We start from the raw sequence: 112,494 nt of genomic DNA on the forward strand, positions 1-112,494 counted from the left end.
ATGCGGTGCGCCCCGCCGAACCGGCGGCAACAGCCGGTACGCCGGTCGCAGCCGCATCGCGACCGGCACCGCCACCCATCGTCGTGGGCCGCGTCAAGGGTGTGACGATGTTCGCAAAAGACACGCGGCTCATCTGTGTCAAGCAGATGCCCTTGCCCGGTATCGTGATCTTCGTGCATGGGGTGAACTCCGAGGGTGAATGGTTCGAAGCATCGGAGGAAGGGCTGTGCAAGGGCCTGAATCGCCGGCTCGGGCGCCTTGACGATCAATTGAAGTATCGCGGCATCGACGCCGGCCAACTGACGCCCGCGAAGTACACGGAAAGTGTGACGCCCGACGGGTTCATCAATCCACAACTCTGGTCCGGTAACTACATCAAGCCCGATCCGTCGTTTTCACCCGTGATTCATTTTCGATGGGGCTATCGGGCGACCGCGGCGGAACTGAAGGAATACGGCGACAAGATCTTTCTGAACGAGCAGGACTACTGGGGCGGCGGCCCGTTCACGAATGGCTGTTCGAGCCTGCCCGATCTTTGGCACGGCGGCCTCGACGACCGCGCAGCCGCATGGATCACCGTGCAAGGCATCAACCCGACCAACCGGCCGCTATATCGCTCGCCGCCCCGATCCTATGGCGTGCTCGCGGCCTTGCGACTGGCCAGGCTGATCGAATCGATCCGCCGAATGCAGGCCGATGTACCCATTACGGTCGTCTGCCACAGCCAGGGCAACATTGTCGGACTGACGGCGGCGTTCTTCGGCGACGCATTTCCCGACGTCGAGGATCCGTGGGGGCGCAAGGGCCATTGCGTGGCGGACGCCTACGTGCTGGCGAATGCCCCGTACAGTTTCGCGCGCGCGGACGGTCCGAATAGCTCCGACACGTTCATGGATACATGGTCGCAGCGCGCGACGAAGGACGCCGACGGCCGGCGCGGGCGGCAGACCTATGCCGCGCGCACGAGGACATTCGGCAAATTCCTGTCGATCGTGGGCGCTCGCAAGGAACATGAGCCGCCGGCAGGCAAGATCGATGAAGACATGGCGAACGAGCGGGTGTCGCCGACGAGCAACAGGTCATATGCCGCGCGACACGACCGCGATCGGCACGGCCTGAATCAATCGACGTATGGTCGCGTCACGGCGTATTGCTGCCCGCACGATCAGGTGATTTCGGCGGTGACTGTTCAAGGCATCGGCTGGCGCGGCATCGGCAAGCACGAACTCGACGATATCGGCGCGTCCGGCATCCTGACGCAGCGTGTTTTCGCATCCGGCTTTAACGTCGGCGTGCAGCAACCCTATCGATATTGGGAAGACGACTGGCGTCATGTCCAGAAAGGGAAGACGTCAGGATTCTGGTATCCGCCATCGCCACCCGCGAAATTCAATCTCGTCGGCGCGCTCAAAGGGAATGAAAGTGTTTGGGGAATGGCAGCCACGCTTGCCACTGCGCCGTTCATGTTCGTCGCGACCGGGATCAGCTCGGCATTGAACATGCTCCGAGTGAACGCCGACCCGCCGGCGGGCTGGACGGTCGTGGCGGACGCCCCGGCCCTTGACGAAACCTTCCCGCCCAAGGCATTGCGATTCGGCAACCCGGTCGAAACGAAAGACGGCGACGCGGTCAGCGACTTCAACGAAGGCAACGATCCTCCGGCCGCCTGGCGTGACGCGAGCAAGGCCGATGCAGACAAGCGGGCCGACGATCCCTACGACCAGTACGAGGCGAAGCATCCGGATAGCGTCGCCCAAGGTACGGCAACAACCGAAGCCGGGCAGCGTTACGAGGATCGTGCGTTGATGCGGATGGAAGCACGTCGCACGCTGAACACCGAATGGCTCGATGGCGACGGCCACGTGATCGGCGAGGACGGCAAAAGCGAGCTGCCCGACGGCTACAAGGAATGGCGCGACCAGCAAATTGTCGATTGGCTCGATCGCGGGGCCACCAATAACCCGACCAACCACTCTACGACGATGACCAACCCCGATCACGCAGAAAAGGCGCTTGCTTACGATGTGGCTGTAGGCCGGTGCTATCTAACGGAGCAGCAAATCAGATCCTTGCGCATCGAGGCGGATTGGCGGATGTGGGAAAGCCCGCCCGACGGCGATCCGAGAGAGAAGTACTTCGACTATTTCTTGCTCGGTGAACTTGACGATTTACCGATGCATGAATGGATACATCTTGAAAACGGTGAAGGAAATATGCCCGACGCGATTGTAGATGAACGTGAAGGGGCGTTTTATCTGAAGGTCGGGGGTGCGTTTTGAAGGCACTGATCGCTACATGGCCGCGACGTGTCGCCGTCGCCGTTTCGGTATGGCCCGTCGCCGCCGTACTCATGGCCTCGTTGATGACACACGTCGAACAACCCGATCCGGCCCATCTGGAAATAGGAGATTGGATGAAACGATTCGTTGTCGTGCCCGCCCTGGCTGCGCTCATGGTGTTTCTGTTTATCACGGCCATGACGCGTCCTGCACAAGCCGCGCCTGCCCAGGAGCAAGCAGGGAATACAGCGCTTGAAGATGAAGCGTCGGCGAAGCCGTTCGTCGCGCAGGTTGTCGGCCTGATCTGGATGAATCCGTTGCAACGGAGGGACTACCCGACCGAATGGCAATTGTTGTGGACGCAGGGGCTCGCCGCACCCAACAAGAACGACGATATGGTTCGCACCGAACCGAAGTCCTTTACTACGCTGCAATCGGTAGCGGGTATCGCATACGGCAACGAAGGCGCGGAGACGTTCAAGGGCTTCTACCACAAGTACATGAAGAGGTTCCCTCTGCTGCTTCATTCGCGCTATGCCTCCAATCCCAAATACTTCTACACGGTACAGCCCGCCAACAAAAAGGATTGGCGCGAATTGGCAGGCATTCGCGTCGAGCTTGCGATTCCGGATCGACTCGAGGCGGACGAATCGCAGAGCTATTTGCAAAACTCGATTCGAAAGACGTTTTCGATCGGCAATCGGTATTTCCCGACGATGTGGAGCCGCGACACGCTGCCCGATGTGCAAATCACGCAAGGCGGCGCGAACGCCGGCTTCGCGTCGCTGAACAAGGCGTTGGACTACCTGCAGGACAACCCCGACAAGACCGTGTGGGTGGTGAACTGGGACGCGCCGAATTTCCCGCCGCTCGACGCGCAGATCAACGAGAACCTCGTCGTGCTGTTTCTCGCCGGCCCGAACTTCGACACGCAGCGCGAACCGCTCGCCTGGATCGGCAAGGCCGCCACCGGCAACACGCAAGCGTTCGCGCCGAAGGTCGGCACGACACGAGCCGTGCAGGCGTGGAAAGCGACCATCGACCAGGCAGCGCGCAATGCCGGCGTCGCGGTCCCGGATCTCAAGTACGTCGTCCACGACGCCGGGAAAGGCAGTGACGCCTCGTCGTCACGTCTCGTCGCACTCGCGCAGACACTGACGGAAACGCTCCCGGAATACGATCACCCGCAACAGACCTTCAACACCGCCGCCCTGCTCGGTGACATGGGAACCGGCAGCGCCTTGACCGACGTTGCGCTGGCGATCGGCCGGATCAATCATTTCGGCGGTAATGCATTGGTTGCCGGCACGACCGACCCGGAGCATCCCGTCGCGGTCGTCGTCAGGCCACCGTCGACGCTCACGCCGATCGATCCGGACAAGGACTGGTTCCGCGCGCGTGGCGGGAACAATGCGTACCTGCCGTGGTGGGGACGCCGACACGATACCAATTACGGAATGCAGGGCTATTCGTGGTGACGCAGTTGGCTCGGAGGCGCGATCCGTGCGACCAGGATCGCGTCGCCGAGTCATTCACGGGAATGGACGCAATACGGGAACCGACCACGCAGGCGACGCGCCTACGGCGGCCGGGTCGAATCCAGAGCCGGCACGAGCGGGGTTATGGGGCGAGCAGTCGCACACCATTCGCCACGGGTGGCGGGACGGCAATGAGCCGCGTGCCTCCCGGCGCACGCGTTCCCCGGCTTCACCTTGCTCACGCCCCCGTCACGGCGCCAGCCGCGTGAACACGTAGTCGTGGTTCTTCACCCGCGCCTGATGGCACGCAAAGCACGTCTGATGCTGGCCGATATCGGCCGGCACGCCGTTGATGAACCGCCCGAAACCCCAGCCGCCCGTCGACGCATAGCGGCGCGAGTCCTTCACCATCACCTGCACGGTCGTCGCCTGTCCGGGCACCGTCGCCGGCGCGAACTCGTCGGACTGCTTGCGCTTGTACGCGAGCTTCACCAGGATCGTGCCGTCCGGAAACGGCAGTGTCGCCTGTTCGAGCGCGCGGATCGCGACGGGATTGCCGAGCACGACACGCAGTTCGTCGAGCGGCGCGGCTTCTTCGGCCGGGGCGACCATTTCCCACTTCCGGTAGCCGGGCGGGATCGTCACGCCGTAAATCGGCGACGCGGCGGCGGCAGCCGGCTTCGGCTGCTCCGCGAACGCGGCCGGGCCGCTCGCCGACCACGCGCCGGCCAGCAGCACGCCCGCGACGAACCCGCGCCACACGCCGCGACGCACGCCACCCATGCGCGCCCGCATCACAGGTGCTCCACTTGCAGGATCGCATCCGCGAACGCCTGCGGCGCTTCCTGCGGCAGGTTGTGGCCGATGCCGCCGGTGATCGTGCGGTGCTGGTACTTGCCGGTGAACTTCTTCGCGTACGCGGCCGGTTCCGGATGCGGCGCGCCGTTCGCATCGCCTTCCATCGTGATCGTCGGCACCGTAATCGCAGGGCCGGCCGCAAGGCGCCGCTCGAGGTCGTCGTATTGCGCCTCGCCCTTCGCGAGCCCGAGACGCCAGCGATAGTTGTGGATCACGACGGCCACGTGATCGGGGTTCTGGAACGACGCGGCCGTGCGCGCGTAGGTTTCGTCGGAGAACTGCCATTTCGGCGATGCGAGCTGCCAGATCAGCTTGTTGAACGCATCGCGGTTCGCCGCGTAGCCCAGCGCGCCGCGCTCGGTCGTGAAGTAGAACTGATACCACCACTGGAATTCGGCCTGCGGCGGCAGCGGCTTGCGGTTCGCCTCCTGGCTGCCGATCAGGTAGCCGCTCACCGACACCAGCGCCTTCACGCGCTGCGGCCACAGCGCCGCGATGATGTCGGCCGTGCGCGCGCCCCAGTCGTAGCCGCCGAACACCGCGCGGTCGATCTTCAGCGCATCCATCAGCGCAACGATGTCGACGGCCGTCACGGCCTGCTGGCCGTTGCGCACCGTATCGGCCGAGCGGAACGTCGTCGACCCGTAGCCGCGCAGGTAAGGCACGATCACGCGATAGCCGGCCGCGACGAGCAGCGGCGCGACTTCCGCGTAGCTGTAGATGTCGTACGGCCAGCCGTGCAGCAGGAACACGACCGGGCCGTTCTTCGGCCCGAGGTCCGCATACCCGACGTTGAGCACGCCCGCGTCGATCTGGTGGATCGTGCCCAGCGACGCGGCACCGGCCGCGCGCTTCGCAGGCGCTGCATCGGGCGCCGACTGCGCGTGCGCCAGGGCGCTGAAGCCGAGGTCGGCGAGGCTGAGGCTCGCCAGCGTCGTACCCAGGATCAGGCGGCGGCGGGTGTTCACGGTTTCGGGCATGACTCGTTCTCCAGTGTCGATCGCTAAGGAAGGTGGCCCGCGGCACGTGCGGGCACTCGGGAATCTGCATTCCCGGCAGCGGCGCATGGCATCGCGCCGCCGTGTGAATCGCTTCACCGGTTTTATACCCGAGCCCTGGCGAGGCTTTGTATCCCAACGTATCTGTCGACGAACACGACACACGACGATTCAAAAATCGGGCGGGAAATGCGGGTTCGCAGGGGGCCATGTGCCACGCGCCGGCCTGCCCCGGCGATGGCGTGGCCACGCACCGACTCTCGCTTCGGCGCCGAAACGCGGCGATACTACGCCGCTTGCCGTGACAACCCGCCCGATTGCAGGTGACCGAATTGACCGATGCCAACCAACAAGACGCTCCCGTGCGACAGGCGGGCACGAACGGGCCGCCGCTCTGGCTCGCGACCATCCTGACCGCGTTCGGGCTTGCGGCGCTCCTGCTCGCGTGGTTCTCCGGATACGCCACCGCCTACTGCGACACCCTTGGCGGTGCCGTGGTCTGGGTCGTGTTTTTCGCGGCGGCTTTCGTTTTTGCCGCCTTCCGGGACAACTGGAACATCTTGCCGGTCGGGCTGGTTGCCTGCATCGCGCTCGCCGCGGTCGTCCGGCGGCTTCCGCGTTTCAAGGTCACGTGGCGTCGATTTTTGATCGTGCTGCCTTGTGTCTATGCCGCGATGACGCTTTTCACGTGGCTGAGGGACGTACACGGCACGTGCCGGATCATCTGACGGCGACGCCGCCCCGAGGCATCGCGGCGGCATGACACCGCCCCACTCCGCCGATGAACACCGGCCGCATGCCGGCCGGCCCGCATTCACCGCTCGAACCACGCCGCTGCGCGCAGCCGTTCAGTCCTTCCGGTCCGGCAGGATATGCGCGCGAATCGAGCGGCCCCGCCACGAGATGTGGTCGATCCGGGCGCGCAGCGTGTAAAGCGCGACCGACGACAGCGTGTTGAACCGGAGCAGCGCGATGGGGTTGCCGATCCCGGCCGGCACGCGCTCGATCGCATCGAACTGCGGGAATCCATGCCGCGCCAGGAACGCGCCGACCTCGTCGTCGCGCGCGTGTTCTTCGACATTGACCAGCAGTAGTTCAGCCATGAGGATTCCTTGCTCGTTCGCCCGTCACCGGATCAGCCGGTGCGTATGGCGCGCGATCATCAGTTCTTCGTCGGTCGGGATCACCCACGCCGATACGCGGCTCGATGCCGTCGTGATCAGCGGGCCGCCCGTGCCGTTCGCGTCGACATCGATCTCGACGCCGAGCCACGCCGCACGGCGCAACACCCCTTCACGAATCGCCGCCGCGTGCTCGCCGATCCCCGCTGTGAACACGACGGCATCGATTCCCTCCATCGCGGCCGCAAGCGAACCGAGTTCGCGCGCGATGCGGTAGACGTACAGCTCGATGGCGAAGCGCGCGTGCGGGTCGTCGCTCGCGAGCAGGGTGCGCATGTCGCTCGACAGGCCGGACACGCCGAGCAACCCGGAACGCCGATAGAGCAGGTCCTCGACGGCGCGCACGTCCATCCCGAGTGCTTCCATCAGGAAGATCACGACGCCCGGATCGAGGTTGCCGCAACGCGTGCCCATCGGCAGCCCGTCGAGCGCCGTGAACCCCATCGTGCTCGCGACGCTCTTGCCTGCCACGAGCGCGCACATGCTCGCGCCGTTGCCGAGGTGGGCGACGACCGTGCGCCCGCGCGCCGCCGCCGGCGCGACGTCGGGCAGCACGCTCGCGATGTACTCGTACGAGAGCCCGTGGAAACCGTAACGGCGCACGCCCCGGCTGGTGATCGACGCGGGCAGCGCGAACGCCTGGGTCACCGCGGGCTGCGTGCAGTGGAACGCCGTGTCGAAGCAGGCCACCTGCTCGACGCCGGGCTGCATCGTTTCGAGGATACGAATCGGCGTCAGGTTGTGCGGCTGATGCAACGGCGCGAGCGGGGTAAGTTTTTCCAGCTCGGCCACGATCTCGGGCGTGACGCGCACCGGGCCGCTGAAGCGTTGTCCGCCGTGCACGACGCGATGGCCCACCGCCGCGAGACGGTGCCCTTCCTGATGCGCGCCCAGGAACGCGGCGATCTGCTCGAGCCCTTCCTGATGGCCGAACGTATCGCCGCCGGCCCATTGCCGTTCGTGACGCTCCGCGTGGCGGTCGACGGCGCTGAAGTGCGCCGTGGCCGTGTACAGGCCTTCGACCTGGCCATGCACGATCAGGCCGAGCGTGTCGCCGTGCACGTCGAATGCGGAAAACTTGATGCTCGACGAGCCGGCATTCAACACCAGAATCACGTCTGCCATGGCGTCATCCCGCGCGCCGGGCCGCTTCGCGCTGCACGTTCGCGACGAGCATCGCGACCGCACAGGAAGCCAGCCGGGTGATCAACGAATCGGCACGACTCGTCAGGATGACCGGCACGCGCGCGCCGAGCACGATGCCCGCCGCATCCGCGCCGGCCAGGAACGACAGGCTCTTGGCAAGCATGTTGCCCGCTTCGAGGTTCGGCACCATCAGCACGTTCGCGTGCCCGGCCACCGGCGAATCGATCTGCTTGATGCGCGCGGCTTCGGGATCGATCGCGTTGTCGAGCGCCAGCGGGCCGTCGACGAGCGCGCCGGTAATCTGCCGCCGATCCACCATCTTGCACAGCGCGGCGGCTTCGAGCGTCGACGTCACTTTCGGGTTGACCGTCTCCATGGCCGAGAGGATCGCCACACGAACCTGCGGGAAATCCAGCGCATGCGCGAGATCGATCGCGTTCTGCAGGATGTCGACCTTTTCCTCGAGCGTCGGCGCGATATTGATCGCCGCGTCGGTCACGATCAGCGGATCGGCGTGCGCGGGCACGTCCATCACGAAGCAATGGCTGATGCGCCGGCCCGTGCGCAACTCGGAATCGTGCCGCACCACTTCGGCCATGAGTTCGTCGGTGTGAAGGCTGCCCTTCATCAGCGCGGACGCGCGGCCGTCGCGTACGAGCCGCACCGCCGCCGCTGCCGACGCCTCGCTGTACGGCGCATCGACGATCTCGTGATCGCCGATCGGCAGCTGCAACTCCGCGGCGGTCGCTTCGATACGCGCACGCGGGCCGACCAGGATCGGCTCGATCAGCCCCTTGCGCGCCGCCTCCAGCGCGCCCTCGAGCGAGCTTCGATCGCACGGATGCGCGACGGCCGTCGGCATCGGCGCGAGCGCCTGGCAGTGTTCGATGAGGCGGCGATATTTCTCGTGTCGGGTTTCCATTGCGGTTCCTCGCTGTCCGTCACTGCACGCGTTCGAGTGTCGCCAGCGGCCCCCTGGCCGGTAGCGTGGCAGGCGGCGCGCCCAGTACCGCGCGAATGCGTTGCAGCGCCGCCCACTGTTGCTCGCTCACCGACGCGCTTTGCACGCGCGCATCGCCCAGCAGCTTGTCGAGCAGCGTCAGCAGCCGCTGGCGGTCCTCCGGCCGGGCAAGCAGCACCGGCAGCGTGGCGACGGCCTGTTGGGGCGCGTAAGTCGCGATGATCTCCTGCTCGCCATAGATGCGCCGCCACTGGTCGGGCGGCAGGTTCGGCAGATATTCGGCGTACGTTTCGGCGAGCTCGCGCTCGGTCGCAAGCTGCGCCAGAGGAAACGGTTCGCCGTTGCGCTCGAGCAGGAACGCCGCGCGCGCAACCGCTTCGGTGTAGCCGCCACGGTCGATCGACGCGAGCGCCGCCTTCACGAACGGCAGGTCGTGGGGGTCCGTCGGCGTCGGCGCAGCCGCGTGACGGTCGCGATACTGCTCCCCGAAATGAAGCATGGCCGGCTGGGTGTACAGCGTGAAGAACAGCGACTCGATGCTTGCATCGCGCATCGCGCGGAAACAGTCGAGCGACGCGCTGACGATATCCGAGCTACGCCGTTCGAGCTTGCGCCAAGGCTCGATATCGTCGGCCGGCTGCCGGTGGGCCCTGACCGTGTCGGCGGCGGGCTTCAGCCAGCGAAGCCAGGGATTCAGGTCCGAAAACGCCCAGCGCTGGAAGCGCAGCGGATGAAAGTCGCGCAACAGGTGCGCCGTGGTCTCGTTCGATGCCTGCTGCACGTAAGGCTGCATGAACAGTTCATACGCGCGCTGCGTGAATTCGGACAGCGCGGCGACGGCCTCGAACGCATGTTCGTCCTTGCGCCCGAAGCGGTTGAAGTATTGCGCGATCTCTTCCAGACGGTGCTCGGCGAAGGTGACGTCATACGTGACCTTCCCGTCGGCGCCCTTCACTTCCTCGATCGACATCGCATAGAGGCCGGGCGGCAGCGTTTCGACGGCATCCAGCACGCTGACGATCTGCGCGTGCTCCTTCTTCGCGACCTTGCCGGACACGAAGATGCCGAGATGCCCCACGTCCTCTTCCACCAACCCGATGATGACCTGCCCGCGCGCCTTGATCTCCTCCGTGCTGCCGTAGATGTCCGCGACCCAGTTGAACGCCTGCTGCGGCGGCGTGATGTTGTCGCCCATCGACGCGAACAGGATGATCGGCGAGCGGATCTCGCGCAGGTCGAACGCCTTGCCCGATCCGTCTTTCACTTCGCCGGACCAGAGCCTGTTGCCGATGAACAGGTTGCGCGTGATCCATTCGATCTCGTCGCGGTTCATCAGGTAGTAGCCGCCCCACCAGCGCTCGAACTCGAGGAAGCGCGGCGGCTCGGTGTCGATGTGGTCGTACACGTGGTAATACTTGTCCCACAACGTGTTCGCCGGGTTCAGGTTCTCGAAGTTCTGCACGAGATAGGCGCCGTCGAACTTGCCGTTGCCCAGGTCCGACGCAAACGACGCGAGCCACGTGCCGCCGAGTATGCCGCCGGCATAGCGCATCGGATTGTCGCCGGGCCCCTCGCTCCACGCGCCGCTCCAGTACGACATCGGGGCGCCGTTGATGACGATCGGGCCCGTATCGTCCGCCGACGAACTCGCGAGCATCATCGCGGCCCAGCCGCCCTGGCAATTGCCGACGATGGCCGGCTTGAGGCTGTCCGGATGCAGCTCCCGCACTTTCCGCACGAACGCCTGTTCCGCGGCACACACGTCGAGCAACGTCTGGCCGGGCTCGGGCTCCTGGAAGAACACGACGAAATACACGGGATGCCCCGCGCGCAACGCCACGCCGACTTGCGAATCGTCCTTGAAGCCGCCGATACCGGGGCCGTGCCCCGCGCGCGGATCGATGATCAGGTAGGGCCGCTTGCCGGCGTCGACGATCACGCCATCCGGCGGCTGGATGTGAACGAGCGCGTAATTGACGGGCCGTGCGAACTGCCGGCCGTCGAGCACGACGTCGTAGTCGAAATGCAGCACCGGCTTGAGCCCCTCGGCCATGCGCTCGACATATTGCGTGCCGCGCTCGCGCAGCGTGTCCCAGAACAGCAGCGCGCGCTGTGCGGCGTCGACCGCGTAATGCCACGCGCCCAGCGGCGAGAATGGCATGGCAAACGGGTCGGCGCCCGGCTCCCGGCCGGGGCCGTCGCCGCCGTCGAACGCTTCGCCCAACCGTTTCCCGTACTGTTCCAGCGCGTGCTGCGTGCGCTTTTGCAGGACGTGGACAATCTCCGTGGCGATCTCATGACTGCGCGCCAGTTGCGTGGCAGCATCCATAACACTGTTCTCCAGAGGGGCAAGGTGAATCTCGACGCATTCCGGGAGCGGCTGCCTCGCGTCAGCCGAGCACGTGCATCCCCGCGTCGATGTAGTGAATACCGCCGGTCATCGCGCGTGCGGCATCGCTGGCGAGAAAGGTGCACAGCGCACCGACGTCGTCGATGTCGAACGGACGGCGCAATGGCGCACGCCGGGCGGTGTCGTCAAGCAGGTGATCGAAGTTCGGCAGCCCGGATGCCGCCCGCGTGGCCAGTGCGCCGGGCGACACCGCATGCACGCGAATGCCGGCCGGCCCCAGCTCGACAGCGAGGTATCGGACGGTGGCCTCCAGCGCCGCCTTGACCGGACCCATCACGCCGTACTCCGCGATGACCTGGTCGGCACCGATATAGGTCATCGCCATCAGGCTTCCACCGGACGTCATCAACGGCTCGGCCAGTTTCGCCATCCTGATGAACGAGTGGCAGGAGGTATCCATCGCGAGTGCGAACCCTTCCGGCGAACTGTCGACGACCCGCCCGTGCAGATCGGCCCTGGGTGCATAGGCAACGGCATGCAACAGAAACTCGAGGCCGCCCCACTGTTCGCCGATCGTGTCGAACACCTCGTGCATCTGGTCGGCCCGGCTCACGTCGAGCGGCATCGCAATCGCCGGCTTCAGCTGGTCCAGCAGCGGCTCGATGTACGGCAACGCCCGGTCGGATTGCCAGGTCACCGCCAGCTCGGCACCCGCCGCATGAAATGCGCGCGCACATCCCCACGCGATGCTCTGCTCGTTCGCCAGGCCGACGACGATGCCTCTTCGACCTTCAAGCGGGCGCATGCCATCGCAAGCCATGCGTGACTCGCGCACGTCGTTATTCGTCATCGCGAAACCTCGGGTCGTATTTTTTCACCGGGCGAAACCGTGAAAAAGCCGATTCGGCTTTTTGCCGCGTGCCAATAAACAGGATGATCCGCCCGCACTCAGGTGCAGTCGCGGATCATTGTATTGAGGGTTTCAATACATCAGTCAATTCACGCGAGATATCTTGATTTTTATCAAAATCGCTTTTTAATCAAATAATTACGATGGAATGTTTCTTCCAGAAAGGGTTGAATTCATCGATATGTCATTCAATCGTGAACGGAAGCGCCGTGCTGTTTCTGCTGTAAAACGGCCGCTTTGACAGGTAACGCCGGCAGCAATAACGACGCTACGGTGAATTCGGGAACGTGCACGACGGAAGCAAACGCCGGCCGCATCCGCGCCGGCCCGCGTTCGCCCGTCCTCCCTCGCTTACACGCGCCGCAACGGCCGGAACCCGGCGCGCACTTCACGCGCGAACAACTCCGGTTCCTCCCATGCCGCGAAATGCCCGCCCTTGTCGACTTCGTTGAAGTAGATCAGGTTGTGATAGCTGCGCTCGGCCCAGCTGCGCGGCGCCTGGTAGATCTCGCCCGGAAACACCGTAATCGCGGCCGGCAACGCGATATCCACCGCGTTGAAGTTGTTCGAGTGATCCTCCCAGTAGATCTGCGCGGCGGACGTCGCGGTGTTCGTCAGCCAGTACAGCGAGATGTCGTCGAGAATCTCGTCGCGCGGAATCGAACGCTCGGGCACGCCGCCGCTATAAGTCCACTGCGAAATCTTGTCGACCATCCATGCGGCCTGCCCAGACGGCGAATCGGCGAGTGCATAACCGACCGTCTGCGGGCGCGTAACCATCATCGCCGAGTAACCGCAGTTGTCGCGATAGAACGTCGCGAGCTTCTCGTACGCGGCCTTCTCCTTCGGCGACAGCGATGCCGGCGCGGGTGCATCGGTCGCGAGCAGCGTCGCGATATCCGGCGGCACCGTCGCCGGCATGTTCACGTGAATCCCGGCCAGGCCCTGCACGCGCTGCATCGCCATCCGGTGCGAGATCACCGAGCCGCAGTCGCCGCCCTGCGACACGAAGCGCGTATAACCGAGCCGCGCCATCAGCTCGCCCCACGCGCGCGCGATGTGGTCGGAACCCCAGCCGGTCTGCGTCGGCCGGCCCGAGAAGCCGAAACCCGGCAGCGACGGCACGACGACATGGAACGCATCGTCGGCGCTCGCGCCGTGCGCGGTCGGGTCGGTCAGCGGGCCGATCGCCTTCAGCAGCTCGAAGATCGAACCCGGCCAGCCGTGCGTCATGATCATCGGCATCGCGTTCTCGTGCCGCGAGCGCACGTGGATGAAATGAATGTCGAGCCCGTCGATTTCCGTGATGAACATCGGGAAACCGTTCAGGCGCGCCTCGCCCTTGCGCCAGTCGTAATCGGTGCCCCAGTAGCGCAGCAGCGCCTGCATGCGCGCCAGCCGCACACCCTGCGATTCGTCGGCGACGGTCTCGCGGCCCGGCCAGCGTGTTGCCGCGATGCGGCGGCGCAGGTCGGCGACGGCGTCGTCGGGAATGTGCGCGGTGAACGGGCGTATGCCGCTCGCGCCGGTCGCGGCATGCAGCGCCGTGGGCAGCATCGCGGAGACCCCTGCGGCCACGGACGTGGCAAGCAGGTGGCGACGCATCGGGGAAAACGGTGTGGAAGACATCGTTCGGCATCTCCTTTCGTGAAGTGGAAAGTGAACATGCCGCGCGCGGGGCCGCGCCTTCGCTTTCAATCCGGCGCGCCCGGCTCACGCGGCGTCGCCCATTTGAAAGGTCTGATGTATCCCGGATTTGTCTGGTTTGTACGCGTTTGTAGCGACTGCGCGGCGAGCGGCACGGCCGCTCGCCCGCGCGACGTTCACAGCGCCTTGACGATCGCGCCGTCGACGCGAATGTTCTGCCCGGTGATGTAGCCCGCGCCGTCGGACAGCAGGAACGCGACCGTCTTCGCGATCTCGCCGGTCTTGCCGAAGCGGCCGGCCGGGATGCGTGCGACGATCTCCGGCGTTTCCGGCCAGCTGTCGATGAAGCCCGGCAGCACCGCGTTCATCCGGATGTGCTCGGCCGCGTAACGTTCCGCGTAAAGACGCGTCCACGCGCTCAGCGCCGCGCGCAGTGCCGACGAAACGGGCATCGGCTGCTCGGGCGCGTCCGCCGCGAAGCTCGAGATGTTGACCACCGCGCCGCCGCCCTGCTTCTGGAAGACCGGCGTCACACGGCGCATCACGCGCACCACGTTCAGCAGGATCAGGTCGAGCCCGGCGTGCCAGTTGTCGTCGGTGATCGCCAGCAGTTCGCCCTTCGGCGGATGCCCGGTGTTGTTCACGACCGCATCGATGCGGCCGTAGCGCGCGAGCGTTTCCTGCACGAGCCGGTCGATGTCGGCTTCTTCCGTCACCGAGCCCTGGATGCCGAACCCGCCCAGTTCCTCGCCGAGCGCCACCGCGCTGCCCGACGGCGACATCAGCGCAACGCGATAACCCGTCGCCGCCAGTTCGCGCGCGATCGCCGCGCCCATGCCCTTGCCCGCCGCCGTGATCAACGCCACTTTTTCTACAGTCACGATCTGCTCCTCATTCGAATCCTGCCGCCGCGCAACCGCCTTTCGGTGCGCCATGGTGGTAATGTAGGCGCATCGATACCGACTGTCGAACCAGTATTTCTGCCTCCAGCCGATAGTTTTTCTACATTCTGACGATGCCGCCTCGCCCCTCCCGCCTGCCGCCGCTGAATGCGCTCCGCGCGTTCGAAGTGTCCGCGCGACACCTCAATTTCCGCGCCGCCGCCGACGAGATCGGCGTCACGCAGGGCGCCGTCGCGCAGCAGGTGCGCCACCTCGAGGACGTGCTCGGCCTGAAGCTGTTCGAACGCCTGCCGCGCGGCCTCGCGCTGACGCACGACGGCGCCGCGTATTTCTCCGACGTGCAGCGCGCGCTGCACGCGATCGCCGACGCGACCGACAAGCTCGTGAAGCGGCGCGCCGCGCTGACCATCAGCACGACGCCGTCGTTCGCGTCGAAGTGGCTGATCCCGCGGCTCGCGCACTTCACCGACGCGCATCCCGACTACGACGTGCGCGTGATCGCCGACCCGCAGATCGCGACGTTCCGCCACGACGGCGTCGATCTCGCGATCCGTTACGGCAAGCCACCGTTCGGCAAGCATCTCGCCACGCATGCGCTGTTCCCGCTCGACGTGTGTGCCGTGTGCAGCCCCGCGCTGCTGGCCGCGCCGGCGTCGCCGCGCGCGCTTGCAAGCCACGTGCTGCTGCACGATGCGCACGACCTGTGGCCCGAGTTCCTCGCCGCGATGCCGGAGCCCGTCGACCTCGATCCGCACAAGGGGCTGCGCTTCAACCAGACGTCGCTCGCGATCGATGCGGCCGTCGCCGGCCAGGGCATCGCGCTCGCCACCGATCCGCTCGTCGAGCGCGACATCGCCGCCGGCCGGCTGTGCAAGCCGTTCGATTTCGCGTTTCCGCTGTCGATGGGGTTTTATCTCGTGTATCCGGCCGAGCGGCGCGATGACGACGCCATCGTCGTGATGCGCGAGTGGATGACCACGCAGGCGGCATCGGACGGGCGGCCGCCCGATTCACCCGACTCGCCGGGCAGCCGCGGCGCGGGAAGCAGCGCGTAGGCGCCGTGTGCGATCCCGGGCAGCCGGCGGCGAACCCCGCAACGGGCGATATGCGGCGAGGAGATGATCCGATGGGATGGGAAGAAAAATACGGCGGCATCTGGACGGGCGTGCTGATGCCCGGCGAGCAACCCGTTGCCGAAACGCACCTCGCCGATCGGCATCTGGTCACGCTGATTGCGCAACGGCCCGATGGCCTGTATCGGGCCGTCGTCCTGGGGCATCACCCCGATCCGCAGTGGCGTCTGCCGTTCTGGGGAGAACTCAGCGCGCCCGCGATCGTCGGGTCGATCGACGACGGGGAGCAGTACCTCGCCGCGGCATTGGCCCGTCACGTCGAAAGCGGCGCGTGAGCAGTCCGGCTCAGGGCGCGATCCACCGGCCTTCGTAGCCGCCTTCGCGCAGGTCGAACACCGCGCGGCGATGGCCGGCGCGCGCGAGTTCGAGCCAGTCGATGCGCGTCACGCTCACGTGAAGCAGGCAGAAGTTCTCGTAACCGTCGTCGTCGGGATTGGCGCGCGGGCTCGCCGACACATGCGCGGCTTCAGGCGACTCGACCGGCGTGCCCGGCGGCAACGGTGCGCGATACAGCAGCAACGTATGCGGGCGACTCGATTGCCAGATCGCGCGGCGTTGCGCTTCGTCGTCGCAGATCGATGCAACGCCCTCCACGCGAATCTGCACGAGCGCATCGAGATCGCTGGCGACGAGCGCGATGCGCGGATCGCGGCGCAGCTCCGCGACCTTCTCCGAACGCGCATCGGTATGAAACGACAGCACACGATCGGCACGGCTCGCCTGACGCAACACGATCGTGCGTACCTTCGGCGCGCCGTCGATACCGAGCGTCGCGGCCTGCAGCATTGTGAACGGCGAACGCTGCGCGCTCACGCCGGATTCGAGGCAGGACCAGAGGCGCTCGTATGTTTGCGCGAGCGATTCGGAGGTTGAGTCAGACATGGCGAAGCGGCGATCGTGCGTGTTGCGATCGCGCAAGCTTAACCGCTTGCGGCGGCGCCGGCACGCGTGCAGCGCGCCGGCCGTCGCCGTGCGGTTCAGTTGTAGCCGAGCACGACCGGCGCCGCGTCGCCGACGTCGTCCGCCGGCTGTGCGCCGAAGCGGCCGAGCACGTCGGCCACATACTGCGGCCCTGCGCTGATCTGCGACGAGCGGTGCGCCACGGGCCGGTTATCGCCCGCGCGCGGTGCTGCGCCCATCGATACGGTGTCGTTGACGGTGATATTCACGTTGCTGTCTCCTCACGCGGCGAGCGCCGCTCCATACGCGCGCACGAGGCGCGCGACGCCTTCCCGGATCGCATCGACGTCCGGCGCGGCGAACGACAGGCGCAGCGATGCCGCGTCGACGTTGTCCGCGAAGAACGCCTTGCCCGGCACGAACACGACCTTGTTCGCGATCGCCTGTTGCAGCAGCACGTCCGACGACACCGCGCCGATCCGCGCCCACACGAACATCCCGCCTTCGGGACGATGGAATTCGATCGCATCGCCGAGGCCGTCGCGCAATGCGTCGCACATCGCATCGCATTTGCGCTGGTAAGCGGCCGTGATGCGCGGCAGATGGCGTTCGAGCGCGCCGTCGGCCAGATATTCGGCGGCGGTCGCCTGCGTCCACGGCGTGCTGCACAGGTCGACCGTCTGCTTCGCGATCACGCAGCGGCGCGCGATCTCGGCCGGCGCGATCGTCCAGCCCACGCGCAGCCCCGGCGCGACGATCTTCGACAGGCTCGCGAAATGCACGATCCAGTCGCGTGCGCCATCCACTTCGTTGGCCAGCGCAAGCATCGACGGCCCGGCTTCGCCCGCGAAACGCAGGTCGCCGTACGGATCGTCCTCGACGATCAGGAAGCGGTATTGCACCGCGAGACGCAGCAGCTTCAGCCGCCGTTCGCGCGTGAGCGTCGCGCCCGTCGGGTTCGCGAAGGTCGGGACCGTGTAGAGCAGCTTCGGCTGCGCGATCGCGCCGGACGAAAGCTGTTCGCCGAGACGATCGACGTCGAGCCCCGCGCCGTCGACCGGAATCGTCACGATGCGCGCCTGCTGCAGACGCATCGCCTGCAGCGTCGCCGGATAGGCCGGCTGCTCGGTCAGCACGACGTCGCCGGGCGACACCATCACGCGCAGCAACAGGTCGAGCCCCTGCTGCGAACCGGTCGTGACGAGCAGCTCTGCCGCCGTGCACGCCACACCGCGACGCGCCATCAACGCGATCAGTTGCTGCTTCAGTTCGGCGAGGCCATCGGTCGGGCCGTATTGCAGGCAGCGCACCGGCTGCGCATACGCGCGCCCGGCGGCCGCGTTCAGGCCGTCGACGTCGAACAGGTCGCTGGCCGGATAACCGCCCGCGAAGGAAATCATGCCCGGTTCGGACAGGTACTTGAACAGTTCGCGGATCGGCGAGCCGGCGGGATTCTGGAATGAGGGAGTGAACGCGTACATGTCGTCGTGTGCTGGATGGCGCGGACGGCCGGGATAGCCGCCAGGTACCGGCCACCGCGGCGCTTCTGGCGCCACGGCGGCGAAATCGAGCCACGATTGTCGATAGTCATTAAGGCCGCGGCAAACGATATCTATGCACTAGGTCTTGCGGTTTGGTCATCAAATGGGGCGTGGCGCGGGAGCAGCAAATTGACGGTCGGCCGCGGACGCCGGCGTGCCGGCGCCGGGTGCCGGGCACGCGTTGCCGCCGGAAAGCCGATCCGCCCGATTGTTTCGCCGCACGCTCCCTTGCTCCCGCTCGCCGGAACCGGGCCGAATCAGTGCGCCGTGCCCACCGGCACGGCCGGCGGCGGCTTCGGCTTCCACGTCGAGAGCGTGCGCGTGAGGTCGTCCGACACATAGTGCGGACCATCGAACAGGTAAACCGGATAACCGCGATACGCCAGCAGTTGCTTGCCCAGCTCGTCGGCGCTGGCCGAACGGAATCCGCCCCGCTCGGCAGGCCTGAACGCCTCGGCGATGACCCGCACGCGCCGTTTGCCCAACTTTGCAACCAGTTCGTCGAGGTAAGCGCGCGCGACATACGGCTCGCGGGCATAGACACCGCAGCCGTCCTGGAAGAACACGCCGACGTCCGCGGGCAGCCACGCCGCGAGCCAGTCCGCGAGCGCCTTTCCGCCGATGTTGGTCTGGTCGTACACGCTCACCCAGAGCGGCCGCGGCAGCCGTTGCAGGACGGCGGCGAGCTTTGGCGCGTCCTGCCAGGTCGGATCGATCTCGACCGGAAAGTAGTAGCCGGTGACATGCAGCGGAACCGGTGCGCGCGCCACTTCCAGCGACTGGTCGGCGAGCGTCGACAGATGGGTGCGCGCCCGTTTTTCGTCCTGGTAGCCGGCCAGCCCCAGGATGACGTTCCTGGCCCACGGCTCACGACCGATGCGCTCCCAGTCGGGAAGATGCGCGGCAGGCTGGATCGAGGTGCTGGCGATGAACGCGGTATCGTCGACGACGGTCCATTGAATCAGCAGATCGTGAATGCCGAGCATCTGCCAGTTGCCGACCGGATTCGTCGTCGAGTTGTCCACCTGCCAGACGATGCCGTCCGCGTGCACGTCGTGCGCGGTCCAGCTGCAGGCGGCCACGACGAGCGAGGCGCCGATCGCCGCGAGCGTCGCCGCCCGGGGCGAACGCGGCGCGACAGGGAGCGGGCCCGGTCGAACTGCGAGCCGAAGCCGGCCCATACGCCGTTGAATCCTGCGCCAGGCCGGGATCGCGTATGGGGTCATCGCTGGCTCTCCGGAAGCATGCCTGCGCGTCATCGTAGCCGATCGAACGCAAACGTGCGACCCGCATTGCCGATGCGGGTCGCACGGGGCTGTCGCTCCGCCTGCGTCACTTGGCCGTCGTGCCGTCCACCCACTTGTAGCCGAGATTCGTAATGCCGGTAATCATGCTCTGGAAGTCCTGGAGCGCCGGCAATCCGAGATCCGGTTCAAGCCAGTACGGATGGAAGAAGAACGACGCGAAACCGTCGCGTACCGCCAGGCCGTACTGGGCATTGGTCACGATTTGCTGCCACGTGTACGTGATGCACGAGAACGGGTCGATATTGCAGATGTTGTACTGCACGCTGCCCAGGTTCTCCGGAACGATCCGCTGCCCGTAGTAATCGGCGTTGATGATGTACGGGAAAAACTGTCCGGCCGAAAAATCCTGGTTGGCGGCACCCGTTCCGAGTTGCGGCTTGGTCGACGTGTAGTACACGGCCCGCTGGAACGTGGTCGGGAACGTGAGGGCTGTCGCCGACGACGCGGCCGGCGACATCTGGTACTGCGGCGCGGCCCAGCCGACGATCTTGTAGCCGTTGAGCGTGAACTCGAGCAGGCCGTCGGCCATCCTGCCTTCCGCCCACGGGATGGAGTCCTCATCAACCGGCCGGTTCTGCACCGCGTACCAGAACTCGTAGTCGCTGCCGCTGACTGCATTCAGCAGGTTCGGCGTCGAATCGTACTGGTGCGTATAACCGTGCATCACGATCGAGCCGCCGCGCGCGAGCGCGTAGTTCAGTGCCCTCTTGAGGCCGGTTGCCTGCGCCAGATGGATCGTCTCCGGCACGCCGCCGTTGTAATAGCCGTTCGGGTCCGTATACAACGGGATGGTTGCCATCGTGAACGGAATGTGCTTCGAGTACATGTAATTCGTCAGCTGCTGCATCGAACTCGTCGTCGTATATGCGTCGAGGTCTTCCAGACGGACGAGCGCACGGTGATTCACCGGTGCATTGGTCTGCAGGATGTCGTGCAGGATGTCGCAGATCACCAGATAGCGATCCGTCGGGCCGATGTAGGAAAACGGCATGTCCGCGAAGTACCAGAAGTTGCCCGAGCGCATGATGTACGGCGCGGTTGCTCCGCTCTGGCTGTTCTTGATGGTGACGAGCGCCTGCGCCTTGGTGGAATCGACGACCTGGGTCAATCCGATGTCCGGATCCGCGCTGATGACGCCCGTCGACGCGTTATAGGCGTAGTACTTGACCATCGACAGGTTCTTGTACGTGACCGTATCGTAGAAGCCCGGATTCGGATTGCTCGCCGACGGCGTCGCGTTCATCCCCGCGAGGCCCAGGAAGCTGAACCCGAAGGTCTGATTGAACGTGAAGGCCGTGTTCCAGGCCAGTTGCCACAAGTTGTACTTGAACCAGACCACCGTCTTCTTGGTGGTCATCACGTCGCTCATGAACGCCGTCGGAATCGGGTTGTTGTAGTAGTCGCCGATATAGAACGTGACGTCGTGGCTCCCGACCATGCCGGACGTGTAGTTCTGGATCGGAACCAGATCGATCGTCGCATTGAAATGGCCAAGCAGGTTCCTCAGCATGATGCTGTACATCAGGCCGAGCTTCGAATATGGGTCGTTGGCCGGGTTGTCGTACAGCACGAGCGTATGGGCAGTGGTGGCCTGCGCGTGCGCGGTGCCCGGCAATGTCATTTGCGCGAGCCCCGCTAGCAGGGCGATGACGAGCAAGATCTTTTTCATGACCGTTTCTCCCTAGTCACGTTGCACATTGCCGTTGAGTTTCTTGACGGAATTCTTGCTGAACTTCGGGCGCCCCGTTTCCTTGTATGCCTTCTCCCAATCCTCGTCGGACATCCCTGCTTTCACGTTGACCTGGGCCGAGCCGTTCGGCAGCGGAGGCGGCTTGATGTTCATGACGGAAGCGTTGCTTGTCGCCTGCGCATTCGCATCCTGAACGCCGACGGCCACGGCGAACATGGTGATCAATGCGACGAGTGATCCGGCGATGCTCAACCCGTTTCGAAAAGATTCATTGCGATGCGAAGGCATGATTTTCATCCTTTGATATGCAAAATAAGTTCATCTCGCTCACGAGACGAGCATGGAGAATCACCCTCCGGAATCGGGGCGCCATGTCGTTAATTTTTGCTGCGCAATTGAAACCAGACAAATAAATCCGGGAGGAGATGGCTTTACTTTCAAGCTAGATCCGTACCATCGGTCGCAAATGGGCATGCGCCAAGGGGGTGAAATTGACGTATCGGCGCCGCTCAAAATTGCGTCGATAAAACGTTTCAGGCGTGCAACGCGGCGGTGTCATGAATTTAATCGGACAAACGCGCGAAACCTGTTCGTACGATTCAGGGAAAACCAGTCAATCACCGGGCTTCGCTGAGCACGACGCGAAAATTTCCGCGGGTGACATGCGTGTGCAATGACGACGGATGCACCGGTTTTCCGGTTCGACGCCGGTTCATCCGGCCGGTCACCGCCGGAATCGTGTGGCGATTTCCCGAAAGCGACAATCGGGGCCCGGCAGAGGGTCGGAAAACGATGTGTCATCCGGTCGATCGATGGCGTGTTTCAGCACTGAAACATTTGGCTCGGATTCGGCGGGCCGATCCTGTGCGGCACCCTGCGATGCCCTTGACGTCAAGGGTCGCGCAGCGATGGCGCACGACTTGCTACATGAGCTGTGTGCTGCGGAGTCGGTGCGCGGGGGCACTGCGCAAGCGTCGGGTGGAGAGCGGCTGCAGGCGATCAGGAATGCAGGGACGGAGGCAGGCAGGCAAGCGGGAAACGGGCTGTCAAAAAGTCATCCACTGAACACGTTGCATCGTTCGCGATGCAACGTGACCACATCGGGAAAGCTCGCGTGCTGCCGGCTTTTTCGAGCGGCGGGAATTCGCGCTGCGCAAGCCACGGAGTGGACGTGACGGGGCCGGCGAGGACAGGGAACTTTCGTCTTTCGTCGATACGAGGGGAAATAATCAAATAAAAGATAAAATCGCGGAAAAAATGATGGATAACATGATTTGGAGTGCGTACTTATACGCACTTAACCTTGTCGCCATTGTGACCGCAATTGTCATCCTGGTGAGCACACTGGATGACCTCACGCTGGATGCCTGTTACTGGTCGTTTGAAATCCGGCGCATCCTGCGCCGTGAAAAATCGCAAACGATCGATATCGGCATGCTGCGCGCGCTGGAAGAACGGCATCTGGCGCTGATGGTTCCGGCCTGGAAGGAATACGACGTGATCGCCAAGATGATCGAAAACACCTTGGCGACCCTCGAGTACGAGCGCTACGTGATATTCGTCGGCACCTATCACAACGATGCCGAAACCACGGCCGAGGTCGAACGGATGGTCCGCCGGTACCCGGGCAGGGTCACGCGCGCGACCGTCATGAACGACGGGCCGACCTGCAAGGCGGACTGCCTGAACTGGATCGTCGAAGCGATCCTGCGCTACGAAGGGGTCCACCGGATTCAATTCGCGGGCGTCGTCATGCACGACTGCGAGGACGTCATTCATCCGGTCGAACTCAAGTACCTCAACCACGCGGTCACGGATAGCGACCTGGTCCAGCTTCCCGTGCTGTCCTTGCCGCGAAAATGGAACGAATTCGTCGCCGGATGCTACCTCGACGACTTCAGCGAAACGCACCAGAAGGACGTGCCGGTTCGGGCTCGCCTGACCGGCGTCGTCCCGGGCGCGGGCGTTGCATCGTGCTACAGCAGGCGCTCGATCGAAGCGGCGATGAAGGAACGCAACGGCGCACCGTTCAACACCAGTTCGCTGACCGAGGATTACGACTTCAGCTTCCGGTTGAGAGACCTGGGGATGAAGGAAACCTTTGCATGCATTCCATTGACGGGCATCACGCGCGATGCAGCGGAAAGACGCGCAACGGGCAGCGTCGCCAATCGAAACCTGCTGGCCACGCGCGAGTATTTTCCGAAGACATTTCGTACCGCGTACCGTCAGCGCACGCGCTGGATCCTCGGCATCGCCTTTCAGGGCTGGGAGCAACTCGGCTGGAAAGGCAATCTTCTCACCCGATACATGTTCTTCCACGATCGCAAGGGCATCGTGACCTCGCTGTTTTCGGTCATTGCCTATGGCGTGCTGGTCAACTTCCTGTTGCTCGGCGCACTTCAGCGATCCCTCCATGTCATCCCCGTCGGCGCCCCGCTCTTCATGGCGAGCCAATGGGTCGCGCCGCTGCTGTGGATCAACACCGCCATGCTGTTCGCGCGGGCCGGGCAGCGCTTCCATTTCGTCAGCAAGCTGAACGGCCCGACCCAGGGGCTGCTGTCGATCCCGCGGATGTTCGTCAACAACCTGATCAATTTCTATGCGGTTTGCCGCGCGTGGCGCATCTATATCGGCCACCTGGTGACCGGCAAGCCCATCGCCTGGGACAAGACCAGCCATACCTACCTGTCGAACGAAGCGCTCGGGAAAGCGCGCATGAAAGTCGGCGAGATCCTGGTCGGCTGGGGCGTGGTCACGCTGGAGCAATTGCAGGCGAGCCTCGAGAAGCAGCTGACCTGCGGCAAACGGCTCGGTGAACTGCTGGTCGAAGGCTGCGCGATATCCGCCGAATCGCTCGCGGATGCGATCGCCGAGCAGGCCGAACTGCCCCGGGTGAGCCTCGGCAACGTCGCGGTGGGCCACTTCGCGGATTCGCTGGCATTCGAGCTGCAGTACGCGTACCACGCCGTGCCGTTTTCGACCGCGGAAGACGGCACGTTGAACGTTGCGGTCGGGCGACCGCTCACGCCGGACGAACAGGACGTCGTGCGGCGCGGAGCCCGATCGAATGTGGCCTACTTCATCGCCTGCGATGCGGAGATTGCCGCCGAACTCTCCCGGCACTCGCGCTTCGTCGAACTCGCCCGCGTACGCGACGGCGACCCGGCGGCGCAGCAAGGCGCCCTCGTGACGAAACCGTCGGGAGAACAGGCATGAAGCATTCGAAACCCCCGATCGCGGCCGGCCTCAAGCGCTGCGCACGGTTGAGCGCACTGGCGATCGCCGTGTCGCTGGCGTGGCACGCGCCGGCCTCCGCCGCGCAGCCGCTGACGCCCAAAGCCTACCGGCTCGCCGACAGCGCCTACAAGGCGATCAATGCCGGCGACCTGCCGCTCGCGGAAGTGTATGCGTCGCGCGCCATCAGGATTCAGCCCGGTAGCGAACAGCTCGGGCTGCTGCTCGTCGACGTATACAGGCGGGAAGGAAAGGTCGACGAAGCGGACGCCCTGGTGGAATCGCTGATGGTTCGTTTTCCGAAGAGTGCGGCGGTGCGCGCGCAGCATGGCTACCTGGCGCAGCGGCAGATGCGCTACGACGTCGCCTGCAGCGATTTCTCGGCCGCCGTCGCAACCGGGAAATGGAGCAAGGAGCAGCAGCGCAACCTGCGTCTCGCCTGGTCGGACAGCGCGCTCGCGGCGAATCGTCCGCATGAAGCCGGCATTGCGCTGGCCCCGCTCGCCGATGAAAAATCGGCCGTGGTGCAGTTGCGCATCGCGCAGTTGAGCCTGCAGGCGGGCGACCGCGATACCGCGATCCGGATGGCGGACCTCGCGGCCGGCGATGCGACGACCGAAGGCGAGCGCAACATGGCCGCGTCGATCGCGGCGCAGGCGCGGCAGGCAGACCAGCCCGACCAGGCGCCGGTGGACAATACCGCGCAACAGAAGTTGCAGGAAGCTTATGACCTGCTGCGCGACCACAAGGATCGCGAGGCACTCGACGCATTCCAGGAGGGATTCGCCGGCGGCGCCGGCAACGCGATGAACTACGCGGACGCGGGTTATGCCGCCAAGCGGATCGGGTTGAACGACGAGTCCATCGACCTGTTCGAGCACAGCCTCGACGCCGACGAGAACGAACACAAATTCGATGCGCAGCACAAGTTCGGCTATCGACGGGAAGTCGAGCAGCTTCAGCGCACCTGGGGGTTCGTGCTGAGCGCGCCGTACCAGTCGGCCGCGTTCGGCCCGCAAGGCACGATCAGCGTGTTGCAGCCGGGTATCGAAGCGTATTGGCAGCCGCCGAAGATCGGCTACCAGAACGGCCGCATCTTCCAGTTCTTCGTGCGTGGATACGGCACGGCCTACGACGGGACGGGCAACGTGACCGGCATGCCGACCGTGCAGGGTTCGGTGGGCGCGCGCTACAAGCCGCTGCCCGACCAGAACGTCGTGCTGACCGCCGAGCGGCTGTTCCACGTCGGCAGCCTGTCGATGACGGACTGGCTGATGCGCGTGGGTTATTCGTCGGAGGCCGGGACCGACCTGAGGGTGACCGAACCGAGCTGGCGCAGCTGGCAGGCGTATGTCGAAGGCGCGTACTTCATCAGCGCGGGTCGATACATCATTTATTCGGAGTTGCGTTACGGGCACACCTGGCGTTTGCCGATGATCAGCGATCGGCTGACCATCTACCCGCACGCCGCGGTGGCCGGCGATCACGACAATCGACAGCCGGAAAAGACGGCGATCGGCGCCGGGCCCGGCATCCAGTTGCGGTACTGGTTTCGCGAAGGGCGGTACAGCGCGCCGGCAAGCTATCTGGATGTCACGGTGCAATACCGGTTCGGATTGACGTCAGCGGCACGCGCACGTGGTCTCGTGGTACGCGCGACATTGTGGTTCTAACCAACGACGCTGACGCTTGCTCCTGGATGGCGCTTTTCGCTTAGTTGGGCGCCTTGAGCGTGATGATCGTCTGACGCAACAGCTGGAAGTACGAGCTCGTCGAATACGGGAGCATTTGCTCGGCGTAGTTCCACCAGAAGAATCCGCCGATGAAACGCGGATCGGCCATGCTGTTGACCATCGGGTAGTAGGTCTTGATCAGGTTCTGCTGCACCGATGCGGGCGCGGAGGTATCCGAGGTGCCGATTTCGCCGAAGCCGACCTTCGCGTTCGGGAAGATGCTTTCCAGCGCCGCGAAATCGTTCTTCCACGTCGGGTTCAGCCCCGGGCAATCCTGATACGGGTAGTAGCTGAACAGCGCGTAGTCGGCCTGCTGGCGGACCGTCGACGACAGGAACGCGGTCGGCCACGTCTTCCAGTAATCCTGCGGCTTCTCCCAGCAGTTGTTGCCCTTGCTGTCGTCGTTGTAGTACAGCGTGATGGCCGTCTTGCCGCCGTTCGACTTGACGATCTGGTTGGCCGCCGCAACCATCTGGCCGATCTGCTGCTCTTGCGAGTTGACGACGGAATTCGTGCCGCTCGGGTTGTTACGCAGCCATTCGCCGTTGATTTCGTTCGCGATCTCCCAGACGTCGACGGTGTTCTTCAGCTGCGACACCAGTTCCTGCGTTCTTGCCTTGTACGTGGCGAGATCCGTCGGGAAATAGTAGGAATCGTAGACTTCGCCCATCACGTATGCGACTGCGTGCAGGCGCAGCAGAGGCGCGTAGTAGTCGGCGGCCGACGTACCCGGATCGAACACGACACGCACGGTGGGCTTGTACGGCAGGTTCTGCAGCGACGCGACGATGGCGTCCAGTTTGGTCAGGTCGTCGAGGGTCACACCGTAGACGGGATTCTTCAGAGGTTCGACCTGGGCTTCGGCGGGCCGGGATAAAGGCATGAGCCCGGCATAAGCGACGCATGCGGCGATGGCCGTGCGCGAGAGATTTTTCGTCAGTCCTTTCAAAACGCTTTCCGTTATAAAGTAAGAGGAAGCGCGATTTTAGACGAAAATAAAAGCTAATTATCGGATGATACGCGAAGTAGCGGGCCCCAAAACTTCGTTAGGATTGGTATCGAATACGAGGGCTCCGAGGTGTCGCGACGGGCGATTGTTACGAAATACTGATTAAATGCGCGGCCGCATCGGCGCGGGGTGCGGAGACGCGGCAGAGGCATCCAAGGGTAAAGCCGATGTCTGGGTGGTTGCTTGCAAACGATTGCGGACATCCCAAGCCGGTAGCAACGGATTTCGACTGACAAGCGCGGCGGCACGAAAGGAGCCGCTCACCACGGCCGCGCCTCGAGGTTGAAATGGCCCGAAGAAATCAGGCCGGCCAGAACGTCCGTCGCCAAAGTCAGATCAGGTGGGTAAGTCGAAACCCTGATCTCTCAGACATCGTCAGATCAGGCCTGAGATTGCTTCGCCGTCACGTCATCACGGGCCGTGATCGCCCCGAAGCCGACGCACTCTGGCGCATTCGCTGATGCCGAGAGCGAATGCTCAATTGAATATTCCGATTAGACCGTGTCCCGAAGGGTTTCGGCGAATGGCCCGGACTTCACGCGTCCGCCGAGCGTTTGGCCGTGAACCGATCGCCGATCGAGGAGCCGACCGGGCCATTGGCGCCCGGCAGGCTTCGCAGACGCGGGCGCCATCAGGCTCCCCAACGCTTGAAGACGAGGCTGGCGTTCACGCCGCCGAAGCCGAAACCGTTGGCCATCGCGTGAACGATCGGCATGTGCCGCGGCGCATCGCGCACGATGTCCAGGCCCTCGGCGAGTGCGTCCGGCTGTTCGAGGTTCAGCGTCATCGGGACGACCTGATCGCGCAAGGCCAGGGCGGTGAAGATCGCCGCTACGCCACCGGCCGCGCCCAGCAAGTGGCCCGTCGCCGACTTGGTGGAGGTGATGGCGAGCGGGACGTCGACGCCGAACAGGTCGCGCACCGCGGCCAATTCGCCCAGGTCGCCGACCGGCGTCGAGGTCGCGTGAGCGTTGAGATGCTGCAGGTCGGACGCGGTCAGGCCGGCCTGCGTCAGCGCCGTCTGCATCGAGCGTCGCGCGCCGCTGCCGTCTTCGGGGCCGGAGGTAATGTGAAACGCATCGGCGCTGGTGCCATACCCGATGAGTTCGACCAGGGGCGCGGCGCCGCGCGCAAGCGCGTGCTCGAGCGATTCGATCACCAGCATGCCGGCGCCTTCGCCCATCACGAAACCGTCGCGAGTCCGGTCGAAGGGCCGCGATGCGCGGGTGGGTGTGTCATTGAAGCCGGTGGACAAGGTCTTCGCTGCGGCGAAGGCGCCCAGGCTGACGCGATCGATTGCGGCCTCGGCGCCACCGCACACCGCGATGTCGGCCTCGCCGCAGCGGATCAGCCGTGCCGCGTCGCCGATGGCCTGGATGCTCGCGGCGCAAGCCGTCACCGGGGCACCCATCGGCCCCTTCAGGCCGTGCCTGATCGACACGTGGCCCGCGGCAAGGTTGACGAGGAACGAGGGGATCGTGAATGGCGACAGACGCTTCGGTCCGCGCATCTCGGTCGTCCGCACCGCGCCCGCAATCGCCGGAAATCCACCGATACCCGACGCGATGACCGTGGCTGTGCGCCGCTGGGACGCTTCGTCGGCCGGCGCCCATTGCGCCTGCGCGAGTGCCTCTTGCGCGGCGGCGAGCGCGAAGGCGATGAAGCGGTCAATCTTGCGCTGGTCCTTGGTCGACACGAAGCGGTCGATGTCGAAGCCGCCGCACGCATCCTCGTGCACATCGGGCACCACACCGCCCACGCGGGCCGCGATGTCCGCCGTCATCACATCCGGCAGCAGGCGCAAGCCTGACTGGCCGGCCAGCAGCCGCTGCCACACCAGCTCGACTCCGCAACCCAGCGGCGAGACCATTCCCATGCCGGTGACGACGATTCGGCGGTTCGCAGTGGGCGTGATGTGCATGGATTCTGTCCTGGTCGATCTATTGATGATGATCGACATCATACAGTATTGAGTATGATTGTCATCAACACGCAATGCCATGCGCACGAAAGGATCTTCATGAAAGTCTCGAAAACGCAGGTGGCCGAAAACCGCCTGGCCATCCTGCAGGCCGCGGCCCGGCTGTACCGCGAGCGCGGTTTCACCGGCGTGGGGGTGGCCGACATCACACGCGAGGCCGGGCTCACCCACGGCGGGCTGTACCGGCACTTCGAATCGAAGGACGCGCTGGCGGCCGAGGCCGCGGAATACGCGTTCGAGTGGAAACTCTCCGAGCTGGAGACACCGGATGCCGATGCGAACACCGACGCCGACGGGTTCCTTCGAACCGGAGTCGCGAATTACTTGTCGCCGCAGCATCGCGACAGCATCGGCCAAGGCTGCCCGGTGGCCGCGCTCGCGGCAGACGCGGCACGCGAAACGGGTGCGATCGCGGACGCTTTCGCCCAAGGCATCGGGCGCTACATGACGCTATTCGCGCAGCGGAGGCCCGATGGCACCGAGGCTGCGCAGATCGAACCCGAGGACCGGGTTCGCGCAATTTCGATGCTGTCGACAATGGTGGGCGGGTTGATCCTCGCCCGAGCCACCGCGCGGGGATTGCCCGCGCTATCGGACGAGATTCTCGCGACCTTGCGCGATCATCTTGCGGCCACATGGGGCCTCGATGAAGTCAACGTCGACGGGCGCGACTAGAAATCAATCGCCGAAGGGGCGAATCCCCCCCGAACCACACCCCGTCCGGTGAACCCGCCCCCTTCCGGTTTCCGCTCAAACAGACGCGTTCCGGTTCGCCTCGATCACCGTCAACGCCGTCATGTTGACGATCCGCCGCACCGTCGCACTGGACGTCAGAATATTCACCGGCGCGTTGACGCCCAGCAGGAACGGCCCCACCGCCACATTGCTGCCCGCCTCCGTCTTGAGCAGGTTGTAAGCGATATTCCCCGCATCCACGTTCGGGCACACGAGCAGGTTTGCCGCCCCCTTCAGCGGCGACATCGGCAGCAGCCTCGACCGCAAGCCTTCGTCGAGCGCACAGTCGCCATGCATCTCGCCGTCCGCCTCGATATCGGGCGCCTGCTCCCGGATGATCTCCAGCGCCCGGCGCATCTTCACGCCCGACGCCGCACTCCCCGACCCGAAGTTCGACCGCGACAGCAACGCCGCCTTCGGCGTGAGGTTCAGCCATTCCATCTGACGAGCCGCGGCAATCGTGAATTCCGCGATCTGCCCGGCATCGGGATTGTCGTTGACGTGCGTGTCCACCAGCGCGACCGTCCGCTGGTCGAGCAACAGGATGTTCATCGCCGCATACGTGGACGCACCCGGCTTCCTGCCGATCACCTCGTCGACGAACCGCAGGTGGTTGTGATATTCGCCAACCGTGCCGCAAATCATCCCGTCCGCATCGCCGAGCCGCACCATCATCGCGCCGATCAGCGTCAGGCGGCGCCGCATCTCGACCCGCGCCATTTCCTTCGAGATGCCGTCCCGGCAGCGCAGCTCCCAATACGTCGTCCAGTACTGCGGGAACCGCTCGTCGTACTCGGGGTTCGTCACCTCGACATCCTGGCCGAGCCGGATCCGCAAGCCGAACCGCTCGATGCGCGCCAGCAGCACTTCCGGGCGCCCGACCAGGATCGGACGCGCCAGCTTCTCGTCGACGATCACCTGCACCGCGCGGAGCACGCGCTCGTCCTCGCCTTCGGTGAAGACGATCCGTGCCTTGCCGCCGTCACGCACCAGCCGGCGCGCCGTCGCGAACAGCGGCTTCATGAACGCGCCGGAGTGGTAGACGAATTGCTGCAGCTGCTCGACATACGCGTCGAGATCCGTCAGCGGGCGCTTCGCCACGCCGCCTTCCATCGCCGCCTTCGCCACGGCCGGCGCGATACGGACGATCAGGCGCGGGTCGAACGGCTTCGGAATCAGGTATTGCGCGCCGAACGCCACGTCGTATGCGCCATAAGCCGCCGCGACGACTTCGTTCTGCTCCTCCTCGGCCAGCCCCGCGATCGCGTGCACCGCGGCGATCTCCATTTCGCGGGTGATCGTCGTCGCGCCCACGTCCAGCGCGCCGCGGAAGATGTACGGGAAGCAGAGGACGTTGTTGACCTGGTTCGGGTAGTCCGAGCGGCCCGTCGCGATGACGACGTCGTCGCGCGTCGCATGCGCCAGTTCCGGGAAGATTTCCGGCGTGGGATTGGCCAGCGCGAGAATCAGCGGGCGCGGCGCCATCTCCTTCAGCATCTCGGCACTCAGGATGCCGCCTACCGACAGGCCCAGGAATACGTCCGCGCCGCCGATGACGTCGGCCAGCTTGCGCGCATCGGTTTCCTGCGCAAAGCGCGACTTGGCCGGGTCCATCAGCGCGGTGCGCCCGCGATAGACGACGCCTTCGATATCGGTCACCCAGACGTTCTCGACCGGCAGCCCGAGGTCGACCAGCAGGTCCAGGCAGGCCAGCGCGGCGGCCCCTGCGCCCGACGTCACGACCTTCACTTCCGAAATCGACTTCCCGACGACCTTCAGCCCGTTGATGAACGCGGCGGACACGGTGATGGCGGTGCCGTGCTGATCGTCATGGAAGACCGGGATCTTCATGCGTTCGCGCAGCTTCTGCTCGACCGTGAAGCATTCGGGCGCCTTGATGTCCTCGAGGTTGATGCCGCCGAAGGTGGGCTCGAGGCCCGCGATGATGTCGACCAGCTTGTCCGGATCGGTTTCGTTGATCTCGATGTCGAAGACGTCGATCCCCGCGAACTTCTTGAAGAGCACGGCCTTGCCTTCCATGACCGGCTTGGACGCGAGCGGGCCGATGTTGCCGAGACCCAGCACGGCCGTGCCGTTCGTGATCACGCCGACCAGGTTGCCGCGGCTGGTGAAGCGGTGCGCCTGCAGCGGATCGGCGGCGATGGCCTCGCACACGCCCGCCACGCCGGGCGTGTACGCCAGCGCGAGATCGCGCTGCGTCACGAGCGGCTTGCTGGCGACGACCGAGATCTTTCCCGGGGTCGGAAATTCGTGATAGTCGAACGCTGCCTGCTGCTGTGTCTCAGTCTGTTTCATGTTTTTCGATCCGGGCACGGGCGCCAGGCCAGTCCCGGCGCGATCCATGAAGGTGATTCTAGGGATCCGCCATAAGGTGATGATTCTGTTTTAATATCGCTCCATCACTTTTTCATGATGAATACGTGACCAGTCAATGACTTTTGACGCGAACGACGTGGTCAGGCGGCTGGGCGCGCGCCTGAAGATGCGGCACCTGGTGCTGTTGCTGCAGATCCAGCAGCACGGGTCGCTGACGCGTGTCGCGGAGCACATGGCCAGCAGCCAGCCGGCCGTGACGAACGCGCTGTCCGAGCTGGAGAGCATGTTCGGCACGCCGCTCTTCGAGCGCTCGTCGCGCGGCATGCGGCCTACCGCGCTCGGCGCGGTCGTGCTCGAGCGGGCGAAGGCGATGATCAAGGATCTCGACCACCTCGCCCGCGAAATGGAGGCCGTCGTCGCCGGGCATGCGGCCCACCTGCACATCGGCGTGATTCCGTTCATTTCCGGGCAGATGCTGTCGGCGGCGCTCAAGCGGCTGCAGGCGCGCATGGAACGGCGCCTGACCGTGACGATTCACGAAGGCACCAGCGATCAGCTCCTGCTGCAGCTCAAGGATCACAGCGTCGACATCGTGATCGGGCGGGCGTCGTCGGCGATCGACCTGGGGCAGGTTTCCTTCGAAGTGCTGTACCAGCAGCAGCCGCGCATGATCGCGAGCCGGCGTCTTGCCGCGAAACTGGCCCGCACCGCGCTGGACTGGCACAAGCTGCACGCGCTCGACTGGATTCTCGGCGCCCCGCATACGCCGATGCGGGAACAGGTCACCGACCTGTTCCTGTCGGCCGGCATCCCGCCGCCCGTTCCGATCGTCGAAAGCTACTCGTCCAAGCTGATCGGCGAGATGATCGCGTCGAGCGACGAGGCCGTATCGATCGTGCCCGCCGACATCGCGGAAGAACTGGTGCGGATCGCCGGCGTGGCGATCGTGCCGTACTCGCTGGTCTGGACGCTCCCGCCCATCGCGCTCTTTACCCGCGCCGCCGATTCGCGCTCGCCGGCGCGGGATCTCCTGGTCGACGCGTTGCGCGAGGTATGCAGGGAGACTTACGGGGAAGCACAGCGATGAGGTTGCGGGCGGCCGCCTGAACGGCGGTTCGCCCCCGCCGGCAACACACGCGCGTGGCGGCGGAGGCTCGCTGCACCGGCAGCGCGCTACTTGCTGGCGGCGAGGTGACGCAGAATGTCCGCACGCTCGGCGCTCAACACATGATCCGAGCCCTCGCCGCGGTCATAACGCTTCGCGGTGCGGTAGGAAAACCGCTTCCTGTACTGCCCGAGGGCGGGATCGAACGTCCACGCGTCGACGACGAAAAAGTGCTTGCCGAAATGATCCTCGTCGTCGGCCCACGCGAAGTCCGCCCGAACGAACACCGGATAGGGCGACACGTCCGGCAGCTTCCACATCGCGCGATCGGCCGTCTCCGTCTGGGTGACTTCCGGCATCAGGTTCTCGATCTTGCCGTTCGCGCCATAACGCAATATCGCCACGCGCTCCAGCATCCCGCTGCCCCCGCCCGAGAACATCCCCGAGAAGAACACCCACGAGCCGCCCGACGCAATCGGCAGCCGCTCGGACCGCGGCATCAGTCCGAACTGGTAAAGCGCCTTCGACGAATGGGGAACCGGCTCGGGCGGCATCTCGAAGCACGGCGCACGATCGGGGAGCACGCAGAGTTTCACGCCGGACAGCGGGAGCCCGTCCGAATCCTGCCGGCCCTCCGCCTGGGTGAAACGCGGGAATGCCGGTTCGCCGGGGGCGGCCTGCGCACCCGCGATGCCGGCGACGGAAATGCCCAGGATCACCCCGAGCGACTTGACGACCCTGCGCATGCACCTGCCCTCTCTCTCATGTTTTGATAGCCGCGAATTGTCGATGATCCGGCCGCTTCTGTCGAACGGGCGGTTGCGGCCGGCGCTGCGCTTCGCGCCGGTTCGTCAGACCGTCGCCGGAACCGGACGCCCCGGCGACGCGCCGATGTGCAGCCTGTCGGCGCGATTCGCGAGATAGCGCCGGTTCAACTCGTCCGGCGCCCATGTGTTGCTGCGGCTGAAGCCCGGCGCGGCGAGGCTCGCGGCCTCGTCGAGATACATCGTCACGCCGAGCCAGCTGAACAGCGCCGGTTTCATTCGCTGCGCCGCTTGCGGAGAACAACCTCCAGCATCTCGGCCGGCGAAAGCTCCCGCCCGTCGTATCCGGCGCCGAAGTAGGCCTCGGGCCAGAAGATCAGGTCCGAAACGCGGTCATCGCCGGTGTTGACCGACAGACATCGCACCCAGTAATCGACAAGCGCCTCGTCGCCTCGACATGCCCATACGGCATCCAGCAATTCCAGCAGCTCCGGCTCCGACAGGTCGGTCGGCACGGTATGCCAGTCGATTGCCAGTCGCTTCGCAAATCCGTCGGCACTCGTCGAGCCAAACGCGCCGGGCACGTCGATTGGATCGACATCCTCACCAAGCAATCGGGAAATCTGCTGCAACTCCGCTACGTATCCGCGTCCGTTCTCGTGCAGTTGAAACACGGCTCTTGTCAGCGGCAGCAGGTGTCGAAGCTTGTCGTGGTCGACGGGGTCGCGCAGTTCGGCTCGCATGCGTGTTCTCGGGGTAAAGCGGTTGGTTGAGCTATCCAGATGGATTTGCCGGGGTTCCAGTTGAACGCTAAGCAGCGGGTTTCTCGTACAGCGACCAGACGATCCCGTCCGATTTCAACCCCACGCGAATGAAGCCAAGCGACTCGTAATAAGCGCAGAGCGTCACGTTTTCGACGGCGCAATCGAGCCGGACATAACGCCGGTTCAAGCTGCTCACCTTGCGAGCGCACCAGTCGAGCATGAAACCGCCGAGCCCGAGCCCGTTGAAGCCTCGCCGCACACAAAGCCCGTGCACGTAACCGGCGATCGGCGCCTGCGGCCCCCAGTGCCGGTCTTCGCCGAAGCCGAGCGAGAACGTTCCGGCCAACGCGCCGTCCAGCTCGACGACATACACGTCCTTTTCAGAAACGTTGCGCCGTACCCACTGCTCGGAAAATCCGTCGCCTTCCTTGCCCCACGCATGGTCGCCGTACGTGAGCTTCTTCGCGTGTGCATCGTTCCGGATCCGGGTCAGCGCCGGTACGTCGTCTGCCGTTGCCCTGCGGATGTTTTTCGAGGTCATCGTCCGTTTTTCCGTGGCGTCTTCACGTCGCGGCTCGACAGCCGTCATCCCGCCAAGCCGTATTTTCGACAGCGGGCACTCGCCCGGTCAGCCGAAGGCACGACGCTCTCATGAAGCTGCCGCCTGGAACCAGCGCGTACACGGGCCCGTGTAAATGAGCACGGTTGCGATCGCATTGGCGAGAAAGCCCACTTCGATCAGGCTCAGCCTGAAAGGGAGCCCCATCACGAGAAGGGCCATCGTCGTGACGACCGTGAGCCCCAGTTCCAGCACACGCGCCAGCTTTTGTCGCTGGCAGAGGCCCACGATCAGGCTCGCGTTCAGCAAAAGCCAGAAGGCCTGGATGATCCCGATCATCGCAGCGCCTTTGCGCATGAGCACGGCTTTCGCCGCGGGGACTTCGCCAGCCTGGTCGAAACCCAGCATCGTGAGCCAGATGGCGAATCCGGCCTCGATGAGCCAGACGATCGTGAAGAGCGCGATAGCGTGACGGATCTGCAGCGGTGCGTCGGCGCGAAACGCCGGCATGGCCTTCAACTTGCTGATTGGCATCGTCTCTTTCAGGAAGCTTGCGCTCCCCGCCCCGGATTGTGTTCGTATCGTATTTGCCGCTTGTCGATTTCACGACGCAGCGAGTTTCGGCCGAGTGTAGTTCATCCGCAATCGCCACAGACGCGTACGCGCACGCACGCCGAACACGCGTCTAGTGCGAGGCATTCAAGCCCTGCCGGAGAGCCTCGTAGATCCCCGCGCCGGCATCAACGATGAACAGGAGTGCAATGGCGACGCACACAACGCGCCCGATACCGCGCAGACGCGCCACGCCGACATACAACCCGACAGCGCCGACGCAAAGCGTCACGGGCCAGTAGATGGCCCCCATGAGAATCACGATGACGGGAAAAGGCAGGTCAATGGCGATGTCACTCATTCCGGAAAGCTCCGTTGCTCGCATGAAGCAAGCGTTCGCTCATCGATTCGACGGCATCGGTCGACCGGTCCATCCGCACATGACATTGCAAGCCGCCTCGCGGCCCCATGCCGCCCGACAGGGCATCACCCCTGCGCCTGATGACACACCACCTCGATATTGTGCCCATCCGGCCCGATGACAAACGCCGCGTAGTAGTTCGCGTGATAATGCGGCCGCAGCCCCGGCGCGCCATTGTCCTTCCCGCCCGCCTCCAGCGCCGCGCGATAGAACGCATCGACCTGCTGCCGGTCGTCGGCCACGAACGCGATGTGAAGATGCGCCGGCTTCTCCGACGTCTGGAACAGGCACAACGATGGTTTGCCAGGCGGGGACATCTCGATGCCGTACGACGGATCGCCCTCACCCACCACCACCACGCCAAGCGGTTCAAGTGCGCTGAGGAAAAACGTCTTGCTGGCTGCAAAGTCGCTCACGCCGAATTTGACATGGTCAAACATGACTCCCCCTTCGGATGGATGGGTCTGCCGGCACCCGGATCGGATGTGCAAATCACCGCGATGTTGCCACATGCAGCGATCGGTGGCACACCTGCCCGACCTCGAACAAAAAAGCCCGACACGGTCGGGCCAACGAGCGGGATACAAGGAGAATCCCGCTCACCCCTCATCGAGCGGTCACACCGCGCTGCCTGACGTCGTCATGATCCGGGCAAGAGCCGACGATCGCACACGACGTTACGACCGATTGTCGATCGTCAGGCTTCCATGAAAGGGTTCGGAAAGAATGGCTATTGCGAAACGGGGGTGCCGGATGACGCATTCGCCGGCAAGGTCGGGAGCGGAACAGCCGGTGGCGCCCGCCCGAAAAAATTGGCCCGCACCTGAAAACCTGAAAGCGCGGGCCAAGCCGAGAACACACAACACCTTGGGGGGGGGTATCAAGGCGAGACCAGTCTAGCCCGAGTCGCCGGAAAGAAAATTTCAGGCCGGATTACAGCTATTACTCCATATAACGAAGCATCGGCCGCCGCCGTGTGCGGGCCAAGAGGCGACACATCGTCCGCGAGCGCGTGCGGCATCGCGGCGTGCCGTTCGCCGGCGTTGCTTCGGGCGGGCGACGGATGTAGTCGTGCCTCGGAATGCCTTGCCGCCTTCCCCGCAAACGCGGGCACCATCGAAGCTGGCGGTATCGCCATTCGTGCAAGCCGTGGACACCGCACACACGCGCTGCAACCGGTCAGGTCAGCGCGCGCCGGACAGATGCAGCGTGAACCACTCCACCGCCGCCCGGCTCGTTTCGTCGAAATGCTCGATATACGGCGTGAAATGCCCGCCCTTGATCTGCAGCAGGCGCTTCGGCTCCAGCGCGTTTTCCCACGCCTTGAGGCACAGGTCGGTCGGCGTCAGCAGATCGTCGTTGGCCACGATCATCAGCAACGGGGTTGGCGAGATGCGATCGACATACTGGCCCGGTTCGTTCTCGCGCGACATCTCGGCACTGCGCAGCGTCACTTCGTTTTTCCAGTTCGGCGCACACCGCGCCGCCGACTCGGTGAAGAACCGGTACGCATCCGCGCCCGCCATCGCGCAGGCTGTCGCGGGGTCCGCACTGACTGCCGGCAACATCGCCGGCACGCCGCCCGCGAATCGCTGCCGGCGATCTTCATCGAAGCGAGCCAGCGCCGCGGGCACCAGATCGGAGCGCGTGCGGCGCAACGCCGACTGATATCCGCTGATCGTCGGCACCTGCGAAACCACGCATTTGACGCGCCGGTCGATGGCCGCGACTTCGAGCACGTGGCCGCCGCTGTAGCTGGTGCCCCAGATGCCGATGCGTGCGGCATCGACGTCCAGGCGCGTCAGCAGATAGCTGATCGCATCGCGATAGCCGCGCTTCTGCTGCACGGGGTCGATCTCCTGACGCGGGTACCCGTCGCTCGCGCCGAAATTCCGGTGATCGTAGAGCAGCACGCCAAAGCCGCCGGCGGCAAACACCTCGGCGTAGCGGTCCAGATATTGTTCCTTCACGCCGGAGAAGCCGTGCGCCATCACGATGGCCGGATACGCTTCCGTGCCGGCGATGCGCCGCGCCGGTTCGTAGTACCAGCCTCGCAGCGTGGCGGCTTCGGACAGGAATTCGATGTCGTGTCGCGTCATGTCGGCTTACCTCGTTCGGTCAGTGGATTCGATGACCGACACGATAAGCGTGCGCACCGCACTCCGCGTTTGCCGGAAAGACGTTTGCTACGCGGAATCGGACAGTTTTGCGTACGCGCTGGGCGTCATGCCGGCAAACCGGCGAAACACGGTCGAGAAGGCGCTCGTGGTTTCGTATCCGAGTTCGGCCGCGACGGCGATCACGGAGCGCCCCGAGGCCAGCAGCGGGCGCGCGGCCGAAATCCTGGCCTGCTGGCGCCACTGGCTGAACGACAGCCCGGTTTCGGCGGTGAACAGCCGGGCCAGTGTCCGGCTCGACGCACCGACTTCGTCGGCCCATTCGGTCAGCGTTCGCTGATCGGCCGGATTCGCGAGCATCGCGTCGCAGACCCGGGCAAGACGCCGGTCCTGGCCGGACGGCAGCCGCAACGGTTGCTCGGGAGACCACTCGATTTCGGCGAGCATGAGCTGGATGACGAGCGCGTCGCGTCCGTCGGGATCGACCTCGACCGGGAACGACGATGCACGCACGATCAACTCGCGCAGCAGCGGCGAAACGTTGACCAGGCCCGGCTGATCCGGGTACGCGGATCGGCAGGCTCGCGGGTCGACGTAGGCGGTGCGCATTTCGAGTTGCCCGTGTGCGCGCATCGCGTGCGGCAGGTCGGGTGGAATCCAGAGAGCGCGATGCGGCGGGATCATCCACAGCGACTGGCAGGCGATGACTTCGGCAATGCCCGTCGTGGTGTAGACGAGTTGCGCGCGCGTGTGCCGATGCTCCGCGACGACGAAGCCGTCGGGAAATGCTTTCGGCATGACGGCCGCGATGGCCGGTGCATGCTGGTAGTCGCGCGGATCGGTACTCTTCGTGACGGGTGCGATGCCGGCCCGCTTCGGATCCGCCGCCTCGCCGTGCCCGATCGCTTTACCGTGGCCGCGCCTTTCGACCTTCATCGCTCGTCCTTTCATGTGTGCGCAATCGCCGATGCGTGCGATCCGGCGAACCGGACGGATGATACGGGAATGTCGGAATGAAGCAGTGAATCGGCAACCCGATCTCACCGCTGTACCGCAAACTCGACAAGCAGCGCCGGACTTCCGATGTCGCCGGTTTCAGCAGCATGCCGCGCGAACTTGGAAGTTCGATTCCGTGCTGCTATCGTTGTGCACGCAATTAATTTTCCGGAGCAGCCGATCCATGCCCTTGATCTTGCGCCGAGCCGTGGCGGCTGACGCCGCGGCGGTGGCTGACGTGTATCTGCGGTCGCGCAGCACGCTCGCATCCTACGCGCCGCTCGCGCACTCCGAAGCCGCCGTCCGCGACTGGATCGCCAACGTACTCGTACCGTCGGGCAACGTGACCGTTGCGATGAACGACGATCGCATGGTCGGCATGGCCGCACACGTCATCACCGACGGTGCGGCATGGCTCGACCAGTTGTACGTGTGCCCCGAATTCAAACGACAAGGGATCGGTTCCTCCCTCCTGGAATCGGTGAAGTCGCAGACGGTTGGCAAGCTCCAGCTCCATACGTTCCAGATGAATCGCGATGCTGCCGCGTTTTATGAGCGGCATGGGTTCGTCGCCATTGCATATAACGACGGAAGCAGGAACGAGGAAGGTTGTCCCGATGTGTTGTATTGCCTGACGCGGTAGCTTCCGTCCGCATGCTCCACGTCGCCGGTCCGTCAATTGCCGGCTGGCTTTCCCGGCGTTTGCGTCGCATGAAGCGGCGCCCCGGCCATCGGCTCATGCGTCCCGCACACACAAGAACGAACCGGCTCCCGATGCGCCACAGGCCGCTGGTCCAATATATGATTCATCACCATTCAGCCGCTTCAGGTCGAACGAATGCCCAACTTCCCCCCGGATCTTCGCCAGTGGTATTACTTCGCGGCCGTTGCCGAGGAGCGGCACTTCGGCCGTGCGGCCGCGCGCCTCTCGATGACCCAGCCGCCGCTGTCGCAGGCAATACGCTCCCTGGAACGCGAGCTCGGCGTCGAGCTCTTCGCACGCACGAAGCGTGCGGTCGCGCTCACGGCAGTCGGCGAGGCGTTGCTTCCGACGGTGCTGAAACTGCTTGCCGCGGCCGAGGAGCTTCCCGCGCTGGCAAAGAGCCTCGCCCTCGGCGAGACCGGAAGATTGTCGCTCGCGTTCGTCTCGATTGCCGATTACGGGCTGCTGCCCTCGCTGCTGCGCGAATTCGGCATGCGCTATCCGCTGGTGCGATTGCAACTGACCGAAGCGACGAGCGACGTGCAAATCGAAGAGCTGGTCGCGGGCCACATCGACGCGGGCCTGATTATCCCGCCGTTGCCGCCACGCTACGTGGCCGAGCTGTCGTATCTGCCGCTCCTGAGCGAGCCGCTCGTGCTCGCGATGCCAAGCGCCGCGTCGACGGCACCCGACGATGCGCCGATTCACCTGAAGGAAGTTGCAGACCTTCCGCTCGTGATTTTTCCGCGCCGTCTCGCCCCGAGGTTTTACGACGCGATCATGGAGTGCTACAGCGACGTCGGTGTCGTCCCGCACATCGGTCAGGAAGCAATCCAGATGCAGACGATCGTCAGCCTTGTGTCCGCCGGCATGGGCGTCGCCCTGGTGCCGCAATCGTTGCGCAATCTGCGGCGAACGGGTGTCGTCTATCGCCCGCTCGCACACGGCTCGTTCGTCGTCGAAACCGGCCTCGTCTGGCGCAAAGGCGATATCGGGCACGTCCTTGCCAGCTTCATCAATATCGTGCGGACACTGGCCTCGGCATGATGCCGGCCGCAGGCGGATCCGTTCCGGCATGTCCGGGTGGATCGGCAGGCCGCTTGCCGCGCGACGACGCGCGGGAAGCCGTCGACGCGCGGCCGGCGCGTCCTCGCTCGCGGACGCGCCGGCCGACGCTCACGCCTTGCCGTGCCCCTGCGATCCCGGGCCCGACGAGAATTCGCGGACACCGTCGCGATTGATGCCGAAGCCGAGGCCCGGCGTGTCGGGCAATGCCAGCGTCCCGTTCTGCTCGGCCGGCAGGCCGGTAAACAGGTTCCGGCAGATCTCGACCGCGACGACGTGCCACTCGACCGAGCCGCCGTTCGCGAGCCCGCCGTGCAGATGCATGTTGTGGAACGGGAACGTGCCGCCATTGTCGATCGGCACGCCGAACGCCTGCGCGAGCGCGGCCGCGCGCGCCGCGACGGAGAACCCGCCGCACACGCACACGTTTGGCTGCAGGATGTCGACGGCGTCGTTCACGAGGAAATCCCTGAACCGGAACAACTGCCCCTCGCTTTGCCCGGTGGCGACCGGAATGCCGCCGCGCTTTCTCAGGTCGGCGAGCTTCGCGGGGTCGTTCTCGGCGATCGGCTCCTCGAAGAAACCGATGTCGCAATCGGCCACGCGCTCGGCAAGCCGCAGCGCGTGATAGTGGTCGAGCCCGCAATTCGCGTCGATGTAAATCTCGGCGGCGGCGCCCACCGCGTCGCGCACCGCGCGCACGCGCGCGACGTCGTCCGCGACGACCTGGTCGAGCGAGCGCCCTTCGTCGCGGCGCGCCAGCGCGTGATAGCCGACGATCATCTTGATGCGGCGATGTCCGGCGCCGACGAGCGCACGCGCGGCATGTATCAGCTCCGGGCGCTCGAGCGACGCGAAGCCGAACGTCGTGTACAGCGGCACGACCGGACGCGCGCCGCCGAGCATTTTCCATACCGGCAGCCCGGCGATCTTGCCGATCGCATCCCAGACCGCGATGTCGATCGCGGAAATCACGTGCCCCGCATAGCCGGTCTGCCCGCGCGGGCATAACAACCAGTACAGCCTGTCGAGAATCCGCTCGCGCTCGACGACGTTCATCCCGACCAGGTTGGGTGCGGCGACGTGATCGATCGCCGCGGCCACGACCGCTTCGTCGGTGATCGCCGTGAAGCCGTGGCCGACCACGCCCTGCGACGTCTCGATTTCGACGATGACGCCCGACAGCTTGCCGGACAACCGCACGCCGGCGATCTCCGCGTCGCCGCGCGCGAACACCGGCGTCGCGGTCACTTTCACGATGTTGTGCTGCATCTCTTCTCCGTTTTTTTGAGGGAATGGCAGAACTGCGGGGGCCGCGTCGTCGCGCGGCATCACCGGCCTTCCTTGCGACGCAGCACGAACGTCAGCCCGATGCCGGTCAGCAGGCCCCAGAACGCGCCGCCGATGCCGAGAAACGCATGGCCCGCCATCGTCACGAGGAAGGTCAGGATCGCGGCCTCGCGCGCGTCCTTGTCGGTGAATGCGTTGAGCAGCGCGCCGCCGAGGGCGTTCATCAGCGCGAGGCCGGCAACCGCTTCGATGATGACCGGCGGCGCGACCGCGATGAACAGCGTCGCGGCGCTCGCCGCGAACCCGTACACGATGTACGCGGCACCGCAGACGATGCCGGCCCAGTAGCGCCGCGATTCGTCGGGGCCGGCTTCCTCGCCGGCGCACAGTGCGGCGGTGATCGCGGCCAGCCCGATCGGCGGCGCGCCGAAAGGCGCCGCGAGCAGGCTGCACAGCCCCGTGGCCGTGAACAGCCGCGACGCTTCGGGCCGGTAGCCGTTGACGTTGAGCACCGCGACGCCCGGGATGTTCTGCGACGCCATCGTCACGATGAAGAGCGGCACCGCGACGCTCACCATCGTCGATGCCGAGAACACGGGCCCGACGAGCGCGAGGTGCGGCAACATCCCGGTCGCGCCGACGCCACCCGTCTTCGCGATGAACGCGATCACGATCAGCGTCGCGACCGCGGCGCAAGGCACGGCGAGAATCTTGCGAACCCGCATCATCACGACCCACACGAGCAGGATCGGCGCGACGTACAGCGGATACTGCTCGAGTGCGTGCACCGGGGCGACGCAGAGGTTCAGGATGATCCCCGCGAGCATCGCGTTGGCGATCGGCAGCGGAATCCTCGAGATCGCGCGGCCGAGCGGCTTCCACAGCCCGGCCAGCGTGAGCAGCACGCCGGTCAGCACGAGCGCGCCGACCGCGGCCGGATAGCCGCCCTTCACCGCTCCGAGGCCGAGCAGCAGCGCCGCGCCGGGCGTCGACCACGCAGCGCTGACGGGCATCCGGGTCCGGTAGCTGAGCACGATGCCGGCCAGCCCCATCACGATCGAGACGGCCATCAGGCCGGACGCGGCCTGCGCGCGCGTTGCACCGACGTTCGTCAGCGCATTCACGATCAGCGTGAACGTCGATGCAAAGCCGACGAACGACGCCAGCGCGCCCGCGCCGGCCGCCCGCGCCGAGAACCCGCGATCGGTCTTCATTTCCGCGATACTGCTCATCTGTCCTCCGTGAGATGGATTCGATACGGCGGCGACCGTATCAGTGCGCACCATGTGTCGGCTCGCCGCACTCCTGGTTCAGCGTTCCCGCGTGATACGCGGCGAGAAACGCGTCGAAGTTGCCGATCTGCGTGCGCTCCAGGTCGGCCTGCCGGCTCAGCGATTCGGCCGCGATCGCGTCGAAACGCGCCTGCACGTCGGCCGGCAGCGGACGCGCGCGGAACGCCCCGGTATGCGCGAGCGTCTGCCGCATCCCGAACGCGAAGCACGCGCCGCCCGGATCGTCGCGCAGCGTGTGCAGTGCATCGAGCACACGCGCCGACGGCGTCGCCCGCGGATCGTCGAGCTTCGCGTATTGCGCGTCGAGCGCGGCGGTCGTGCGCGTGTCGCCGCGCTGCAGGTCCAGCACGCCGGCCGCCTCGTTGATGCGCGCGAGCAGTTCGTGCGCCCACACGCGCAACGCGACGCGCTCGCCGCCACGCTGCAACTCGAGCCCCGGGCGCCGCCCTTCCCGCGCGACCGCCGCGAAGTTGCGCCGGCACACGTCCTGCTCGGCACCTGCGAGGCACGGGCTGTCGTCGAGCGCGCAGAACAGCAGGAACGCGTCGACAAAGCGCAGCGTCGTCTCGGCAACACCGTGCGGCGCGAACGGATCGATGTCGAGACAACGCACCTCGACGTATTCGACGCCGCGGCTGCGCAGCGCGTCGAGCGGCCGCTCGCCGCTGCGCACCGTGCGCTTCGGGCGGATCGACGAGTAGAACTCGTTCTCCATCTGCAGCAAGTGCGTGCTGAGCTGCAGCCATTCTCCGTCGCGCTTCGCGCCGATCGCCTGGTACTCGGGGCACGGCTGCGCGACGGCTCGCGCGAGGCCGTCCAGGTACGCAGGCAGGTTGTCGAGGCACGGCGCGAACGCACCCTGCACCCGGTTCTGGTAGCCGAGGTCGCTCATCCGCAAGCTCGTCGCGTGCGGCAGGTACAGCGTCTGCGCATCGAACGCGTCGAGCCCGTGCCGGTCGCCGGCGACGAAACCCGCGCACAGCGCCGGCGACGCGCCGAACAGATACAGCAGCAGCCAGCCGTAGCGATGGAAATTGCGGATCAGGGCGAGATAGCCTGCCGAGCGCATGTCGCGCGCGTCGCGGCCGGCCGGCTCGCATCCGTCGCGCACGTCGCGCAGCAGCGGCCACACGGCATCGGCGAGCGAATAGTTGTAGTGGATCCCGGCGATGCACTGCATCGCCTTGCCGTAGCGGAACGCCAGCCCGCGCCGGTACACGTGCTTCAGGATGCCGATGTTCGACGTGCCGTACCACGCGATCGGAATGCGCCGGTCGTCGTCGAGCGGGCACGGCATCGACTGACTCCACAGCAGCTCGTCGCCGATCGCGCGGCACGCGAAGCGGTGCAACTCGTCGAGCCGCTCGATCACGTCGGCCGCGTCGTGCTGCGGCGGCGTGACGAACTCGAGCAGCGGCTCCGCGTAGTCGGTCGTGATCGACGGGTGCGTGAGCGCCGCGCCGAGTGCATGCGGGTGTTGCGTCAGCGCGAGCCGGCCGGCGGCATCGACGCGCAGCGTCTCGCGCTCGACGCCGCATAACCCGTCGCCCAGCAGCGGCAGGTGTGCGGCGTCGCTCAGCACGCCGAGCCGGCGGCGGTACGGCGTCGTCATCCATGTGGATCGGGGTGAATCTTGGGTCATTGCGGTCTCCCGGAACGAAATCTGGCGACGCGCCGCTCAGTCGAGCGGGCTCTTCGGCCGCGGCAGGCCGATGTGTTCGCGCAGCGTCGTGCCTTCGTAGCGGGTGCGAAACAGCCCGCGCCGCTGCAGTTCCGGCACCACCATCGTCACGAAGTCGTCGTAGCCGTCAGGCACCGTATAGAACACGACGATGAAGCCGTCGCACGCCTCCGTCATCAGCCACTCCTCCATCTGGTCGGCGATCTCGGACGCGGTGCCGACCATCTCGCCGGTGCCGGATTCGGCCGCCCGCTTCGCCAGCTCGCGCACCGTCAATCCCTCGCGGCGCGCGAGCGCCGCCCATTCGCGCTGGTTGCCTTGCCCTTGTTCCGTGTGCGGCAGCTCGGGCAACGGCTTGTCGGGATCGAACTTCGAGCAGTCGACGCCGAGCCGGATCGACAGGTTCGGGATGTTGCTGTCCACGTGGACGAGATCGTCCATGTAGCGCTTCTTCGCGAGCGCCTCCGCGCGCGTGCGGCCGACATACACCTGGTTGGCGGGCAGGATCTTCACGTGATCGGGGTTGCGCCCGGCCGCGACCGCGCGCGACTTCACGTCGCGGTAGAACGCACGGCCCGTCTCGATGCTGCGCGCGTTGCCGAACACCAGGTCGGCCGAACGCGCGGCCATGTCGCGCGCTTCCTCCGACGCACCGGCGAGCGCGATCACCGGCCAGCCCTGCACGGGCCGCGCGATGTTCAGCGGCCCCTTGACCGAGAAGAACTTGCCCTTGTGGTTGAGCGGCCGGATCTTGTCGAGATCGGAGAACACCCCCGCCTCCTTGTCCATCACGAGCGCGTGATCGGACCAGCCGTCCCACAGCCCCGTCACGACGTCGAAGAACTCCTCGGCGCGCTCGTAGCGTTCGGCGTGGCGCAGCGCGGTCTCGAGACCGAAGTTGAGCGCAGCCTCCGGGTTCACCGTCGTGACGATGTTCCAGCCCGCGCGGCCGCCGCTCAGGTGGTCGAGCGACGCGAAGCGGCGCGCAAGCAGGTACGGATCCTCGTAGCTCGTCGTGCCGGTCGCGATCAGGCCGATGCGGTCGGTGCATGCGGCGATCGCCGACAGCATCACGAGCGGGTCGTACGACGTGATCGTGCCGCTGCGCTTGAGCGCATTCGGCGGCATCGGCATCACCGCGAGGTGGTCGGCGGTGAAGACCGCGTCGAAGCACGCGTGCTCGAGCTTCTGCGCGAGCGACCGGATCACCGGCCAGTTGAAGTTCGCGAGCGTCGGCGCGCTCGGGTGCCGCCACCACGCCGTGTGCAGGCAGATGGGGCGCATGAATCCACCCAGGCAGAGTTGCTTCGTCATACGGGATTCCTCGTCATTGGAATGCGGCGCGAAACGTGCGGGCCGCGCGCGTGCTGCCCGTGTCGGCGTCAGCGCGCGGCGTTGAAGCGGGCGAAGCCGGTCTCGAGGTCGCCGATCAGGTCGTCGGCGTTTTCGAGCCCGATGTGAAAGCGCACGCACGGGCCGCCCGGGTCCCAGTGCGACGCGGTGCGGTACGCACTGCAGTCGAACGGCATCGCGAGGCTTTCATAGCCGCCCCATGAATAGCCGAGCCCGAAATACGCGAGCCCCTCGAGCAGCGCGGCGACGGCCTGCGCGGGCGCCGGGCGCAGCACGATGGAGAACAGCCCCGTCGCGCCGCCGAAGTCGCGCACCCACAGCGCATGGCCGGGATCGTCCTCGAGCGCCGGATGGCACACGCGCCGCACTTCCGGACGCGCGGCGAGCCAGCGCGCGACGCGCAGCGCGTTCGCCTGGTGCTGGCGAAGCCGCACGCCGAGCGTCCGGATGCCACGCAGCGTGAGAAACGCGTCGTCCGAGCCGACGCACTGCCCCGTGTCGCGCTGATACTGTTCGAGCGCCGGCAGCGCGCGCGCGGACGCCGACACCATGCCGATCATCACGTCCGCATGACCGGCGAGGTACTTGGTGCCGGCCTGGATCACGAGATCGGCGCCGTGCGCGAACGCGTCGAAGAACAGCGGCGTCGCCCACGTGTTGTCGAACAGCACCACGAGCCCGCGGTCGCGCGCGAGCGCGGCGAACGCCGGCACGTCGCACAGCTCCATGCTCTGCGACGCGGGCGCTTCGAGATACAGCGCGCGCGTGTTCGGCCGGATCAGCGCGGCGAGCGCGTCAACCGACGCGAGCGGATCGAAGTAGGTCGTCTCGATGCCCGCGCGCCGCAGCACGCCGTCGCACAGCTGGCGCGCGGGCTTGTACACCGCATCCGTCATCAGCAGATGGTCGCCGGCCGACAGGCACGACGACAGCGCGGTCGTGATCGCGGCAAGCCCCGACGGACACAGCACGACACCCGCGCCGTGATCGAGCGCGCGCACCGCGTCCTGCAGCGCGGCCGTGGTCGGCGTGCCGCGCCGGCCGTACACGTATGGCTGCGTGTAGCCGAGCAGGTCGGCCACGCTCGGCGCGAGCACCGTCGAGCCGCGATACACCGGCGGGTTGACGAAGCCGTGATACGCGGCCGGCGCGCGGCCGCCCGTGACGAGCACGGTGTCGACCTGCGCATCGGCCGCCGGATGGTTCGGGGCGGGCCGCACGGTCAGCCCTTCACGATCCGCACGGCGCCGCGCGCCGCGCTCGTCGTCATCGCCGCGTATGCGCGCAGCGCGCCCGACACGCGGCGCTGCCGCTTCTCGGGCTGCCACGCGCGCGCGCCGCGCTCCTCCATCGCCGCGCGGCGGCGCCGCAGTTCGTCGTCGGACACGAGGACGTTGATCGAGCGGTTCGGGATGTCGATCTCGATCGCGTCGCCGTTCTCGAGCAGCCCGATCTCGCCGCCCTCCGCCGCCTCGGGCGATACGTGCCCGATCGACAGCCCCGACGAGCCGCCGGAGAAGCGACCGTCGGTGATCAGCGCGCACTGCTTCGCGAGCCCCTTCGATTTCAGGTAGCTGGTCGGGTAGAGCATCTCCTGCATGCCCGGGCCGCCCCGCGGCCCCTCGTAGCGGACGATCACGATGTCGCCCGGGCCGACCGCACCGCCGAGGATGCCTTCGACCGCCTCCTCCTGCCCTTCGAACACGCGCGCGGTGCCGGTGAATTTCAGCATCCCGCCGTCGACGCCCGCGGTCTTCACGATGCAGCCGTCGCGCGCGATGTTGCCGAACAGCACCGCGAGCCCGCCGTCGCGCGAGAACGCATGCTCGGCATCGCGGATGCAGCCGTTCGCGCGGTCGAGATCGAGTTCGTCGTAGCGGTTGTCCTGGCTGAACGCGACATGCGTGCGCACGCCGCCGGGCGCCGCGCGATAGAAGCGCGACACCGAATCGACGCGGTTGCGCATCACGTCCCAGCGCGCGAGCACGTGCGCGACGCTCGGCGCATGGACGGTCGGCAGCGTCGTGTTCAGCAGCCCCGCGCGATCGAGTTCGCCCATGATCCCGATCACGCCGCCGGCCCGGTGCACGTCCTCCATGTGGACGTCCTGCACCGACGGCGCGACCTTGCACAGCACCGGCACGCGGCGCGACAGCCGGTCGATGTCGGCCATCGTGAAGTGCACCTCGCCTTCGTGCGCGGCGGCGAGCAGGTGCAATACCGTATTGGTCGAGCCGCCCATCGCGATGTCGAGCGTCATCGCGTTCTCGAACGCGTCGCGCGTCGCGATCGAGCGCGGCAGCACGCTCGCGTCGTCCTGCTCGTAGTAGCGGCGCGCGAGATCGACGATCGTGCGCCCGGCCTCGATGAACAGGCGCTTGCGCTCGGCATGCGTCGCAAGCACCGAGCCGTTGCCGGGCAGCGCGAGCCCGAGCGCCTCGGCGAGGCAGTTCATCGAGTTCGCGGTAAACATCCCGGAACACGAGCCGCAGGTCGGGCACGCGACGTTCTCGACCGCGCGCACCTCGTCGTCCGTCACCTGGGAGTCGGCCGCCACCACCATTGCGTCGATCAGGTCGAACGCGCGGCGCTTGCCGCGGAACGTCAGCTTGCCGGATTCCATCGGGCCGCCGGACACGAAGACCACCGGGATGTTCAGGCGCATCGCGGCCATCAGCATCCCCGGCGTGATCTTGTCGCAGTTCGAGATGCAGACCATCGCGTCCGCGCAGTGCGCGTTGACCATGTACTCGACGCTGTCGGCGATCAGCTCGCGCGACGGCAGGCTGTACAGCATGCCGTCGTGGCCCATCGCGATGCCGTCGTCGATCGCGATCGTGTTGAACTCCTTCGCGACCGCGCCGGCCGCTTCGATCTCGCGCGCGACCAGCTGGCCGAGATCCTTCAGGTGCACGTGACCGGGCACGAACTGCGTGAACGAATTGACGACCGCGATGATCGGCTTGTCGAAATCGGCGTCGGTCATCCCGGTGGCGCGCCACAGGCTGCGCGCGCCCGCCATGTTGCGGCCGTGCGTGGAAGTGCGTGAACGATAGGTGGGCATCGTGATCCTCGGTTGATTCGTTGCGAAATGGGGGCGGGCGGCGGGCTTCCGTCAATGCGGCCTGCCGGCCGCGCCCCAGTTGTTGTCGTTCTTCGCGAGCGTCGGCAGCACGAACGACAGGATCTTTCTCCGGTCGAGATCGGACGACACGCTGAGCTTGTATTCGAGCGCCGTCAGCTTGATCACGATGGACCTGAGCGCCTGGGTCAGGCGTTCGTAGCCCCCTTCGAAATAGAGCGAGCCGCCACGCTGCGCGATCACGCCGTGACGGGACAGGTAATGAAACAGCGCGACCGACGAGCGCGCGTCGTAGTTGTCGAGCGGCGGCGCCTGCAGCGGGTAGCGGATCAGGCGCTCGGCCAGGATGTACTGGATCGAGGCGCGCAGCACGCGGTCGTCCGAGCGCAGCCGGAACAGCGCGAGGATCGACAGGATGTCGACCCGCAACTCCTCCGCGCCCGCACCGTTGCGCGTACTCTTCGCATCGAGGTACTCCGGGATCGGCAGGAAACCCGTGCGATGGTGGTACTCGTGCAGGTGGACCCAGATCGCGCTCGCCTGCGTCAGCAGCTCGTCGTCCGCCGCGAGCAGATCCGGGAACGCGGTGGGCGACCAGTTCGCCTCGATTGCCGGGCGCGTATGGCGCTTGAAGCGCTCGACGAACTTGTCGATGAAGTAGTACGCCTTGTGATAGGCGCGCAGGTCGGCGTCGATGAAGTTCTCGCCGAATACCGCGACCGCGAGCGGATTGAGAAAGCCGTCCGTACACATGCGGATCTGCACCGGCAACGCGTTGCCGTCCGGCGCGATCGCGAGCACGCTCGGCGGAATCGGCACGGGCGCGATCGCGGCCGCCTCGAGGAACGCGTCGGCGTTGTAGGGCACGTCGAAGAACCCGAGGATGAAGCTCGGGTCCACCGAGTACGTGAGATCGAGCAGGCGCCCCGATGCGAGGCAGCGGTTCTCCAGCGCCACGAGCAGCGCACGCACATGCGGGTTGTCGGCGTAGTCGCCGAGATGCGTGCGTGCGCACTGCGCGATGCGCGCGACGTCGGTGCGAAAACCGCCGGCGAGGATCTCGCCGCGGCAGCGGTTGGTGGCTAGTACGATTTCGCGTTTCATGTCGGTCATCCTGTCGGCACGCGTCGTCACACGACGCGGAACTCCCGCTGCAGATAGACGAGCGTGTCGTCGTCGGGCGCCGCACAGTGCAGCGCCACCACTTCGCCGACCAGCAGCTCATGCGTCGCCGCGCTCATCGACGCGACGAACCGGCAGTCGAGCGCGATGCGCGCGCTCGCCAGCACCGGCGCGCGCGTCGCGAGCTCGCCCCATTCGCCCACCGTGAAGCGCGCGTCGCGCGCGTGCGCGGTCCGGCCCGCGAACACGTCGGCGAGAAACCGGTCGGCGGCGCCGAGCGTGTTCACGCAGAACACCTCGTTCGCGATCAGCCGCTGCGCCGATACGCTGCCGCGATTGACGGACACGAGCACCGTCGGCGGCGCATCGGACACCGACAGCACGGCGGTCGCCGTCATGCCGCAGCGCCCGGCAGGTCCGTCGCTCGTGAGTACGTGAACGGCCGATGCCACGCGGCACATCGCGTCGCGAAAGCGCTGCGGCGAGGCGCCCATCGACTGGTCGGGGAACAGTGCGGGTTCGTTGTGGATCATGTCCTGTCTCCGTGCATGGGGGAAAAGCCGCGCATCGCTACCGGTTCACCAGCGCCTTCGGCAGCGACAGCGCGAGCAGTCCGCCCAGCGCCATGCAGCCGGCCATCATGTAGAGGCCCGCGTCGTTCGATGCGGTCAGTTGCTTGAGCAGCCCCATCAGGTAAGGGCCGAGGAAGCCTGCGAGATTGCCGACGGAATTGATCATCGCGATCCCGGCGGCGGCCGCGGTGCCGCCGAGGAACGCGGTCGGCAGGCTCCAGAACAGCGGGATCGCGGTGAGGATGCCCATCGTCGCGAGCGTCAGCGCCGCGATCGCAAGCCCCGTCTGATGCGCCCAGCCGACCGCGAGCACGAGCCCCACCGTGCCCATCGCACCGGGCACCGCGAGGTGCCAGCGGCGCTCGCGAAGGCGATCCGAACTGCGTGCGATCGCGATCATCGCGACCACCGCAAGCGCATACGGCACCGTCGACAGCAGCCCGATCGTCAGCGGATCGGCCACGCCCGTCGCATGGATGAGCGTCGGCAGCCAGAAGCCGACGCCGTACAGGCCGATCACGAACGAGAAGTAGATCGCGCACATCAGCCACACGCGCGGATTCGCGAGCACCGCCCCGAGCGACAGGTGAGACTTGACCGCGTCCTCGGCATTCACGTTGCGTTCGAGCAGCGCGCGCTCCTCGTCGTTCAGCCACTTCGCCTGCGCGATCCGGTCGTCGAGCAGCGCGTAGACGAGCAAACCCGCGACGATCGACGGCAGCCCTTCGAGCAGATACAGCCACTGCCAGCCGTGCCACCCGTTGATGCCGTCGAACGCCTTCAGGATGTAGCCGGAAATCGGGCCGCCGACGACGCCCGACAGCGCGACGGCCGTCATGAACACCGTCGTGATCCGCCCCCGCCGATGGGCCGGATACCAGTAGGTCAGGTACAGGATCACGCCCGGAAAGAAACCGGCCTCGGCGGCGCCGAGCAGGAACCGCATCGCGTAGAACGCCGTCGGCGTCGTGACGAACATCGTCAGCGCGGACACCGCGCCCCACGTCACCATGATTCGCGCGATCCAGACGCGTGCGCCGATGCGGTGGAGGATCAGGTTGCTCGGCACCTCGAAGATGAAATAGCCGAAGAAGAAGATGCCGGCGCCGAGCCCGTAGGCCGCGTCGGACAGCCCGAGATCGCCGGCCATCTGCAGCTTCGCGAAGCCCACGTTCACGCGGTCGAGATACGACACCAGGTAACAGAACAGCAGCAACGGCATCAGCCGCCACGCGACCTTGCGATAGGCGGCGTCTTCCGACACCCGCGCTGCGGGCGATACGGTCGATACGAGCGTCTCCATGATTTTTTTCCTTGTTTGCGATCGATTGTCATTCGTTGCGCACGGCGTCTTGCACGCGTCGCCCGACGGCGGCACCCGCGATCCGGCGCACAAGGCGGCGAGCCGTCCTCCTCCGGTCGGCGCGTTCTCGCATGCGGGGTGCCGCGTGCCGCACGCATGTGTGCGGCACGCCGGGCGGGTGTCGATCCGGCTCGCGGGCGCGGATCAGGTGCGCATCGGCCTCGCGAGGTCCGTTCGTGGCGTTGCCGCGGGTCCGGGGGCTCGTTGTACGTCGTTGTGCCCGGGCGCTGCGTCGCAGGCAACGCGCAAGATGCGCATGACGCGCGGATGGTCGAAAGCCTTGTTCATGTTCAACCTTTTGCTCACATGCCCGCTTAGGGCGCCTTTAAAACGCTCGCGACGTTCGAAGTCGCGAACGCACCGCTGGATCGGGCGCTCTTGTGGAGCGCTCGATGCCTTGATTCCGTCATGCCGCACGCGACGGCCGATCGCGCAGCCCCGCCATGTAGGCGACCGTGCGGTCGCGATACGCCGCCGACACGCCCGCGTCGGCCAGCCCGCGAACCAGCAGGTCGCGGTAGCGCGCGCTCGGCGCGGCGTCGCAATCGAGCGTGACCGCACCGCGATACGTCAGCGCATGTACGTGCTGCCCGCCGGACTCCAGCACCTCGACCGCGTAGCGGACGTAGCGGCCGAGATGCACGCCTTCGCGACGCTCGAGCGCGTCGAGCATGCGCATCGGCAACCGGTATAACGCGCCCTCGACGATCGCACCGGCAGCCGGCTCGATGTTCGCGCAGCAGACCGGCTCGTTGAGCGACGCGTAATTGAACGCGAGGCGATGGCCGTCGAGCCGCGCCGCGCCCGCGAAGTACGTCGCCGCGTCGCAGCCGAGCGACGCCGACAGGCTCGCAAGGTTCATGCACGAGCCGTACGCGAAATACGTGAACGGCTCGTCACGAAGCAGGTCGTCCGGCGTCATCGCGACGCGCTCGCGGCATGCGGCGTGCCGAGCACGTAGTGGTCGTAGATCGCCGCGACCGACGCGATCGAGTCGAGCACGAAGTCGCCGATCGGGATGTCGATCCTGAGCGTCTGCTCGATGAACAGCACGAAGTGCACGAGCGACAGCGAATCGAGCAGGTTGGCGTCGAGCAGGTTCGTCTGCGCGGTCACGCGCGCCGGCGCGCCCGGGTCGATCCCGGCCAGAAACGTCTTCACGCTGTCGATCAATTCGTCGAGGCTCATCATCCGCATCACGATCACGCTCCAGAAACGCACGTTCATCCCGGCCCGCGCGCATCGCACTGGCCGGCTTCGTCTTCACCGAACCGCAAGATCCTTCACATCGTCCTTCGCTTTTGACTTTCGATCGGGCGTCATGCACCATGCGACGCGTCGACACGACAAACCCGGTCAGCATCTCCACCAGAGATAAATAGGAGACTTAATCAATATGACAACTCATACGCTGTTCTACTGCCCCGGCCATCTTTCGTTTGCACCGCACGTCATCCTGCGCGAGCTGGGCGAACCATTCGAACTCGCACTCGTCTCGATCAAGGACGGTGCGACGCAGAGCGCCGAATTCCGGCAGCTCAACCCGAAAGGCAAGGTGCCCGTGCTGCACACCGGCGACGACGTGCTGACGGAGTCGTCGGCGATCCTGCTCTATCTCGCGCTGCGCTTTCCGCAGGCGCGGCTCGTGCCCGATACCCCGATGGGCCTCGCACGTGCCGTCGAGTGGATGAACTGGCTGGCGTCAGTGTTGCCCGGAACGGTCGCGCTCAACTTCCATCCGTCGCGTTTCAGCGAGGACCCGGCCGCGCACGACGGCATTCGCGCGAAAGGCCGCGCGGGCATCCTCGCTGCGTATGCGCAGATTGACGAACGGCTCGCGGCGCGCGACTGGGCGCTCGGCGAGCACTACTCGATCGTCGATCCGATGCTGCTGATATTTTTCAAATGGGGGAACATGCTGAAGCTCGACATGCGCGGGTTCGAACATTGGGCCGCGCATACGGAACGCATGCTCCGCCGCCCTGCCGTCGCGACCGCGTTGTCGGTCGAACAGATCTCGATCTGGGCGTAGCGGCGAAGCCGGGTCGGGTTTGCGCCCGATCCGGAATGCCGCCCGCGTCCGTCGCGTCTCCTTCATCTTCTCAGGTCCTTTTCGCCGCTTTTCTTTGTCTGTTGCGCCGATCCTGCACACGCGCGCGCACATGCGTCGCGCACGCCGCGGATCGTCCAGGCCACGACTCCGGGAACAGGAGCCACGACCGCAATCGCATATGACGTTCTCTGCTTGTGCGGCGCTACACCGCTCAGCTCATTTTCTGCGATCGCATCGAATGCGTGAACAATGCAACATCCATTTCGTGACGTCCAATATATTTTTCGTCTTCCACTAAGTCGCCACGCATATTAGTCATCGATTGGCCGGCGAGTCCGATATTGCCAATCCTTGCGAACTGATTGCAGCGAATGGAGCTGGATTGGCGTGCATTGCCGGGGCAAAATCGGCTTCGACTGGCGACCAACCCCGGGCGGTCTCGATATGGCACGTCAGCAACGCAATCCAGCTTCCGGATTTCGTTGAGTGCGTTCACTGAATGCTTCGGCTGCCGGCGTCGTGCCGGCTTGTTCCGCCGAGGTCGTTGTCAGCGCAACGAAAGCCACGGTGGCCGTGCGGGACAGCGGCCCGCCGCTCGCGAACGACAAAGTCGAGCCCGGCTGCGCATTGCTGCGTATCGCTGGGTATTGCCGAACGCACGGCGCCAGCCGACCTGTGGCCCATTCGAATCGCCGATGCAGACGCGGCGGCGCAGGTGCGCCGTGCCGCCGAACAAAATGAAATTGACCGGCCCGCCATCGGCAGCAAACGCGTCGCCGCCTGAGGCCGTGAGCATGACAACGAGAAGCAGGCGCGCTCAGTGCAAAAGCGTGTCGACAAACTCAAGGAAGACCGGACCGTCGCCACGATGAGCGGCGGTGAGCGCGCACGTCTGCAGTTTCCGGCGCTGTCGACGGCCAGCGATCACCCGCGATGATCGGCCTCCCGCACGCTACGCAATCCGCAGGAACATCCCCGCCTTCTCCGGCAGCGACGACGGCTGGAAACCATAACGTTCATAGAACTTCGGCGTGCCGTGATCGGCCATCAGGCTGACATACGCGGTCGGCGGCGCATTCTCGTGAACGTAGCCCATCAGCGCCCGCATGATCAGGTCACCTACGCCTTTCTTCTGGTGAGCGGGCAACACCGCGATGTCCACGATCTCGAAGAAGCAGCCGCCGTCGCCGATGACCCTGCCGATTCCGACCGGCACACCGTCGCAGTAAGCCACGACGCTGAAAAGCCCGTTCTTTAACCCAATCGTCGCGGCCTGTTCCGACTTCCTGCTCAACCCTGCGGCAAGACGAATGTCGATGTAGACGGATACCGGCGGAACTTCGTGTCGAACGATGTATGCCATGCGAGCCTTTCAGGTAAGCCGTACAGGCGGAGGGATCGGCCCCGCCGCGGATGAGTCCGTCGAACCCGGAGCCCGAACGCGCGCATCAAACGAGACCATGACGACGAATCGGGCGAGGCGGCAGGCCGCGGGTACAACCACCCACCGCCCACGGCCTCGCCCAGGTCCGCAAAGCGGCTTAGAGAATCCGCTCCAGCGCGTCGGCAAACCGCGCAATCGCACCGTCGACATCATGCAGCTTGTCCAAACCGAACAACCCCAGACGGAAGGTCTTGAAATCCTCCGGCTCGTCGCATTGCAGCGGCACGCCGGCCGCGATCTGCAAGCCCACGTCGGCGAACTTCTTCCCCGATCGAATCCCGTCGTCGTCCGTGTAGCTGACCACGACGCCCGGCGCCTCGAAACCTTCAGCCGCCACGCTCCGGAAACCCTTGTCGGCCAGCAGCGCGCGAATGCGCTTGCCGAGCTCGAGCTGCTCCGCCTTCACCTTGTCGAACCCGTATGCCTCGGTTTCCTTCATCACGTCGCGCAGCGTCGTGAGGCTGTCGGTGGGCATCGTCGCGTGGTACGCGAACCCGCCGCCCTCGTAGGCTTCCATGATCTGCAGCCACTTGCGGAGATCGCACGCGAAGCTGGTGCTGGTCGTGCCGTCGATGCGCTCGCGGGCGAGCGGGCTCAGCATGACCATCGCGCAGCACGGCGACGCGCTCCAGCCCTTCTGCGGCGCGCTGATCAGGATGTCGACGCCGCTCGCCTGCATGTCGACCCACACCGTGCCGGACGCGATGCAATCCAGCACGAACATGCCGCCGACCGCATGCACGGCGTCGGCCACCGCGCGCAGATACGCATCGGGCAGCATCATCCCGGACGCGGTTTCGACATGCGGCGCAAAGACCAGATCCGGCTTGTGTTCCTTGATCGCGGCGACCACTTCGTCGAGCGGGGCCGGCGCATACGCGGCCTGCCGCCCCGCTTCGACCGGGCGCGCCTTCAGCACCGTCGTTTCGGACGGAATGCTGCCCATGTCGAAAATCTGCGACCAGCGGAAACTGAACCAGCCGTTGCGGATGACCAGGCACTTCTTGTTCGTTGCAAACTGCCGCGCGACGGCTTCCATGCCGAACGTCCCGCTGCCCGGGACGATCACGACCGACTTCGCGTTGTAGACTTTTTTCAGTGTGCCGGAGATGTCGCGCATGACGCCCTGAAAGCGCTGCGACATATGGTTGACCGAGCGATCGGTGTACACCACCGAATATTCGAGGAGCCCCTCGCGGTCAACATCGGGAAGTAAACCTGGCATGCTCGCCTCCGGTGAAAAATGAACGATGAATTCCGGGCAAGCAGTGTCCGCGACGCGATACCGCCCTGCCCCAATGCAATTGCGCTGTTTCCTCGACGAAAGCAGATTCTAACGAACGCCGCCCGCCGCTTGGGGCATATTTTGGCGGCTGCCCTGCGCAGGCCCGGCATGACGCACCGCAACGCGGCTGCCGCGGCGCCCGGTTCAATCCCCTGCCCCGTGGCCGCCCGCGTCGGCCGGTGCGGCGCACGAAGCCCTGTTCGACGTATGGATAAACGCCACTTCCGGGGCATGCCGCCTACCATGTCGGCTCACCTTTCACGACAGAGTCTTCGATGATCCCCAACCGCGCATCATCCCGGCAGCCGTCGACCGATCCCGCACTCGCCGAGCGCGTCGATGCGGTACTGTCCCGTCAACTCGAAACACATCGCCTCGTTGGTGTGGTCGTCCTGATCGCACGCGACGGCGAACTCGTCTATCGCCGCGCGGCCGGGTTCGCCGATCGCGAAGCGCGCACGCCGATGCGCGAGGACACGCTGTTCAGGCTCGCATCGGTGACGAAGCCGATCGTCTCGGCGGCCGCGATGGCGCTCGTCGCGCAACACAAGCTGTCGCTCGACGACGACGTCACGCGCTGGCTGCCCGGGTTCCGCCCGGCGCTGCGCGACGGCAGCGTGCCGGTGATCAGGGTGCGCCACCTGCTCACGCATACGGCCGGCCTCGGCTATCGCTTCACGGAAGCCGACGCGACCGGCCCCTATGCGCGCGCGGGCGCCTCCGACGGGCTCGATGCCGCATCGATCACGCTCGCCGAAAACCTGCGCAGGATCGCGAGCGTGCCGCTGCAGTTCGCGCCGGGAACCGGCTGGAACTATTCGCTTTCCATCGACGTGGTCGGCGCGCTGATCGAGGCCGTCAGCGGGCTGCCGCTCGCCGAAGCCATCGACACGCTCGTGCTCCGCCCGCTCGGCGCCCGCGACACGGGATTCGTCGCACGCGACGCCGCGCGGCTCGCGACGCCCTACGTCAACGACACGCCGCAACCGCACCGGCTCGCCGAAAACGAAACCGTGCCCATCTTCGACGGAACCGTCGGCGTGACGTATTCGCCGTCGCGCGCGCTCGACGCGGATGCCTTCCCGTCGGGCGGCGCCGGGATGGTCGGCACCGCCGGCGACGTGCTGAACCTGCTGGACACGCTGCGCGCGGGCGGCGGTTCGCTGCTGCCGGCCGACCTGGTCGACGAGATGGGCCGCGCCCACACCGGCAACCTCGAATTGCCCGACCTGCCCGGCGCGGGGTTCGGAATCGGGTTCTCGGTATTGCGCGACCCGCTCGCGGCGGCATCGCCGGAGTCCGTGGGCACGTGGCGCTGGGGCGGCGTGTACGGGCATTCGTGGTTCGTCGACCGCGCCCGCGGGCTCACCGTCGTGTCGCTGTCGAACACGCTTTACGAAGGGATGAACGGCCAGTACACGATCGATCTGCGCGACGCGATCTACGGCGCCGGCTGACACGCGCAACAAAAAAGGCCCGACACAGTCGGGCCAATGAGTTGAGACACAAGGAGAATCCCGCCCACCACACCGGGCGGGGTACGCCGCGCTACACGACGTTCTTTTCGACGATCGGCCGGTTTTCCAGCACCCGCGCCCAGCCGAGCGACGACAGGTCGAGCGTGTCGTAACGCCCGCCCAGAATGAGTTCGCTGACCCCGCGCCCCGTCGCCGGCCCTTGCTGCAGCCCGTGGCCGCTGTAGCCGTTCGCGAACACGACGTTGTCGAGGTCCGGGTGATACCCGATGATCGCGTTGTGGTCGAACACGTTGTACTCGTAGTACCCGGACCAGCAGTTCTCCACGCGCAGCGCCTCGAACTCCGGCACGCGGTTCGCGAGCGTCGGCCAGATCACCTCGTCGAACAGGTCGTGGTCGACTTCGTCGAGCGGCAGGTCGTCCGGATCGCGATCCGGGCTCGGCGACGTCCCGCAGATGTACGTGCGCCCTTCCGGCCGGAAATACACGCCGGTCGGGTCGATCAGCAGCGGGCAATCCGTGAGCCTGGCAGGCGACGACACGTTGAAGATGCTGCGGCGCCGCGCATGGACGGGGATGTCGATGCCCATCATCGACGACAGCGTGCGGGCCCACGCACCGGCCGCGTTGACGAGCGTGTCGCACGCATGGCGTTCGCCATCGGCCGTGACCACATGCGTCGCCTTGCGGCCGTCGCGCACCACCGCCGTCACGTCGGACGGCACGTAGCGCGCGCCCAGCGCCTGCGCCTTCTTGCGCAATGCCTGCACGAGCCCGTAGCCGTCGAACCAGCCTTCGCCGCTCACGCCATATGAGCCCGATACGAGATCGTCGACGTTCAGCCACGGAAACTTCGCGCGCAGCGCATCGCGGTCCATCAGCCGGATATCCGCGCCGAGGCTCGTCTGCAGCGCATGGTTCTCGCGCAGTGTCGCGTCGCCGGCCGGCGTCGCGAGGAACAGGTAGCCGCCTTCGTGCAGGTCGATCGACGGCTGGTGACCGTCCACTTCGAGCCGTTCGCCGATCGTGCGCAGGAAGTCGATGCCGAACAGCGACATCTGGATCGACAGCGGCGTCGAGAACTGCTGGCGAATCGACGCGGCCGACAACGCCGACGACGATCTCGCATAGGTGGGGTCGCGCTCGATGACGGTCACGGATACCGTGGGATCGGTGGCGCGCAGGAAATAGGCGATCGAGCTGCCGATCACACCACCGCCGACGATGACGACTTGAGAACTCACGACTGACTCCAGTTGCACATGAAGGGCGCGGCCAGCCGGCTGCGCCCGTGGGTTGTTCGTGCCGCGTCGCACGCGGCGTCGCGCGGGCGGACTCGTGCGGCTGCCGCACCGGCGTGCACCGCGATCGCAACCGATCGCCGATGGCATTTCAGCACGTCCGGCAGCACCGCGAAAGTCCGCGCGCGCCTGTTGCGTTCAATCCGCCGATTTCGTCGTGACGGGCTGCCACGCGGCGTTCTTCACCTCGTACAGCGTCGAGCTCGGGTTCTTCAGGTCGCCCGTGTTCGTGAACGCGATCGTGCCCGTGATGCCGTCGTAGCGCGTGCCCTTCAGCGCGCCGTTGAAATCGGCCGGCTTCGTCGAGTTCGCCTTCTGCATCGCGTTGATCGCGATCCACGTCGCGTCGTAGGCGAACGGCGCATACGCGAGCATGTCGACACCGTACTTCTGCCGGAATTTCGTTTCGAACGCCTTGCCCTTCGCGAGACGCGACAGCGGCTGCCCGTATTCCCACACGGCCGCGCCTTCCGCCGCATTGCCGGCCAGCTTGATGAAGTTCGCGTTCATCACGCCGCCGCCCGCGAGGAACTGCGCGCGAATGCCGAGCTGGCGCATGCGTTTCACGAGCATCGCGGCCTGCGCGTCGAGGCCGCCGAAGAACACGAGATCGGCGTTGGTGCTCTTGATCTTCGTGAGCTGCGCGCTGAAATCCACCGCCTTGTCGTTCGTGAATTCGCGCGCGACGATCGTGCCGCCGTTCGCCTTCACGGCCTTCTCGAATTCGTCGGCTTCGCCCTGGCCGAACGCGGTGCGGTCGTCGATGATCGCGATGCGCTTCGCCTTGGTCACGCTCGCCGCATAGGCGCCCGCGTTGCCGGCGTTCTGCGTATCGGTCGCGATCACGCGATACACGGTGCCGAGCCCGGCACGCGTAATGTCGGGATTGGTCGCCGACGGCGTGATCATCGGAATGCCGGCCTTCGCGTAGATCTTCGACGCGGGCAGCGTCGTGCCCGAATTGAAGTGGCCGATCACGACGGCCACCTGCGCGTCGGCGAGCTGCTGCGCGGCCTGCACGCCGGTGCGCGGATCGCTCTGGTCGTCCTGCGACGCGACGACGAACTTCACGGGCTTGCCGCCCACCGTCGGATGCGCGGCATTCGCTTCGTCGACGGCCATGCGCACGCCGTTCTCGATGTCCTTGCCGTAGGCGGCACCGCCCCCCGTCAGCGGGCCGGCGACGCCGACCTTGACGACCGTCTCCTGCGCGTGGGCCGCGCCCGTCTGGAGCGCGAGAATCGCGGCGGTCAATGCGACGCCGGAAAGCGAACGAATGCGGAACGTCATGACAATCCTTGTTCTGGGGGCCGGGATGCAACGCGCGACCACCGCGCGTCGACACCCTCTCGCGTGCCGGTCGTCTCGTCCGCTACCGGGGCGTCGTGCAACGCACCTGGCCGGTCGATCGCCGCGGCTCCGTCTCCGAAGAGCCTTTCATCGCGAAAGAGGTGAATGGATTGTGGGTAGCCAATACCCGTGCAGCAAACGAAATATCGGAACTATGTAGTGAGGATTTGTCATCAAGTTCCGCATGCGCGGCCGGCCCGCGGCCCGCGCAACCGTGAACCGCGGGCACGCAGTTTTCATGGGAGGCCGCGCCGGCGCCCGTCCATCAAGGCCGGTCGTGGTCATGCCGGCGGCGCATCATCGTTGCGATGACGGCCCGGCCGGCCATCGCGACGCCCGCGGCGCCGCGTTATCGGTCAGTGCCGATCGGCGCCCGTCTGCTTGCGCGCCGCATCCGCCGCCTCGCCCGCCTGCTCCTGAAGCTTGCCGGCCTGCTGTTCGGCGACACCTTCGGCTTCCGTCTTGCGGTCGCCCGTGACCTTGCCGAGCGCTTCCTTGACCGAACCCTTGACCTGCTTGAGCTTGCCTTCGATCCGATTCCTGTCCATGGTCGTCTCCTGCGATGGTTGGGGAGAACCGGCGGCGTGACGGCCAGCGCCGCACCGCCGAGTGGACAGGATCGCAAGCGGGCACCGCGCGCGGCAGATGCGGATGCACCAGCGCGCGTGGTGCATTCGTACCGACGGCGTCAGTCCTTGCCGTTCTCGCCCGCCTTCGCGCCGCGCGTGCCGTTTGCATCGGCCGCGCCGACGATCCCGCGTTCGCGCGCCCACACGATCGCCTCGGCGCGGCTGTGCACGTCGAGCTTCGCGTAGATCGTCGCGACGTGATTGCGCACGGTGTTCGGCGCGAGCCCGAGGCGGCCGGCGATTTCCTTGTCGGCGAGACCGTGGCACAGCAGGTCGAACACGTCGCGCTCGCGCGCGGTCAGGTCCGACAGTTGCGCGCCCGCATCCGGCGCGTTCGCGCGCCGCACGTTCGCCAGCTTCTCGATCAGCGTGCGGCTGAACCATGACGCATCCTGCATCGCCGTTTCGATCGCGTACACGAGTTCCATCTCCGTGCGCTTGCGATCGCTGATGTCGAGCAGCGCGACGAGCAGGCAGTCGCGCCCGTGTATCGCGACGGGGTCGGCCGACACGACGCAGTCGCGCACGTCACCGTCGCGCGTGCGAATCTGCACGTCGGCGTTGCGCACGTTGCCGTCGCGCGCGAGCCGGCCTTCGATGCGCTGCCATGCGCCGCGTTCGGCCCACAACCCGATTTCCTCCGCGGATTTGCCGAGCAGGTCGTCCTGCGCATGGCCCGTCATCGCGGCGAACGCGCCGTTCACGTCGAGCAATTCGAAGCGGTCGGCCGTGACGATCGCGGTGGCGACCGGCGCCATCCGGAACGCCGTCGCGAAGCGTTCCTCGCTCTGCCGCAGCGCGCGCTCGGCCTGCTTGCGCGGCTCGAGATCCATGAACGTAAACAGCATGCACGCCTCGTCGTTCATGTCGATCGGCTGCCCGGCGACGACCACGGCCTTCGTGCTGCCGTCCGCGAGTTTCAGCACGGCCTCCATCTGCGGAATCGTCGCGCCTTCGCCGAGCCGCTCGATCGCGAGCTCGCGCCGTTCGGCCTGTTCGAGCACGTCGATCTCGTACACCGAGCGGCCGAGCACGTCGTCGCGCGCGTGGCCGGTCATGTCCAGAAAACCCTGGTTGACCTTCACGTAGCGCAGGTCGTCGAGCCGGCAGATCACGGCCGGCGCCGGGTTCGCGTTGAAGGTGCGCTCGAAGCGCTCCTCGGCGCTCGCCCATTCGGTCGCGTCGTGCAGCACCAGCGCGAGGCAGTCGGGTTCGCCGGCCGCGTTCGTCAGCACGAGGCTGCGGATGCGGTGGACCCAGCTCACGGTTTCGTCGGCGGCCGATTCCACTTCGACCGTCACGTCGCTGAACTCCTCGCCCGCGATCACGCGATCCATCGGATAGTGGCCGTCGCGCACCGGATGGTTGTTCCGGTAGCGCAGCCGGAAGCGCTCGCGATAATCAGTGACGGTCTCGCCGAGCGCCTTCAGCTCGGTCACGCCGTGCATCGCGAGCGCGGCCTCGTTCGCCCAGACGATCCGCTGGTCGGGCTCGACCAGGATCACGCCCTCGGTGAGCCCCGCGATGATCTGGTGCAGCTGGCGCCGGTCGGTATGCGACTTCAGCACCTGTTCGTTTACCTGTTCGTTCATCGAATGCTTGTCCATGTCGTCATGCATGACCGCCGGCCCGGTTGCCGCTTCGTCGACACGCGCCGGCCGGCGCGTGTGGCGATGATCGCGTGCCGCATCCGTGCGCGACAGGCGCGGATGCACTAATCGCCATAGTACATTCGCACCGCGTGCCGCCACCGTGCGGCATCCCGCCGATCCCGGGAGCAATCGCCGCGCCTGCCTTGCGCGCGCCGCAACCCGCGAGCGCACCCCCTCCCCGTCACGACGCCCCCGTGCAAACGCACTAGCCGATCAGGTGAATTTGCGCGATGCCCGTGCACGTTCGACCCGGTACGCTGGTTCTGCATCGGCGCTCATGCGCTGCCATCCGAACCGCAGAGGAGAAGCACGATGAAGCTGCATCAGACACCCGATCCGACGCGGCCCGAACCGCCTCCGGACAGCCCGCCCGAACCGCCGCCCGGCACCGATCCGCCGGTTCCGCTGCCGCCCGACGTGCCGCGCCCGGACATGCCGCCGCGCGAGCCCGGCTACGACACGCCGATCGCCGGGTAATGGAGTAACGGAGTAACGCGGGAGTAACGCGCGGCACGATCCGTGCTCGACGATCAGTCCACTCACCCCATCAATCGAAGGAGAACATCAATGAACAAAATCTCGCACCTTTCGACACTGCTCGCCGTCAGCGCCGCTTTCCTGCTCGGCGCCGCGCCGCTCACGAACGCGGTTGCGCAGGACGCATCCACCGACAACGGCGTGAAGACCGAATCGAACCAGCCCGTCACCGACACATGGATCACGACCAAGGTGAAGGGCCAGCTGGCTGCCACCGATGGCCTGAAGAGCGTCGACATCAGCGTGAAGACCGTCGACGGCGTCGTCACGCTGACGGGCGTGCTGCCGACGAAGATCGCCGTGAAGAAGGCGATCGCCGTGTCGCGCGCGGTCAAGGGCGTGAAGCACGTCGACGCATCCGGCCTGAAGGCGAAGGCCTGACCTCCCGGCGCGGCACGCCGCCGCGCTTTTTATCCCTGCACGACAAGGAGCACATGATGAACGAGGACAAGATCAAGGGCCAGTGGAAGCAGCTCACCGGCAAGCTGAAGGCCAAGTGGGGCAAGCTGACCGACGACGACCTGGCCGTCGCCGACGGCAATCGCGAGTATCTCGCCGGGAAGATCCAGGAACGGTACGGGATCGCCCGCGACGCGGCCGAGAAGCAGTTGAAGGAATTCGACCGCGAGCTGTAACGCGACAGCACATTCATGCAACCGCCGCGGCGCCGACGGCGTCGCGGCCACCAGGACCTACGACATGGGCAAATACCTGATCGCCTGGCTGCTCGGCGTGCCGGTCGGGCTGCTGGTGCTGTTCTTTCTGATCACGCACGTGTTCTGACGGCGCGGCGCGCGGGATGCGCCGGCCGTATTCCTGCCGTATTCCACGGCATACTACGGCGACCGCCACGACACCCGCGCGCCATCCGCCATGCCCCAGCCGCCCTTGCAGGACACCAACCATCCCGACTACGCGATCGCCGGCGACACCGTGATCCGCCGCTCGGACGGCCTGCCGCTGTGGGCCAAGGATGGCAAGCCGCTGCCGATCGAACGGCCGCACGCGTTCCGCTGTATTGGCGGCCGCTGGTTCACCGACGGCGTACACGTGATCGTGCAAGGGCAACTCGGCAGCGCGATGGCGATGCTGTATTACTACCGGATCGAGGACGCCGATCTCGATACGTTCGAGATCCTGAATCAGCGCTACGCGCGCGATGCGCGGCAGGCGTACTACATCACCGGCCGGACGATCCGCACGCGCAGCCCGCAGACATTCCGGCCGCTCGTCTACGAAACCTGGAACCATCCGACCGACGAACGCGGCGTGACGTTCGAGATGTGCGAGCACGAGTACATCGCGACCGACGACGAATCGATCTACATGAACGGCCGGCGCATCAACGGCTCGCATGGCGCGAGCGCGATCGGGTTTCCGGGCGGCTATTTCGCCGATGCCGATCGCGTGTACTACTACGGCCGGCCGAAAGACATCGATCGCGCGAGCTTCCTGTGCGGCCCCGATGAGGCCGGCTACCTGCGATGCACCGACCGGATCGGCCCGATCGAATCCGGCGAGCGGCAGACGGTGCAGGAGACGCGCATGTTCGACGAATGGCGCAGCTTCTTCACGATGCGCCCTGAACTGCAGGACTACTGGTGGCATCGGCAGCCACAGCCAGCGTCGGACACGACGGTGCGGTTCCGGGACGCGACGCTGACCGGCTTCGATCCCGCGACCTTCGCCGCACGCGAGACGCTGTTCGACTTCGGTTCGATCGACTGGCTGTGCGGTGACGCGCACGGCATTCACTGGGCATACGGGACCTGTGCCGAGATGCCGATCGAGCTGACCCGCTTCTCGGACCAGCCGATCGATGCGCTGCGTGTGCTCGGCCCGCACTACTTCACCGATGGCGTCACGGTGTTCTACGCGTTCACGCCCTCCCAGCCGCAGCCGCTGCGCGGCGCCGATCCGGCCGCGTTCCGCGTGCTGTCGGGCGGCTGGGCGCATGACGCGACTCGGGCGTTTCATCTCGGCATCGTCAAGAAAGGAATCGACCCTGACCGGCTGCATGTCGAAGGCAGCTACGCATGGGACGGCGAGCTCCTGTTCTGCGACGGCAAGCCGCTGCAGGTCGACGTGCCGGCCAGCGAACTCCAGGTGCTGCATCCGACGTTCCTGCGCGCCGGCGACAAGCTGTTCTTCGGCCGCCGGCCAGTATCGACGAAGCGCGTGAACCTGCCGACGCTCGAATTCCTCGACGACGATTTCGCGCGCGACAGCAAGCACGCGTATATCGTCGGCTACGTGAGCCTCGTCGAGATCGACGGCGCCGATCCGGCCACGTTCCGCGTCGTCGAACCCGGGACCGCGGAGGACAGCGCCCGTCGCTACGACGCACGGACCTTGCGCGACGCCACCGCACCGCGCGACTGACGCACGCCGCCAAACGCAATCGGGCAGGACGCTGTCGCGCCCTGCCCGATCGGTTGTCTCCATCGGCAGCGGCCCGCCGGCGCCGGCACGGCGATCACGCCGCCGCCGCACGCACCGCAGGCCGCGTCGCCTTCGTTACTTCCCCGCGTTCGCCGTCATCTTGAAGATGCCCTGCGCGTTGCCCGCGTCGAAACGCAGGTCGGTCACCCAGCGGCGCGCCGCCTGGTCGAACGTGCGCTTGCGCGTGATGAACTCGTAGAACGAGCCCGGCACGTTGCGCTTCACCGTGCCGCCGTCGCGCGTGCGGAACTCGCGCTCGACGGTATCCGCGCGATACGCGGTCTGGAACACGCGGCCCGAGCGCGAACGCTCGACTTCCGGCTTCATCGGCCGGCCCTTCGCCTTCTCGTCGTCGGACAGCTTGAACACGTCGGCCACGCGGTCGGTCGCATGGTTGAACGCGTTGCCTTCGGTCGCGATCCACGCCATTTCCGCCGATTCCAGCAGCAGCGTTTCGTAATCGAGTTCGTTCGGCACATCGTGCTGGCGCGCGAACGCACCGACGATCTCCGGCAGCAGCGCGTGCGCGGCGTCGAGCGACAGCCAGCCTTCGCGCTCGACTTCCCACAGCAACGCGACGGCCGCCGGCGACAGCGGATCGCGCGACGAGCTGACGACGTTCGTCACGGCCTGCTGGAATTCCTTCGAGAAACGTTCCGGATGCAGTTCGCTGACGAAGAACTGCGCGATTTCGTCCGGCGCGTCTTCATGCGCATACGCTCGGCCCGTCATGCCGAGCTTGTCGAGCGGGTAACGACCGTTCAGGCGGAAACCGAGCGGACGCAGGATGCGCGTGAACGCGGCCTCGCCCGGCGGCAGCGCGCCCGTGTGCGGCCAGCGCACCGTGCGCAGCGCACCGTGGTCGAAATAGACCGAGCCGCCGCTTTCGATCGCGTCGGCCGTATACGCACGGCCGTTCGCCGAACGCTCGAGCAGCCCTTCGAACAGCGCCATGTTCATCGCCTGCGCGATTTCCGCGCGCGTCACGACGCCGTCCTCCCATTCTTCGAGGATGGCCGGCATGTTCAGGGTCGAGAACAGGGCGTCGGTCTTCGCCTGTCCCAGCAGCTTCGTCAGCAAGCTCTCGATATTCGGATTGCGCATCAGGATTCTCGTCTCGGGGGACCGCCGGCAAACGTGCCGGCAACTCGTCGGCCGGCTGCCCAGCGGGCGCCTGACCTTGCGTGGGGAGCATTATTCAAAGGGTTGCAGCCGGGCGTAAAGCGAGATTAAATTGATACGTGATGAGTTTTTGGAATTATCAGCCGTTCCTCGGCCCCGCCTTCCGCCCGACGCCGCGCGGGCCTGACCGTCAGACGAATCGAACATCATGCGCAAATTCAAGATCCCCAACATGGGCGCGCTCGTGGCTTTCGAAGCCGCCGCCCGCCACGAGAGCTTCACGCACGCGGCCAAGGAGCTGTTCCTGACGGAAAGCGCGGTATCGCGCCAGATCGCGACGCTGGAAGCCAGCCTCGGCGTGCGGCTGTTCGCACGCGTGAAGCAGCGCGTCGTGCTGACGCGCGCCGGCAAGCTCTACGGCACGCAGGTGCGCCGCGCGCTGGAGGCGCTCGACCGCGACACGCTGTCGATCATCGCGCACGGCAGCGGCGGCGGCTACCTGGAGCTGGCGGTGCTGCCGACCTTCGCGTCGCACTGGCTGATCCCGCGCATCAAGAGCTTCTACGACCGCACGCCCGACGTGCGCGTGAACATGGGCAGCCGCACCGACCTGTTCTCGTTCGAGGACACGCACTTCGAGGCCGCGATCCACTACGGCAAGCCGACCTGGCCCGGTACGTCGTCCGACTACCTGTTCGGCGAGGAAGTCGTGCCGATCTGCTCGCCCGCGCTGCTCGACCGGCCCGTCGAGCGCGTCGAGGATCTGCTCGCCTACCCGCTGCTGCACTCGACGACACGTCCCGGCGCGTGGGCGCAGTGGTTCGAGACACACGGCGTCGAGGACATCCGCACGATGCAGGGCGTGCGCTACGAGCTGCACACGATGCTGATCAGCGCGGCCGCGGCCGGGCTCGGCGTCGCGCTCGTGCCGAAATTCTTCGTCGAGGAACAGTTGCAGCAGCTCGGCCTGGTCGTGCCGTGCGACGCGGCGACGGTCGGCGATTCGGCGTACTACCTCGTGTATCCGACGGAGTTCAGCCACAGCAAGCCGCTGGAGCTGTTTCGCGGCTGGCTGCTCGAGCAGGCGAGCGCGTATGCGGCGCCGGAGTGCGCGGAGGAGGATGCCGATCTGGAGGATGACGAGGACGTCGAGTAACGGCGCGGCGGCGTCGGCGTCAGGGCGCGGTGGCCTTGCAGGCATGCCGCGCCGGTACGCTGGCCTTGACGACTTTCACCAGCCGCGCGCTATCGGGCGTTTCCAGCCCCGGGCACGCGGTATACAGATCGCGGATCACGAGCGTCGCGCGCCCGTCGAGCCGGCAAACGCCGTGCGGCTGCGCGGCGGGCAGCCGCAGCCCGCGCCGCGCAACGTCCTGGTTCGTGAAAACGATCATGCCCGCACGTTGCGAGCGGTCGGGCAAGCGCATCGCCGACGCATCGTCGTCTTCGAACCACACGTCCGGCCCGATCGCTTCATCGTCGTAATCGACCGCGTAACGCCCCGACAGCGTAATCGTCCGGTCGACATGCACGGCATGGCATTCCGGCTCGGCATCGGCCAGGATCGGCTGCTCGAGCGCCGCGGCCGGGCCGCACGCCAGCAACAATACGGCGCACAACGTGCGGGCGCGGCCGGTCAGGTTCGATACATCAAACGCTTGGCTGATCATGGGTAGCGAAAGGCGGGCCATCGTGACGACGACCCGCATTGTCGCGCAACGCACGCGTGATGCGCGTGACGAGCGTTACATGTGCCACTTCACCGTCGCGGTGAGCGTGCGCGGATCGCCGGGCATGTTGTACAGGTCCGCATTGCCGTGCGCGGCAATGAAGTAGCGACGATCGAACAGGTTGTCGAGCGTGAGCGTCACGTCGACCTTCTTGCTGCGATAGCCGGCGCCGAGATTGAACGCGGTGAACGACGGCAGCGTGACGAGATCGCTCGCCGACGTATAACGCGCCGACTGGAACTGCATGCCGGCCGCCGCATAGAAGCCGTACGGCAGCTCGCGCTTGATCCACAGGTTCGCGCTGTGGCGCGGCATCAGGCCGGGCGTGTTGCTCGCCACCGTGACGCCCGCTGCCGTCGATTGCGCCGAGCCGTCGATCGTCCCGTTCAGGTACGCGTAACCCGCATACACCGACCACTTCGGCGCGATCTCGCCGGTGAAGCCCAGCTCCATCCCGTGCACGTGCTGCGTGCCGATCGGCAGCGCGTAGCCGGGATTGTTCGGATCGCCGATCTGCTGGTTGGTCTGTCGCATGTCGAACAGCGCGACGCTCGCCGTCGCCTTGCCACCGAGGTCGAAGCGCGAGCCGACTTCATACGCGGTGGTCTTCTGCGGCGCGAGCGCGGCGCCGTTCGCGAACGCGCCGGCACTGATCAGCGTATCGGCGAGCGGCGAGAACGACTGGCTGAACGACCCGTACAGCGTCAGCCAGTCGAGCGGTTCGTAGATCAGCCCGACGCGCGGGCTCCACGCGTGATCGGTACGGTCGAGGTTGACGTTCGACGACGTGTAGTCGTGGCGGATCTGGTTCAGGTAGTCGAAACGCAGCCCCGCGAGCACCTTCCAGTGCTCGGTCAGCGAGATCAGGTCCTGCGCGTAGACGCCCGCGAGCCCGACGACGGTCGACGCGTTCGTCTTCGCCCGCGCGCCGGTCGGCACGCCGGGCAGGATCACCTGCTGCGGATTGAACAGATCGTAGGTCGCGACCTTCGACACGCTGTAGATCGTGTCGAACTTCTGCTGCTGCGACAGCTCGAGCCCGTACAGCAGCTCGTGGCGCATGCCGAACAGCGAGGTCTTCTGCGTGAGCTCGAACAGGCCGTCGATGCCGTGGTCGGTGCGCTGGCGCGTCGACTGGTCGAGCGTGACGACCGGGTGCGCGGCGGTCTTGATCGGCTCGTACGTCACGTAGTTCTTGCGTTCGAGCGAGAAGTCGTACGCGCGGATCGCGCCGTGAAACGACAGCGAATCGCTGAAGCGGTGATCGAGCGATACCGTCGCGCTCTTCGCGGAGATGTCGTTGTACGAGCTGTTCGCCGCGTCCGCCGAGCCGTAATACGTGTTGATCGGCACGTCGACCGGCCGGCCGCGATACGCGGGCAGCCCCTGGTCGGACGTGCGGCGGTCGTGCAGGTAGTCGAATTCGACGTTCAGTACGGTGTCGCGATCGAGCTTGAACTGCGCGGACGGCGCGATCGCCTGGCGGTTGAGCTGGAACTGGTCGCGGAAACTGTTCGAGTTCTCGGCCGCGCCGGTCATGCGGAAACGCGCCGCATCGTTCGCGTTCCAGCCGAGGTCGAATTCGCCGCGCCGCTCGCCGCGCGTGCCGAGCGTCACGCCCACGTCGCGCACCGGGTTCGCTTCCGGCCGCTTCAGCACGCGATTCACGATGCCGCCCGCCGAGCCGCGCCCGTACAGCACGGCCGCCGGCCCCTTCAGCACCTCGACGCGATCGACGTTCGACAGGTCGCGGTAGTACAGCGCGTCGTCGCGGATGCCGTCGACGTACTGGTCCGTGATGCTGTTGAAGCCGCGGATCGTGATCTGGTCGCGCTGGCCGTCGCCGACCGAAAAACCGATGCCCGGCACGTTGCGCAGCGCATCCTGCATCGACGTCGCGTTCTGGTCCTCGATCACTGCGTGCGGAACGACGTTCACCGTCTGCGGCACGTCCATCAGCGACATGTCGGTCTTGGTCGCCGCGCGCGAGTGGCCGCCGTCGTACGACGCATGCTCGGCAGCCGCATTGACGGAGATTGCGGGCAGGGTCGCCGCAGTGTCGCTCGCCTGCGCGAACGAGGTGCGTGCGCCGGCCAGCGACGTGGCGATCAGAAGCGCATGGCAGGCGCTCTTGTTGAGTTTCATCGTGAACGTAGGGGCTGAAGGAAAAACGGCGAACGAAAACGCATCCGGCCAGCGCGCGCATCACGCGGCGAATCGACCGACGAAGCGTTCCGTGAAAGAGACGATGCGCGGGGGATCTCCCCGTCGCATCCGCCGGCCGACGCACAGCCGGCGCGGGTGGCTGCCGGCCGGCGGAACCGGCTCGAAACAAGCCGCGGCGTTCTGTCGCGACTTGTAACGGAGCGAAATATTAAACGAGAATGATTCGTATTTTTAATAAATTTTCGACGTGTCGCCTGCCCGCAACGTGCATGCGCTCGGCGCTCTGCATTCCTGACGAATACCTTTCTGTTTCGCGCTTTGGCGCGGCTTGAACGTAATTGAAACGAAAGAATTCCATCTCCCCCATCGGGTGATGAAGGGCCGGGCACCAGGCGGGATTCGGGATATGACGACGAAAAGACTGGAGAGGATCACGAAGCATCCGTCGAAGCAGACGGCATGCATTCGAAGTCCGGTGCGCGCCGGACCGGGCAACCCCGACCCGGCGCTCCGGGCAGCCGACCTCGCATCGGCAATGCGGCGGATCTTCTTCTGTTCTTCACTCCGTGTGCTCTCAGGTTCACTTCATTTTTTTCTTCGCCGCGCCGAGCCATTATCCGCGCAATCCGGCCACAGGGAAACGTTTGCGGGTGCCTGTGGCGTGTTATACCAAGCATTCGGCAACAGTCTTTCCGGATGCTTTCAAGGCGTGCGGCACGATTCGGCAAATCTTGCATTCACGCCGGCGTTCCTTTTTAATGGAACTGGTTCCATTCGCTGATTCGGCCATGTTTCCCCGTGACGCTTCGTCGTGCGCGCGTCATCATGCCGATTCAGGATCGAGGATCGCTCAGCTCAGGATTCGCATCGCCCGTCCTTCCCGGACACCCCGTCAAACGAGACCGTCATGCCCGATTCCGCTTCCCTGCAACAGCTGTTTCCCGCCTTTCAGGACATTCCCGCCGAGTACCGGCTCGCTTCGCCGATCCACCAGCGCGTGTCGCTCGTCGACGGCGAATTGCGCCCGTGGGACGGCGCGACCAAGACCGTGCTGTCGCCCGTGTGCGTGCGACAGGCGGACGGCAGCGTCGAGCAGGTCGAGATCGGCAGCTATCCCGTGATGGGCGAGCCGGAAAGCGACGCGGCGCTCGACGCCGCGGTGCGCGCATACGACTCGGGCCGCGGCGAGTGGCCGACGATGAAGGTCGAGCGGCGCATCGCGTGCATGCAGGATTTCATCAAGCGGATGGTCGCGCAGCGCGAACGGGTGGTGAACCTGATCATGTGGGAGATCGGCAAGAGCCTCGCCGATTCGCAGAAGGAGTTCGACCGCACCGTCACGTACATGACGCAGACGATCGACGCGCTGAAGGAGCTCGACAACGCGAACTCGCGCTTCGTGATCGCGGAAGGCACGATCGGCCAGATCCGCCGCACGCCGCTCGGCGTCGTGCTGTGTATGGGCCCGTACAACTATCCGCTGAACGAGACGTTCGCGACGCTGATCCCCGCGCTGCTGATGGGCAACACCGTGGTGTTCAAGCCGCCGCAATACGGCACGCTGCTGTTCGAGCCGCTGCTCGAGGCGTTCCGCGACGCGTTCCCGAAGGGCGTGATCAACACGATCTACGCGCCCGGCGCGGTGGTCGTGCCGCACATGCTCGCGTCGGGCAAGATCAACGTGCTCGCGCTGATCGGCTCGAGCAAGGTGGCCGACCACCTGAAGAAGCAGCACCCGAAGTCGCACCGGCTGCGCGCGATCCTCGGCCTCGACGCGAAGAACGCGGCGATCGTGCTGCCCGACGCCGATCTCGACCTCACCGTGAAGGAGTGCCTGCTCGGCGCGCTGTCGTTCAACGGCCAGCGCTGCACCGCGCTGAAGATGCTGCTCGTGCACCGCTCGATCGTCGACGAATTCCTGAAGCGCTTCACCGCCGCGCTCGAGCAGCTGAAGATCGGCATGCCGTGGGAGAAGGGTGTCAGCATCACGCCGCTGCCCGGCATGCATCGCACGGCCTACATGACGGACGCGATCGACGACGCGAAGGCCAGGGGCGCGCAGGTCGTCAACCATTCGGGCGGCGAGTTCAGCAAGACGCTGTTCTATCCGGCCGTCGTGTACCCGGTGTCGGAAGGGATGAAACTGTACCGCGAGGAACAGTTCGGGCCGATCATTCCGGTCGCGCCGTTCGACGACGTCGAGACGGCGCTCGACTACGTGACGACGTCGGATCACGGCCAGCAGGTCAGCATCTTCGGCTCCGATCCGGTGCAGATCGGCGCGCTCGTCGATCCGCTCGTGAACCAGGTGTGCCGCGTGAACCTCAACTGCCAGTGCCAGCGCGGGCCGGACGTGTTCCCGTTCGCGGGCCGCAAGGATTCGGCGGAAGGCACGCTGTCGGTGAGCGACGCGCTGCGCGCGTTCTCGATCCGCTCGATGGTCGCGGCGAAGCAGACCGACAGCAGCAAGCAGCTGCTCGATTCGATCGTGTCGGATCACACGTCGAAGTTCATCAACACGGGCTTCATTTTCTGAGTACGGCGGCCGCGCGGCACGGCTCGCTCACTCGCGAGCCGCTTGCGAGCCGCTTGCGAGTCGCTTGCGCCGGCCGTGCGCCCGCATGGCCGTCGCAAGCGCTACACGTTCGACACCAGCAGCCGAATCCCCGCCACGCCGAACACCACGGCGAGACACGCTTCCATCGCGCGCCGGCCGCGCACGTACAGCCGGCGCGCGCCGTTCATCGAGAACACGAGCGCATAGCCGCCGAACACCAGGCACCCGATCACGAGGCAGCCCGGCACGACGGCGCCGTGCGACGCGCCCGCGCCATTCGACGACAGCGCGACGATCGACACCCACACGAGGATCGCCTTCGGATTGGTCAGGTGCAGCATTGCGCCGCGTACGTAGAAACGCGACAGCCGTTGCTCGCCCGCTGCGTTCAGCGACGTCGCCGCCTTGCCCGACCATGCCGTGCGCCCCGACTTGAATGCCAGCCACATCAGGTACAACCCGCCGAAGATCTTGATCGCGACCAGCAGCTTCGACCACGCCAGCAGCGCGGCCGACACGCCGAGCGCCGCCACCGTCGCCCAGACCATCGACCCTGAAATCACGCCGAGCGCAAACGCGAGCGCCGCCTTGCGGCCCTGGTTCGCGGCGACCGACATGATCGCGAGATTGCTCGGCCCGGGGCTGGCCGTCCCGATGAAATAAGCCGTGTAGGCCAGCAGCAGGTTGGCCGAGAAAAAAGCGTGGACGCTCATGTCGAACCTCGCAGGGATGATCAGCGCATTGTTGGCAAACGCGCGCCGTCTGCCCATGGACAATTGGCCCGCAATTCGCTGGGCCAGTTGGACGGGTCGTGCAGCCGGCTCGCCGTGGGCGAATCCGTCTCGGTTTTGAAACACCCGTCACATTCGCCGCCGGTTTTCGCCGACCGTGGTGGCCATCCCGCAGCGCCGCCTCCGGCCGGCCGAACGCCTGACAGGCGCAGGCGGCAGGCGCGCGGCGGCCCGTTTCGTCGGCCCGCCATGGAACGCGCGACGCAATTTATCCTCGCGTTACGTTACATCCGTGAAGCATTTCGCTTCGCCGGACCGCCCCGCGCACCCGGCATGCATCGCGCCGCGCAGGTAGATGGCCTCCTCGATCGCCGCCACGATCCAGTACCGGCGGGACTCGCCGCCCGGCATCGCACCGCCGCTCAACATTGCTCAACAATCGTCCCGCTGCGCTGGTACGGAACCTGCATTCCATTCGGGCGAGACAGCCGCGCCGGTCATCGCGCGGACACAAACCCACCCTCGGGCGCGTCCAGCGGATACGCCCGAACGATTCGCGCAAGCAACGAGGCCCTTCATGGATGCGCTGCCCAATTCGTCCGACACGTCGTTCCAGCTCTTTCTCGCGAAACTGCTCGAACAGCCGTTGCCCGACTGGACCGAAAAACAGCAGATGGAACTCGAGATGGCGCGCTCGCTGTCGACCGAAATGGTCCACCTCGCCGAGGACATGCGCGGCCGCACGCCCGATCTCGCACGCTGCCTCGTGCTGCTCCGCTACGCGAAGGTGCTCGACTTCATGCTGACGTCGCTCGCCGCGCACCGCGACATTCATCCGCAGACGCTGCGCACGCTGTTCCGCCTCGCGAACCTGAAAGTCGACGATGCGTATCCGGCCTGAGCCGGCACGACGCAGCGGCTGCCGCGGGCGGCAAGCACGGCCACGGCGGCCATTCCCGATTCGCGCGCATGCCCGATAATCTCGCCGCATGAGCATCAGGAACCGGACATCCCGGCTGGCCGGCGCGCTCGGCGTGTTCGTGAAACGCTACGGGCGCAAGGCTCAAAAGCATCTCGACCCGAACGATCGCCGCTACGATCGCGACGTCGAGCGGGCGATGCGGCGCATGTCGCCCGCCGACCTGTCCGATCTGCTCGCCGGCAATCACGACACCGCGAACGACACCCGGGCCGGTTTCGCCGACGCGAGACGCACGCCGTGAACGCCGCCGACTTCGACCGGATCTGGCCGGCCATCTGCGACACCCCGGCCTGGTCGGTGACGAAGGGCCAGGGCAGCTTTCTCACGTTCGAATTCGGGCAGCCCGCGCTGCATGTCAGGGAGCCGCTCGCCGGCTCGCCCGGCCTGTCCGCGGCGTCCCGGGACAGGCTCGCGTCGCGGCACGTGACGGTCGCCGGCAGCGGGCATCTGTGGATCTGCTACTGCCACTGGTCGATCGCGCTCGACGGCCTCGAACTCGCGCACAGCGAATCCCGCTCCGGCGACATCGCCGCCGCCGCGCAACGTCTCGACGGACAGATCCTGCAATCGGTCGCGCCGCACGCCCAGCCGGGTTCGTGGGCGTTCGACTTCGACCTCGGCGGCAAGCTGACGACCTGGCCATACGGCGACGACCCGGCCGACGAACAGTGGCATCTCTACGACCGGCGCTCGGGCAACGTGCTCACCGCCCGCGCGGACGGCACCTGGTCGTATGGCCCGGCGAACGCGCCGCCGGAAAGCGGATCGCCCGGTTCCGGATAGCCACCGCGCGCGCGCCGCCTCCTCTTCCGGCAGCACGCCGGGCTGATGCCGTGCATCAGCGTGACGAGCGGCCCCGCACCGCAAACGGAGGTACAATCGCGCGCCATGAACGCACTTCGCCGCTTCCTGCTCCGGCCAGGCGTCGCGCGACAGCTTCTGTGGGGGTTCCTCCTCGTGACGCTGCTGTCCCGCGCGCTGATGTCGGGCGCCGTGATGCTCGATCCGGACGGTCCGGATGCGGGCTCGGTGGTGCTGTGTTCGGGCCGCGGCCCGCTGATCGTCGACGTGGCCGCGCTGGCTGCCCGTTTCGATGCCGGCGCGCCGATCACGCCGGCCAACGATGCGCTCGCGCTCGCCGATGCGCTCAAGCATGACGCGCACGCCGACAACCCGGCTTCTGCCGGAGGCGGCGACAGCCTGTGCGCATTCGGCGCCGCGCTGTTCACGGCGCTCGCGTCGTTCGTGCTGCTGGTGCTGCTGTTTCCGGCCGCCATACCGCGGCGCTTCCGGATTCACGTCGCCCCTCTTCCGTTCGTGCGATCGATCTTCGACGATCGCCCTCCTTCCCGCGCGCCTCCCCTGTTCTGCTGACGGTTCCGCCTCGCGGCCCGCGCACTTCGATATGCACGGGCCTGCACGCCGTTCGTCTCATACGACCTGATTCAAGCGTTCATCCGCCTGCCCGCACCACGCGGGCGACGCCGTCACGCGCACCGTCCGCGCATGGCGCCGCGCCGCCCGCTCCGTCGCTGCATGCAGGCGGGCGCAACGCACGTTGACGTCCGCCGGCACGCGCCGGCGTGGCCGCTCAACGAACACGAGGAGCTGACACCATGTCGACCACCGTCGAGCGGGCCCTCTCGCCCGCCCATTCCGCCCACGCGGGTTACCGGACGCTCTGGCGCTGGCACTTCTATGCCGGCCTGTTCGTCATGCCTTTCCTGGTGATCCTCGCGATCACGGGCACGCTGTATTGCTTCCAGCCGCAGATCGAGCCGCTGCTGTATCCGCACCGGCTCGTCGTCGAGCCGCGCGCCACGCCGCGCCTCGATCCCGACGCGCTGCTCGCGAGTGCGCGCACCGCAATGCCGGCCGGCGCGACGCCGGTTTCCGTCCAGGTCTCGACCGCGCCGGACCGCAGCGCGGAGTACGTGTTCCGGCTGCGCGACGGCAGCCGCGAGAGCGTGTACGTGAACCCGTACGACGGCAACGTGCTCGGCACGCTGAGCGTCGAGAACCGCTTCATGCAGATCGACCGGATGCTGCATCGCAAGCTGCTGCTCGGCAAGACCGGCGAACTGCTGATGGAGCTCGCCGCGTGCTGGACCTTCGTGATGATCGGCACCGGCATCGCACTGTGGTGGCCGCGCGGCACGGCGCGCGTCGGGCGCGCATTGCGGCCCGACCTGTCGCTGCGCGGCCGGCCGCTGTGGAAAAACCTCCACGCGACGGCCGGCATCTGGCTCGCGGCCGGCACGGTGGCATTCATCCTGACGGGGCTGCCGTGGTCGGGTTCGTGGGGCAAGAACTTCAAGGCGCTGGCCGCGACCGTGAACCTCGGCGCGCCGGAAGGCGCATGGGGCGGCGCGTCGGTGCGCTCGACGCGCCCGGGTGCCGCCGCGGCGCCCGAGCATGCGCCCGCGCAGGCCGCCGCACCCTCGGGCCATCACCACGAATCCGGCGAATCGATGCCGGGGATGGTGATGGACGACCTGCCGTTGCCGCAAACGCCCTGGGCGGTCGGCAACGTGCCCGTCCCGCATTCGCCGTCGGCGCCGACCCCGGCCCCGCTGCCGCTGGCCCGCGCGATCGCGATCGTCGCGGGCCTCGGCGTGACGAGCGGCTACACGCTCGCGCTGCCGTCCGGCGCGGACGGCGTGTTCACCGCGTCGTACTTCCCCGACGACCCGCAGGCCGAGCGGACGATCTATATCGACCAGTACAGCGGCGCCGTGTTGAAGGACATCCGCTACGACGACTACGGCGCGGTATCGCGCGCCGTGTCGTATGGCACGTCGCTGCACATGGGCCGCTACTTCGGGCTCGCGAACCAGATCGTCTGCGCTGTGTTGTCGCTCGGGCTGGCCGCGATGGCCGTCACCGGTACCGTGATGTGGTGGAAACGGCGCCCGGCCGGCAAGCTCGGCGCGCCGTCGCGCGAACGCGGCACGCCGCCGATGCGCGGCTGGATCGCGGGGCTCGTGCTGCTCGGCGTCGTCTTTCCGCTGATGGGCGCGACGATCGTCGCGGTCTGGTTGATCGACCGTCTGCTGTTCGGCCGTGCGGCACGCGCGGCAGCCTGATTCGTCGCGCGCCGGCGCACGCCGCGCGCCGACACGGCAAGCCCGGGCCACGGCGTGGCTCGGGCTGTTCGCGCTCGTGCTCGCGCTGGTCGCGCCGCTGATCTCGCAACTGCGCGCGAGCGCATCCGAATCCGTTAGCGGCCTGCCGGCCGCGCCGATCTGCTCGGCAACCGGCAATACGCTCGTGACGCACGCGGAACCGCATGCGCCCGCCGACGCGCATTTCGAACGCTGCGGTTATTGCGGCCTGCTCGCCGGCCATCCGCCGTTGCAGTACGCGGTGTTCCTGTCCGCCGCCCCGGCCGTGCGGCATGCGCCGCCCGCGCCGCCGATCCCCGCCGCCCGCCCCCCGTCGAAGCGCTACGCGCTCGCCGCCCGCGGGCCACCCTTCGCCCGCGCCTGACGCACCTCGCGACCGCGTCGCCGCACATCGCGCGACACCGTCCGCTTCGCCTGCCCGCCCTGCCGCTGCCCGATGCCGAGCCCGCGCGCGTGACCACGCGCGGCGGCCGGCGCCGCGCATGGCGCGCATCGTGTCCGTTTCATCATCGTCATTCCAACCATACGTACAACGACATGTTTCCCTCGACCCGTATTGCCGTCGCGCTGTCCGGCGCGATCTCCGTGCTCTCCGCGTCAGCCGCATGCGCACAAGGCGCCGCGCCGACCGACGCGCCGACCGCATCGACGCTGCCCGCGATCAACGTCAACGCGACTCGCGCGGCGGACTCGCTGACGTCGAAATCGACCGTCGACCTGAAGCGCACGCTCGACCAGACGGTCGGCTCGGTCGGCTTCGTCGATGCCGACAGCTACCAGAACACCTACGCCTTCACGCTGCGCGACGTGCTGAAGGACGTGCCCGGCGTGTTCGTCGAGAACCGCTACGGCCAGGAGTTGCGCCTGTCGATCCGCGGCTCGGGGATTGCCCGCTCGTATCACACGCGCGGCCTCGAGATCCTGCAGGACGGCATCCCGACCAACCTCGCGGACGGCAGCGGCGACTACTACCAGATCGATCCGCTCGCGCTGCAGGCGGTGCAGGTCTACAAGGGCGGCAACGGCCTCGCGTACGGCGCATCGACCCTCGGCGGCGCGATCGACTTCGTCACGCCGACCGCCCACACCGCCGACGCGCCGAACATCGTGCGCGTGGAAGGCGGCAGCTACGGCACGGTGCGCACGAGCGCGCAGATCTCGCGCGTGATCGGCCCGCTCGACTTCCTCGCGAACTTCAGCGTCAATCATTCGGACGGTTATCGCGATCATTCGAAGGGGCAATACGAGCAGTTCAACGCGAACGTCGGCTACCGGTTCAGCCCGGCCGTCGAAACGCGCTTCTACGTCGGCGTGTACGTCGTCGACCAGCTGCTGCCGGGCACGCTGTCGCTGTCCGACGCGCTGAACAATCCGACCAGGGCAGCGCCGAACGCGATATCGGGCGATCAGGCGCGCAACACGCGCACCGAGCGGATCGCCAACCGCACGACGGTGAAGCTCGATTCGGGCGAACTGCAATTCGACACGTGGGCGATTCACAAGAGCCTCTATCACCCGATCTTCCAGGCGCTCGACCAGGACGGCTGGACCTACGGTTTCGCGCCGCGCTACACCGGCCGCCTGACGCTCGGCGGGATGCGCAACGACCTGATCGTCGGCGCGCGCTTCTTCGGCGGCCGCACGCAGGCGAACCAGTACGTGAACGTCAACGGCGACAAGGGCGCGCAGACGCTCGACTCGACGCAGACGGCGTTCAACTATGAAGCGTACGTCGAGAACCGGCTGTTCTTCATGCCGACCGTCGCGCTGATGACCGGCGTGAAGGCGCTGCATTCGGTGCGCGAGTACATCGACAACGGCGGGCTGCCGCGCGACCCGAACTACCGGTCGACGAACGCGAGCTACAGCGGCGTCAATCCGAAGCTCGGGCTGCTGTGGCAGCCGGACGCGAACACCCAGGCCTACGTCGACATCACGCGCAGCCAGGACGTGCCCGACTTCACCGACCTCACGCAGACCTTCTCGAACACGACGCGCTTCACGCCGCTCGCGGCGCAGCACGCATGGACGATCGAGTTCGGCACGCGCGGCTCGCGCGAGCGCGTGAGCTGGGACGTGACCGCCTATCGCTCGCTCGTGCGCGACCAGTTGTTGCAGTACACGACGAACCCGGACGTGCCGGCGGCGACGTTCAATGCGAACAGGACGGTGCTGCAGGGGATCGAGGCCGGTGCGTCGGTCGAACTGTTGCGCAACGTCACCGGCCGCGGCGTGGGCGACAAGATCACGCTGTCCGGCATCTGGAACCTGAACGACTTCCGCTTCAAGAACGACCCGCAGTACGGCAACAACCGGATCGCGGGCGTGCCGCTGAACGTGCTGCGCGCGACGCTGGGTTACGCGCGCCCGAGCGGCTTCCACATCGCGGCCACGCTCGACTGGGTGCCGTCGGGCGCATGGGCCGACGATGCGAACACGTTGCGCGTGCCGAGCTACGCGCTGCTCGGGCTGCAGGCCGGCTACGACTTCCGCAACGGACTGTCGCTGTTCGTCGACGCGCGCAACCTGACCAACAAGCGCTACGTCAGCGACATCAGCACCGTCGCGAATGCGCGCACCGCGAACACCGCGATCTTCTATCCGGGCGAAGGACGCAGCGTGTTCGCCGGCATGCGGTACGCGTTCTGATGCGCCGCCTGCGGTATCGCTCGTTACACAGATTCAAAGGAAACCGAAACATGAAGTTCAGTTCGATGCTGCCCGCCGCCTTGCTCGCGGCCTTCGCGCCGGCCGGGCAGGCCCAGGAAAGCGACGCAGCGAACACCGGCGCCACGCTTGCACCGATTCGCGTCAACGCGCAGAAGGCAACGCCGCTCACGCAACCGCTCGACACCGGCAGCCGTCTCGGCCTGTCGTCGCTCGAAACGCCCGCGAGCGTCGAACAGATCGATCGCAAGACGCTCGACACGCGCGGCGACAGTTCGATCGTCGACGCCGTGAGCCGCGCCGCCGGCATCAGCGCATCGCCGCATCCCGGCAACGGCGGCTCGGAGCTCGGCGCGCGCGGTTTCGTCGGCGCGTCGTCGGTCACGCAGCTCTATGACGGCGTGCGCCCCTACGGCGCGATCGGCATCACCTTTCCGTTCGATACGTGGTCGGTCGACCATATCGACGTGCTGCGCGGCCCGGCTTCGGTGATCTACGGCGAAGGGGCGATCGGCGGTGTCGTCAACATCGTCCCGAAGAAGCCGACGCGCGGCCCGATCCGCAACGAGCTGCAGGCGGGCGGCGGCACCGAGGGCACGGCGCGGGTCGCGTTCGGCAGCGGCGGCGCGATCAACGACAAGCTGTCGTACCGCTTCGACATCAGCGGCAACCGCTCGTCGAACTGGGTGGACCGCGGCAACTCCCGCAACCTGTCGATCTCCGGTGCGCTGCGCTACGACGTGACGTCCGACCTGTACGTGACGGCGTCGTATGCGCAGGGCTTCCAGCATCCGATGCAGTATTTCGGCGTGCCGCTCGTCAACGGCGCGCGCGATCGCGCGCTCGACAAGAAGAACTACAACGTCGGCGACAGCGACATCGCGTTCCGCGACAGCTGGGCGACGGTATCGGCGAACTGGCAGCCGAGCGACAGCCTGAACGTGACGAGCACGCTGTACCGGATGAAGAGCAACCGTCACTGGAAGGATGCGGAGTACTACACGTACCTGCCGTCGACCGCGCAGGTCCGGCGCAGCAGCTACACGGAAATCTTCCACGACCAGGAGCAGTACGGGAACGTGACGGCGGCCACCGTGACCACCGCGCTGCTCGGCATGCGCAACACGTTCTCGACGGGTGTCGAGTTCAATCACACGACGTTCCAGCACGACAACAACGCGCCCTATTCGGGCACGTCGACGGTCGACCCGTTCAGCTTCGATCCGGGCAGCTTCATCAACACGGCCGGCACCTATCCGAAGTACCGCAGCCAGGCGAACCAGTACGCGCTGTTCGCCGAGAACCGGCTGGCAATCACGCCGCGCTGGTCGGTGATCGGCGGGCTGCGCTACGACCACGCGAGCGTGAATCGCGACGATCTCGTGAACGGCGGCGCGTTCACGAAGGTGTTCGCGAACACGGGCTGGCGCATCGGCACCGTGTACGACGTGCAGCCGGGCCTCGCCGTGTACGGCCAGTATTCGGTCGCGGCCGACCCGATCAGCTCGCTGCTGTCGCTGAATGCGTCGAAGGCGAACTTCACGCTCGCGACCGGCCGGCAGATCGAAATCGGCGTGAAGCAGTCGTTCCTGGACGGCAAGGCGGAATGGACGCTCGCGGCATACCGGATCGTCAAGAGCAATCTGCTGACGGCCGATCCGCTGAACCCGAACCAGTCGATCCAGGTCGGCCGGCAGTCGTCGCGCGGGCTCGAGGCGACGGTCGGCGCGGAGATCGCGAAGGACTGGCGCGTCGACGCGAACGTGTCGATCCTGCGCGCGAAATACGACGACTTCCAGCAGACGTCCGGCGGCACGACGGTCTCGCGCGCGGGCAACGTGCCGGTGTCGGTGCCGCAGCGGCTCGCGAACCTGTGGGTGAGCTGGCGCTTCGCGCCGGACTGGACGGGCATCGCGGGCGTCAGGTACGTCGGCAAGCGCTTCGCCGATACCGCGAACCAGCTCGTGATGCCGTCGTACACCACCGTCGACCTCGGCCTCGCATGGAAACCGCGCAAGGACACGACGATCACGGCGCGCGCGTACAACGTGTTCAATCGCCGCTTCGTGCAGTCCGCGTACTACAACGAGACGCAGTACCTGCTCGGCAACGACCGGCGGCTCGAAGTGCTCGCGAGCTACCGGTTCTGACGCGGCGCGCGTGCCGCCGGCACAGGCACGGCGGCGCGCATGTCACGCACGCGTGCCCGCCGCGCGCCCCGCCATCCACTTCCGGTAGCGCCGTGTCTGGCACTGCGCGGCCAGTTGCTGCCCGACCAGCGCGCGCAGCGGCGACACCTGCGGGTGCGTGCGCCGGCCTTCGCTGAGCCGCGTCAGCTGGAACTTGACGACGGCCATGTTCGCCAGCGCACCCAGCGCCTTGTTCTTCCACCGGATCGGCTGCAGCACCGGCGCGCTGTCCTTGCCGGCCCGCCAGTCGCGCGGCAGGTTCGGGTCGATCGACAGCGCGGTCGCGATGCCGACCATCGCCACGCCGCTGTCCACCACCTGCTCGGCCACCGCGCGGCGCCGGATGCCGCCCGTGACCATCAGCGGCATCTGCGCGACCGCCGTGATGTCGCGCGCGAATTCGAGGAAATACGCTTCGCGGGCCAGCGTGCGCCCGTCGCGCGCCTCGCCCTGCATCGCCGGCACTTCGTAGCTCCCGCCCGACAGTTCGACGAGATCGACGCCGAGCGGATTCAGCAGTTCGACCACGCGCTTCGCATCGTCCGCGCTGAAGCCGCCGCGCTGGAAATCGGCCGAGTTCAGCTTGACCGCGACCGCAAATTCCGGCGGCACCGTCGCACGCACGTCCCGCACGATATCGAGCAGCAGGCGTGCGCGATTCTCGATGCCGCCGCCCCACTGGTCCTGCCGGCGATTCGTCAGCGGCGACAGGAACTGGCTCAGCAGATAGCCGTGCGCCGCGTGAATCTCCACGCCGGTGAAGCCGCTCTGCTGCGCAAGCTGCGCGGCGCGCACGAAGCGCCGCTGCACATCGTCGATATCGGCTTGCGTCATCTCCTTCGGCACCGGGAACTGCTTCGACAGCGCACCGAGCTCGAGCGGCACGGCCGACGGCGCGAGCGTCGTCTGGCCGAGCGCCGCCTGCATCTGGCGCCCCGGGTGATTGATCTGCATCCATACGTGCGCGCCGCCCGAGCGCGCCACCTCCGCCCAGCGACGGAAGCGGCCGAGATGCGCGTCGCTCTCGAGCACGACCCCGTTCGGCCCCGTCATCGCGCGGCCGTCCACCATCACGTTGCCGGTCAGGATCAGGCCGACCCCGCCGTCGGCCCACGCCTGGTACAGGCGCAGCAATGCGTCGGATGGCGCGTGGTTCGCATCGGCCATGTTCTCTTCCATCGCGGCCTTGGCCAGACGGTTCGGAATCACCGCCCCGTTGGGCAGTGTCAGCGGCGTAAACAGGTTCATGGAGGGCACCCTCGATTGACGATGCCCAACGATAACTTTAAAGTCAACTTCAAGGTCAAGCCCCCTCGGAGCACCGCATGAAAATCGGCGAACTGGCACGCATCAGCGGCATCGCGGCGTCGCGCATCCGCTTCTACGAAGCAAGCGGCCTGCTCGAACCGGCCCGACGGCAGGCAAACGGCTATCGGGAATACGGGTCGGAAGCGTTGACGCGGCTCGCGATCATCGACCGCGCGCAGCGCGCGGGTTTTACGCTCGACGAAATCCGCGCGGTGCTGCCGCCCGATCTCGGCGCGTGGCCGCGCGACGAACTGCTGGTCGCGCTGCGCCACAAGGTCGACGAAATCGTGCTGCTCGAACAGCGTCTCGCGCAGAACCGGCAACATCTCGAGACGCTGATCGACGAAATCGAGAACAAGCCGGCGGGCGAGGATTGCGCGGGCACCGCGCAACGGATGCTCGACCGGCTGTGCGCGCAGGCCGACGCACCGCCGGCGCCCACGCCCGTGCCGGCCCCGAGGCCGACGCGCAAGCGCGCATGACCGGTTACACTGCGCCCCCGACGAACAATCAACCCGCGCTGCGGCGAGACGAGTCGGCGCGTGTGCGCCGGCTTTCGCGGCGCGACCTCCAGACCCGATCCGCATGACGATCTCCCGCATCACAGGATGTCTCGTCGCCGCGCTGCTGACGTTCGGCATCGGCGGCACCTACGCCGCGACATGCGGCGACACGCCTTCTTCGATCCGTTGCCCGGATACACCCGATCTTCCGGACGACATCGTCGCGCAGCTTCCCGCCGGCTACGAAGCGCTGGATGCCGCGTCGGGGCGCCTGACCGACAGCTCCCGCATCGGCTATGTCGTCGTCGCGCACCAGCCCGACGATTCGATGCGCAACGCATCGCCGCGTCCGCTGATGATCTTCCTGCCGGGCAAGGACGGGCACTACCGGCTCGCGGCACGCAACGACACCGTGATCATGAAAGCCGACGAAGGCGGGATGGGCGACCCGTATCTCGATGGCGTCGCCGAGAACGCGCTCACGATCGAACCCCGCACCTTCACGGTCGAACAGGGCGTATTCGCGGGGCCGAGCCACTGGCGCGACCGCGTGACGTTTCGCTACGACGCCGCGCACCGCACGTGGGTGTTCCATCGCGAAGTCATGCGGAACTGGCGGCTCAACGACGACCCGAACGGCGATGCGCTGAAAGCCGACCCGGTGCGCGTCACGCGCGCCAATGCGGCGAAAGCCGTCACGTTCGAAGCGTGGCGGCCGGGTTACTGGTGTGATTCTGCCGAGCGGCGCGGAACCGATCCGGCTTGCAGCAAGCCGCATTGACGAATGCGTAGCTGTACGAATGATGCTGCGGGCGCGCTTGCGGGCAAGCGATATGCGTGGATGCTGCCGCACCACAAGGGCGGCGTGTCTGCCGGCACGTGGCATCGTTAGCGGCCGTGCGGATTTCCTTACGTCGCAGGTAATCGACGCGCGCCGCCCGCACCGTGATCATGGCTCCATCGACTCACCTCACGCCACGGAGCCCGCCATGACCGCCTACGCCATCGCCCACCTGCACGACGTCGAGATGTGCGACGACATCGTCGAGTACCTCGAACGCATCGACGGCACGCTCGCGCCGTATGACGGCCATTTCGTGATTCACGGCGCGCGGCCGGAGATACGCGAAGGCGTGTGGCGCGGCGACCTGATCGCGATCGCGTTCCCCGATCTCGCCACCGCGCGTGCGTGGTACGAATCGGCTGCGTACCGGCAGATCCAGCCGCTGCGCGCGCGTCACGCGAGCGGCCCGCTGATCCTGATCGACGGCGTCGACGCGCGGCACCGCGCGACCGACATCCTGCGCTGAACCGCGACCGCAGCGACGCCGGCGGCGCTTACGACGCGTTGCGCTCCATCGGCTCGCCGACGACGAACCCGCCGCCCTGGAACCGCTGCGCGGGATCGTCGTAATCGGCGGTCGGCGCCGCCACCGGGAACAACCCGGCGAACTGCTCCGAACTGTCGCGCGGGCGGAAGCCGAGGAAGCCGGCCTTCGTGTTGTCCCACCACTTCACCGGGTTGTCCGACGCGCCGTACACGATCGCATGCCCGACGCGGTTCGTCAGCAGCGAGCAGCGCACGAGCTCGATGAAGTCGCGATAGCTGAGGAACGTCACGAGCATGCGCGGATTCTTCGGTACTTCGAACGACGACCCGATCCGCAGGCATACCGTCTCGATCCCGAAGCGGTCGAAGTAATAGCGCGACAGCGATTCGCCGAAGCACTTCGTCACGCCATACAGGCTGTCGGGGCGCAGCGGCGAATCGGCATCGAGCACTTCCGTGACCGGATGGAAACCGATCGCATGATTCGAGCTCGCGAACACGACGCGCTTCACGCCATGCTTGCGCGCGGCTTCGTACAGGTTGTACGTGCCGGTGATGTTCGCACCGACGAGATCGTCGAACGGCGCATCGACCGAAATGCCGCCGAGGTGGACGATCGCGTCCACGCCGTCGACGAGCTGCATCACGGCCGGGCGATCGGCCAGGTCGACGACGCGGGTTTCTTCATGCGCGGCCGCGTCGCCAAGCGTCGCGATGTCGCTGACGCGCACGACGTCGGCCCAGTCGGCGAGCGCGCCGCGCAACTGGCGGCCGAGGTTGCCGGCCGCGCCCGTCAGCAGCAGGCGCCCGAACGGTTTGCGCGCGCCGGTGGATGAGGCGTTCATCGAATCTCCTTGAATCTGACCTGAAATCTGACTGGATCGGAAAACGTTTTCCAACTATACGCGGGAGCGCAGCCGAACGTCAATGGCCGAACCCGCTCGCAGCCATCCGCACTTTCCCGATATCGGCGCGTGGCCGCACGGCCCCGTTTTCTGCCACAATCCGGCGTTATCGAACGAAAACGTTACCCTCCGCATGAAAAAAGTTTCCCCGACGATCCGCGACGTGGCGGCGGAAGCCGGCGTGTCGGTCGCGACGGTATCGAAGTACGTGAACGGCACGCAGCGCTTTTCGCCGACCGTCGAAGCCCGGCTCAAGGAGGCGATCGACCGGCTCGGCTACCGTTCGAACCCGCTCGCGCGCTCGATGATCACCGGCCGCACGCGCACCATCGGCCTCGTGATCCTCGACATCAGCAACCCGCACTTCACGAACGTGGTGAAGGGGGCGAACCGCGTCGCGCTGCAGCACGACTACACGCTGCTGCTCGTCGATACCGAGGAGAGCCAGGCACGCGAACGCTCGCTGATCGAGGCGCTCGCGCAGCGCGTCGACGGGCTGATCGTCAGCACGCGGATGCCCGACGACGAAGCCGGCTGGATGCTCGACCTCAACAAGCCGCTCGTGCTGCTGCGCCGCAGCCCCGGCCTGCCGATTCCGAGCGTCGGCATCGACAACCGGCTGTCGACCTACATGCTCGCGCGCCATCTGCTCAATCTCGGCCACACGCGCATCGCGTATCTCGGCTTCGGCACCGCGCGCGTGAACGACGAGCGGATCCAGGGCGCGCGCGACTGCCTCGCCGAAGTCGGGCTCACGCTCGACGTGCACGATGCGCATGCGCCGACCGCCGAGGCCGGCGAGCGCGCGTGTTCGCGCGTGATGCTCGGGCCGCAGCGTCCGCAAGCCGTGATCTGCTACAACGACCTGATCGCGCTCGGCTTCATGAAGGAAGCCGCGTCGCTCGGCTTCCGGCTGCCGCAGGACGTGTCGGTCGCGGGCATCGACAACGTGCCGTACGGCGAATACGCGGCGCCCGCGCTGACGACCGTCGACATCCAGAGCGAGAACATGGGCGAGCTCGCGATGCAGAAGCTGATCGACGCGCTCGCGGGGCGCACCGATGCGAGTTATTCGACGTTCGAGCCGCGGCTGATCATGCGCGCGTCGACGGCCGCGGCCGGTTGAGCTCCCTGCCCCGCGCCTCCAAAGGAAAACGCGCCGCCCAAGGGCGGCGCGTTCGTTTTCGGATATGCGATGACGTGACTACGCGATCACGCCTTCACGCATCGAGTTGCGCCGGCTTCATCTTCGGCGTGAGCATGTGCATCACGGCCAGCGCGAGCAGGTAGGCCGACGCGCCGATCGCGAACAGCACCCAGTAGTGGCCCGTGCGCTGCAGCACCTGGCCGATCACTTCCGAGAACAGCACGCCGCCGATCGAACCGGCCATCCCGCCGATCCCGACCACCGAGGCAACCGCACGGCGCGGAAACAGGTCGGACGCCGTCGTGAACAGGTTCGCCGACCAGCCCTGGTGCGCGGCGGCGGCGAGGCCGACGATCAGCACCGCGCCCCACAGGCTCTGCACCTGCGACACGAACGCGATCGGCAGCACGCAGCACGCGCAGATCAGCATCGCCGTCTTGCGCGCGCGGTTCACGCTCCAGCCCGCGCGCAGCAGCATCGACGACAGCCAGCCGCCGCCGATGCTGCCGACCGTCGTCAACGCATAGATGCAGACGAGCGGCAGGCCGATGTGCTGCATGTCCATCCCGCGCGATTCGTTGAGCCACTTCGGCAGCCAGAACAGGTAGAACCACCACACCGGGTCGGTCAGAAACTTGCCGATCAGGAACGCCCACGTTTCGCGCTTGCGGATCAGTTCGCCCCAGCGCGGCGCGCCGGCGTTCGCGTTCGCCGCGTCGAGCGCTTCCGCTTCGTCGCGCGGCTCGTCGTATTCCGCGGCGAGCGCGCGCGTATCGGCCTGGCGATAGAGCACGAGCCACACCGCGAGCCACACGATGCCGATCGCGCCGATGATCACGAACGCCGCACGCCAGCCGTAGGCCACCGCGATGGCCGGGATAATCGCCGGCGCGAACACCGCGCCGATGTTCGCGCCCGAGTTGAAGATGCCGGTGGCGAGCGCACGTTCGCGGCGCGGAAACCATTCGGCCGTCGTCTTGATCGCGGCCGGGAAGTTGCCGCCCTCGCCGATCCCGAGCAGCGCACGCACGAACGCGAAACCCATGACCGAGCCGACCGCCGCGTGCAGCATCGCGGCGATGCTCCACACGAGCATCGCGACCGCGTACGAGACGCGCGTGCCGAGCCAGTCGACGATCCGACCGAAGCCGAGCAGGCCGAGGGCATAGAACGCGGAAAACGCCATCACGATGCGACCGTACTGCACCTGGGTCCAGCCGATGTCGTGCTGGAGCATCGGTGCGAGCAGGCCGAGGATCTGCCGGTCCATGTAGTTGATCACGGTCGCGAAAAACAGCAGCGCACAGACGGTCCAGCGGTAGCGGCTGGCGGCCGCGCGCACGGCGCCGACGACGGCAGATTGCATGAATGTCTCCGATGCGCGGCCGCGCCCGTCGCGCCGCACGGTATTCGTTGACCGGCGACCGGCGCCGGGGCGGACGGGGCGCGCTGTCGCGCACGGCCGAATCCGCCGATCAATCTGGAAAACGTTTTTCAAAGGATAGGTCGTCAGCCGGCGCCCTGTCAGTCGGGGATTTCGATGAGTCATCTCAAATTGGTCGCGGCAAAAGAGACGACTGTTTTGCAATGTGGCATTAACCGTTTTTCCGGGATTTTCCCGCGATCAGGGTGAGCGCACGGTCACGGATGCACATGTCCGAATCCGGCCAGGATCGGGGCCGGGATGGTTTACAGTCGCCCCATGCGCGTCGATTCCCCTCGCCTGCCGCGACGCCGCGCAGCACAACCCCACCCATGAGCCACATGAAACGCCCTGCCATTACTTTTGCTCTCGTTGCCGGATGCCTGGCGGGCCGCGCCACGCGCGATCTCGCCCCCGCGTCGGGCGAAGCAAGTGCCGAACCGCCGCGCCGCATGCGGCGTGCCGGGCGCCGTGGCGCGCGTATGCCGCTCGTGCGGCCCTTTCACGAAGAGATGTTGCGATGACTCCCGCTCACCTGATTCCGAGCCCGCTGGGCGACATCGCGGTACGTATCGAGGACGATGCGCTGACGGGCCTCTACTTCGTCGGCCAGAAATACTTCCCGCCGGTTGCGATCGTGACCGAAGCGGACGCGCTCGCGACGCCACCGATCGCGCGCAAGGTCGCAGAAGAAATCGCCGAGTATTTCACCGGCACGCGCGAAACGTTCTCGGTGCCGATTCAACTGCGCGGCACCGCGTTTCAGCGACGTGTATGGAAGGAACTGCTCGCGATTCCGTTCGGCGAACTCGTGACGTATGGCGACATCACCGAGCGCGTCGGGTTGCCGATGAGCGGCGCGCGCGCCGTGGGCGGCGCGGTCGGGCGGAACCCGGTGTCGATCATGGTGCCGTGCCATCGCGTGGTCGGCGCATCGGGCAGCCTGACCGGTTATGCGGGCGGCATCGACCGCAAGCGTGCGCTGCTGTCGCTCGAAGGCGCGGAGTTCGAGCGCGGCACCGGCGATCCGGTACAGCAGGCGCTCGCGTTCTGAGCGAGGGCGGGCCGCCGCGTCACGCGCTCAGCACGGGCCGGCGCGCTTCACGCTTCGCATACGCGCCGGGCGTCACGCGGAATTTCGCCTGGAACAGCGCGATGAACGACGACGTCGAGTCGTAGCCCAGTTGCGCGGCCACCGCGCCGATCGGCTCGCCCGCCTCGAGCAGCGGCAGCGACGCCAGCAGCCGCACCGCCTGCCGCCATTCGGTGAACGACAGCCCCGTGTCCTGCCGGAACAGCCGCGACAGCGTCCGGCGCGTCGCACCGACCTGATGCCCCCATTCGTCGAGATTGCGCGTATCGCCCGGATACGCATGCAACGCACGCGCGATTTTCAGCAGACGCGGATCGCGCGGCAGCGGCACCGTCAGCGGCGCCGCCCGCATCCGTGCGATCCGGTCGGCGATCAGGCAGACGAGCGCACCGTCCGGCCCCGTCTCGTCGTAGTTCACCGGCAATTCGGCCGTGGCGATCACCAGCTCGCGCAGCAGCGGCGTCATGCAGAGGATCGCGCAATCGTCGTGCACGTCGTCGCGCGCGATCGCCGCATCGAGATACAGGCTGTGGAACGCGACACAATCACGCGTCGACACCGCATGCGGCACGTGCGGCGGTATCCACATCGCATAGTGCGGCGGCAACAGCTGCCGGCCCGACGGCGTCGACACCTCGAGCACGCCGCTCGTCGCATACATCAGCTGCGCCCACGGATGACTGTGCGCGTCGACGCTCGCGTTGCCGGGAATCTCGAACGCACGCACATACAGCGGCCTCGGCAGGCGTGCCATCGGCGGCACCGCGTAAGGGTCACCCGATTGTCCCGCCAGCAACATAAGACGTCCTCCGAAGGTCATTGCACGAACGAGCGCGATGCTACCGTGGCGACTCTTCTTTCACACGGCTTCAGCCCATGAGCGCTCATACCCGCACCACCCGCAAGACCGTCACCGCGATCCGTTCGACCAAGGGCGTCGGCAGCCTCGTCTCGCTGACCGCCTACTCCGCGCCGATGGCGAAACTCGTCGACGAAGTGGCCGACGTGATCATCGTCGGCGACTCCGTCGGCATGGTGCTGTACGGGATGCCCGATACGCTGCGCGTCACGCTCGACATGATGATTGCACATGGCGCGGCCGTCGTACGCGGCGCCGCGCAGGCGTGCGTCGTCGTCGACCTGCCGTTCTCGACTTATCAGGAATCGCAGGCGCAAGCGTATCGCTCCGCCGCGCGCCTGCTCGCCGAAACCGGTGCGCAGGCCGTGAAGCTCGAAGGCGGCAGCGAGATGGCCGACACGATCCGCTTCCTGACCGAGCGCGGCATCCCGGTGATGGCGCACGTCGGCCTCATGCCGCAGCAGGCCAACGCGACGGGCGGCTTCCGCGCGCAGGGGATGGACCCGCGCTCGGCCGCGCAGGTGTTCGACGCCGCGTGCTCGGCCGAACGGGCCGGCGCGTTCAGCGTCGTCATCGAAGGCACCGCCGAAGCGCTCGCGCGCCACCTGACCGAAACGCTGACGATCCCGACAATCGGCATCGGCGCATCGCCGGCGTGCGACGGGCAGGTGCTCGTGACCGAGGACATGATCGGCGCTTTCGATGCGTACACGCCGCGCTTCGTGAAGCGTTACGCCGATGCGAACGCCGTGATGCGCGACGCGATCCGCCGGTATGCGCACGACGTGCGGCAGCACGTGTTTCCGGAGCCCGCGCATTGCTTCGGATATGGCAAGCCGCTGCAGCTGATCGAAGCCGCCGACGCGGCCGCGTAATCGAATCGCGAGCGCATCGCGGACGCACGGCGAACCGTGCGATCGCTTCACGCGCGCTTGCGCATCGCATGCGTGACCCGCGCGTTCGCCTCGAATTTCGCGCGATGTGTCGAGAAGAACGTCCGCACGTTGCGGACGTTCGATGCGCCGGTGAACAGCCGGCGCGCGAACTCGTCGTATTCGGCGACGTCGGCCAGATCGGCCACCACGACGAAATCGGGCCCCGGCGACACGCGGTAGCACTGCGTGACCGCCGGCTCCGCGCACACGTACGCTTCGAACGCGTCGTAGTCTTCCGCCGTCTGCCGGTCGAGACTGATCTCGATCAGCGCGGTGACGGCCGTGCCGATCGCCACCGGGTCGAGCACCGCGACCTGCCGGCGGATCACGCCCGCCTCCGTCAGCCGCCGCACGCGGCGCATGCAGGTGGGCGGCGACGACAGCGCGCGCTCGGCGAGTTGCAGGTTCGACACCGACGCGTCGTCCTGCAGGATCGCGAGAATGCGCAGGTCGAGATCGTCGAGGGTGATGCCGGCCATCGGCGGCTCCTTTCGGTCAGAGTGTGAAATTTAATTTCAACATGATAGATGATCCGTTATCCATTTCATTTATTTGTGTATTTTGAAATTTAATTCCATCCGACGACCTCTACCATCGCTCTCACTGATCCAGACAGGACATTTACGGAGCGCGATATGTGTGGAATTGTCGGGGCGGTCGCCCAGCGGGACATCCTGCCGAACCTGGTCGACGGCCTGAAGCGGCTCGAATACCGCGGTTACGATTCATGCGGCGTGGTGGTCTACCGCGACCGGGCGCTGGCGCGCGCCCGCAGCGTCGACCGCGTCGCGAACCTGCAGCGCGAGATCGCCGGGCAAGCGCTGTCGGGCTACACCGGCATCGCGCACACGCGCTGGGCCACGCATGGCGCACCCGTCACGCTCAACGCGCATCCTCACTTTTCGCCGAGCGACGCGAACGCGCGCATCGCGCTGTCGCATAACGGGATCATCGAGAACTGCGATCAACTGCGCGCCGAACTGCAGGCGCAAGGTTACGTGTTCGCGAGCCAGACCGACAGCGAGGCGATCGCGCACCTGGTCGACCACCTGTACGACGGCGATCTGTTCGATGCGGTACGGCGCGCGGTCGCGCGACTGCGCGGCAGCTATGCGATCGCGGTGATGTGCCGCGACGAGCCGCACCGGATCGTCGGCGCGCGCGACGGGATGCCGCTCGTCGTCGGTGTCGGTGAGGGCGAGAATTTTCTGGCGTCCGACGCGATTGCGCTGTCGGGGATCACCGATCGGATCGCGTACCTCGAGAACGGCGACGTTGCCGATATCCAGCTGCATCGCTACTGGATCGTCGATGCGGACGGCCAGCGCGTCGAGCGCGCGGTGCAGCGGGTCGCCGCGCATAGCGGCGCGGCCGATCTCGGGTCGTATCGCTACTACATGCAGAAGGAGATCTTCGAGCAGCCGCAGGCGGTGGCCGATACGCTGCTCGACGTGTCTTCGATCATGCCGGAGCTGTTCGGCGATGGTGCGTGGCGGGTTTTCAACGACGTCGATTCGGTGTTGTTGCTCGCATGCGGCGGGAGTTATCACGCGGCGCTCACGGCGAAGTACTGGATCGAGAGCATCGCGAAGCTGCCGGCCAGCGTGGAAATTGCGAGCGAGTTTCGTTATCGCGACAATGTGCCGAACCCGCGCACGCTCGTCGTCGCGGTGTCGCAAAGCGGCGAGACCGCCGACGTGCTCGGCGCCGTGCATGTCGCGAAGCAAAGCGGAATGATGCATACGCTCGCGATCTGCAACGTTGCGACGAGCGCGTTGATGCGGGAATGTGCGCTGCAGTTCGTCACGCGCGCGGGGGTCGAGATCGGGGTGGCTTCGACGAAGGCTTTTACGACGCAGCTCGTCGCGCTGTTTCTGCTCACGCTATCGCTTGCGCAAGTGCGTGGGCGGTTGAGCGACGACGCGGAGAAGGAACATCTGCGGGCGCTGCGGCATCTGCCCGATGCGATGTCGAAAGTGCTCGCGCTGGAACCGAAGATCATGGCGTGGTCGGAACTGCTCGCGAGACGCGACAACATGCTGTTTCTCGGGCGCGGGATGCATTATCCGATCGCGCTCGAGGGCGCGCTGAAGATGAAGGAGATTTCTTATATTCATGCGGAGGCTTATCCGGCCGGGGAGCTTAAGCACGGGCCGCTGGCGCTCGTCAGCAACGAGATGCCGGTGATTGCGGTGGCGCCGAATGACATGCTGCTCGAGAAACTCAGGTCGAACATGCATGAGGTCAGTGCGCGGAATGGCCGGCTTTTTGTTTTTGCGGATGTGGACTGCGGGTTGGTGCCGGGGGATGGGATCGAGGTGATTCGGCTCAACGAATACTACGGGCCGCTTTCGCCGATTCTGCATACGGTGCCGATGCAACTGCTGGCGTATCACGCGGCGCTGGCGCGGGGGACGGATATCGATAAGCCGCGGAATCTGGCTAAGTCGGTGACGGTGGAGTGAGGGGGCGACTAGGCGGGGGCGCTTGGCAATATGGATTAAATGTGCGATTCGCAGACATCGTTTCACTTTTTTGAAGGCCGTTTCTTTGGCGTGTCGGAACCCGTGGCACCCGTAGGGAACACGGGTTCCGACGCGCGCCGATGATGTTCGCCGAGGATTTGGTCGACCCGCCATTCGCGGTGCCGAATTCGCTCTTTCTGCTCGTCGTACGCACCTTCCACCGCTTCCGCGAGAGGTGTGATTTCACCCAGCTCCGCAATGCGGTCAACCGGAGTCTTTCCACCGAGTGAGCCGTGTGGCCGACGCCAGTTGTAGTCGAACTGCCACTCCTCGATTCGCAAGTCGATTGCCCGCTCTGTCGGGGCATGGTGGAACCAGAACTCGTTCAGGTCAGTAAGCTGCGAACGTTCAACTTTGCCATTGAGGTGCGGCGAGCGTGGTGGAATTGGCCGGAATTTTATGCACTCGTTCATCAGGCGCCGCTGCACGGATTCAGCGAAGAACTCACCGCCGCGATCGGTCTGGATACGTTGAATCGGAAACGGCATCTCCTCGATGACGCGATCAAGGAAAAACAGCGTATTTCGGGCATTTCTACGGGGGTAGACGGCCAGCACACGAAAGCGTGAACAGTCGTCGATGGCCGTGTACTGGTAGACACCTCGTGCAATCTTCATCGTGTCCATCTGGACGCGGTCTCCGGGAACTGGACGGCTGTAGCGCCTCGGTTGTGCCGGCCTCCTGGGGCAAACCAACGGCTTCACCGACGCTTCGCACAGGACCTTGTGAATGGTCGCAAGGGACAGTTCTCTTTGTTCGTTCAGACGCAATTCGTTCTGAATCCGCCGTGCCCCCTTGCGCTCGGCCCGCAGGCGAAGAATCGTTGCCCGATCAGCGTCAGAGACCTTTCGATTCGGGCTGGTCAGAGGGCGACGGCTTTGAGAGCGAAGACCTTCTTCTCCCGCCTCCTGGTAGCGGCGCAGCCACTTGCGAAGCGTCGGCCTGGAGATGCCACAACGCGTGCACACGAGACCGGCGTTGCCGGTCTCGTGATACATGCGCACCCAACGTAATCGCATCGAGATTTCGCGCTCCATCGCCCCATATTAGTTGAAACGATGTCCGTGAATCACACACTTGACGCTTGTGTCGAGTGTATCTCCAGGATTGAGCGTCTCGTTATCGATGTCGACAGGCGTCTTTCGTACCGTGAGCAACCTGCCGCCGGGGATAAATAGCTGGTCTGCGTTGACGCGCGTGATTTCGCTTGAACTTGTTGCTCCGTCTACCATCGTCGAATTGGCTTCCTGGCTATACCCCTGCTCGCAGACCAAAATCGCGGCCGCTGCCATCACTATGGGCGAAATAAATCGTTTTTTTCTTTTTCACACTTCTTGCCCTCGAATTCGTCGGCTAACCCAACATCTACGCTTAACGGCTGCGAGCCTAGAATCTTTAGCTCGGCTCAAAGGCCTGTCGTCAGGGCAGAAGCTTTTGAGACTTGATATCTGCCAACTTGTGCTTGTTCACAATGACATAGCCTTCTTCCTCATGGTTTTCCAGCGAATCATTGTTGGGGTGCTTGTACCACGAGTGGTCACCGGCGGAAAAAAAGGCAATCGATGTGTCAGAAGCGGGCTTCACAATTTTGTCGGCGCTTGCCTCATCACCATGGTGAGGTACCACGACCGCGTCGTAGTATGCAACGGCGAGCAATCGCATCTCGGTTGCGCTATCTGTTTGCATGCGTCGATATGAGTAATCTCCGGGCAGGAGCGCGCTTTTACCTTGGGTGTGACACACAGCGACCAAGCACTCGCCGTTCTTGTTTGACTTATTCGGTATGCTTCGAACGACGTTCAGGCTGGCGCTAACGGAGACATCCTCTAATAGAGACTGTGTTCCGATGGCAAGTACTTTGTCTTTTATTGCCTTGCTCTTAAAGGGCAAATTCGAATAGTTGTTAGGCACATAAATATGGTCGACGCGTTCAAGCAACTCCGCATCCCAATCGAGAAGTCGCCAGTGGTCAGCATCGAAATGGGAAAGCACCATCGACAACGGATTGAGTCTCTTGACCAAGGGCGACAACTCATTCACAAATCCCACGTCATCATAGACCTTTCGAAGAACGGGCGTCCCTGCTCCGGCATCTATAATGAACCCCGATTCCCCATTGTGAAAGACGGAGCACATGCCTTGCCCCACATGAAATCCTTCAAGGACGTAAGGCGACGACGAATGGCGAGGAGTCGGTGACACCGCGACCGCTGTTCGCAAGGGTGGGACCGCTCGCCCAACCACCGGCGTGATTCCAGAAATCTCGAGGAAAGTCGGTGCGGAAGCCAGGAATAACGGGTAGGCGTATGCTTCACCGGTGTCCACAGTTGTATCCGCGCGGTATGAGACTTCGAGCCACCCGGTCTCGGCATCGTAGAAGCGGACTCGGTTCTCCCGCACCTCTTTCACCGCGGCTCGTTCCCACAAGGGCCACTCCACATCCATGATGAAAACGTCGAAGCTCTCGTCGACGGAGTCAGTTTCGAGTGTGCGCGCAAACTGGTCTGCCGAAATTCCAAAAAGGCGAGCGCATTGCGTGTTATCCCGATAATCTGACCTCGCGTCAATGGCTTCCAGCTTGCAGTACATCACGCCCTCCGGAATTTCATGTTGTTCGCGGCGCTTGTTCGGCACCTCGCTCCCCTGTGTCTCGAGATTACCCCTCTGTGGAAGATGTTCGGTCTTGTCGATTGTAAGTTCGACCGGCCTCGCTTGAGGTAGATTCATGTTAATTAGATGTTCCATTTGCTTTTGCCTGCCCGGTGAAGGAACTTGACAAATATTTCTTTCGTGTGACGTGCACGGTTTTTGTGCGCTGCACATCTTTCAATGCGATGACCATTTTCAGGGCACGTGGTCCACACGGAAGGCTAGCTGTAAGTTCGGCCCACTCGTCCCTGTCTAACGGCTGCATTTTGAAATACTTTACAACCAGTGGTCCTCGACAGAAGGCGTGGCATCGCCAAGCGGTCCAGCGGAGGTTGATTCCATTTCTTCGAGTAATTGGATATTCTTTGAACTCGGTCTCTTTTGAAGTTACCGCACGGCAACGTTTGCGAGACGCGCGGGCCCTCTGCGGGAGGCCACACAGCCATGTCAGGGTTTTCCTCCCGACGTAGGCTCGGACTATCGACATGACTTACAGGTTGCGTATTTTGCCCCGCAGGCAGAGTGCCGGGCTACGAAAAGGAGACCAGACGGAATGGCCGAGACAGCGAACATTGCTGCTATGGCAGAGCGACTTTCCAATGAACTCTTCGCGGAGTTCTTTTGGAGCATCACTGGTCCAATGAACAAGAATTGGAGCTGTGAAAAGAAGGAGCAGCACAAGCTAGACACTCATCCGTCCGACGTGGTCTTTTACTATGACGACCCCTATTCTCGGAATCGAGTTTACGTTAACTGCGACCTAAAAAGCTATGCAAAATCATCAATCACGTTCTCCGCGGTCAAAGGGGCACTTGAGAGCCTGTCCAAACAGGTGTCATGCGCCGAGGTGAGTGACGAATGGCGCGAACTCTACATCCATCCGAACGTCACGCCTTCGATTTGTGGCCTCCTTTTTGTGTACAACCATGACGGCGAGTACGACAAGGATTTCAGGCAGCATCTGAGGAGCTTGAAGAACGCCCAGCTAGATTTGCCGAAGGGCTCGCGGCTCGTCATTCTCGGGCCAGAAGATATCTTCTGGCTCGACAACGTCCGGTACGAAATCGTTCAGATGCGTGGTCGCCGTACGGGCGGCGCTCCATTGCCGGACCCGGCGCACTGCCGTTACTTCTATCCTCAACTCGTTCGGCGCAAAAATCTGGAGCTCGAACATGCCAAGGCGGCAACGCTCGAGATGCTGACTTCCCAGCTCATCATTCTCGAGTACGACCGCACGGGCCACCCTGAACACAAAGGTCTCGTGCTTTTCTATCGTGGCAAAGGCGAGTCAGCAGACGAGTTCACGTACCTGTTCGATTACTTGCGTAGCCTCCAGCTACTCAAAGAGGGCGTCGATATCGAGATGAAGCTTCTCGATGCCTCTCCGGTTGCGCAGCCAATGTTCCAAAAGGCACAGCAGGTCTATATCGACGGACTCTCGGACGCGTCGACGGGGTCGCCATTGGCGGAAAGGGTGAAGCAAATTCAGTACAAGCGAATGTCGCAAGTATTGACTCGCTTCTCGGACATCGAGCTGGGAATGGACTATGTCTGACAACACTCAACAGTTCTATGCGACGGACAAAGACATTTTTGACCTGCTCGCGTGCGCGAAGCGCAGCTTGACGGAAGGGGTTCTCCGGGAAATCGCTCGCGAACGCGGTATCTTTTTTTCACCCCACGACACACGTGAAGATTTGGTTGAAGCCATCTCCCAGTTGCCCTTCACACTCAACGAGCTTCGTGAGGTCATGGGGCGCCGGGAATCGCCTCGCCGGGGTGAAAAGACCACTTCGGTTACGCTCGATGCTGACATACCGATTGACGAGCTGAAGGCTGTCGTGCGTGAGTACAAGGCCGACGTCGGTACCAGCGAGAGGGTCGTCTCTCACTCGAAGGGTACTGACGGCTTGGTCATGAACGTGGAGTACGACGACATGGACTATTCGCGAACGCGCCTCATCCAGCGCCAGCGTGTGGACGCGACCATTGAGTTTATCCAGCAAGGCGGCAAAACCGTCGTCCGCTTGCCAGCATCGGCGAAATCGAAGCAAATTGTTGAAGACCTCACGGGCCGCATCGAAAGCCGTCGTCGCGCTCCAATCACCCGTGAGGCGATTGAACTTGACGCGGACTTCACGGCAGACGAGCGCACGACGTTCTTTATGCGCCTGATATCCGAACTGCCGGCCCACAAACTCAACGGGGTGACGAATCTAAAAATCGCCCCCAGTCTACGTCCCGAGGGCGAGCTAGACGAGGACGACCTTGATGAGGATGCCAGAGCGGAAGCGAGCCAAGAATTGCTTGTAATCGTGCGAAGCATGGCTTTGAGCGGTGAGAATCTCATAGCCTCGAAAGAGTATATGTCGCTGAAGGAACGGGGGTTCTATATAACCTCGGTTACGTGGAAGACCAAGCAAACGACCATCCCCTACGACATACCGCATCTGCACGCCGAATTTGAGGATGGCGAAAACGGCAAGAGCTTCAAGTACTCCGTTAAAGGTGCCTACCGCTTCCAAGAGGGCGAATACACAAAGACCGCGCGTCCCGTTGACGACGGAGAGCGAGAGAGTCTCTATCAACTTATCGAATCTGCGGCACGCGCGATATTGCAGGACATGAGGGCAAAGCGAACGCCAGTCGCGCCCGTTGGGGGAACGGCAGAATGACTCGCTATCGGTGGTTGCAGGCCGACTGGCCACTGCCGGTCCGAGCGCTCGCCAAGCAGATTCGGCAGCGGCCATTCTCAGATGACGGTTCGAACGGATTCATCCTGGACAGGGTCCGCGACGATTTCTTGGAGGCTAGGTACGTTGAGCGCTACGAGTACGATGAGACCGTTGCCGACCCGTTCGGCAAGGAGCTAACTTTCAGGCGCTTGGAGTTTCACCAGACTTCCTTTCGAGCTGGGCCAGATTGGCCTGGATTGGAACTCGTGGATGCGCCTCGGTCGACGCAGAGTCTTGTGAACCAACTCTTGGAGATAACGGATTTCGCTCTTCCGGTTGCTCCGTTGACTGTGGACGTGATGTCTTGGGTCAACGACTTTCAGAAACATTTCGGTAGCCGCGTCGTCATCGACTCGATTCAGTTGGGCGCACTTCAAATTGAGAAAGGTGTTCGGGCAAAAGTGGTGCTGAAAGGAGAAGAAGATGTCCGGTCTGCCTGCAAAGAGCTCATCGCCGGTAGGAAACACGTGCTCGAAAAGCTTCAGTTCCGTGCCGAGCAAGGGCATTTGAGAGCAACCGTGCTTTTGGCAAACAACGCATCGGTCAAAATTGATGGCACCGACCTGCATGACGAAGCTTTGGATGCTCTACGATTAAGTCTGCCGAAGCAGTCTTCTCAATAAGTCCGGAGCAAGCGCCCTTTTGGTGGGCCGGCGGAAAGGGCAATCATGCACCTAACTTCGTCGCTTGCCGCAGGGTCGGCGGGAATATACGGGAGGCAAAGTGCACAGGCCCAGGCGACACCATTTCGTCCCGCGCTTCTATCTCGAGGGCTTCTGCGCCGACGACGAGCGTGCGCTTGCCGTGTACGACCGTATCCGAAATGAGTACCGAGAGCAGCGTCCTGCATAGGTGGCCCATCGCCGTGTGAATCTCGCAATCGTTAGCCAAGCCCAGAACTTCGTGTTCGGTAGAGACATGCCTTTGGTGAGAAGCCTCGTGAGCGCGACTGAAATCAGCAGACGTCAATGGCAGGTGAACACCAGGAACGGAGGGCAAATGACGCTTGAAGACCGCATCGTCCGCTCAATCCGGCAACGCAAGAGTGTGGTCGTTCTCCGCTCCGAGCTTGCCCCGCTTGGTAGCACCGCTCAAGTCGATCGGGTAGCCATGCGCGCCGACTTTTGGGCCAACTCCAAGCGCTGACGAACAGCATCGTTGACCTGGAACAAGCCCGACACGAGTTAGGCCTCCCGGAGCGGAGAGGAATGACCATAGCGGTTGAATTCAAGCCTCGCGGTGTCTACGACTACACAAAGGTCGAGTGGAAACGCGAGGGTATGAACTGTCACCCTCCGGTCAATTCCCGGAGGCGGCCGAACCGGCCCGGACGAAATGATGTTCCATCCTCGTGCGCAGCACGCCATCGAGCGCGGCAAGTCGATCGCGCAGTCGAACCGCTTGCCCTTCCGTCATTTCCCCGAGAACGATCTTCTGCTCGAGAACGTCGCCACAACGGGCGATGGCCCATCGGTCGACCGTGGCGGTTTCACCTTGGAGTACGGCAGCCGCTGTCGACACGATGCCCGGATTCAATCCCGAAACGAGATGAACCGTATGCGTGAGCGTGAAACCGGGAAGGAGGTGCGACCAGTCTTCACAGACGGTCTGGCGGGAAGCAGCGGTATCCTGGCGCATGATTGCTCCGGTTGAGTGGTTATCGAACCGGTGCCAGCGATGCTGCTCCCGTTTCGTTGCCGTAAATCGGCCGCATCGCCTCAAGGGCGTCCACCTTGCCCGGGAGGGCAGGTTGGCGTCGGATAACCCGACTCTGGATGCTTGATTTCTCTCGTTCGACATTCCGAACGATGGTTCATTATATCGAAACGCACGCGTAGCGCAAGAAGTGTCGGGAGAGCGGCACTTTAGCCGGATGACCTCACCGATCCAGCCCTTGTAAGCGAGGCGAAAGGAAGAGCTGTGTCAGTCCTCCTCACCGCCCTCCAACCACACGCGCCCCAAACACCCCGAAACCTACGCCCTCACGCGATATACCGGTTCTTGATCCGAATATCCCGCCCCTTGAACGGCCCCGTATCGTGCTCATGCAGATGCACGACCACCTGTTTCGGATCGAACAGCCTCGACACCTCGCGGAAATCCTGATTCACGCGCTTCATGCCTTCGACCATCTCGCCATGCAGCGCCGCATCGTCGAGCGGCATCGGCGCACTGCCCAACGCCCGTTCGAGATGGAGGTGCAGGAAACTCGTCAACTGCGCATCCTCGGTCGTCGCGAGCTGGAACGTGCTGATCGCGTCATGCAGCACCGGCGAAGCGGACAGAACCTGCTCGATGTCGGACGGGAACACTTTCGCGCCATAGAACGGCACGCTCGAATCGTTGCGGCCGTACACGAACAGGAACGGGAAATGGCTGGTCCGCGCGGCAAAATCCTGCAGGCGCATGCCATGTGCCGACAGACGCCTGTTCAGCTCGCGGAATCGATACGTCCCACCCGAATCGCGAATGTTGTACCGGATCTTCGGCGCGGCGCCCGACTGCCGCCCGATGGTCACCAGCAGTTCGCCATCGTCATTCGTTTCGATCACGTAATCGAGCGCGTTGTACTGGAAGATCATCGGCGGCGTATCGCGGCCGAACAGCTCGCGGCACAGCTCGGGCCGCGTGAGCAACGCACGCCGCAGGCCGATCGTCGTCGGCGTCTCGACGCCGATGTTGATCTCGAGGTCCGACGCGCCATACGACGAGATCACCGTGCTCGCCTTGCGCAGCAGATGGTCGCGCAACGCTTCCGACAACCCTTCCCCGCCGACGATGAAATCGATGTGGTACGCGCTCAGGTCGAGATCGCATTCGTCGACCACCGAGCGGATGAACGGCGGGTAGCCGAATATCAGGTACTGGTATTTCGGCCCGAACAGCTTCAGCGTGTTGATCAGCTTGGCCTTGTCCGGGCCGATCGACTTCATGATGCCGACGTCGACGAGCGACATCGACACGTTCATGCCGGTCGCCCACGGCCCGAGTGCAAAGCAGTTCAGCAGCATCTTGCCGGAGTCGCGGAACACCAGCTGATAGTTCAGTTGCAGGATGCGCTTGACGTCGCTGCGTTCGGCCGCGCTGCGCACCCAGTTGTTCGGCTGCCCCGTCGACCCCGACGATTCGTCGATGACGACACCCGACTTCGGAATGGCGCCACCGTAGCAGCGCTGCTCGATCGAATAGCGCTTGATGTAATTCTCCTTGGTCATGGCGGGCAGGTCCGACAGCCGCCATGTGCCGTCGGCCTTGTAGCCTTCGGCCTTCAGGAACTCGATGTAGGCCGGGCACGACGTGCTCGCCTTGAGGAACGCGACGCGGGCGCGCATGCGGCCGACATAAGCCAGATAGGGCTGAAAAATCGGCGCGTTGAGGAACACATAAAGACGTCCGTCGACGCTGATCACGCGGCGAAGGAACCAGAGCGTCCAGAGAACGGCTTCGAGAAAGAGGCGAATGAGCGTATTCATGCGGATTGCGGCGAATGGGATGGAACCGGCGCATCGACGAGGATGTCGGCAAGCGCCCTGCGCTGGCTTTGCGGCGGCGTACGCGAGTAGCCGACCTTGAACACGAGCCATGCGCGGTCGACCCCGGCATGCGTGCTGAACCACGCGGCGGCGTCGGGGTTCGTGACCAGGTTGCCGTACGGATGCAGATACAGGCCGAGGCTCGTCAGCGCCAGCCAGAAGCGCAGCAGGAAGCGGCCCGACTCGATCGCCTTCTCTGGATTGAAGAAGTCGCCGCTCAACACGCCGATCGCCGGCACATGGCCGAGCTGCGACCGGTACCGGCGCTTGAAATAGAAGCGCGTCGGCTTGAACGTCAGGATCTTCGACAGACGTGCGGACATCCAGAACTCGGCGCGCGACAGGTTCATGCAGCGCCAGTCGAGACCGTCGCGATGTCGGGCAGTCGAACGTTCCGTGAACCGAAACCAGGCCGTGATTTCGTCGTGGTAGTCCGCGACGTTCATGTCATGGAACACGGCGTCGATGTTGGCCGCGATGATCGGCTCGATCAGTTCCGCACCCGACAGGTGCGTATATCGATGCCCCCATTCGTCGGCCAGCGCCGCCAGTTGCGTGACGGCGGCATCCGGCACCGGTATCGGGTCCATCGAAATGCGCGACGTGCGGCGCGCCAGCATCAGCGCAGACGGATCGTCGCGCGACGCATCCGCGTGGGTGTTGGCGGCGAGCCGCAGCGCAGCGAACGGAATCAGCCCCGGCGGCGTCGGCCGGGACAGGATGGCCGCGAATTCCCGCACCGGGCGATGCAGTTGCCATTCGATGCGCAAGCCATGCGGTGCCGCGAGCAGATCGATCGCGTCGATGAACATGCCCATCGCGGACAACAGGAACGCGCCGGTCGTGTCTTCTTTCGGCAGCGTGCGCGTGCCGTCGATGAACAGCTCGGCGCATTCGTCCGAGATCAGTTGCACCCGCCACGGCTGAACATTGTGCGGCGACGGTGCGTGTCGGGCCACGGACAGAATCGTGTGCCAGACAGTAAAGGTTTCTGTGGGAATCCCCGGCATATCTCGTGGCTTCCTTGTTGTTGTGCGGCTGATTGCCGTTGTGGCGCGAGAACCGGCCCCTCTCAAGACCGGGTGAAGCTGTGCGCATCTTACATGAGGGCCGAGGCAGCCTCACGGATGCCCGGGGCGGCAGATCGGCTGCGACGCAACTGTCCGCGCCCCGCAGCATCGTCCGTCGTCACATGCGGAGCTTCGTGGCCGGTCGAAGCTCCGCTCGAGAAACCCGCTACTTCGACAAATGCAGCTTCTTCGACATGACGATGCCGCTCGACTGACTCACCAGCGAGATGTCACGGATATCCATGTGCAACGTGGAGATCCTCGTCGTGATGTCGGTCGGCTCGTCGATACTCGGATCGGCATGCTCGGTTTGTTCCGTCAGGTAAGGCCGAACCAGCCGCCCGGAGAAAACGAGTGCGAATTCGCCACCCGCTCGTGCGTGCTCGGCGGGCGATAGCCGCATGCGGCTACGAATCGCGGTCTTTTTGCCTTGGCCGGAATCGAGTTCGATGATGTCGACGTGCTGGATGTACCCTTTCGCCTTCGCTTCGGGCGCAATCACGAGCCCGCGCCCTCGCGGCCCCGTCGTGACTTTTCTGAGCAGGATGCCCGCCCGGTCGTTGCGCTCTGCGTCGAACAGGTCGACGTCCAGCGTCAACAGGTGCCGGCGTGACGAGTACCTCAGCCCGTACCGCACCGGCACCACGAACGTCACGTCACGATCCAGATCGACGGACGCCAGGTCGGGATTCGGGCCATGCCGGTCGACCGCGCTGGAGACCAGGCCGCGAACCCGGTCGGGCAACGAAGGTGAGTGGGTATTGATGTGCAGCTTTTTCAGCGCATCCCGGATTGCAACCGGGTCGTCGCCGGCTATCGGTCGTGCCGGCGACGTGTCGGAATGGACAGCCGACGCGATGCGCGTCGTGCCGTCCGCAGCCTCCGGCGCTGCATGCGCCGCGACCGGCGCGAGCATCATCGTCAGGGCGACGACGCACGCGAAGTTCGAGCGACCCAATGTGGATTTCCGGTAAAACACGACGAACTCCCGAGGTTCTTGCAGATCGATCAACGACGTGCACTATAGGGTGGAATGATCGGCAACGCACCCGCCGTTCGACATTCACGGATGGGCGGCGCGCCCATCATAGGTTCGTCGTCGGCACGGCGGCAGGCCAACGGACACACTACCGTGTTGCCCGCGCGACAACAACCGGCGGGAAACGCGAAGCGCCCCCCGTCAGGAATCCGCACACTCATCCCCGCCCGTCCTCGCGCCGATACTCCGCCGGCGCCTTCCCCACCAGCTTCCGGAAGTCGCGCGTGAAGTGCGCCTGATCGAAATACCCCAACGCCTGGGCCAGCTCCGCGAGATCGACCGCCTCGCCGCCCGCGAGCTTGTCCGCGGCTTCGTGCAGGCGATAACGACGGATCACCCATTTGGGCGTCACCCCGACATGGCTGGAAAAGAGCTGCTGCAACGTGCGTTCGCTCAACCCCGCACGCTCGGCCAGGTCGCGCACCTGCGTGAGCCCGATGTCCTGCTGCAGCATCTGCAAGATGGCATGAATACGCTCGACCTGCGGATCGGGCGGCGGCAGCACCCGCAACAGCAGCGCCTCGGCCGCCGCCACCATCCCGGCATCGTCCCCGGCGCCGAGCACGGCCGCTTCGGCTTCCGCATCGCCGCAGTCGAACAGCGTCGACACCGGCAGCACCTTGTCGGTCGTCAAATGCACCGGTTTGCCGAAAAACGCCCGGAACGCGCCCGGCCGGAACCGCAAGCCGATCACCCTGCCGGCGCCCGCGAGCGTCGTCTCGAACGCCCCCGACACCACACCGAAGATCCCCGTCTGCCGCCGGTCGAACACCACATTCACGCATGGATACGGCAGTGTGCGCTGCACGTAAGGCGCCTGGCCGCGCAGATCCCATTCGACGATCCAGTGGTGATCCAGCACGCCGGCCAGTTCGGCTCGCGGATGATAGCGATTGAGACGGAAGCGCTGATTGATCGCCTTCGGGCCGACCACGCCCTTGGGCGTGTCGGTCACGTTGTGCAGGTCGGCCATGGTCGGGAACCGATGAAGTGAAGGCGCAATGATGCACCGCCACAGCGGGTTTTTCCAAGACGAGGGGGCGCAACCGTCCTACATTCGAATCCCTGTCGACGAACGCACCCACCGGAGCCCGCCATGCCGCAAGACCGTCACCTGACCCTGTTCCACTCTCCGCGTAGCCGCTCGGCCGGCGTGCGGATGCTGCTCGAGGAACTGAGCGCCGATTATGAATTACGCGCGTTCGATCTCTCCACCGGAAAACACCGTGACGCCGAATACCTGCGCATCAATCCGCTGGGCAAGGTTCCCGCGCTGCGTCACGGCGACGTGATCGTCACCGAGCAGGCGGCCGTCTACCTGTATGCGGCGGAACTGTATCCGGAAGCCGGCCTGTCGCCGACGCCGGGCGACGCGCTGCGCGGCCCCTATCTGCGCTGGATGACGTTCTATGGTTCGTGTTTCGAGCCGGCCCTCGTCGACCGATCGATGAATCGCCCGCCCGCGGCCTACTCGACGTCGCCCTACGGCGACTTCGATACCGTCGTCGGCACAATCGATGCGCAACTGGCGAAGGGGCCTTACCTGCTGGGCGAGCGCTTTACCGCAGTCGACGTGCTGTGGGGCTCGGCGCTGAACTGGACCACGATGTTCAAGCTGGTGCCCGAGACGCCGCGCATTCGCGCCTACATCGATCGCGTGCTAACACGCCCGGCCATCCAGCGCGCGCAGGCGGCGGATGCCGCGCTGGCGGCGGAACAGGACAAGGCCAAAGAGGCGGCCGCCGCAGCGGAGTAGTTCATTGGCGGGCCGACCTTGGCACCGGATCCGCCCGCCGCCCCGTCAAAACACCGTATGCAGCCCCACCCGCGCCACCGTCTGGTTCGCCGAACCTGAAGCCCCGTTCGGATCCAGCACGCCATTGACCTGTGCATTCGCGCCGCTGTTCGCGCGTTGGTAGTCGGCCGACACATAAACCATCGTCCGCTTCGAAAACAGGTACTGAAGCGCCACACTGACCTGATGCGCGTGGTTGTCGTTCACCGCTTCGTTGCCCTTCATGTACATGTACTTCGCGCCCAGCACGACATCCGGCCTGATGTGCCACAGCCCGCCGGTCTCCGCCATCCACACGCCGGCATCGTTGAACGCGTTGTGCACGGTCGTCACCAGCGCACTCGCGGTCACGGCACCGAAGTCGTAATGCATCCCGACACCCCAGTTGCGCACGCTGGTGGACGGCACGCCAGGCGCGGGACCGTACTTCTCGTTCGTGTAGGCCGCACCGACCCCGAACGCCCCCATCTCGTAGTTCACCCCGGCGCTGACCGCATTGTCCGCGCCGACCGAGCCGGCCACCCCGCCGAACGCGTACATCACGCCGCCGGAAAAACCCGCGATCGTCGGCGAACTGTACTTGACGGAATTCGCGATCGGCTTGCTGCCTGCCGTGCGATCCCAATCGAACGCACCGGTCGGATTGTCCGGCAGCGCGAGACGCTGGAACGGGCCGTTGCGAAAGCCGTACAGCCCCGAGATATCCCGTGCGATCGCATTGCCCTTCGAAAAGAGCGAATCCACCATGAAGTCGTACTGGTTGCCCAGCGTGATGCTGCCGAACCGGTTGCTTTCCAGGCCCACATACGCGTTGCGTCCGAAAATCCCCGTGCCGACGATGCTGCCGTTCGCCATCGAGAACTGGTTCACGAGCGCGAACGTCGCGCGATACCCGCCACCGAGGTCTTCAGTCCCGCGAAAGCCGAAGAGATTGGGCGCGAATATGCCGTCGTCGAACTTGACGTTCTTTCCGCCGCCCTCGTTGCTGACATAAGAAATGCCCGCGTCGATCAGACCGAACATCGTCACGCTGCTCTGCGCCGATGCGCCGTGCGCCACGGCAAGCATCATCACTGCTCCAAACCTGAGTTTCATGTCGTCTCCGTCTTTTTTATGAAAATGCGAGGCCGCCACCCGCTACGTGGCGGGTGCTCGCTCGGTGCTTCAAAGGAAATTGCGTTCATTCAGGCGGAATCGAACAGCGCCTGAATCATGGTTAGCTTTACTGATTGACCAACTCGATGACCACCACATCAATCGGCCCCGCTCGCGCTCATCGAAACGCCCGAATCAAGCGTCCCGATGGATGATCCACGCGGTGGAATCCACCTCGACCGTCACGGCCTCCAGCGCCGAACCCGAGCAAGGCCCGTCGATACACACGCCATCGTCGAACCGGAACAGCGCGCTGTGATGGGCGCACATCAACACCTGCGACCGGTAACAGGAAACGCTACCCGGGACGAAATCGAGCGGCACCGAGAAGTGCGGGCAGCGATTCACGTACGCCCACACCTGCCCGCCGCGTCTCACGACGATCACGGGGCGTCCGATGCAGGCCTCGTCGACGACCCGCGCGCCGCCGTCGGGCACATCGGAAAAACGGCAGAGTTGTCGGGCTTCCATGTCTCACACCCGCTGCTCGGGATTGCCGAGGCTCCAGTCCCACGGCCGCACTTCGACGTGCGAAAACAGCCCTTCCTTCACGTACGGATCGTTGCCGACGAACTGCATCACCGCGTGAATGTCGTCCGCCTCCACGACGAGCAGCGTGCCGTTCATCGCGTCGCCGTGCGGGTCCAGCGTCGGCCCGCCGAGCCGCACGACCACGCCGTGCTGGTCGGCCGAGCGCAGGTAGGTTCGATGAATCGGCCGCATGCGGTCGCGCACGTCGCGCATGCCCGGCTGGTCCGTCGCAAACACCGCAAAAAATCGCGCCATGTCGATCAACTCCGGTCGAGGACGAACGCGCAAAGTGGCCATACGAGGCACCGCACGCGCAGGCGCGCGCCTGGCGTGCCGTCGAAGCCGGCGGCGACCTGCCCGGTCAGTCCGGCATCGCCGTCATGGTGGTCATCGCTCATGTCTGTCTCCATTGACGCGCGAGCCGCTCACCGCGGCGCGCGTCCTTCCCATGCATGCTGAAGCAGCGCGCGAATCGCCGCGCGTTCGATCGGCCGCGGGTTCGCATACGGGTTGCGACAGGCGAGGTCGGCCGCTTCGTCGAGACCGCTCTCCGGCATCCCGAGATCGGCGAGCGCCGGTGCGATGCCGAGCCGCGCGTTCAGCGCGAACAGCAGCGGGCCGGCTTCGGCTGCGTCGTTCCCGCCCAGGGCGCGCGCCACGCGGCGCAGCGCATCGGGCGCGGCGGCATGGTTGTAGTGCGCGGTATGCGGCAGCATCGCCGCATGCGTCTGCGCGTGCGGCAGGTTGAAGGTGCCGCCGAGCGTGTGACACAGCTTGTGGTGCAGCGCCATGCCAACCGCGCCCAGGCAGGTTCCGGCGAGCCACGCGCCGTACAACGCGCGGCTGCGCATCGCGCGATGTTCAGGATCGCGCACGATCACGGGCAACGCTTCACCGAGCGCGCGGATCGACTCTTCCGCCATCAGGCTGATCACCGGGTTCGCGTCTTCCGCATAGAGCGCCTCGACGGCGTGCGCCATCGCATTGATGCCCGACGCCGCGGAAATGTCCGGCGGCAGCGACACCGTCAGCGACGGGTCGTAGATCACCGTACGCGGCAGCACCCGTGCGTCGCGCCCGGTGCGCTTCAGCCGGCCCTCCGTGAGCCCGAAGATCGGCGTCATTTCCGAGCCGGCGTATGTGGTCGGCACGGCGAGGATCGGCAACACCGACTCGAGCGCAATGGCCTTGCCGAGCCCGATCGTCGAGCCGCCGCCGATCGCGACGCAGCAGTCCGCGTCCAGCTCGCCGGCCATCTCGCGGGCGGCATGCGCGACCTCGACCGGCACGTGCATGACCGCCTGCGCACAGATGCCGGCCGCACGCTCGCCCAGGATCGCCTCCACGCGCTCGGCGAGCGGCCGCTGCTCGGGCGTGGACAAGACAAGCGCGCGGCGGGCGCCGAG

Annotated in this window: 106 protein-coding genes, 1 pseudogene and 1 riboswitch (1 of these 108 running past the window's edge); of the genes and pseudogenes, 41 read left to right on the forward strand and 66 right to left on the reverse strand. The window is 65.5% G+C overall.

Going from position 1 to position 112,494, the window contains the following annotated elements:
- Positions 1 to 107 precede the first annotated feature (107 nt).
- Positions 108 to 2,279 (forward strand): T6SS effector phospholipase Tle3 domain-containing protein, encoded by a 2,172-nt coding sequence (locus tag PQB87_RS31215; protein ID WP_489244312.1) that lies wholly within the window; start codon positions 108 to 110, stop codon positions 2,277 to 2,279.
- A gap of 134 nt (positions 2,280 to 2,413) precedes the next feature.
- Complete coding sequence (locus PQB87_RS31220) at positions 2,414 to 3,757, forward strand: virulence factor (protein ID WP_489243227.1); 1,344 nt, start codon at positions 2,414 to 2,416, stop codon at positions 3,755 to 3,757.
- A 249-nt stretch (positions 3,758 to 4,006) separates the two neighbouring features.
- On the opposite strand, the gene PQB87_RS31225 is transcribed toward PQB87_RS31220, so the two are convergent.
- Both PQB87_RS31225 and PQB87_RS31230 read right to left on the reverse strand, forming a co-directional pair.
- A complete protein-coding gene (locus PQB87_RS31225; protein WP_153490058.1) occupies positions 4,007 to 4,552 on the reverse strand; it encodes a cytochrome P460 family protein in 546 nt (181 codons plus the stop codon).
- Positions 4,552 to 5,595, reverse strand: a complete 1,044-nt coding sequence (locus tag PQB87_RS31230) for an alpha/beta fold hydrolase (protein ID WP_059488935.1) — start codon at positions 5,593 to 5,595, stop codon at positions 4,552 to 4,554. The genes PQB87_RS31225 and PQB87_RS31230 overlap by 1 nt, the downstream gene beginning before the upstream one ends.
- Positions 5,596 to 5,936: 341 nt before the next feature.
- Here PQB87_RS31230 and PQB87_RS31235 point away from each other — a divergent pair, with 341 nt between their 5' ends.
- Complete coding sequence (locus PQB87_RS31235) at positions 5,937 to 6,341, forward strand: hypothetical protein (protein ID WP_153490059.1); 405 nt, start codon at positions 5,937 to 5,939, stop codon at positions 6,339 to 6,341.
- Between the two features lie 120 nt (positions 6,342 to 6,461).
- Here the strand turns inward: PQB87_RS31235 and PQB87_RS31240 are convergent, their stop codons facing one another.
- The 7 genes from PQB87_RS31240 to PQB87_RS31270 form a co-directional block, all read right to left on the reverse strand.
- Complete coding sequence (locus tag PQB87_RS31240) at positions 6,462 to 6,716, reverse strand: hypothetical protein (RefSeq protein ID WP_059687563.1); 255 nt, start codon at positions 6,714 to 6,716, stop codon at positions 6,462 to 6,464.
- 24 nt (positions 6,717 to 6,740) lie between these two features.
- Entirely contained in the window at positions 6,741 to 7,919 is a 1,179-nt protein-coding gene (locus tag PQB87_RS31245) for an acetate/propionate family kinase (RefSeq protein WP_060064825.1), read from the reverse strand.
- 4 nt (positions 7,920 to 7,923) lie between these two features.
- Positions 7,924 to 8,862: a phosphate acetyltransferase gene (locus tag PQB87_RS31250; RefSeq protein WP_489243228.1), complete on the reverse strand. Its 939-nt coding sequence runs from the start codon at positions 8,860 to 8,862 to the stop codon at positions 7,924 to 7,926.
- Positions 8,863 to 8,881: 19 nt separating this feature from the next.
- Positions 8,882 to 11,230, reverse strand: coding sequence for a DUF3141 domain-containing protein (locus PQB87_RS31255; protein ID WP_489243229.1), 2,349 nt, complete (start codon positions 11,228 to 11,230; stop codon positions 8,882 to 8,884).
- A 61-nt stretch (positions 11,231 to 11,291) separates the two neighbouring features.
- Entirely contained in the window at positions 11,292 to 12,101 is an 810-nt protein-coding gene (gene fabI, locus PQB87_RS31260; RefSeq protein WP_489243230.1) for an enoyl-ACP reductase FabI, read from the reverse strand.
- 411 nt (positions 12,102 to 12,512) lie between these two features.
- Positions 12,513 to 13,790, reverse strand: coding sequence for an epoxide hydrolase family protein (locus PQB87_RS31265; protein WP_489243231.1), 1,278 nt, complete (start codon positions 13,788 to 13,790; stop codon positions 12,513 to 12,515).
- Positions 13,791 to 13,984: 194 nt separating this feature from the next.
- On the reverse strand, positions 13,985 to 14,689 hold the full coding sequence (locus PQB87_RS31270) for an SDR family oxidoreductase (protein WP_027790713.1): 705 nt from the start codon (positions 14,687 to 14,689) through the stop codon (positions 13,985 to 13,987).
- A gap of 134 nt (positions 14,690 to 14,823) precedes the next feature.
- Here PQB87_RS31270 and gcvA point away from each other — a divergent pair, with 134 nt between their 5' ends.
- Together gcvA and PQB87_RS31280 are read left to right on the forward strand one after the other, a co-directional pair.
- Positions 14,824 to 15,765: a transcriptional regulator GcvA gene (gene gcvA / locus PQB87_RS31275; protein ID WP_175830040.1), complete on the forward strand. Its 942-nt coding sequence runs from the start codon at positions 14,824 to 14,826 to the stop codon at positions 15,763 to 15,765.
- A 71-nt stretch (positions 15,766 to 15,836) separates the two neighbouring features.
- Positions 15,837 to 16,118: a hypothetical protein gene (locus PQB87_RS31280; RefSeq protein WP_060064811.1), complete on the forward strand. Its 282-nt coding sequence runs from the start codon at positions 15,837 to 15,839 to the stop codon at positions 16,116 to 16,118.
- A gap of 10 nt (positions 16,119 to 16,128) precedes the next feature.
- On the opposite strand, the gene PQB87_RS31285 is transcribed toward PQB87_RS31280, so the two are convergent.
- From PQB87_RS31285 to PQB87_RS31310, 6 genes are all read right to left on the reverse strand, one after another.
- A complete protein-coding gene (locus PQB87_RS31285; protein ID WP_059687700.1) occupies positions 16,129 to 16,725 on the reverse strand; it encodes a pyridoxamine 5'-phosphate oxidase family protein in 597 nt (198 codons plus the stop codon).
- Between the two features lie 95 nt (positions 16,726 to 16,820).
- Positions 16,821 to 17,012, reverse strand: a complete 192-nt coding sequence (locus tag PQB87_RS31290) for a hypothetical protein (RefSeq protein WP_111938988.1) — start codon at positions 17,010 to 17,012, stop codon at positions 16,821 to 16,823.
- Positions 17,013 to 17,024: 12 nt separating this feature from the next.
- On the reverse strand, positions 17,025 to 18,224 hold the full coding sequence (locus tag PQB87_RS31295) for an aminotransferase-like domain-containing protein (protein WP_489243232.1): 1,200 nt from the start codon (positions 18,222 to 18,224) through the stop codon (positions 17,025 to 17,027).
- 317 nt (positions 18,225 to 18,541) lie between these two features.
- Positions 18,542 to 19,510: an alpha-amylase family protein gene (locus PQB87_RS31300; RefSeq protein WP_489243233.1), complete on the reverse strand. Its 969-nt coding sequence runs from the start codon at positions 19,508 to 19,510 to the stop codon at positions 18,542 to 18,544.
- A gap of 106 nt (positions 19,511 to 19,616) precedes the next feature.
- A complete protein-coding gene (locus PQB87_RS31305) occupies positions 19,617 to 21,260 on the reverse strand; it encodes a DUF2334 domain-containing protein (RefSeq protein WP_111938985.1) in 1,644 nt (547 codons plus the stop codon).
- A gap of 12 nt (positions 21,261 to 21,272) precedes the next feature.
- Positions 21,273 to 21,578, reverse strand: coding sequence for a hypothetical protein (locus tag PQB87_RS31310; RefSeq protein ID WP_081064808.1), 306 nt, complete (start codon positions 21,576 to 21,578; stop codon positions 21,273 to 21,275).
- Positions 21,579 to 22,538: 960 nt separating this feature from the next.
- Between PQB87_RS31310 and PQB87_RS31315 the strand changes: the two genes are divergently transcribed.
- Entirely contained in the window at positions 22,539 to 24,500 is a 1,962-nt protein-coding gene (locus PQB87_RS31315; RefSeq protein WP_502291556.1) for a glycosyl transferase family protein, read from the forward strand.
- Positions 24,497 to 26,191: an NfrA family protein gene (locus PQB87_RS31320; RefSeq protein ID WP_059687551.1), complete on the forward strand. Its 1,695-nt coding sequence runs from the start codon at positions 24,497 to 24,499 to the stop codon at positions 26,189 to 26,191. Before PQB87_RS31315 ends, PQB87_RS31320 begins: the two co-directional genes overlap by 4 nt.
- A 40-nt stretch (positions 26,192 to 26,231) precedes the next feature.
- Here the strand turns inward: PQB87_RS31320 and PQB87_RS31325 are convergent, their stop codons facing one another.
- Together PQB87_RS31325 and fabF are read right to left on the reverse strand one after the other, a co-directional pair.
- Complete coding sequence (locus PQB87_RS31325; protein WP_226127073.1) at positions 26,232 to 27,134, reverse strand: hypothetical protein; 903 nt, start codon at positions 27,132 to 27,134, stop codon at positions 26,232 to 26,234.
- A gap of 757 nt (positions 27,135 to 27,891) precedes the next feature.
- Complete coding sequence (fabF, locus tag PQB87_RS31330; protein ID WP_489244314.1) at positions 27,892 to 29,181, reverse strand: beta-ketoacyl-ACP synthase II; 1,290 nt, start codon at positions 29,179 to 29,181, stop codon at positions 27,892 to 27,894.
- Between the two features lie 99 nt (positions 29,182 to 29,280).
- Between fabF and PQB87_RS31335 the strand changes: the two genes are divergently transcribed.
- Positions 29,281 to 29,916: a TetR/AcrR family transcriptional regulator gene (locus PQB87_RS31335; protein ID WP_027790700.1), complete on the forward strand. Its 636-nt coding sequence runs from the start codon at positions 29,281 to 29,283 to the stop codon at positions 29,914 to 29,916.
- A 75-nt stretch (positions 29,917 to 29,991) separates the two neighbouring features.
- On the opposite strand, the gene PQB87_RS31340 is transcribed toward PQB87_RS31335, so the two are convergent.
- Entirely contained in the window at positions 29,992 to 32,292 is a 2,301-nt protein-coding gene (locus PQB87_RS31340; protein WP_060048448.1) for an NADP-dependent malic enzyme, read from the reverse strand.
- 136 nt (positions 32,293 to 32,428) lie between these two features.
- Here PQB87_RS31340 and PQB87_RS31345 point away from each other — a divergent pair, with 136 nt between their 5' ends.
- Positions 32,429 to 33,400, forward strand: a complete 972-nt coding sequence (locus PQB87_RS31345) for a LysR substrate-binding domain-containing protein (RefSeq protein WP_489243235.1) — start codon at positions 32,429 to 32,431, stop codon at positions 33,398 to 33,400.
- 86 nt (positions 33,401 to 33,486) lie between these two features.
- Here PQB87_RS31345 and PQB87_RS31350 read toward each other — a convergent pair whose 3' ends face one another.
- The 9 genes and pseudogenes from PQB87_RS31350 to PQB87_RS31390 all read right to left on the reverse strand — a co-directional run bounded on the left by PQB87_RS31350 (position 33,487) and on the right by PQB87_RS31390 (position 39,531).
- Complete coding sequence (locus PQB87_RS31350; protein WP_489243236.1) at positions 33,487 to 34,164, reverse strand: hypothetical protein; 678 nt, start codon at positions 34,162 to 34,164, stop codon at positions 33,487 to 33,489.
- Between the two features lie 105 nt (positions 34,165 to 34,269).
- A pseudogene (locus PQB87_RS31355) lies at positions 34,270 to 34,455 on the reverse strand (hypothetical protein); the annotation flags it as partial.
- Between the two features lie 2 nt (positions 34,456 to 34,457).
- Positions 34,458 to 34,925, reverse strand: a complete 468-nt coding sequence (locus tag PQB87_RS31360) for a hypothetical protein (protein WP_489243237.1) — start codon at positions 34,923 to 34,925, stop codon at positions 34,458 to 34,460.
- A 67-nt stretch (positions 34,926 to 34,992) separates the two neighbouring features.
- Positions 34,993 to 35,487, reverse strand: coding sequence for a GNAT family N-acetyltransferase (locus tag PQB87_RS31365; protein ID WP_060064780.1), 495 nt, complete (start codon positions 35,485 to 35,487; stop codon positions 34,993 to 34,995).
- Positions 35,488 to 35,595: 108 nt separating this feature from the next.
- Complete coding sequence (locus PQB87_RS31370; RefSeq protein WP_489243238.1) at positions 35,596 to 36,039, reverse strand: hypothetical protein; 444 nt, start codon at positions 36,037 to 36,039, stop codon at positions 35,596 to 35,598.
- 151 nt (positions 36,040 to 36,190) lie between these two features.
- Positions 36,191 to 36,418, reverse strand: coding sequence for a hypothetical protein (locus tag PQB87_RS31375; protein ID WP_059687696.1), 228 nt, complete (start codon positions 36,416 to 36,418; stop codon positions 36,191 to 36,193).
- A 125-nt stretch (positions 36,419 to 36,543) separates the two neighbouring features.
- Positions 36,544 to 36,918, reverse strand: coding sequence for a VOC family protein (locus PQB87_RS31380; protein WP_027790692.1), 375 nt, complete (start codon positions 36,916 to 36,918; stop codon positions 36,544 to 36,546).
- A gap of 744 nt (positions 36,919 to 37,662) precedes the next feature.
- Positions 37,663 to 38,577, reverse strand: coding sequence for an alpha/beta hydrolase (locus PQB87_RS31385; RefSeq protein WP_489243239.1), 915 nt, complete (start codon positions 38,575 to 38,577; stop codon positions 37,663 to 37,665).
- An 87-nt stretch (positions 38,578 to 38,664) separates the two neighbouring features.
- Positions 38,665 to 39,531: an AraC family transcriptional regulator gene (locus PQB87_RS31390; protein ID WP_081064806.1), complete on the reverse strand. Its 867-nt coding sequence runs from the start codon at positions 39,529 to 39,531 to the stop codon at positions 38,665 to 38,667.
- A gap of 244 nt (positions 39,532 to 39,775) precedes the next feature.
- On the opposite strand from PQB87_RS31390, the gene PQB87_RS31395 reads away from it, so the two are divergent.
- Positions 39,776 to 40,234, forward strand: coding sequence for a GNAT family N-acetyltransferase (locus tag PQB87_RS31395; RefSeq protein WP_153490071.1), 459 nt, complete (start codon positions 39,776 to 39,778; stop codon positions 40,232 to 40,234).
- A 195-nt stretch (positions 40,235 to 40,429) separates the two neighbouring features.
- Positions 40,430 to 41,341 (forward strand): LysR family transcriptional regulator, encoded by a 912-nt coding sequence (locus tag PQB87_RS31400; protein ID WP_060054408.1) that lies wholly within the window; start codon positions 40,430 to 40,432, stop codon positions 41,339 to 41,341.
- Between the two features lie 129 nt (positions 41,342 to 41,470).
- Here PQB87_RS31400 and PQB87_RS31405 read toward each other — a convergent pair whose 3' ends face one another.
- The 11 genes from PQB87_RS31405 to PQB87_RS31455 all read right to left on the reverse strand — a co-directional run bounded on the left by PQB87_RS31405 (position 41,471) and on the right by PQB87_RS31455 (position 54,341).
- Positions 41,471 to 42,631, reverse strand: a complete 1,161-nt coding sequence (locus tag PQB87_RS31405) for a mandelate racemase/muconate lactonizing enzyme family protein (RefSeq protein ID WP_048021620.1) — start codon at positions 42,629 to 42,631, stop codon at positions 41,471 to 41,473.
- 59 nt (positions 42,632 to 42,690) lie between these two features.
- Positions 42,691 to 43,881 carry a benzoate/H(+) symporter BenE family transporter gene (locus PQB87_RS31410; RefSeq protein ID WP_111938973.1) on the reverse strand — a complete coding sequence of 397 codons (1,191 nt, stop codon included), beginning with the start codon at positions 43,879 to 43,881 and terminating at the stop codon, positions 42,691 to 42,693.
- A gap of 40 nt (positions 43,882 to 43,921) precedes the next feature.
- The gene (gene gshA / locus PQB87_RS31415) at positions 43,922 to 45,553 is read right to left on the reverse strand and encodes a glutamate--cysteine ligase (protein ID WP_060064760.1); all 1,632 of its coding nucleotides are present in this window, start codon (positions 45,551 to 45,553) and stop codon (positions 43,922 to 43,924) included.
- Between the two features lie 66 nt (positions 45,554 to 45,619).
- The gene (locus PQB87_RS31420; RefSeq protein WP_021156686.1) at positions 45,620 to 46,936 is read right to left on the reverse strand and encodes an LLM class flavin-dependent oxidoreductase; all 1,317 of its coding nucleotides are present in this window, start codon (positions 46,934 to 46,936) and stop codon (positions 45,620 to 45,622) included.
- Between the two features lie 68 nt (positions 46,937 to 47,004).
- On the reverse strand, positions 47,005 to 48,195 hold the full coding sequence (metC, locus tag PQB87_RS31425; protein WP_489243240.1) for a cystathionine beta-lyase: 1,191 nt from the start codon (positions 48,193 to 48,195) through the stop codon (positions 47,005 to 47,007).
- A 2-nt stretch (positions 48,196 to 48,197) separates the two neighbouring features.
- Positions 48,198 to 50,039 carry a dihydroxy-acid dehydratase gene (gene ilvD, locus PQB87_RS31430; RefSeq protein ID WP_021156684.1) on the reverse strand — a complete coding sequence of 614 codons (1,842 nt, stop codon included), beginning with the start codon at positions 50,037 to 50,039 and terminating at the stop codon, positions 48,198 to 48,200.
- Between the two features lie 51 nt (positions 50,040 to 50,090).
- Positions 50,091 to 51,161 (reverse strand): DUF6421 family protein, encoded by a 1,071-nt coding sequence (locus tag PQB87_RS31435; protein WP_226144601.1) that lies wholly within the window; start codon positions 51,159 to 51,161, stop codon positions 50,091 to 50,093.
- A 26-nt stretch (positions 51,162 to 51,187) separates the two neighbouring features.
- The gene (locus PQB87_RS31440) at positions 51,188 to 51,712 is read right to left on the reverse strand and encodes a flavin reductase (RefSeq protein WP_489243241.1); all 525 of its coding nucleotides are present in this window, start codon (positions 51,710 to 51,712) and stop codon (positions 51,188 to 51,190) included.
- Between the two features lie 37 nt (positions 51,713 to 51,749).
- On the reverse strand, positions 51,750 to 53,054 hold the full coding sequence (locus PQB87_RS31445; RefSeq protein WP_059687535.1) for an MFS transporter: 1,305 nt from the start codon (positions 53,052 to 53,054) through the stop codon (positions 51,750 to 51,752).
- Positions 53,055 to 53,520: 466 nt separating this feature from the next.
- Positions 53,521 to 54,036, reverse strand: a complete 516-nt coding sequence (locus PQB87_RS31450; protein WP_489243242.1) for a gamma-glutamylcyclotransferase family protein — start codon at positions 54,034 to 54,036, stop codon at positions 53,521 to 53,523.
- Positions 54,033 to 54,341: an acyl carrier protein gene (locus tag PQB87_RS31455; RefSeq protein WP_051392129.1), complete on the reverse strand. Its 309-nt coding sequence runs from the start codon at positions 54,339 to 54,341 to the stop codon at positions 54,033 to 54,035. Before PQB87_RS31455 ends, PQB87_RS31450 begins: the two co-directional genes overlap by 4 nt.
- Before the next feature lie 169 nt (positions 54,342 to 54,510).
- Between PQB87_RS31455 and PQB87_RS31460 the strand changes: the two genes are divergently transcribed.
- Entirely contained in the window at positions 54,511 to 55,146 is a 636-nt protein-coding gene (locus PQB87_RS31460) for a glutathione S-transferase family protein (protein WP_048021612.1), read from the forward strand.
- Between the two features lie 232 nt (positions 55,147 to 55,378).
- Here PQB87_RS31460 and PQB87_RS31465 read toward each other — a convergent pair whose 3' ends face one another.
- The 3 genes from PQB87_RS31465 to PQB87_RS31475 all read right to left on the reverse strand — a co-directional run bounded on the left by PQB87_RS31465 (position 55,379) and on the right by PQB87_RS31475 (position 57,836).
- The gene (locus PQB87_RS31465; RefSeq protein ID WP_181522990.1) at positions 55,379 to 55,663 is read right to left on the reverse strand and encodes a hypothetical protein; all 285 of its coding nucleotides are present in this window, start codon (positions 55,661 to 55,663) and stop codon (positions 55,379 to 55,381) included.
- A 456-nt stretch (positions 55,664 to 56,119) separates the two neighbouring features.
- Entirely contained in the window at positions 56,120 to 56,530 is a 411-nt protein-coding gene (locus PQB87_RS31470; protein WP_059687532.1) for a GNAT family N-acetyltransferase, read from the reverse strand.
- Between the two features lie 178 nt (positions 56,531 to 56,708).
- The gene (locus PQB87_RS31475; RefSeq protein WP_489243243.1) at positions 56,709 to 57,836 is read right to left on the reverse strand and encodes an aminotransferase class V-fold PLP-dependent enzyme; all 1,128 of its coding nucleotides are present in this window, start codon (positions 57,834 to 57,836) and stop codon (positions 56,709 to 56,711) included.
- A gap of 335 nt (positions 57,837 to 58,171) precedes the next feature.
- Between PQB87_RS31475 and PQB87_RS31480 the strand changes: the two genes are divergently transcribed.
- On the forward strand, positions 58,172 to 59,353 hold the full coding sequence (locus tag PQB87_RS31480; protein ID WP_174415692.1) for a serine hydrolase domain-containing protein: 1,182 nt from the start codon (positions 58,172 to 58,174) through the stop codon (positions 59,351 to 59,353).
- Positions 59,354 to 59,444: 91 nt separating this feature from the next.
- Here the strand turns inward: PQB87_RS31480 and PQB87_RS31485 are convergent, their stop codons facing one another.
- The 4 genes from PQB87_RS31485 to PQB87_RS31500 form a co-directional block, all read right to left on the reverse strand.
- Positions 59,445 to 60,617 (reverse strand): NAD(P)/FAD-dependent oxidoreductase, encoded by a 1,173-nt coding sequence (locus tag PQB87_RS31485; RefSeq protein WP_059687530.1) that lies wholly within the window; start codon positions 60,615 to 60,617, stop codon positions 59,445 to 59,447.
- Positions 60,618 to 60,812: 195 nt separating this feature from the next.
- Positions 60,813 to 61,964, reverse strand: coding sequence for a branched-chain amino acid ABC transporter substrate-binding protein (locus tag PQB87_RS31490; protein ID WP_059687529.1), 1,152 nt, complete (start codon positions 61,962 to 61,964; stop codon positions 60,813 to 60,815).
- A 416-nt stretch (positions 61,965 to 62,380) separates the two neighbouring features.
- Complete coding sequence (locus tag PQB87_RS31495; protein ID WP_027790671.1) at positions 62,381 to 62,572, reverse strand: CsbD family protein; 192 nt, start codon at positions 62,570 to 62,572, stop codon at positions 62,381 to 62,383.
- A 140-nt stretch (positions 62,573 to 62,712) separates the two neighbouring features.
- Positions 62,713 to 64,245, reverse strand: coding sequence for a PAS domain S-box protein (locus tag PQB87_RS31500; protein WP_059687695.1), 1,533 nt, complete (start codon positions 64,243 to 64,245; stop codon positions 62,713 to 62,715).
- A 372-nt stretch (positions 64,246 to 64,617) separates the two neighbouring features.
- Here PQB87_RS31500 and PQB87_RS31505 point away from each other — a divergent pair, with 372 nt between their 5' ends.
- The 4 genes from PQB87_RS31505 (at position 64,618) to PQB87_RS31520 (ending at position 67,224) form a co-directional block, all read left to right on the forward strand.
- Positions 64,618 to 64,782, forward strand: a complete 165-nt coding sequence (locus PQB87_RS31505; protein WP_174415694.1) for a hypothetical protein — start codon at positions 64,618 to 64,620, stop codon at positions 64,780 to 64,782.
- Between the two features lie 90 nt (positions 64,783 to 64,872).
- A complete protein-coding gene (locus PQB87_RS31510) occupies positions 64,873 to 65,223 on the forward strand; it encodes a BON domain-containing protein (protein ID WP_174415695.1) in 351 nt (116 codons plus the stop codon).
- Positions 65,224 to 65,279: 56 nt separating this feature from the next.
- The gene (locus PQB87_RS31515) at positions 65,280 to 65,477 is read left to right on the forward strand and encodes a CsbD family protein (protein ID WP_021162617.1); all 198 of its coding nucleotides are present in this window, start codon (positions 65,280 to 65,282) and stop codon (positions 65,475 to 65,477) included.
- A 238-nt stretch (positions 65,478 to 65,715) separates the two neighbouring features.
- Positions 65,716 to 67,224 carry a DKNYY domain-containing protein gene (locus PQB87_RS31520; RefSeq protein ID WP_301862706.1) on the forward strand — a complete coding sequence of 503 codons (1,509 nt, stop codon included), beginning with the start codon at positions 65,716 to 65,718 and terminating at the stop codon, positions 67,222 to 67,224.
- Positions 67,225 to 67,359: 135 nt separating this feature from the next.
- Here the strand turns inward: PQB87_RS31520 and PQB87_RS31525 are convergent, their stop codons facing one another.
- Positions 67,360 to 68,388 (reverse strand): DUF1338 domain-containing protein, encoded by a 1,029-nt coding sequence (locus PQB87_RS31525; protein ID WP_111938966.1) that lies wholly within the window; start codon positions 68,386 to 68,388, stop codon positions 67,360 to 67,362.
- A 226-nt stretch (positions 68,389 to 68,614) separates the two neighbouring features.
- Here PQB87_RS31525 and PQB87_RS31530 point away from each other — a divergent pair, with 226 nt between their 5' ends.
- A complete protein-coding gene (locus PQB87_RS31530) occupies positions 68,615 to 69,562 on the forward strand; it encodes a LysR family transcriptional regulator (RefSeq protein ID WP_021162619.1) in 948 nt (315 codons plus the stop codon).
- Positions 69,563 to 69,581: 19 nt separating this feature from the next.
- Here the strand turns inward: PQB87_RS31530 and PQB87_RS31535 are convergent, their stop codons facing one another.
- Both PQB87_RS31535 and PQB87_RS31540 read right to left on the reverse strand, forming a co-directional pair.
- Positions 69,582 to 70,115, reverse strand: a complete 534-nt coding sequence (locus tag PQB87_RS31535) for a hypothetical protein (RefSeq protein WP_502291557.1) — start codon at positions 70,113 to 70,115, stop codon at positions 69,582 to 69,584.
- Between the two features lie 36 nt (positions 70,116 to 70,151).
- Entirely contained in the window at positions 70,152 to 72,281 is a 2,130-nt protein-coding gene (locus tag PQB87_RS31540; RefSeq protein ID WP_489243245.1) for a TonB-dependent receptor, read from the reverse strand.
- A 427-nt stretch (positions 72,282 to 72,708) separates the two neighbouring features.
- On the opposite strand from PQB87_RS31540, the gene PQB87_RS31545 reads away from it, so the two are divergent.
- Both PQB87_RS31545 and PQB87_RS31550 read left to right on the forward strand, forming a co-directional pair.
- Positions 72,709 to 73,083 (forward strand): hypothetical protein, encoded by a 375-nt coding sequence (locus PQB87_RS31545; RefSeq protein ID WP_489243246.1) that lies wholly within the window; start codon positions 72,709 to 72,711, stop codon positions 73,081 to 73,083.
- A 126-nt stretch (positions 73,084 to 73,209) separates the two neighbouring features.
- Positions 73,210 to 74,838: an NADP-dependent glyceraldehyde-3-phosphate dehydrogenase gene (locus PQB87_RS31550; RefSeq protein WP_489243247.1), complete on the forward strand. Its 1,629-nt coding sequence runs from the start codon at positions 73,210 to 73,212 to the stop codon at positions 74,836 to 74,838.
- Positions 74,839 to 74,939: 101 nt separating this feature from the next.
- Here the strand turns inward: PQB87_RS31550 and PQB87_RS31555 are convergent, their stop codons facing one another.
- On the reverse strand, positions 74,940 to 75,572 hold the full coding sequence (locus PQB87_RS31555; protein WP_059687693.1) for a LysE family translocator: 633 nt from the start codon (positions 75,570 to 75,572) through the stop codon (positions 74,940 to 74,942).
- Between the two features lie 595 nt (positions 75,573 to 76,167).
- On the opposite strand from PQB87_RS31555, the gene PQB87_RS31560 reads away from it, so the two are divergent.
- From PQB87_RS31560 to PQB87_RS31595, 8 genes are all read left to right on the forward strand, one after another.
- A complete protein-coding gene (locus PQB87_RS31560; protein ID WP_021162626.1) occupies positions 76,168 to 76,491 on the forward strand; it encodes a hypothetical protein in 324 nt (107 codons plus the stop codon).
- Positions 76,492 to 76,579: 88 nt separating this feature from the next.
- Positions 76,580 to 76,813: a hypothetical protein gene (locus PQB87_RS31565; RefSeq protein WP_175830053.1), complete on the forward strand. Its 234-nt coding sequence runs from the start codon at positions 76,580 to 76,582 to the stop codon at positions 76,811 to 76,813.
- Positions 76,810 to 77,355 carry a hypothetical protein gene (locus PQB87_RS31570; RefSeq protein ID WP_027789773.1) on the forward strand — a complete coding sequence of 182 codons (546 nt, stop codon included), beginning with the start codon at positions 76,810 to 76,812 and terminating at the stop codon, positions 77,353 to 77,355. Before PQB87_RS31565 ends, PQB87_RS31570 begins: the two co-directional genes overlap by 4 nt.
- A 105-nt stretch (positions 77,356 to 77,460) precedes the next feature.
- Positions 77,461 to 77,946 (forward strand): hypothetical protein, encoded by a 486-nt coding sequence (locus PQB87_RS31575; RefSeq protein WP_059488871.1) that lies wholly within the window; start codon positions 77,461 to 77,463, stop codon positions 77,944 to 77,946.
- A gap of 242 nt (positions 77,947 to 78,188) precedes the next feature.
- Complete coding sequence (locus tag PQB87_RS31580; RefSeq protein WP_153490086.1) at positions 78,189 to 79,658, forward strand: PepSY-associated TM helix domain-containing protein; 1,470 nt, start codon at positions 78,189 to 78,191, stop codon at positions 79,656 to 79,658.
- Positions 79,636 to 80,061: a DUF2946 domain-containing protein gene (locus tag PQB87_RS31585; RefSeq protein WP_153490101.1), complete on the forward strand. Its 426-nt coding sequence runs from the start codon at positions 79,636 to 79,638 to the stop codon at positions 80,059 to 80,061. Before PQB87_RS31580 ends, PQB87_RS31585 begins: the two co-directional genes overlap by 23 nt.
- Before the next feature lie 173 nt (positions 80,062 to 80,234).
- Complete coding sequence (locus tag PQB87_RS31590; protein WP_153490103.1) at positions 80,235 to 82,346, forward strand: TonB-dependent receptor family protein; 2,112 nt, start codon at positions 80,235 to 80,237, stop codon at positions 82,344 to 82,346.
- A 50-nt stretch (positions 82,347 to 82,396) separates the two neighbouring features.
- Complete coding sequence (locus PQB87_RS31595) at positions 82,397 to 84,514, forward strand: TonB-dependent receptor (RefSeq protein ID WP_153490104.1); 2,118 nt, start codon at positions 82,397 to 82,399, stop codon at positions 84,512 to 84,514.
- Positions 84,515 to 84,556: 42 nt separating this feature from the next.
- On the opposite strand, the gene PQB87_RS31600 is transcribed toward PQB87_RS31595, so the two are convergent.
- A complete protein-coding gene (locus tag PQB87_RS31600; protein ID WP_153490105.1) occupies positions 84,557 to 85,801 on the reverse strand; it encodes an NADH:flavin oxidoreductase/NADH oxidase family protein in 1,245 nt (414 codons plus the stop codon).
- A 77-nt stretch (positions 85,802 to 85,878) separates the two neighbouring features.
- Between PQB87_RS31600 and PQB87_RS31605 the strand changes: the two genes are divergently transcribed.
- The 3 genes from PQB87_RS31605 (at position 85,879) to PQB87_RS31615 (ending at position 87,674) form a co-directional block, all read left to right on the forward strand.
- Entirely contained in the window at positions 85,879 to 86,343 is a 465-nt protein-coding gene (locus PQB87_RS31605; protein WP_489243248.1) for a MerR family transcriptional regulator, read from the forward strand.
- Positions 86,344 to 86,446: 103 nt separating this feature from the next.
- Positions 86,447 to 87,145 (forward strand): hypothetical protein, encoded by a 699-nt coding sequence (locus tag PQB87_RS31610; protein ID WP_233342580.1) that lies wholly within the window; start codon positions 86,447 to 86,449, stop codon positions 87,143 to 87,145.
- A gap of 208 nt (positions 87,146 to 87,353) precedes the next feature.
- A complete protein-coding gene (locus PQB87_RS31615) occupies positions 87,354 to 87,674 on the forward strand; it encodes a DUF1330 domain-containing protein (protein ID WP_059817521.1) in 321 nt (106 codons plus the stop codon).
- A 28-nt stretch (positions 87,675 to 87,702) separates the two neighbouring features.
- Here PQB87_RS31615 and PQB87_RS31620 read toward each other — a convergent pair whose 3' ends face one another.
- Entirely contained in the window at positions 87,703 to 88,539 is an 837-nt protein-coding gene (locus PQB87_RS31620; protein ID WP_021160051.1) for an NAD-dependent epimerase/dehydratase family protein, read from the reverse strand.
- A gap of 82 nt (positions 88,540 to 88,621) precedes the next feature.
- Between PQB87_RS31620 and PQB87_RS31625 the strand changes: the two genes are divergently transcribed.
- Positions 88,622 to 89,725 (forward strand): LacI family DNA-binding transcriptional regulator, encoded by a 1,104-nt coding sequence (locus PQB87_RS31625; RefSeq protein WP_489243249.1) that lies wholly within the window; start codon positions 88,622 to 88,624, stop codon positions 89,723 to 89,725.
- Between the two features lie 94 nt (positions 89,726 to 89,819).
- Here the strand turns inward: PQB87_RS31625 and PQB87_RS31630 are convergent, their stop codons facing one another.
- A complete protein-coding gene (locus PQB87_RS31630) occupies positions 89,820 to 91,112 on the reverse strand; it encodes an MFS transporter (RefSeq protein ID WP_489243250.1) in 1,293 nt (430 codons plus the stop codon).
- Positions 91,113 to 91,689: 577 nt separating this feature from the next.
- Between PQB87_RS31630 and PQB87_RS31635 the strand changes: the two genes are divergently transcribed.
- The gene (locus tag PQB87_RS31635; RefSeq protein WP_489243251.1) at positions 91,690 to 92,223 is read left to right on the forward strand and encodes a methylated-DNA--[protein]-cysteine S-methyltransferase; all 534 of its coding nucleotides are present in this window, start codon (positions 91,690 to 91,692) and stop codon (positions 92,221 to 92,223) included.
- A gap of 19 nt (positions 92,224 to 92,242) precedes the next feature.
- Here the strand turns inward: PQB87_RS31635 and PQB87_RS31640 are convergent, their stop codons facing one another.
- Positions 92,243 to 93,061, reverse strand: a complete 819-nt coding sequence (locus PQB87_RS31640) for an AraC family transcriptional regulator (protein ID WP_021160047.1) — start codon at positions 93,059 to 93,061, stop codon at positions 92,243 to 92,245.
- A gap of 77 nt (positions 93,062 to 93,138) precedes the next feature.
- Here PQB87_RS31640 and panB point away from each other — a divergent pair, with 77 nt between their 5' ends.
- The gene (gene panB / locus PQB87_RS31645) at positions 93,139 to 93,996 is read left to right on the forward strand and encodes a 3-methyl-2-oxobutanoate hydroxymethyltransferase (RefSeq protein WP_489243252.1); all 858 of its coding nucleotides are present in this window, start codon (positions 93,139 to 93,141) and stop codon (positions 93,994 to 93,996) included.
- Positions 93,997 to 94,043: 47 nt separating this feature from the next.
- Here the strand turns inward: panB and PQB87_RS31650 are convergent, their stop codons facing one another.
- Entirely contained in the window at positions 94,044 to 94,535 is a 492-nt protein-coding gene (locus PQB87_RS31650; RefSeq protein ID WP_021160045.1) for an Lrp/AsnC family transcriptional regulator, read from the reverse strand.
- A 156-nt stretch (positions 94,536 to 94,691) separates the two neighbouring features.
- On the opposite strand from PQB87_RS31650, the gene glmS reads away from it, so the two are divergent.
- On the forward strand, positions 94,692 to 96,521 hold the full coding sequence (gene glmS / locus PQB87_RS31655) for a glutamine--fructose-6-phosphate transaminase (isomerizing) (RefSeq protein WP_489243253.1): 1,830 nt from the start codon (positions 94,692 to 94,694) through the stop codon (positions 96,519 to 96,521).
- A 62-nt stretch (positions 96,522 to 96,583) separates the two neighbouring features.
- Here glmS and PQB87_RS31660 read toward each other — a convergent pair whose 3' ends face one another.
- Both PQB87_RS31660 and PQB87_RS31665 read right to left on the reverse strand, forming a co-directional pair.
- Complete coding sequence (locus PQB87_RS31660; RefSeq protein ID WP_111943685.1) at positions 96,584 to 97,600, reverse strand: IS481-like element ISBcen24 family transposase; 1,017 nt, start codon at positions 97,598 to 97,600, stop codon at positions 96,584 to 96,586.
- Positions 97,601 to 98,000: 400 nt separating this feature from the next.
- A complete protein-coding gene (locus PQB87_RS31665) occupies positions 98,001 to 99,326 on the reverse strand; it encodes a ComEC/Rec2 family competence protein (RefSeq protein ID WP_111943675.1) in 1,326 nt (441 codons plus the stop codon).
- Positions 99,327 to 99,783: 457 nt separating this feature from the next.
- On the opposite strand from PQB87_RS31665, the gene PQB87_RS31670 reads away from it, so the two are divergent.
- The 5 genes from PQB87_RS31670 (at position 99,784) to PQB87_RS31690 (ending at position 103,111) form a co-directional block, all read left to right on the forward strand.
- Positions 99,784 to 100,785, forward strand: coding sequence for a PD-(D/E)XK nuclease domain-containing protein (locus PQB87_RS31670; protein ID WP_060376981.1), 1,002 nt, complete (start codon positions 99,784 to 99,786; stop codon positions 100,783 to 100,785).
- Entirely contained in the window at positions 100,778 to 101,905 is a 1,128-nt protein-coding gene (locus tag PQB87_RS31675) for a hypothetical protein (RefSeq protein ID WP_060376982.1), read from the forward strand. The genes PQB87_RS31670 and PQB87_RS31675 overlap by 8 nt, the downstream gene beginning before the upstream one ends.
- Positions 101,902 to 102,588 carry a hypothetical protein gene (locus tag PQB87_RS31680; RefSeq protein ID WP_060376983.1) on the forward strand — a complete coding sequence of 229 codons (687 nt, stop codon included), beginning with the start codon at positions 101,902 to 101,904 and terminating at the stop codon, positions 102,586 to 102,588. The genes PQB87_RS31675 and PQB87_RS31680 overlap by 4 nt, the downstream gene beginning before the upstream one ends.
- Before the next feature lie 100 nt (positions 102,589 to 102,688).
- Positions 102,689 to 102,817: a DUF4238 domain-containing protein gene (locus PQB87_RS31685; RefSeq protein WP_181523117.1), complete on the forward strand. Its 129-nt coding sequence runs from the start codon at positions 102,689 to 102,691 to the stop codon at positions 102,815 to 102,817.
- A 147-nt stretch (positions 102,818 to 102,964) separates the two neighbouring features.
- The gene (locus PQB87_RS31690) at positions 102,965 to 103,111 is read left to right on the forward strand and encodes a hypothetical protein (RefSeq protein WP_181523116.1); all 147 of its coding nucleotides are present in this window, start codon (positions 102,965 to 102,967) and stop codon (positions 103,109 to 103,111) included.
- A 153-nt stretch (positions 103,112 to 103,264) separates the two neighbouring features.
- Here PQB87_RS31690 and PQB87_RS31695 read toward each other — a convergent pair whose 3' ends face one another.
- The 5 genes from PQB87_RS31695 to PQB87_RS31715 form a co-directional block, all read right to left on the reverse strand.
- A complete protein-coding gene (locus PQB87_RS31695; RefSeq protein ID WP_155638684.1) occupies positions 103,265 to 103,603 on the reverse strand; it encodes a hypothetical protein in 339 nt (112 codons plus the stop codon).
- A gap of 42 nt (positions 103,604 to 103,645) precedes the next feature.
- Positions 103,646 to 103,749: riboswitch (SAM-I-IV-variant riboswitch) on the reverse strand.
- A 198-nt stretch (positions 103,750 to 103,947) separates the two neighbouring features.
- Complete coding sequence (locus PQB87_RS31700; RefSeq protein ID WP_111943671.1) at positions 103,948 to 105,438, reverse strand: phenylacetate--CoA ligase family protein; 1,491 nt, start codon at positions 105,436 to 105,438, stop codon at positions 103,948 to 103,950.
- The gene (locus PQB87_RS31705) at positions 105,435 to 106,508 is read right to left on the reverse strand and encodes a nitroreductase family protein (RefSeq protein ID WP_111943669.1); all 1,074 of its coding nucleotides are present in this window, start codon (positions 106,506 to 106,508) and stop codon (positions 105,435 to 105,437) included. Before PQB87_RS31705 ends, PQB87_RS31700 begins: the two co-directional genes overlap by 4 nt.
- Before the next feature lie 226 nt (positions 106,509 to 106,734).
- Entirely contained in the window at positions 106,735 to 107,547 is an 813-nt protein-coding gene (locus PQB87_RS31710) for a hypothetical protein (protein ID WP_489244317.1), read from the reverse strand.
- Between the two features lie 217 nt (positions 107,548 to 107,764).
- Positions 107,765 to 108,580 (reverse strand): AraC family transcriptional regulator, encoded by an 816-nt coding sequence (locus tag PQB87_RS31715; RefSeq protein WP_489243254.1) that lies wholly within the window; start codon positions 108,578 to 108,580, stop codon positions 107,765 to 107,767.
- Positions 108,581 to 108,703: 123 nt separating this feature from the next.
- On the opposite strand from PQB87_RS31715, the gene PQB87_RS31720 reads away from it, so the two are divergent.
- Positions 108,704 to 109,363 carry a glutathione S-transferase family protein gene (locus tag PQB87_RS31720; protein WP_489243255.1) on the forward strand — a complete coding sequence of 220 codons (660 nt, stop codon included), beginning with the start codon at positions 108,704 to 108,706 and terminating at the stop codon, positions 109,361 to 109,363.
- Between the two features lie 45 nt (positions 109,364 to 109,408).
- Here the strand turns inward: PQB87_RS31720 and PQB87_RS31725 are convergent, their stop codons facing one another.
- From PQB87_RS31725 to PQB87_RS31745, 5 genes are all read right to left on the reverse strand, one after another.
- Complete coding sequence (locus tag PQB87_RS31725; RefSeq protein WP_489243256.1) at positions 109,409 to 110,497, reverse strand: porin; 1,089 nt, start codon at positions 110,495 to 110,497, stop codon at positions 109,409 to 109,411.
- Between the two features lie 195 nt (positions 110,498 to 110,692).
- Positions 110,693 to 111,028: a Rieske (2Fe-2S) protein gene (locus PQB87_RS31730; protein WP_059688639.1), complete on the reverse strand. Its 336-nt coding sequence runs from the start codon at positions 111,026 to 111,028 to the stop codon at positions 110,693 to 110,695.
- A 3-nt stretch (positions 111,029 to 111,031) separates the two neighbouring features.
- On the reverse strand, positions 111,032 to 111,343 hold the full coding sequence (locus PQB87_RS31735; protein WP_021160030.1) for a YciI family protein: 312 nt from the start codon (positions 111,341 to 111,343) through the stop codon (positions 111,032 to 111,034).
- Positions 111,344 to 111,348: 5 nt separating this feature from the next.
- The gene (locus PQB87_RS31740; protein WP_181523115.1) at positions 111,349 to 111,486 is read right to left on the reverse strand and encodes a hypothetical protein; all 138 of its coding nucleotides are present in this window, start codon (positions 111,484 to 111,486) and stop codon (positions 111,349 to 111,351) included.
- A gap of 27 nt (positions 111,487 to 111,513) precedes the next feature.
- A protein-coding gene (locus PQB87_RS31745) for a maleylacetate reductase (RefSeq protein WP_111943661.1) crosses the window boundary here: on the reverse strand, positions 111,514 to 112,494 show its 3' portion. 87 nt of this gene lie beyond the right edge of the window; 981 of the gene's 1,068 nt are visible here — the last part of the coding sequence; its start codon lies off the right edge, out of view — the gene reads right to left on this strand; its stop codon occupies positions 111,514 to 111,516.

The organism is Burkholderia sp. KL41, from assembly GCF_057005415.2.

Excerpts from the sequence above, each read along its gene's own strand:
- PQB87_RS31215 (WP_489244312.1), top strand. The coding sequence starts at position 108 with ATGTTCGCAAAAGACACGCGGCTCATCTGTGTCAAGCAGATGCCCTTG.
- PQB87_RS31220 (WP_489243227.1), top strand. The coding sequence starts at position 2,414 with ATGAAACGATTCGTTGTCGTGCCCGCCCTGGCTGCGCTCATGGTGTTT.
- PQB87_RS31225 (WP_153490058.1), bottom strand. The coding sequence starts at position 4,552 with ATGCGGGCGCGCATGGGTGGCGTGCGTCGCGGCGTGTGGCGCGGGTTC.
- PQB87_RS31230 (WP_059488935.1), bottom strand. The coding sequence starts at position 5,595 with ATGCCCGAAACCGTGAACACCCGCCGCCGCCTGATCCTGGGTACGACG.
- PQB87_RS31240 (WP_059687563.1), bottom strand. The coding sequence starts at position 6,716 with ATGGCTGAACTACTGCTGGTCAATGTCGAAGAACACGCGCGCGACGAC.
- PQB87_RS31245 (WP_060064825.1), bottom strand. The coding sequence starts at position 7,919 with ATGGCAGACGTGATTCTGGTGTTGAATGCCGGCTCGTCGAGCATCAAG.
- PQB87_RS31250 (WP_489243228.1), bottom strand. The coding sequence starts at position 8,862 with ATGGAAACCCGACACGAGAAATATCGCCGCCTCATCGAACACTGCCAG.
- PQB87_RS31255 (WP_489243229.1), bottom strand. The coding sequence starts at position 11,230 with ATGGATGCTGCCACGCAACTGGCGCGCAGTCATGAGATCGCCACGGAG.
- fabI (WP_489243230.1), bottom strand. The coding sequence starts at position 12,101 with ATGACGAATAACGACGTGCGCGAGTCACGCATGGCTTGCGATGGCATG.
- PQB87_RS31265 (WP_489243231.1), bottom strand. The coding sequence starts at position 13,790 with ATGTCTTCCACACCGTTTTCCCCGATGCGTCGCCACCTGCTTGCCACG.
- gcvA (WP_175830040.1), top strand. The coding sequence starts at position 14,824 with ATGCCGCCTCGCCCCTCCCGCCTGCCGCCGCTGAATGCGCTCCGCGCG.
- PQB87_RS31280 (WP_060064811.1), top strand. The coding sequence starts at position 15,837 with ATGGGATGGGAAGAAAAATACGGCGGCATCTGGACGGGCGTGCTGATG.
- PQB87_RS31285 (WP_059687700.1), bottom strand. The coding sequence starts at position 16,725 with ATGTCTGACTCAACCTCCGAATCGCTCGCGCAAACATACGAGCGCCTC.
- PQB87_RS31295 (WP_489243232.1), bottom strand. The coding sequence starts at position 18,224 with ATGTACGCGTTCACTCCCTCATTCCAGAATCCCGCCGGCTCGCCGATC.
- PQB87_RS31300 (WP_489243233.1), bottom strand. The coding sequence starts at position 19,510 with ATGACCCCATACGCGATCCCGGCCTGGCGCAGGATTCAACGGCGTATG.
- PQB87_RS31305 (WP_111938985.1), bottom strand. The coding sequence starts at position 21,260 with ATGAAAAAGATCTTGCTCGTCATCGCCCTGCTAGCGGGGCTCGCGCAA.
- PQB87_RS31310 (WP_081064808.1), bottom strand. The coding sequence starts at position 21,578 with ATGAAAATCATGCCTTCGCATCGCAATGAATCTTTTCGAAACGGGTTG.
- PQB87_RS31315 (WP_502291556.1), top strand. The coding sequence starts at position 22,539 with ATGATGGATAACATGATTTGGAGTGCGTACTTATACGCACTTAACCTT.
- PQB87_RS31320 (WP_059687551.1), top strand. The coding sequence starts at position 24,497 with ATGAAGCATTCGAAACCCCCGATCGCGGCCGGCCTCAAGCGCTGCGCA.
- PQB87_RS31325 (WP_226127073.1), bottom strand. The coding sequence starts at position 27,134 with ATGCCTTTATCCCGGCCCGCCGAAGCCCAGGTCGAACCTCTGAAGAAT.
- fabF (WP_489244314.1), bottom strand. The coding sequence starts at position 29,181 with ATGCACATCACGCCCACTGCGAACCGCCGAATCGTCGTCACCGGCATG.
- PQB87_RS31335 (WP_027790700.1), top strand. The coding sequence starts at position 29,281 with ATGAAAGTCTCGAAAACGCAGGTGGCCGAAAACCGCCTGGCCATCCTG.
- PQB87_RS31340 (WP_060048448.1), bottom strand. The coding sequence starts at position 32,292 with ATGAAACAGACTGAGACACAGCAGCAGGCAGCGTTCGACTATCACGAA.
- PQB87_RS31345 (WP_489243235.1), top strand. The coding sequence starts at position 32,429 with ATGACTTTTGACGCGAACGACGTGGTCAGGCGGCTGGGCGCGCGCCTG.
- PQB87_RS31350 (WP_489243236.1), bottom strand. The coding sequence starts at position 34,164 with ATGCGCAGGGTCGTCAAGTCGCTCGGGGTGATCCTGGGCATTTCCGTC.
- PQB87_RS31360 (WP_489243237.1), bottom strand. The coding sequence starts at position 34,925 with ATGCGAGCCGAACTGCGCGACCCCGTCGACCACGACAAGCTTCGACAC.
- PQB87_RS31365 (WP_060064780.1), bottom strand. The coding sequence starts at position 35,487 with ATGACCTCGAAAAACATCCGCAGGGCAACGGCAGACGACGTACCGGCG.
- PQB87_RS31370 (WP_489243238.1), bottom strand. The coding sequence starts at position 36,039 with ATGCCAATCAGCAAGTTGAAGGCCATGCCGGCGTTTCGCGCCGACGCA.
- PQB87_RS31375 (WP_059687696.1), bottom strand. The coding sequence starts at position 36,418 with ATGAGTGACATCGCCATTGACCTGCCTTTTCCCGTCATCGTGATTCTC.
- PQB87_RS31380 (WP_027790692.1), bottom strand. The coding sequence starts at position 36,918 with ATGTTTGACCATGTCAAATTCGGCGTGAGCGACTTTGCAGCCAGCAAG.
- PQB87_RS31385 (WP_489243239.1), bottom strand. The coding sequence starts at position 38,577 with ATGACGCGACACGACATCGAATTCCTGTCCGAAGCCGCCACGCTGCGA.
- PQB87_RS31390 (WP_081064806.1), bottom strand. The coding sequence starts at position 39,531 with ATGAAGGTCGAAAGGCGCGGCCACGGTAAAGCGATCGGGCACGGCGAG.
- PQB87_RS31395 (WP_153490071.1), top strand. The coding sequence starts at position 39,776 with ATGCCCTTGATCTTGCGCCGAGCCGTGGCGGCTGACGCCGCGGCGGTG.
- PQB87_RS31400 (WP_060054408.1), top strand. The coding sequence starts at position 40,430 with ATGCCCAACTTCCCCCCGGATCTTCGCCAGTGGTATTACTTCGCGGCC.
- PQB87_RS31405 (WP_048021620.1), bottom strand. The coding sequence starts at position 42,631 with ATGCAGCACAACATCGTGAAAGTGACCGCGACGCCGGTGTTCGCGCGC.
- PQB87_RS31410 (WP_111938973.1), bottom strand. The coding sequence starts at position 43,881 with ATGAGCAGTATCGCGGAAATGAAGACCGATCGCGGGTTCTCGGCGCGG.
- gshA (WP_060064760.1), bottom strand. The coding sequence starts at position 45,553 with ATGACGACGCCGTACCGCCGCCGGCTCGGCGTGCTGAGCGACGCCGCA.
- PQB87_RS31420 (WP_021156686.1), bottom strand. The coding sequence starts at position 46,936 with ATGACGAAGCAACTCTGCCTGGGTGGATTCATGCGCCCCATCTGCCTG.
- ilvD (WP_021156684.1), bottom strand. The coding sequence starts at position 50,039 with ATGCCCACCTATCGTTCACGCACTTCCACGCACGGCCGCAACATGGCG.
- PQB87_RS31435 (WP_226144601.1), bottom strand. The coding sequence starts at position 51,161 with ATGAAACGCGAAATCGTACTAGCCACCAACCGCTGCCGCGGCGAGATC.
- PQB87_RS31440 (WP_489243241.1), bottom strand. The coding sequence starts at position 51,712 with ATGATCCACAACGAACCCGCACTGTTCCCCGACCAGTCGATGGGCGCC.
- PQB87_RS31445 (WP_059687535.1), bottom strand. The coding sequence starts at position 53,054 with ATGGAGACGCTCGTATCGACCGTATCGCCCGCAGCGCGGGTGTCGGAA.
- PQB87_RS31450 (WP_489243242.1), bottom strand. The coding sequence starts at position 54,036 with ATGACGCCGGACGACCTGCTTCGTGACGAGCCGTTCACGTATTTCGCG.
- PQB87_RS31455 (WP_051392129.1), bottom strand. The coding sequence starts at position 54,341 with ATGAACGTGCGTTTCTGGAGCGTGATCGTGATGCGGATGATGAGCCTC.
- PQB87_RS31460 (WP_048021612.1), top strand. The coding sequence starts at position 54,511 with ATGACAACTCATACGCTGTTCTACTGCCCCGGCCATCTTTCGTTTGCA.
- PQB87_RS31470 (WP_059687532.1), bottom strand. The coding sequence starts at position 56,530 with ATGGCATACATCGTTCGACACGAAGTTCCGCCGGTATCCGTCTACATC.
- PQB87_RS31475 (WP_489243243.1), bottom strand. The coding sequence starts at position 57,836 with ATGCCAGGTTTACTTCCCGATGTTGACCGCGAGGGGCTCCTCGAATAT.
- PQB87_RS31480 (WP_174415692.1), top strand. The coding sequence starts at position 58,172 with ATGATCCCCAACCGCGCATCATCCCGGCAGCCGTCGACCGATCCCGCA.
- PQB87_RS31490 (WP_059687529.1), bottom strand. The coding sequence starts at position 61,964 with ATGACGTTCCGCATTCGTTCGCTTTCCGGCGTCGCATTGACCGCCGCG.
- PQB87_RS31495 (WP_027790671.1), bottom strand. The coding sequence starts at position 62,572 with ATGGACAGGAATCGGATCGAAGGCAAGCTCAAGCAGGTCAAGGGTTCG.
- PQB87_RS31500 (WP_059687695.1), bottom strand. The coding sequence starts at position 64,245 with ATGAACGAACAGGTAAACGAACAGGTGCTGAAGTCGCATACCGACCGG.
- PQB87_RS31505 (WP_174415694.1), top strand. The coding sequence starts at position 64,618 with ATGAAGCTGCATCAGACACCCGATCCGACGCGGCCCGAACCGCCTCCG.
- PQB87_RS31510 (WP_174415695.1), top strand. The coding sequence starts at position 64,873 with ATGAACAAAATCTCGCACCTTTCGACACTGCTCGCCGTCAGCGCCGCT.
- PQB87_RS31515 (WP_021162617.1), top strand. The coding sequence starts at position 65,280 with ATGAACGAGGACAAGATCAAGGGCCAGTGGAAGCAGCTCACCGGCAAG.
- PQB87_RS31520 (WP_301862706.1), top strand. The coding sequence starts at position 65,716 with ATGCCCCAGCCGCCCTTGCAGGACACCAACCATCCCGACTACGCGATC.
- PQB87_RS31525 (WP_111938966.1), bottom strand. The coding sequence starts at position 68,388 with ATGCGCAATCCGAATATCGAGAGCTTGCTGACGAAGCTGCTGGGACAG.
- PQB87_RS31530 (WP_021162619.1), top strand. The coding sequence starts at position 68,615 with ATGCGCAAATTCAAGATCCCCAACATGGGCGCGCTCGTGGCTTTCGAA.
- PQB87_RS31535 (WP_502291557.1), bottom strand. The coding sequence starts at position 70,115 with ATGCGGGTCGTCGTCACGATGGCCCGCCTTTCGCTACCCATGATCAGC.
- PQB87_RS31540 (WP_489243245.1), bottom strand. The coding sequence starts at position 72,281 with ATGAAACTCAACAAGAGCGCCTGCCATGCGCTTCTGATCGCCACGTCG.
- PQB87_RS31545 (WP_489243246.1), top strand. The coding sequence starts at position 72,709 with ATGACGACGAAAAGACTGGAGAGGATCACGAAGCATCCGTCGAAGCAG.
- PQB87_RS31550 (WP_489243247.1), top strand. The coding sequence starts at position 73,210 with ATGCCCGATTCCGCTTCCCTGCAACAGCTGTTTCCCGCCTTTCAGGAC.
- PQB87_RS31555 (WP_059687693.1), bottom strand. The coding sequence starts at position 75,572 with ATGAGCGTCCACGCTTTTTTCTCGGCCAACCTGCTGCTGGCCTACACG.
- PQB87_RS31560 (WP_021162626.1), top strand. The coding sequence starts at position 76,168 with ATGGATGCGCTGCCCAATTCGTCCGACACGTCGTTCCAGCTCTTTCTC.
- PQB87_RS31565 (WP_175830053.1), top strand. The coding sequence starts at position 76,580 with ATGAGCATCAGGAACCGGACATCCCGGCTGGCCGGCGCGCTCGGCGTG.
- PQB87_RS31575 (WP_059488871.1), top strand. The coding sequence starts at position 77,461 with ATGAACGCACTTCGCCGCTTCCTGCTCCGGCCAGGCGTCGCGCGACAG.
- PQB87_RS31580 (WP_153490086.1), top strand. The coding sequence starts at position 78,189 with ATGTCGACCACCGTCGAGCGGGCCCTCTCGCCCGCCCATTCCGCCCAC.
- PQB87_RS31590 (WP_153490103.1), top strand. The coding sequence starts at position 80,235 with ATGTTTCCCTCGACCCGTATTGCCGTCGCGCTGTCCGGCGCGATCTCC.
- PQB87_RS31595 (WP_153490104.1), top strand. The coding sequence starts at position 82,397 with ATGAAGTTCAGTTCGATGCTGCCCGCCGCCTTGCTCGCGGCCTTCGCG.
- PQB87_RS31600 (WP_153490105.1), bottom strand. The coding sequence starts at position 85,801 with ATGAACCTGTTTACGCCGCTGACACTGCCCAACGGGGCGGTGATTCCG.
- PQB87_RS31605 (WP_489243248.1), top strand. The coding sequence starts at position 85,879 with ATGAAAATCGGCGAACTGGCACGCATCAGCGGCATCGCGGCGTCGCGC.
- PQB87_RS31610 (WP_233342580.1), top strand. The coding sequence starts at position 86,447 with ATGACGATCTCCCGCATCACAGGATGTCTCGTCGCCGCGCTGCTGACG.
- PQB87_RS31615 (WP_059817521.1), top strand. The coding sequence starts at position 87,354 with ATGACCGCCTACGCCATCGCCCACCTGCACGACGTCGAGATGTGCGAC.
- PQB87_RS31620 (WP_021160051.1), bottom strand. The coding sequence starts at position 88,539 with ATGAACGCCTCATCCACCGGCGCGCGCAAACCGTTCGGGCGCCTGCTG.
- PQB87_RS31625 (WP_489243249.1), top strand. The coding sequence starts at position 88,622 with ATGGCCGAACCCGCTCGCAGCCATCCGCACTTTCCCGATATCGGCGCG.
- PQB87_RS31630 (WP_489243250.1), bottom strand. The coding sequence starts at position 91,112 with ATGCAATCTGCCGTCGTCGGCGCCGTGCGCGCGGCCGCCAGCCGCTAC.
- PQB87_RS31635 (WP_489243251.1), top strand. The coding sequence starts at position 91,690 with ATGACTCCCGCTCACCTGATTCCGAGCCCGCTGGGCGACATCGCGGTA.
- PQB87_RS31640 (WP_021160047.1), bottom strand. The coding sequence starts at position 93,061 with ATGTTGCTGGCGGGACAATCGGGTGACCCTTACGCGGTGCCGCCGATG.
- panB (WP_489243252.1), top strand. The coding sequence starts at position 93,139 with ATGAGCGCTCATACCCGCACCACCCGCAAGACCGTCACCGCGATCCGT.
- PQB87_RS31650 (WP_021160045.1), bottom strand. The coding sequence starts at position 94,535 with ATGGCCGGCATCACCCTCGACGATCTCGACCTGCGCATTCTCGCGATC.
- glmS (WP_489243253.1), top strand. The coding sequence starts at position 94,692 with ATGTGTGGAATTGTCGGGGCGGTCGCCCAGCGGGACATCCTGCCGAAC.
- PQB87_RS31660 (WP_111943685.1), bottom strand. The coding sequence starts at position 97,600 with ATGCGATTACGTTGGGTGCGCATGTATCACGAGACCGGCAACGCCGGT.
- PQB87_RS31665 (WP_111943675.1), bottom strand. The coding sequence starts at position 99,326 with ATGGAACATCTAATTAACATGAATCTACCTCAAGCGAGGCCGGTCGAA.
- PQB87_RS31670 (WP_060376981.1), top strand. The coding sequence starts at position 99,784 with ATGGCCGAGACAGCGAACATTGCTGCTATGGCAGAGCGACTTTCCAAT.
- PQB87_RS31675 (WP_060376982.1), top strand. The coding sequence starts at position 100,778 with ATGTCTGACAACACTCAACAGTTCTATGCGACGGACAAAGACATTTTT.
- PQB87_RS31680 (WP_060376983.1), top strand. The coding sequence starts at position 101,902 with ATGACTCGCTATCGGTGGTTGCAGGCCGACTGGCCACTGCCGGTCCGA.
- PQB87_RS31690 (WP_181523116.1), top strand. The coding sequence starts at position 102,965 with ATGACGCTTGAAGACCGCATCGTCCGCTCAATCCGGCAACGCAAGAGT.
- PQB87_RS31695 (WP_155638684.1), bottom strand. The coding sequence starts at position 103,603 with ATGCGCCAGGATACCGCTGCTTCCCGCCAGACCGTCTGTGAAGACTGG.
- PQB87_RS31700 (WP_111943671.1), bottom strand. The coding sequence starts at position 105,438 with ATGAATACGCTCATTCGCCTCTTTCTCGAAGCCGTTCTCTGGACGCTC.
- PQB87_RS31705 (WP_111943669.1), bottom strand. The coding sequence starts at position 106,508 with ATGCCGGGGATTCCCACAGAAACCTTTACTGTCTGGCACACGATTCTG.
- PQB87_RS31715 (WP_489243254.1), bottom strand. The coding sequence starts at position 108,580 with ATGGCCGACCTGCACAACGTGACCGACACGCCCAAGGGCGTGGTCGGC.
- PQB87_RS31720 (WP_489243255.1), top strand. The coding sequence starts at position 108,704 with ATGCCGCAAGACCGTCACCTGACCCTGTTCCACTCTCCGCGTAGCCGC.
- PQB87_RS31725 (WP_489243256.1), bottom strand. The coding sequence starts at position 110,497 with ATGAAACTCAGGTTTGGAGCAGTGATGATGCTTGCCGTGGCGCACGGC.
- PQB87_RS31730 (WP_059688639.1), bottom strand. The coding sequence starts at position 111,028 with ATGGAAGCCCGACAACTCTGCCGTTTTTCCGATGTGCCCGACGGCGGC.
- PQB87_RS31735 (WP_021160030.1), bottom strand. The coding sequence starts at position 111,343 with ATGGCGCGATTTTTTGCGGTGTTTGCGACGGACCAGCCGGGCATGCGC.
- PQB87_RS31740 (WP_181523115.1), bottom strand. The coding sequence starts at position 111,486 with ATGAGCGATGACCACCATGACGGCGATGCCGGACTGACCGGGCAGGTC.